The sequence below is a fragment of the Marinobacterium lacunae genome (assembly GCF_000705555.1).
Lineage (GTDB): Bacteria > Pseudomonadota > Gammaproteobacteria > Pseudomonadales > Balneatricaceae > Marinobacterium_D > Marinobacterium_D lacunae.
On record NZ_JMQN01000047.1, the window covers coordinates 113749 to 227986 of the forward strand.

Here is a 114238-nt window from a genome sequence, read left to right on the forward strand (position 1 = left end):
CGGATACTGGGCACTGCTCAGTGTGATTATCAGTTTCTATTTTGGCGGGCGTATGCAGCTGAAATCGCAAGATCTCAAGATTCGAAAAGATGCCGTCGATGCAGCCAAAGAGCTCATTAGCCTAAGGCGCGAATTTCGCCAGCTGACTGACGAAGATGAGAGTATCGAGTCGAAAATTTTTGATACTGCCCTGCTCAGGGGTGATACACAGGTCAGCAACCGTGTGGTTGAACAGTGGCTTGAAAGCCGGGAAAAGCGCTTGCTGGGCGATGATGCTTCGGTGGGCTAACAGTTTTTCATGAGGCTTACATCGCGTCTGTTTCGATCTTGAAACATCCCTTCTTTTTGTCCGGAAAAATATTCATGCGGGGTTATTTTCGGCTCTGTGACAAAAATGTGACTGATAGCTGAACGCTATACTTGGGAGGTGAGTCATTAGCAGGGAGAGCCTTACTCCCAAACGCTCTATAGAAGGGGTAGGTACGCTTCTGGCAGGGAAGTAACCACTGTAGTGAGGCGAGTATTATGCCTTCTCAAAATAGTCTGCTGGAAGTGATCAAGCTTCAGACCGACATCGCGAAGGTGGGGTTGGATCTTGGCGATGTAATGGAACTGGTCGTGGAAAGGGCGTTGCCGCTGACCGGTGCCGATGGTGCGTTGATCGAGTTAGTCGATGGCGACTGGATGGTCAATCGGGCGGCGTCGGGTCTTGCTAAGTCGAGACTTGGTTTGAAGCTCAAGCGCGAAAACAGTCTGTCTGGCCTGTGTGTCGAAACCGGTGCAATACTGCGCTGTGACGACACCGAGAAAGATCCCCGCGTCAATTATGATTCCTGCCAACAGCTGGGCACACGCTCGATGATCGTGGTGCCGCTGAAGTACAAGGAGGTCACGGTTGGGGTGCTCAAGGCGGTGTCTCAACAGCCGGGGAAGTTCACAACGGCGCATATGACACTGCTGGGCCTGTCATCTGAACTGGTTGGTACGACCATTTTCTTTGCCACCAAATACGGTCGGGACGATCTCTTCTTCAAGGCGACCCATGACAGCCTGACCGGGCTTGCCAACCGCTCACTGTTTATCGACCGACTGCGCAGCGCCATCGCGCTGGGTTCGCGTGATGCCCGTCCGGTGGGCGTGCTGATGATCGACATGGATGATCTTAAAAAGATCAACGACACCTATGGTCACCGGGTAGGAGATGCTGTGATAAAGGAGTTCGCCAACCGCAGCAGAGCCGGTGCCCGTGCATCGGATACGGTGGCGCGTCTCGGCGGGGACGAATTCGGTGTGCTGCTTAAGCCGATCGATGTACCTGAGGGGCTCGATGCGGCTATACAGCGTCAGTACGAGATGATCGATGCGCCGTTTCTGTTCGAGCACCGGATATATCACCTCCATGCCAGTATAGGTGCGGCGTGCTTCCCGGACGATGGTTACGATGTCGGCGGGCTGCTGGATGCGGCCGACCGGCGCATGTACGAGATCAAGCGCGAGCACAAGTGCGGCACCGCGTTAACGCACGCCAGTTGAGTATTGCGCGCTGGTTTCAGGCGATATCCGCGAATACGTAGCCGTTCTTGCCGCTCTTTTTAACATCGTACATCGAGCGGTCGGCCACCTTGATAAGCTCTTCCAGTGTCTGGCCGTGATCGGGGTAAAGGGCAACGCCGATGCTGGCACCGATACAGGCCAGTTGATCGCTAGCGCCTTCCAGTCGAAGCGATATCGGCTGGCGAACCGCCTCGACAATCTTCTCGCAAATCGGTTTTACGTTGTCTTCATCGACAATATTGTTCAGCAGTACGACGAACTCGTCGCCCCCCATGCGCGCGACAATGTCAGACTGGCGCACCCTGTGTGACAGCCGCTTGGCCACCTCGACCAATACCTGATCCCCGGCCCCGTGGCCCCACTTATCGTTGACCTCCTTGAAGCTGTCGAGGTCGATAAACAGCAGGGCAGCCTTGTGCTGGTTGCGCTGTAAGTTGGCCAGCAGGTTTTGGGCGCTGACTGACAGGTAATGCATGGAGGGGATGCCGGTGAGTGCGTCATGGTGAGCCATGTGCTCAAGCTCGCTTCGGGCCTGTTGGGCTTCATCCAGCGCGTTGTGCAGGTCGGTCACGTCATACTCCGCAACCAGTATCAGAAACTCGCCACTTAGTGGGTGTCGTGTGATGCGAATATCCAGCGTATGGCGGCGCACGCCCTGGCCTGTATTCATCAGGTGGGTCCAGCGACCGCCTTTTTGGGCGAGTGCTTCTGCAAGCCGTGACGTGCCTTCCGACGCGTGAAGAAAACGCGCGGTAAACGCTGAATGGCCCTCGGGCAGAGCCTGTGTATCGATATGTTTGTAGGCTTCGGTTGCGGCCGGATTCTCGATAACGGTCTTGCCTTCGAATGTAAAGCTTGTGACCAGCACGTTGGTGTAGCGCATCGCCTCAACCAGCAGCAGGTTCTCCGGCGTTTCGCCCAGATTCACCTCCTCGTTGATGTACGCGATGATGGCCCGGTGCTTGTGCGGGCCAACGGTAACCGCCCGATGCCGCATGAATAGCGTCTTGGGTTTGCCGTTGGGGTAGGTTGTCCAGGGATCGACGGTCAGCCCGTTCTTGGCTGCCAGTTCGAACGTCTGCAGGGTGCGGTCGCGCGCGCCTTGTGTATCGCCCGAGAGATCCTTGTTGATCAGCTGATCCAGCGTATCCAGCCCCCAAAATGAGAGCGCTGCGCTGTTGCCCCACCACCAGCCATGTTTGTCGAGATCGAAAATCCAGACCACATCGGGGATGAGTTCATAGAGTTTCAACTCGTCGTGGGACTGAATGTGTACGAGGTGGCTGTAATCAGTGTGCATATAAAGCGTGTCCGAAACCCTTTGCAGAGCTCTATATTACATTGTCTCCATGTTGATTCACTGACAAATGTCGCGTCAGTTCGTATCATTCACCTTCTGTTTACGCTCGAGAGACTCAGGCATGTCCGATACACCCGTTCGATTGACCGAATACAGCCACGGAGCCGGTTGTGGCTGCAAGATTTCCCCTAAAGTGCTGGACCAGATTCTGGTCTCGCAACTTAAAGTGCCGGAGTCTCCGAACCTGTTGGTCGGTAACAGCAGCAAGGATGACGCGGCCGCCTATGATCTCGGTAACGGGCAGGTTGTGTTGAGCACAACCGATTTCTTTATGCCGATCGTCGATGACCCGTTCGACTTCGGCCGTATCGCGGCGACGAATGCGATCAGCGATATCTACGCCATGGGCGGCAATCCGCTGATGGCGATCGCCATTCTGGGCTGGCCGATCAATCTGCTGCCGGCCGAGGTTGCCCAGCAGGTGGTTGAGGGGGGCCGTCAGGCTTGTGCCGATGCCGGTATTCCATTGGCAGGCGGGCACAGTATCGACGCCCCCGAGCCGATTTTCGGTTTGGCCGTTACGGGGCTTACCAGCCGCGAACAGCTCAAGCAGAATGATCGCGCCCAGCCCGGCGACAAGCTCTACCTCACCAAGCCGTTGGGAATTGGCATTCTCACCACCGCGCAGAAACAGAAAAAGCTCCTGCCCGAGCATACGTATCTGGCACGGGACATCATGTGCAGGCTCAACAGCGTCGGCGCCCGGGTGTCAGCACTGGAGGGCGTCAATGCCATTACCGATGTGACGGGGTTTGGCCTGATGGGGCATCTGCTGGAGGTGTGTGAAGGCAGTGGCGTGCAGGCGGTGGTGAACGCATCAGCCGTGCCGGTTATCCCCGAAGCGCTGGATTACCTCGCACAGGGCTGCGTACCCGGTGGCACCGGCCGCAATCTGGATAGTTACGGCCACAAACTGGCACCCATGACCGAGCATCAGCGCAACCTGTTGTGCGACCCCCAAACCAGCGGTGGCCTGCTGATCGCCATTCGTCCCGATCAGGCGGCTGCGCTGGAAACCCTGCTAACCGAGCACGGCGTGCACGCACAGCCAATTGGTGAGCTTGAAGCCTACGGCGGCGCGGAGTATGTCCGTGTCGAGGGCGAGGTTAGCCTGTGAGCCGTCCGGACAGCAGCGAGTTTCTGCAGATTTTCCTTAACGATATTCCGATGATCGACACCCGTTCGCCCATCGAATTCGAGAAGGGGGCATTTCCCAGCAGCGTGAGCCTGCCATTGATGACGACGCAGGAGCGCGCGCAGGTGGGCACCTGCTACAAGCAGAAAGGGCAGCAGGCTGCGATTGAGCTTGGCCACTCACTGGTCAGCGGTGCGATCAAGGAGGCCCGAGTTAACGCCTGGGTCGCGTTCGCCAACGAACACCCTGAAGGGTACTTATACTGCTGGCGCGGAGGCCTGCGCAGCCAGATCTGTCAACAGTGGATGCGCGATGCCGGCTGCGAGTATCCCCGGATTACCGGTGGCTACAAGGCGATGCGGCAGTTCCTGATTCGGGAGTTTGAGCGTATATGTGAACACCAGCCCATGGTGCTGCTCGGTGGCCAGACCGGCAGCCGCAAAACGGAGCTGATCGAACAGCTTGATAATGCCGTTGATCTGGAGGGGCTTGCGCATCATCGGGGGTCCAGCTTCGGGCGGCGGCCAGAGGGTCAGCCGAGCCAGTTGAATTTCGAGAATGCGCTGGCGGTTGACCTGCTCAAGGTTGAACACTCATCGGCAATACAATCAGGGCTACCGGTGGTGCTTGAAGACGAGGGCAGGTTGGTGGGGCGTTGCTCAGTTCCGCTGCCGCTGCAGCGGCGCATGCTCAGCAGCCCGATCGTGGTGCTTGAAGTGCCGCTGGATGAGCGTGTTGAACACAGCTATCACAACTACATTCTAGAAAAACTGCAGGAATGGCAGCGTAAACTGGGCGAGGAGGAGGGCTTCAATGCCTTTGCCGAAGATCTGACCCAGTCGCTCTATCGCATACGCAAGCGCTTGGGTGGTGTCCGCTATGCTGAGGTTGCCGCGATGCTGGACGAAGCACTCACCGCACATCGAAGCGGTAACCCCGATCTGCATTGGGACTGGATTCTGACGCTGCTGGTGGATTACTACGATCCGATGTACGACTATCAGCTCAGCCGAAGAGAAGGCCGAATTGTGTTCCGGGGCGACCGGGAGGCGGTTCATCAGTATCTTACATCGCGTCATCACGCGAACTAATCGACACACGTCCAGACAAGGAGAGACTATGTCATTTTTGAGCCGTGCAATGGCTGTGGTTATGTTGGCGCTGCCGACATTTGCCCTGGCCGATACCTTTGTTTTTACCGCCATCCCTGATGCCGACGAATCCCGTTTGCAGCAGCGTTTCGGCAAGGTGGCCGACTACCTGAGCGAACAGCTTAATGTCGATGTGCAGTACATTCCGGTGAAGTCCTACGCAGCGGCAATCACTGCGTTTCGCAACGATCAGGTTCAGCTGGCCTGGTTTGGTGGCCTCTCAGGTGTGCAGGCACGCCGTCTGGTGCCGGATTCAGAAGCGCTGGCGCAGGGTTATGAAGACCAGTTCTTCAAGTCGTACTTCATTGCCCATGAAAGTGCTGGTATGGAAGCGGGCGAGAGCCTCAGCGACGCGCTCAAGGGCAAGACGTTTACCTTCGGTTCTAAAGGCTCTACATCAGGCCGTTTGATGCCGGAGTTTTACCTGCGCGAGCAGTTTGGCGCAGCGCCTGAAGAGATTTTCTCACGGGTCGGCTTCTCCGGTGATCACAGCCGCACGATCGCGCAGGTTCAGTCCGGTGCCTATCAGATCGGGGCGGTCAACTTCGCGGTGTGGGAGAAAGAGCTCGAAGAGGGCAAGATCGACACCAACAAGGTGAAGGTAATCTGGACCACGCCGACATACCCCGACTACCAGTGGACCATTCGCGGTGATGTGGATGCGCGCTTTGGAGCAGGCTTCAAAGAAAAGGTGCGTCAGGTGCTGCTGAACATGAACGATCCGGACCTGCTGGCAAGTTTCCCGCGCAAGAGCTTTGTGCCCGCCAGTAACGACGATTACGGCCCCATCGAAAGCACTGCTAAGGCGATTGGCCTGCTGGACTGATAACACGGATGTCTGATCAACAGGTGTTGTTTCAATTATCCGCCCACTCGCTGGAGTTGGGCGGCCATACCGTGCTGGATGCCGTCAGCCTAAGCATCCGTGCCGGTGAGAAGGTTGCCCTGCTCGGGCCGTCCGGTGCGGGAAAAACGACCTTGCTTAATCAGCTGTATCAGCAGTGCCCGGAACAGATCGCACTGCAGCCGCAGGGCGGTGGGCTGGTGGATCTTCTCTCGGTCTATCAGAACGTGTTTATCGGCGCGCTGGACCGTGTGGGCACATGCGCGGCGCTGTGGAATCTGGTTCGGCCACTGCGCACGCACCGAGATGCTATCACCAAGTTAACCGAAACATTGGGGTTGGAGACCAAACTCTGGCACTCGTTAGACAGGCTCTCGGGTGGTCAGCGTCAGCGTGTGGCCATAGGGCGAGCGCTCTATCGCCAGCAGCCGGTGTTTCTGGGTGATGAGCCGGTATCGTCTGTGGACCCGTTGCAGGCCCAGATGCTGCTCGATTACCTGCTGCAGCAGCATGAAACGGCCGTTGTCAGTCTGCACAACCGCCGTCTTGCGCTGGAACATTTCGATCGGATCATCGTGATGCGTGATGGGCGAATCTGCTGTGATCGCGCAGCGACTGAACTTGATAGCGAAGCGCTCGATGCTTTCTATCAGGAGAGTTCATCGCCCGAGTCGGAACAGCCAGCTCCGAGTGAAACGGGCTGGGCGATAACCGCCTCATGATCACGACCCCCTATTTCCGGCTTCGCTCAAGCGTGCGCACGTTAAACCGTGTCTGTTTCGCGTTGGTGGTGGCCGCCGCTCTGTCCCTTCTATGGGCTGATCTTGCGGTGTATCCGGTGGACCCCTGGCACGAACTGGCCCGCATCGGGCGAGGTGTCATACTGCCTGCCTGGGATGAACCCCGGGTGTTGGCAGAGTCGTTGGGGCAAACGGTGGCGTTTGCGCTGCTGGCCGTGGTACTGGCAGTACCCCTTGGGCTGTTGCTGGCGATGCTGTTCCATTGGCGCGCGGTGCGCTATTTCTGCGCGGCCATACGGTCGGTGCACGAGCTGTTCTGGGGGCTGATCTTCATGCAGCTCTACGGATTGAGTGCCACGACTGGCTTGTTGGCCATTCTGGTCCCGTTTACCGGGGTCTTTGCCAAGGTGTTTGCGGAGATTTTCGAGCAGCAGGCACACGCGCCGGGGCAGACCTTGTCGCCGAGTCTGGGCACGCTCAAACGCTATGCCTATACCCTGATTCCGCAAAGCTGGTCGGCATTGCTCAGTTACATTCGTTACCGCTTCGAGTGCGCCCTGCGCTCCAGCGCCATTCTGGGGTTTATCGGCCTGCCGACGCTGGGCTTTCACCTTGAAACCGCATTCAAACAGGGGCAATACAGCGAGGCCGGTGCGCTGCTGTGGGCGTTTGTACTACTGATCGCCACGATCCGTTTCTGGATGAAGCCTGTGTTACTGCCGTTCTATATCGGATTGGCAATCTGGCTGCTTCCTGAAACGGTCGGCTTCAGTAACGGTGGCTATCTCTGGCAGTTTGTCAGCGTCGATATCTGGCCGGAGCCGCTGAGAGACGCGCAGTGGGGCGCGGCACTTCAGTGGTACACCACGATGTTCACCGATCAGGTCTGGCCCGGTCTGATTCAGACCCTGCTGCTTACGCAGATTGCGCTGGTGCTGACGGCGGTGGTGGTGTTGGCGACATACCCCTTTGCCACGCGTGTGCTGGGCGGCCCGCTTGTACGCTGGCCCGGACGTTTCCTGCTGCTGATACTGCGCTCAACGCCGGAGATGGTGCTGGCGTTTGTATTTCTGCTGCTGTTTGGCCCCTCCGGCTTGCCGGCTGTGCTGGCGCTGGCGCTGCACAACGGCGGGCTGATTGCATTCCTCGTTGCCAACGCCAGTGACGCCGAGGCTGGTGGCCGAGTGTCGCGTCCTGACGATCCTAAAGGGCTGCTGCGCTATGCCTATATCGAAACGCCGCGCCGTTTTCCGGCCATGCTGGCGTTTCTGTTCTATCGCTGGGAAGTGATCCTGCGCGAAAGCGCAATCATGGGTATTCTTGGCATAACAACGTTGGGTTTCTATATAGACTCCGCGTTTGAGGAGATCCGCTATGATCGCGCCTTCCTGCTGATAGCGGTAACCGCGATACTGAATATTCTGGTTGATGCCACCTCTCGTCGGCTGCGTCTAATGGCGCACGCAGACACGGCACGACGCTAAGAGACAACCTTGCTCACGAATGGGATACGAGAATGGATGAATCAGTAAAAATTGAGCTGGCGCAGGTGCAGGAGATCTACAATCTGATCGTTGAGTTCTTTGTGACCTACAGTTTTCAGATTGTCGGTGCCATCATCATTCTGCTGCTGGGGCTGTGGGTGGCCAGCAAGGTGTCCAACTGGTCATTGGCTCTGATGCAGCGACACAATCTGGACATCACGCTGAGCCGGTTTATCGCCAGTTGCGTCAAGATACTCATCATCGCGATGGTCGCCGTGGTGGCGCTTGGCAAGCTGGGGATCAGCGTCACCCCGTTACTGGCTATGATCGGTGCCGTCGGTTTGGGGGCAGGGTTGGCCGTTCAGGGTTTGCTGTCCAACTACAGCGCGGGCCTGACCATCGTCCTGACCCGGCCCTATGTGGTGGGCGATACCATCAGTGTGCAGGGCGTTACCGGCCAGGTTAAGGAGGTGCACCTGTCGCACACGCTGCTGACCAACGAGGATGGTGTTGAGATTTCGATTCCCAACAAACACGTGGTCGGCGAGATCATCCATAACTCCCACGCCAATACGCTGGCGGAAGTCTCCATCGATATCGCATACAGCGCCGATCCCGAGCGCGCGATCGCGTCGCTTAAATCAACCCTGTCAGGCTTTGGTGAAGAGATCTGCCAGGATCCTGCACCGCAGGTGGGTATAGAGGCGTTCGGTGAAAGCGGTATTACGCTGGGTATACGCATCTGGCTTCCGACCGAGCGCTATTACGACCTGTTGTACCGTGCCAATCTTGCCATGTTCAATGCGCTGAAAGCCGAAGGCATCGAGATACCCTTCCCGCAGCGTGAAGTGCGCCTGCTCAATACGCCCTCTGCTGCCTAAACCGCTATTTATTTGCAGGCCGTGCCACCAGGTGGCACGGCTGGCTAAAACTCATTTAACCCCTGTCCGAGTTACAGGCTGCTGCCGATAAAATCGCCAAGCGCTATGCGCTGTTGGATGCGAAACCCTGATTCGCGAAATGAGGATATGAACCTATTCTATCCGCAGGCGTATAAACGACCATCTGGTTTGAGTCTTATTAACCTGATATTTGCATTGGTCGGGTCAGGCTAAGCAGAAAATACGTTAAATTCTCATTATGATAAAAATAGTTATCGTGATATGAGCGGTGTCGCCAGTCTATATTTACACTGTGTTTGAATTCAATAGTTGTTAATACTGTTTATGCTTTTCATTTAAAAGCAGTCTTTTGGGCATGTGCTAGAATTATTAGGATTTTACATGATATGGTTATTAGGCCTGTGGAGGTATTGGTATATTTGGTTGTATAAATAAGGGACTTGATATAGATGCTTTTTGAAGCGGGAATAGTATGTTTATATTATCGCTTCCCTTTTAAAGGAGGAAGGTTATGAGTAGGAAAGAGGCATATCAAAAAAAACTCCAAGCGCAGCTGGACGAGTGGGACGCGGAAATTAAAAAGCTCAAAGCGAAGGCAGATGCTGCTGAGGCCGATACACGAATTGAGTATTACAAGCATATTGATGAGCTACAGTCTATGCAGGTATCGGTTAAAAATAAGCTTGTTGAGCTTAAAAACTCCAGTGACGATGCATGGGAAGATCTTAAAGTAGGCATCGATAGTGCTTGGGAGTCTCTTGGTAAAGCGTTGCACTCAGCGGCTTCGAGATTTAAGTAACACTATTGTTCGATGCATATACCCTGTTAAGGAGGTTTTAAATGAATTTACATATACCGACGCTGGTGCTGATTGGCGCACTGGGTATTGCTCAGCCCTGCTATGCACAGGCGGAAAAGGACAGCGCTTCAATAGAAGAGGTTAAGAGGGATACTCAGGAATTAATTAAGTCTATAGGCTCATTTACTGCTGATAAAAAGATCAGGCAGTTGAAGAAGCAAAAGACAGCTTGAATAAGTTGGATCAACGTATTGATGCGTTGCAGGCAAAAATCGATCAAAACTTTGACGACATGAGCGATGCTGCTCGTCAGGAAGCCCGTGAAGACATGAAAACCCTTCGTAAGCTGCGAAATAAAACGGCTGAATGGTACGGCAGTATGAAAACCAGCTCTGCAGATGCGTGGGATCAGATGAAAAAAGGGTTCTCCAATGCCTACAAGGACCTCGCAGAAGCCTGGGAAAAATCTGAAAAAGCGCTCGGCTCCAATCAGTAGCTTTGCTCAACAACCGTACTCAGCTATGCTGCGACAACTGTAGTCAGTGTGTGGAGCCCACTTCGGTCGTTAAGCACTTGGCAGCGATAGGATAGCAAAATGTCAAATTGTGGCTGTGGAGCAGAACAGGCCGATCGTTTAGAACGAAAAACGCTATTAGCGCTTCTGTCGATCAATGCGTTTATGTTCGTTGTGGAGTTAACCCTGGGCTGGTTTGCGCAATCGACCGGTCTTATTGCCGATTCACTCGATATGCTGGCGGATGCGTCTGTTTATGGTTTGTCGCTGTATGCCGTTGGCAAAGGGATCGTCCAGCAGGCAAAAGCTGCCAGAGTCAGCGGTTATCTCCAGATTATATTGGGGCTTGGCGTGTTGTTTGAGGCGCTGCGACGCTTGCTGTTTGGTAGTGAGCCACAGAGCACCCTCATCGTTGTTGTTGGTGCCGCGGCGCTGGTTGCCAATGTCCTGTGCCTTGTGCTGATTTCCAAGCACAGAGAGGGCGGGGTACACATGAGGGCGTCTTGGATATTTTCCACAAACGATGTCATCGCCAATCTGGGTGTCATGCTATCCGGCGTACTGGTTGCCGTTCTGGGGAGTCGATATCCTGATCTGGTCGTCGGTGCGATCATTTCGATTATTGTGATCCGAGGTGGGATCACGATTCTTCGAGAAGCCGGAGAGTCTCTGGATCCTCCCAAATGCGCCTGATGGGCGATGGTCGGTTATCAGGCCCGGCACATGAAACCTTGCCGGGCCGACATGCCTGCCAGCTCACAATTGGAAAGTGTTAAGCCTTCTTATACGGATTCGGCAGCTTGATATTAAAACGGATCGCCAGCGCTCTTAGCAGAAAGGCGACGCAGAATCCGCCGATCAGGTCGTAGCTGTGAGGCAGCTCAAGACTGTTGAGCGACAGGTAAACCACTGAGCCTGCGAGCGCGGTCGTGATATACAGCTCCTCATTCATCAGCGTCAGATTACTGCTGCACAGCACGTCGCGGGCGATACCGCCAAAGGAGGCGGTCATCACACCCATGCAGACCGCTATCAGCGGCGTAGTGTCGAAGTTAAGCGCGACCTCCGTACCGACCACGGCAAACAACGCCAATCCCACGGCGTCCATCCATAGCAGTGCTTTCGATAGTGATACCAGTTTAGGCGCTATGAAGTAGGTCGCAGCTGAAGCGATCAAACAGACGCTGATCCAGATCGGTTCACGGATCCAGAACACTGGCAGGTTTCCAAGCAGAAGATCGCGCAGGGTGCCGCCCCCGATACCGGTGACGGTACCGATCAGCATAAAGCCCAGTATGTCCATGCGGTGTCGGGCGGCGTCGAGTGCGCCGGAGATGGCAAATACGGCGACGGCAGATAAGCCCATAAGGTTAACGACGGCGGTGATATCGAATGGCATGTGAGCCCTTTTTTGACAGTTTTAACCTGAGAGGTCGTTATAGATGAATTAAACTCAATCGTCGGTCAAGAAAAGATTGTTTTTTCCAAAGTGGGAAACTTCCTAAAATGTGCAGCAACTAGACATTCATGGGCACAAGATAGCAATCATGTACGATCAAAACTTCAATTCATTTTGGGCATGTCGTCGTCAGGCTGATATGGAACGTGCCGCGTATTTCAAGAAAAGTGCTCGTGCCGTGAAATCTTGGGTTGTAAGCAAGATTGCGTACATCGCGGGCGATACTACGCTGATCGGTCGCCACCATACTCACTAAGCGCTACGCCCTTCAACACGTTTAGCAAACAAGCACCTTTCGCGGTGCTTTTTTGTTTTTTGGCTCACCTTGACGTCACATCCCGGCGTCCAGCAATCGACATTCTCTGAATAGCCGCTCTAGCACCGCTAAAGCGTCATTGGCCCGGGTGCTTTGTATTGATGGAGCTGATGCGGGGGTGGCTGCTCAATAAAGGTGTATTAATCCGCTGGACGCAGTACTTCTATCGGCTCACTGATGTTGTGCAGTTCAAAATGTCCGCAAGAGGTCCAATTCATATCCAGCGCATCGGCAAAGGCGCGGGAAACGAGCACCGGTTGATCCAGCGATTTGCACAGGCTCTCAACGCGCGCGGCTTCGTTTGCAGCCTGGCCTATTACCGTGAACTCCAGACGTGTGGGGGTGCCAATATTGCCGTATAGCACCATGCCGGGGTGCAGACCTATACCAAACTCTATTTCGGGCTCACCGTTCTCGATGCGCCGGCGGTTGAGGTCATCGCTGCGCGCGACGCTGGCAAGTGCGGCTGCTAGTGACGCCTTGCAGGCGGATTCCCGGTCGCCGAATTGGGCGATGGGAAAGATGGCAAGGGACGCATCGCCGATAAATCGCAGTATTTCGCCGCCAAATTCGGTAACGGTGCCTGCCGTTAGCTCGAAATAGTCATTCAGTACGGACAGAAACGCCTGCGCATCATACTGCTCAGCGAGTCGGCTGGAGTTGCGAAGGTCGCAGAAATAGATGACGGCATCGATCAGTTCACTGTCACCCCGTTGTATCTGGCCCGCGTGAACGCGCTGGCCCGAATAGGAGCCGAGGTAGGCTTGAAGGATGTCATCGACCAGCCGACGGTGAGTCAGATTTTTCAGTTGCGCACACAGGGGGAGGTGAAACTTGCGGAACAGCTCCAGTTCGTCATCGCTGAAGCCATCTGGCCGAGACGACATCCAGCTGATGACAAGGCCTTCCTGGCCATCGGGTGAAACGCTGCGATCGTTGAAGTTTGTGAGTTGCAGGAAGTAGTCGGTCGCACCGTTGTGTGCGGCCGACTTGAGCATTGGGTATTGGTCGGAGGACGTGCCGGCTTTAATCCGGATCCGGCCCTCGATTGCGCCGCTTTCGTAAAAGGGACGCACCGGGCTGCAGGTCCAGAACGCTTTCTCGGTTATGCCGCGCGGATAGTTGTCGTTGACGACACCTGTGCCCGCCTGCCAGCTGTACGCACTCACCGCATACAGCGGGTGGAGCATCGGCAGGCCAAAGTGGACCCGGTGGAGCCGGATGCCGAAGGACTCCATTAGCTCGACCATTTCCTGCAGCAGCGAGGGCACATCCCAGTCGCGCATTGCGCCCCGATGTAGCCACTCGAGCAGGTCGTCATAGTGATCCAAAGCGGTCATCTTAAGGTCCTTGCCATAGCAATGTTCCTATCATCACCCAAAGACCACGGGGTGCAAGCATTTCAGTGTCGTGCGCGAAACAGCATCTCGCCGACGCTCATGTCGTTGCGCACCGAGTTACGGATCGACTGTTCGATAGCAGGGTCATCGACGTCGTAGAGGCCGCACAGCGCCAGCGCCTTGCGGATTCTGATCTCCTGACCGAGATATTCGTACACCACGCGGGCACAGCAGGGCATGCGTTCGCTGTTATCGGATACACCAATCTTGAGCCCTGTCAGTCGCGAAATGCGGTTCCGAAAGCTGGGAAAGAGAATCGTCTGAGTGATTTCGTGGTGGTTGAGGGTTTCGTAGTCGGTTAGAAACAGACGGTCGCTGAGCAGACAGGCGATACCCTGATAGCGGTTGTGGCAGGCCGGTTCACCTGCGTGAGGGCGCATTCTCTCGGTGCGCTGAAAGACCACCTGGCCATCGTGTGACTCAAGGCAGACCAAATTGCGCAGCAGTTTGCCCGGCGTCGACATCGACAGGTAGTACTCGAAGTAGTAGCCAAGATAGCGCTCAAGCCCGTGACTGCCGATGCGGGAGAGCTGGTCGAGATGACTGCACGCTTGGGATGTTGTGGAGTCGGGCGTCGACGAACTCTGCGGACGTACCTGAACCAGTCGCTCGAACTGGCCGTGGGGCAGCAGTATCTCGTGAACCTCCACCCCGAAAAACTCGCAAATGCGCCGCAACGTATTGGCGGAGGGCTTGTATTGTCCACCGAGGTAACGGTTGAACTGTGGGCGGTTGATGTTGAGCCGACGACACACTTCCGCGATCGATTTGTAGTAGGTGCACAGCAGTCGCAGATTCTGTGCAAAGTCCTCATGCATGCCCGGCTGGTTCATGATGGCTCCATCCTCAGCTAAAAAGTGCGCCAAACTGCGCCTGTCTCATTTTGATGCGCAGGTAGCGCCAAACTGCGCCAATCTGTAGTCAGAGTGTCAAATTTTATCAGTGCCATACCGTTGTTTAAATGGGCGTCTTCCTAGAAAAACTTCCTACAACAAGAAAAGCGGAGATTCCCGATGTTGGACTTTCTCAACGATATACTCTGGGGGAAGGTGCTAATTGCACTGCTGATAACGGTCGGTATCGGCTTTACCCTGGCTTCCCGATTCGTTCAGTTCCGGTATTTCGGACGCATGTTCCGGATACTCAGCGCCAGTCAGGCGTTTAAGAAAGACAAACACGGTCATCTCAGCTCGTTTCAGGCGTTGCTGCTTTCCGTTGCCGGTCGTGTCGGTGGCGGTAACATCGCCGGTGTCGCGGTTGCTATCACCCTGGGCGGCCCCGGCGCTATATTCTGGATGTGGATCGTCGGCCTGATGGGTATGGCGACAAGCTTCCTTGAGTGCACCCTCGCTCAAACCTACAAGCAGGCTGAGCCCGATGGCACCTATCGAGGCGGTCCTGCGCACTATATCGCCCGCGGCATGGGCAGCAAGTGGAAGTGGCTGGCAGGTGTCTACTCCGTACTGCTGCTGGTGACGTTCGGCTTCGGTTTTACGGCGCTTCAGTCCTATGCTGTTGCCACCTCTTTTGGTGACGCGTTCGGCGTGCCGGTTTTCTACACAGGTATCGGTCTGGCAATGATCGTGGGCCTGATCATCTTCGGTGGTGTTAAGCGTATTGCACGTGTTGCCGAGGTGCTGGTGCCGGTTATGGCACTGGGTTATATCCTGGTCGCAGGCTTTGTTCTGGCACTGAACATCGAGCGAATCCCCGATGTAGTGATGCTGATTGTGAACAGCGCTTTCGGTCTTGAACCGGTTGTTGGCGGCGGTATCGGTGCGGCGATCCTGATGGGCGTGAAGCGCGGCCTGTTCTCCAACGAAGCAGGTCTTGGCAGTGCGCCTAACGTGGCGGCGGTTGCCTATGTACCGCATCCTGCCAACCAGGGCGTGGTGCAGTCGTTCTCTGTCTTCATCGATACGCTGATCATCTGCTCGGCCACCGCTTTCATCATTTTGCTCAGTGGCGTGTACGACCCTGCCAGTGCGAATGATATCGGCGGCGTAGCGCTGACTCAGGCCGCTCTTGCCGAGCACGTTGGCGAGTGGGGACGCAGCTTTGTCAGCATCGCGCTGCTGTTGTTCGGCTTCAGCACCGTGCTCTACAACTACTACCTCGGTGAGAACAGCATCAATTTCTTCAGCACCGAAAACCAGAACCTGTTTAACGGCTTCCGTGTCGCCATCATCGGTCTGGTGTGCTGGGGTGCAACCACCGATCTGGGTACTGTGTTCGCGTTTGCCGATGTCACCATGGGCTTCCTGGCACTGGTGAACCTGATTGCCCTGATCGTGCTGATCAAACCGGGTCTGCGCATTATGCGTGACTTTGACGAGCAGATCGCCGATGGCATCGAGCAGCCGGTATTCGACGCTTCACGCTTTGCCGATATGAACGTGGATGCGGCGGCTTGGGAGATCGAGCCGGAAGATCTTGAAAAGATCAATCAGCGTCGCAGCACGCCGGTTCCCGCCAGTGGCGAGACGATTCTCTAACGCTTTATAGATCCAACCCGGGCCCGGCATTCTGCCGGGCCTTACCGACAACCGTTTCTCTTGTTATCACGCAAGGTGACTTTCACTATGAACACCCGCATCGAGCACGATCTTCTTGGCGATCTTGCAGTTCCCGCTGACGCTTATTACGGCGTTCAGACACAGCGTGCGTTGGACAACTTTTCTATTACCGGTGTACCGATCAGCCATTTCCCGGCCTTTATTCGGGCATTAGCCATGGTCAAATCGGCTGCGGCCAGAGCGAACCGAGATCTGGGCGCGCTGGATGCCGTTAAAGCGAGTGCGATCATCGCAGCCTGCGATGACATCATCGACGGTAAACTGCATGAGCAGTTCGTGGTGGATCTGATTCAGGGCGGAGCGGGCACCTCGACCAACATGAACGCCAACGAGGTGATCGCCAACCTGGCGCTTGAAAAGCTGGGTTATGCCAAGGGCGAGTACCAGCACCTGCATCCGAATGACGATGTAAACCGCTCCCAGTCCACCAACGATGCGTATCCGACGGCGGTTTGTCTGGCGATTCAGTTTGCTGCCGAGCCGCTTGAGCAGATCATCATCCAACTCAAAGCGAGTCTTGAGGCCAAAGGTCGCGAATTTTCCGACATTGTGAAGATGGGCCGAACCCAGCTTCAGGATGCGGTTCCGATGACGCTGGGGCAGGAGTTCGAGGCGTTCGCCGTCAACCTCGGCGAGGATATCGACCGCCTGCACGAGGCCAGCAAGCTGCTGTGCGAGGTGAACCTCGGCGGTACGGCCATCGGCACCGGTATCAACACACATCCGCGTTATCAGGCGCTGGCTGTGAAATATCTGGCGGAGATCTCGGGCAAGCCCATCGTATCGGCGACTAACCTGGTGGAAGCGACCTCGGACATGGGAGCCTTTGTGCTCTTCTCGGGCATTCTCAAGCGTTTTGCCGTCAAACTGGGCAAAATGTGCAACGACCTGCGGCTGCTTTCAAGCGGCCCCCGCACGGGGCTCGGCGAGATTATGTTGCCACCGATGCAGCCCGGCTCCTCAATTATGCCCGGCAAGGTAAACCCGGTGATTCCCGAGGTGGTCAACCAGACCGCCTATCAGGTGATCGCCAGCGATCTGGCCGTTACGCTGGCGGCAGAAGCCGGTCAGTTGCAGCTCAATGCCATGGAGCCGCTGATCGTGTACAACCTGCTGAACTCCATGAAAATGCTGGGCTCTGCGTGCAAAACACTGGATGCCCGCTGCATTCAGGGCATTCGTGCCAATGCGGAGCAGTGTGCACGTCACGTGGACAACAGCATCGGCATCATCACTGCGCTGGTGCCCCACATCGGCTATTCGAACTCCACCCGAATCGCGGCGCAGGCGCTCAACAGCGGTTCAACCGTGCGTGAGCTGGTATTGGCTGAAGGCCTGCTCACCGAGGCTCAGCTTGATCGCCTGTTGAGTCCGCGCTCCATGCTCGCACCGTTTTCAGAAGTGTCATGATGATGAAGGTTCTGGTTATCTACACAGGAGGCACCATCGGAATGGTGCCCTCCGATCAGGGGTATGTGCCGGTTTCCGGTTTTCATGATCGTGTACTTGAGCAGCTCGGTAGCGCTGCCGATCAACTGCCAGAGTACGATCTGGTCGAGCTTGATCGGTTGATCGACAGCGCCAATGTGGTGCCGCAAGACTGGTGTGAGATAGCCAGAACGCTTGAGCGTCACTGGGCGCAGTACGATGGCTTCGTGGTGTTGCACGGTACCGATACCATGGCGTACACCGCCTCGGCGCTGTCGTTCATGCTGCGCGGTATCGACAAGCCGGTGATCCTGACCGGTTCTCAGATACCGCTGGCAGAGCTGCGCAACGATGCACTCGATAACCTGATTACCTCGTTGATGCTGGCTGCCAGCGGTGAGATTCACGAGGTGTGTGTCTACTTCAACGGTCGCCTGTTGCGCGGTAATCGGGCGCGCAAGGTGCGCAGTACCGGTTTCGATGCGTTCGACTCACCCAACTGCCCTTGGCTGGGACAGGTTGGTATCCATATCGACCTGCGTCATGACCTCCTGCTGCCGGCGGGGACGCCTGATTTCTGCATTCCTCAACTGGATCCGTCTGCGGTTGTGGCACTGAGCGTATTCCCGGGCATGCCCGCGCGCCTGATTGAATCAGCACTGGATGATCCCCGGGTCAGAGGGCTGGTACTGCAAACCTACGGCGTGGGCAATCCGCCTGATGCTGATCTGGCGCTCATTGGAGCGCTGGAGCAGGCATGTGCACGGGGGGTGGCGGTGCTCAATGTCACCCAGTGTCATCAGGGGGCGGTGAGTCAGGGAGCGTATGCCACTGGCGCTACGCTCAATCGCATCGGCGTCATTCCCGGTAGTGATCTGACACCGGAAGCGGCCTTTACCAAACTGCATCTTCTGTTGGCGCAGGACCTCTTTGGCGAGCAGTTAAGCGATGCGTTGAGTCATCCGCTGTGTGGTGAGTGCGCCTGAACTATCGCTTTTCAGGCGTATCTGCCAAGGGCTGATGTGCGCGGACGCGCTCCCGGAACTCGGAGGGCGTCAGTCCCGTATGTTTGCGGAAGAACCGCGAAAAATAAGCGGCATCGTCGTATCCCAGAGAGTAGGCCACCTGCTGAATGCTCATGGTTGAATAGACGATATCGCGCTGGGCAACATGGATAATGCGTGCGTTGATGATACTCAGCGGCGTTTGGCCCAATACCTCCTGACAAATACGGCGCAGCTGTCCCGCGGTAATACCGAGTTGGGCGGCGTAGGCGGCGACCGTTTTCAACGATCCCAAATTGTTGTTCACCAGTGTCCGAAAGCGATCCACCTGCTCGGCCTTGCGCGTGCCGTGCACCGGGTTGGGTGCATGACGAGACTGGTCGACGCGGCGGATCTGAAGCAGCAGTGATACCAGCAGCATGTTGGCGGCGCTCTGGTCCGACTCACTGGCGATCAATGTTTCCTGCTCCACAAGGCTGAACAGTGTCTGCAGCGTCGTATGCAGGCGGCGCGTATCGGGCAGTGCCAGTACCAGCGGCTTGTCGAACATATCGGCCAGCGAGGGCAGGGCGGTCGAGATGATCGACTCCAGCGGGCGTTGTGCAGCGGTGACCACCGAGCCATCGATACCGGCGCCCATGTCGAACCCGTGTACGGTTTGCGCGGGGATCAGTATGAAGCAGGGGGCGGTGAACTCGACGCTGCTGCCGTCGAGATGCACTACGCCGCGCTCTTTCTGCACATAGAGCAGTTGCACCAGCGCTTCATGCTGGTGGGGATCGATCTTCCATTCGTAATGCTTGGCACGTCTCGATATCGGCTCGTAATGGATCGATTCGAACCATCGTTGTTCGGGTGTCTCACCGTACAGGGCGTAGCTGGGGATGGTGCTCATGACTCAACTCAATACAGGTGGATGCACGAAATGTCCTAGCAGTCGCCTGTTTTGTCAATTCGGATACGAATCCATTTTGATTATCTTGATTACGACAGTCGGGGCGGTAAATAAAATCCGTTTTCGATGAGGATAAGCCTAATATAAATCTATAATAAGTAAAGGTTTTAAAATGTATAAAAAGAATCGTTTTATATCCCTGATGGCGGCTGCAGGTTTATCGTTTACCGCGACGGTAAATGCCGCTGAAGTTGATCTTCGTTTTGCCCACTTCTGGCCGGCTAACTCCGGTATAGCCAAAACGCTCGCCTCATGGGGTGAAGCCGTTGAAGCGGAGTCGAACGGCCGTATCAATGTGGAGATCTATCCATCACAGACCCTGGCGAAGGCGACACAAACCTACGATTCGGTGGTCAGAGGCATCGCGGATGTCGGCGCGATCATTCAGGGGTATACCGCTAACCGTTTCCCGCTGTCACAGATCGTTGAGCTCCCGGGGATCGTTCACACCGGTGAGCAGGGTTCCTGCGTTCTGCAGAAGCTCTACGACGAGGGCGACCTCGATAGCGAGTATCAGGATGCGCATGTCCTGTTCATGTTTACCCACGGACCCGGGCATATCCATACCAAAGGCAAGCCGGTCACCAAGCCGGAAGATCTGGCAGGTCTGATGATTCGCCGACCGACAGTGGTTGTCGGTGATCTTCTCGAAGGACTCGGTGGCGAGCCGGTCGGTCTGCCGGCACCGGATATGTATTCGGCCATGCAGCGCGGCACGATCAATGGCGTGACGCTGCCTTGGGAGGCGATGGCCTCGTTCCGTTTGAACGAACTGGCGGATCAGCATACCCAAGTGGGGCTCTATTCGCTGGCGTTCGTGGTAACAATGAACAAGGACACCTACGCAGGCATGCCTGAAGATCTCAAGAAGGTGATAGACGACAACACCGGTATGCGTTGGGCCGAGAAACTCGGCAAGGCTTATGACGAGCTGGATCTGGTCGGTGTGCAACAGGCCAAGGAGATGGGACACACCATCAACGTGGTTGAGAATGGCGCCGAGAATCCGGCCTGGAAACCGACATTGCAGCGAGTATCCGAACAGTACATCAGCGGTCTGGATCAGCAGGGGCTGCCAGCGGCCAAGGTGTATGAGCGTGCTCAGACGCTGTCGAGTGCCTGCGGAGCCTGACAGCGGGTCCCAGGCATGTGCCCGGCTTGACAGTAAAAGAGCCGGGCGCTTTGTCGAAACTGTTTAATCTTTAAACCCGTATTCCCGAATATTTTCAAATGCTATCCGGCCTTTTAAAAAGGCTTGGGGATTCTTTTGTCTTTAAAGCGTGTTGGGCGTCTATTTTGAGCCAGTTTTTATTTGAAAAGGTAAATGTATATGTCAGTTAATCACTTTGACCATGGCTGGCTCGGAATTTCCGGCCGCACGTTTGTGGTGACGGGGGCCGGTAGCGGCATCGGTAATGCAATAGCCGGGGCGTTGATATCAGCCGGTGCTTCGGTTGCGATGCTCGATCGTAACACTCAAGGGTGTGAGGCCCTGTTGAGTGGGGTCGATTCCGCCACGCGCGCACTGGTGCTCGAGTGTGATATCGGTAACGAGGACAGTGTCGTTCAGTGTGTGGCTGCCGTCGAGGAAGCTTTCGGCAGCATCGACGGACTGGTGAACTGTGCAGGAATGCTGAGAGCAGCCTCAATTAAGGATGTAAAGCTCGACGAATGGGAGGCCGTGCTGCGTACCAATCTGACCGGCTACATGCTCTGCAGCCGCTCATTTGCGCGCCTGATGGCGGCTCGCGGTGGTGCGATGGTGCATATCGCATCTGTTGCGGCCCATCATCCGCAAACCCACAGCGGCGCGTACAGTGCAAGCAAGGCAGGAATCTCGCTGCTGTCACGCCAGATAGCGGTTGAGTACGGTGAACAGGGCGTTCGCAGCAATGTGATCTGTCCGGGCATGATCCGTACCGCGCTCTCAGAGCCTTTCTATCAGCACCCCGGTATCAAGGAACGTCGCGAGGCGATGACCGCAAGCCGCCGTATCGGTGTGCCGGATGATATTGCCAATGCTGCGGTATTCCTGCTCAGCCCGCGTGCGTCCTACATCAATGGTGCGGAGTTCAGTGTCGATGGCGGCATGGAGGCGATGCTGATGGATCTGATTCCACGTCCAGGCTTCACGGCTGCCTGAACACCCGACTCACAAAGTGCCTGATTCAACTCGGGCAGGAGAGATACAAATGGCGATTGAAACGTTGAACTGCGATCTGCTGGTGGTCGGCTCCGGTGCTGGCGGATTGTCGACGGCCATCACGGCGAAAAAAAAAGGTCTGGATGTTGTTGTAATCGAGAAGGCCCCGGTATTTGGTGGCACCACGGCGTTTTCCGGTGGCGTGCTCTGGATTCCCGGCAATCATCACGGGCGTAAGCAAAATCCGGCAGATACGCGCGATGCGGCGGTTGAGTACATTCGCAACGAAACCGGCGATTTTTTCGACGCTGAGGCGGTCGGTGCATTCCTGAAAAAAGGCCCGGAGATGGTCGACTTTTTCGAGGCTGAAACCAGCGTCAAGTTTGTGCCGACGCTATACCCGGATTACCACCCCACACTCGGTGGTGGCGTCGATATAGGGCGCTCCATACTCGCGGCGCCCTTCGATATAAGGGCGTTGGGCAAGGATATGGGCAGAATGCGGCCTCCGCTGAAGACGATCACCTTCATCGGTATGATGTTTAACTCCTCTAATGCCGATCTGAAACACTTTTTCAACGCGACGAAATCACTGACTTCGTTCGCTTATGTCTGCAAACGCCTGGCGGTCCATATGAAGGAGCTTCTGCTCTACCGTCGAGCGGTTAATGTGACCAGCGGCAATGCACTGGCATCACGGCTGGCAAAAAGCGCACTGGATCTGAATATCCCCATTCATACCTCGGCGCCAGCAAAAGAGCTGATTCAGGAAAGTGGCCGGGTGGTAGGCGTGCGAACAGTAATCGAGGGGCGCGAGGTGCTGATTCATGCCCGCAAGGGCGTGGTGCTGGCCTGTGGCGGCTTTGCGCATGACGTGAACCGCATCACGCAGGCTTATCCCCATCTCAAGCGCGGCGGTGAGCACCACTCTCCGGTTCCGGACTCGAATACGGGCGATGGACTGGCGTTGGTCGAGCGTATCGGTGTGCCCGTCGAGTGTGAGTTCACGGATACCTCAGCGTGGATGCCCACATCGCTGGTGCCCAACAAAGATGGCAGCTTCGGTAAGTTCCCCCATTTGCTGGACCGTTACAAACCCGGCGTTATCGGTGTGAACCCCCAGGGGCAGCGCTTCTGCAATGAATCCGAGTCGTACCACGATGTGGGCGCGGCCATGATCAGAAGCAGCACCGGAAAAGAAACCTACATGTGGCTGATCTGTGATCAGACCTGCCTGAGCAAGTATGGTCTCGGGTTTGTAAAACCATCACCGATGCCGATCGGCAGTTTCCTGCGTAATGGCTATCTCAAGCGCGGCAAAACGCTTGATGAGCTCGCCCGGGTGATTGGGGTTGATAGCACTCAGCTTCGAGCAACGGTTGATGAATACAACGCAGGCGCCGTTGTGGGCGAGGATCGTCAGTTTGGCCGTGGTACCACGTCATTCAATCGCTATCTGGCCGATCCCGAAAACAAGCCTAACCCCTGTGTGGCGCCTGTCGCCAAAGGCCCTTACTACGCCGTTAAGGTGTATATGGGCGATCTGGGTACATTTGATGGCATCAAAACCGACGTCTATGGGCAGGTATTGGATCGCGAAGGGGGCCGGGTTGAGGGCCTGTATGCTGTGGGCAATGATCGACGCAGCATCATGGGTGGGAATTACCCCGGGGCCGGTATCACGCTCGGGCCGATCATGACATTTGGATATATCACGGCCCGGCGCATTGCGGGTATCGATGATGCGCTGGAGCAGACCGAGGAGGCAGACAATGTACGCCAAGCCGCTGGTTGATTGCCGCGTCTATACCATTACGCCGCGCAAGATGGCCGAGTTTATCGAGGTGTTCAACACCCTGGCGATGCCGATCCTGAAAGAGACGCTCGGCTCTCCACTGGGGTTCTATACCACCTGGGTTGGGAAGCAGAATCAGTTTGTGCATCTCTGGGGATACGACTCTCTGGACGATTACGAAAAGCGCAGTGCCGCGAGGGATGCGCATCCCGATTTTGCCCGCTATCTTGCGGCGTCAGCTCACTTGATCGTCGAGCAGGAAACGAGCCTTGTCCGGCACATTCCGGTACTGAATGACTGGGTGTGACGGTCGAGGTGTCTGTCGGATTTTGGGCTGAGGCCCTTTGCCTGAACAGTGATGTTCAGGCTTTTTTTTGACTGCGTACCGGGTTGAAAACGCTAGCGAGCAGTCGTCGCAGGCGTGTAGCTGCTGGTTTATGCCAGAAAGTAGTAAGGAGAACGTCTAAATAGATTATCGATCTACTGATAACTTACGATATGATAAGTAGCTGGTTGCAGACAGTTTTGATGGACGGCTGTCGGGCACGGATCAAGAAAAAGGGTGGGTTGTCTGATCCGGTGCTTTTGCTCAAAGTATTTGTAGCGACGTTACGTTAGCCGGTTCGATATGCACGACGATAAAGCAAAAAAGCCACTGGCCCCTCTTCGGGGGCGTTCCTTCAGCTGGCCCAGTGCTGCGCTTAAGATCTCCCTGATCTACTGCTTTTTTTCGCTGCTTTGGATTTTTCTCTCCGATTCCCTGTTGGAGATGATGGTCAGCGATATTCGTATTCTCACCTTTCTGCAAACGGTCAAGGGCTTCGGATTTGTTTTTCTTTCGACGCTGCTTATCTTCTCGTTGACCTACTTCTACACCAAGAAAATGCACTCGGCGCAGACGCACCTGCGCACGTTGATCGATACCATCCCTGATCTTGTTTGGCTCAAGGATGCTGATGGTCTCTACCTCGGTTGTAACCGTAAGTTCGAACGGTTGTACGGCGCCAGAGAAAGCGAAATCCTTGGGCGTAGCGATTATGACTTTGTTGATACTGAGCTGGCGGATTTTTTTCGTCGTCACGACCGGGCAGCGATGTATGCGGACAAGCCGAGCATCAACGAAGAGCAGGTTAAGTATGCCAATGATGGGCACACTGAAATATTGGAAACGATCAAGACACCGATGAAGGATGAGTCTGGTCGACTGATCGGCATCCTGGGTGTGGGCCGTGACATCACGTTACGAAAACAGCGTGAGACCGATATCAAAGTGTTGACTCAGGCACTGGAACAGAGCCCAGTGTCGGTCATATTAACCGATCCTGAAAGGCGCGTGAGCTTTGTGAACCGGGCGTTTGAGGATACATCTGGATACCCCGCTCATCAGGTGGTCGGTCGCACCATGGAGTTTATCGACCCCCAATCCAATGCCCCTGAAATTGTCGAGCAGATACGTGACCATCTGGCCGCGGGAAAGGCTTGGCAGGGCGAGATCAAGAGTCGGCGCCAGAATGGAGAGCTCTATTGGGAGTACGCGTATCTCTCGCCGGTGCAGACCGAGGAGGGAGAGGTCAGTCATCTTCTGGTACTGAAAGAGGACATCAGTCTTCGCAAACAGCAGGAGCAGCAGCTTAAGCATCAGGCGCACTTTGATGCGCTGACCGAACTGCCGAACCGTGTTTTGATCATGGACCGCTTGCAGCAGCTGATCCGGGACGCCGAGCGCAATCAGGAATATGTGGTGGTGATGTTTCTGGACCTTGACGACTTCAAGAAGGTCAATGACAGCATGGGCCACGATGTGGGGGACCTTGCATTGATCGAAGCGGCCCGACGCTTGAGTGGGGCCGTTCGTGGCGGCGACAGCGTTGGCCGGTTGGGCGGTGATGAATTCATCGTTTTGGCTGGACACTTTTCACAGAAAGAAGATGTGCAGGTGGTGGCCGACAACATTCTCGAGCGTTTCAGGCGTCCCTTCGATCTGGGCAACCGAGAGGTGTTGTTGACCACCAGTATCGGCATTGCCATCTATCCCAGCGATGGGGACACCCAAAGCGAGCTGCTGAAAAATGCCGATACCGCCATGTACCAGTCCAAGGAACAGGGGCGTAATCGTTACGCGTTCTACACCGATGCATTGAATCAGAGCATCAGCCGCCGTCTGCAGATCGAGGGGTATCTGCGTGGTGCGATCGAGCGGGGAGAGCTGATGCTGCACTACCAGCCGCAGTACGATGTCAGCAGTCAGCGTGTGACCGGTGTCGAAGCGCTGCTGCGCTGGAACAGCCCCGAGTTGGGTCAGGTCGGACCGGATGAATTTATTCCGATTGCCGAACAGAGCGGATTGATACTGCCAATTGGCCGATTCGTATTGCAGACCGCTTTAGCGGCCGCGAAGCGGTGGATTGAGCTTGATCCCGATTTTAAGCTCGCCGTGAATATTTCACCGGCGCAGTTCCGCGATGAGTCGCTGGTTTCATTCCTGCAGGAGGAGCTGGCTAAGCACCAATACCCGGCGTCAAGGCTGGAGCTGGAGATAACCGAAGGTATCCTGATGCGTGGTGGTACGCAGGTCGAGGAAACACTGGCCGCGCTTCATGAGATGGGCGTATGCCTGTCCATGGACGATTTTGGTACCGGTTACTCATCGCTCAGTTACCTGCGTAAATACCCTGTGGATGAGCTGAAGATTGATCGCAGTTTCGTGAATGAAATGACCGTGGATGAATCCGACCGAGAGTTGGTCAACGCGGCAATCTCCCTCTCGCGCGGGCTCGGGCTTAGAGTCGTCGCTGAGGGCGTTGAGACTGCCGAGCAGCTACAGGCGCTCAAGGAGCTTGAGTGTGGTGTGGTGCAGGGGTTTTGGCTGAGTGAGCCTGTTCCGCAAGAGCATATCGGCAAAATGCTGGAGCGGCAGGCCAGACTTCCGGTGTAAGTGTTCTAAAAGTACAAGCGATATACCCGATCTTCCATTCATTAACCCCTCTCTCTGTTAGACGATTACCTTTGTTGAGTAACAGTCTGTGACTAGAGAGAATTCCAATGAAAACTATAAAAACTCAAGTAGCCATTATCGGTGCCGGCCCCTCTGGCCTTCTGCTGGGGCAGTTGCTGCACAAGCAGGGTATCGACAACATTATTCTTGAGCGTGTAACGGGTGATTACGTCCTCGGTCGCATTCGCGCGGGGATCCTTGAGCAGGGCTTTGCCGATCTGGTGCGTGAAGCGGGTGTTGCCGAGCGTATGGACGCCGAAGGCCACGTCCATGAAGGCGTCGAGCTGTCTGTTAACGGCGTGCGTCATCGCATCGATTTGAAAGAACTGACCGGTGGCGACGTTGTGGTCTGCTATGGTCAGGTTGAAATTACCCGCGACCTGATGGATGCGCGTGAAGCTGCGAAGCTGGAAACCTACTACGAAGCCAGCGAAGTGCAGCCGCATGACGTCAAGTCCGACACGCCGTACGTGACATTCAAGCACGGTGGTGAAGAGTACCGCCTGGAGTGCGATTATGTTGCAGGCTGCGACGGTTTCCACGGTGTTTCCCGCCAGACTATTCCGCAAGAGCTGCGTACCGAGCACGAACGCGTTTACCCGTTCGGCTGGCTGGGCCTGATGGCTGATGTGCCGCCGTGCAACGAAGAACTGATCTACGCCATGAGTGAGCGTGGTTTCGCGCTGGCGAGCCAGCGTTCCTTGACCCGTTCCCGTTACTACCTGCAGGTGCCCCTCACCGATAAGGTTGAAGACTGGTCCGATGAGCGTTTCTGGGATGAGCTGAAAAAGCGTCTGCCTGCCGATGTGGCTGCCAACATGCAGACCGGTCCGAGCATCGAAAAGAGTATTGCACCGCTGCGCTCTTTCGTCTGCGAACCGATGCAGTACGGCAACCTGTTCCTGGTGGGTGATGCCGCGCATATCGTACCGCCTACTGGCGCCAAGGGGCTGAACCTGGCTGCATCTGATGTGGCCACGCTGTACAAGATCCTGACCCGTGTTTACAAGAACGGCGACAAGGACTGCATCTCTCAGTACTCCGAGATCGCTCTGCGTCGTGTTTGGAACGGTGAGCGTTTCTCTTGGTGGATGACCAACATGATGCATGACTTCGAAGGCGAAGTGTCCAGCACTGGCATGGACCCGCTGATGCAGAAACGCTTCATGGAATCCGAGCTGAACTACTACCTGAACAGCGAAAACGGCCGCAAAGTTATCGCCGAACAGTATGTCGGCCTGCCCTACGAAGAGCCCAAGTAAAGCACCTGCACCGCTTGTGGTTAGAAAAGCGCCCTCATTCCGAGGGCGCTTTTTTGTGCCTTGAGTAAGCCGTGGCACGGGCAGGCAGACTTTCCGCAAGAGTCGGGCTAAGCTGTGCAGCGAAACTCCTGACAGTGATCGCCCCATGCCTGAAATCATCAATTTTCTCGGCCAAAACTGGCTAAACCTCACCGCGCTTCTGTGGTTCTTTGTCTGCTTCAAGGGCTACATGTTCTATGCTGCGCACAAGGCGCGCACAACCTCTTGTTTGTCCAGCATCATGCATCTGTACCGCACGGAGTGGATGCGCAGGATGCTCGATCGTGACATGCGCATGGCCGACACAGCTGCGATTGCTAATCTTGAGCGCAGTGTGGCGTTCTTCGCGTCGACCACCATTCTTGTCATGGCGGGCTTGATGAGTCTGCTCAGCTATACAGGACGGGCGATCACACTGGTTGAACACCTGCCGTTTGTCCATCCGGCCACGCCGCTGGAGTGGGAGGTCAAGCTTTTGGTGCTGCTGACACTGTTCATCTATGCGTTCTTCAAATTCACCTGGAGCCTGCGGCAGTATGGTTTCGTCTCGGTGATGATCGGCTCATCGCCGGGCCCTAGTGATGGTCTGGATGACAAGCATCTGCAGGCACATGCCGAACGCATTGCATCCATGAGCTCCATGGCTGCCAACAACTTTAACGTTGGGCTGAGAACCTACTACTTCAGCCTTGCGGTACTGAGTTGGCTGATCAACCCCTGGCTGTTTATGGCGATGTCAGCCGGCATCGTCTATGTGCTGTATCAACGTGAGTTCACCTCGCCGACGTTGAAAACACTGTTGATGAGTACCGAGATATAAAACCGTACATTCAGCCTTGAAAAGCGATTCGCTGACCCCATCTCTGAGCAAGACCATAAACCTATGCGGAGTTGGGTAAACGAGTTATGAGCACCGAAACACAGAAAGAGACCCTTGGTTTTCAGACTGAAGTGAAACAGCTTCTCAAGCTGATGATTCACTCTCTCTACTCCAATAAGGAGATCTTCCTGCGCGAGCTGATCTCTAACGCGTCCGACGCGTCTGAAAAGCTGCGCTTCGAGGCACTGTCCAATGCGGACCTGTACGAAAATGACGGTGATCTGAAGATTCGCGTCGAGTTCGATGAAAAGGCAAAGACCGTCACCGTCAGCGATAACGGCATCGGCATGAGCCGCCAGGATGTGATCGATCATCTTGGCACCATCGCCAAGTCCGGTACGGCCAGCTTCCTGTCGAACCTCACAGGCGATCAGGCCAAGGATAGTCAGCTGATCGGCCAGTTCGGCGTCGGCTTCTACTCCGCTTTCATCGTTGCCAAGCAGGTGGATGTCTTTACCCGTCGCGCCGGTCTTGATGCCAGCGAAGGTGTGCACTGGTCATCGACCGGTGAAGGCGAATTCAGCATCGAAAGCGTCGACCTTGCGCAGCGTGGTACGCGTATCGTGCTGTCCCTGAAAGAGGATGAAGAAGAGTTCGCCAACAGCTTCCGTCTGCGCTCGTTGGTACGCAAATATTCGGATCACATCGCCATTCCTGTGTTGATGGAAAAAGAGGCGATGCCCTCCGATGATGAGGACGAAAAGGAAGAGGCGAACAAGGCGCCCGAGTTCGAGACTGTGAACTCGGCAACGGCGATCTGGTCGCGCAGCAAGAGCGAGATTACCGACGACGAGTACAAGGCGTTCTACAAGCACGTCTCCCACGACTTCGCCGAACCGCTGTCATGGGCGCATAACCAGGTAGAGGGTAATCTGGAGTACACCAGCTTGCTCTACCTGCCTGAAAAAGCGCCGTTCGATCTGTGGAACCGTGACGCTCCGAAAGGATTGAAACTGTACATCCAGCGCGTTTTCATCATGGATCAGGCAGATGAGTTCCTGCCGCTGTACCTGCGCTTTATCAAGGGTGTTGTCGATTCCAAGAACCTGTCGCTGAACGTATCCCGCGAGATTCTGCAGAAGGATCCGAACGTGGATAAACTGCGCACTGCGCTGACCAAGCGTGCGCTTGATATGCTGGCGAAACTCGCCAAGAACGACGCCGAGAAGTACAACGCGTTCTGGAAAGAGTTCGGTCAGGTCCTTAAAGAGGGCCCGGCAGAGGATTATGCAAACCGCGAGAAAGTGCTCAAACTGCTGCGCTTTGCCTCTACCCATAACGACAATGCCGAGCAGACCGTGGGTCTGGATGACTATGTCAGCCGCATGAAGGAAGGGCAGGAGAAGATCTACTACGTGGTCGCCGACTCTTACAACGCGGCCAAGAGCAGCCCGCATCTTGAGATCTTCCGCAAGAAGGGGATCGAGGTGCTGCTGATGTCCGATCGTATTGACGAGTGGATGATGAGCCAGCTGTTCGACTTTGATGGCAAGTCGTTCCAGGACGTGAGCAAAGGCGAGCTGAACCTCGGTGATGTGGAGTCCGAAGAGGAGAAGAAACAGCAGGAGGAGGTCGCCAAGCAGATGGAGGGGCTGACCGAGCGTCTGACGTCTGCTCTTGGTGAGCGTATCAAAGAGGTGCGCGTGACTCATCGTCTGACTGAGTCACCGGCCTGTCTGGTCGTGGGTGACTATGATATGGGCGCGCAGATGCGCAAGATCATGGAAGCTGCTGGACAGGCTGTGCCCGAGGTGAAACCGACCTTTGAGTACAATCCCGAGCATCCGCTGATCGCCAAGCTGGACAAAGAGCCGGACGAAGATCGCTTCAAGGATCTCGCACTGACCCTGTTCGATCAGGCTGAACTGGCTGCAGGCGGGCAACTGGACGATCCGGCTGCCTACATCAGCCGTCTCAACAAGCTGTTGCTTGAACTGAGCGCCTGATAATCCGCTCCGCAAAACGCCCCGGTATCGACCGGGGCGTTTTCGTTTCTATGTGCTCACTGGTAAACGCCCGGCCAGCCTCTATGCTGAAACAGAAAAGCAGGAGGGACAGGTGCAATCTGTATGGCGCAGTTTATTTGGGGCGCATGTCGGCCTGAGTGTGCGGATTCCCGAGCATTTTTTGCGGCCGCTCGAGGGTGCGCTGGCGCAGTTGCAGCGCGATACCAGTCTGGCGCAGGCCAAAGCTTGGCAGCCTGAGTTGGTTCGGGCGCTGGAGCAGCTTGAGCTTCCTGCCTGGCTGATTGCCGAGGTGATCAGCGACCATAACGACCTGCTTTACCGCACGGCGATTGAACGTGCCATCGCGGATATGATCGAGTCTGGATGGGGGCGGGCACCGGTTAAGTTTTGTGTGTTGGTTATGGGGTCGAGTGGCCGTCACGAAAGCCTGTTGCATCCGGATCAGGATAACGCGCTGATTCTCGACACCTACCCGGATGAACGGCATAACGAGATCGACGGTTGGTTTCAAACCTTGGGAGAGCGGTTTACATCGCTGCTTCATGAGGCGGGTATCCCGTTTTGCAAAGGCCATGTCATGGCATCCATGCCGTTGTGGCGAAAGCCGATCAATGCATGGCGAGAGCAGATGGCGCTCTGGATGACTACCCGTCGCATCAAGGTGGTTCAGCAGAGTAATATCCTATTCGATTTCATGCCCGTTTACGGTGACCAATCACTGGCTGACAGTTTGCGCGATGCCATTATGGATGCGGTGCCCGGGGCGGGTCTGTTTCTGCATGAGATGGCCGATCTGATCGATGAGATCCCCGTTGCTCTGGACCGCTTCGACCGATTGCAGGGGGACGGCCGCGACGCTCCCCACCCCGATGCGATCAATCTGAAGCGACAGGGACTTCTGCCGATGACAGGTGCGCTGCGTCTGCTAGCGTTGCGGTGTGGGTGTCGCGAGGTATCGACACGTGCACGCGCTGTCTGGCTGGAAAAGGAAGGAGTACTCGCGCGCGGGCAGGGCAGTTTGCTGTGTCAGGTGTCGGGGCGCCTGACAAGACGCCTTCTCGATGGCCAGATGGCCACTTGGAGACAGGGTGGGCAGCCAGATAACTGGATTGATCTACGGGCGTTGGGTGATCCTCAACTGCGCGAACTACAGCAGGATCTTAAGGCTATCCGCCAGTTGCAACGGCTAGCGCAGCAGGGCCGTTAGTTCGAAGATGAGTGTTCCCCGTCGGCTATTGGCAGCTCCAGCACGAAACAGGCACCGCCGAGTCTCTGGCCTTTCTCAACCCACAGTTTTCCGCCGAGGTGATTGACGATGCCGCGGCTGATCGGCAAGCCAAGCCCTGTGCCGCGGGGCCGGTTGGCGGGCGTGGAGTGGCTTCGCGGTTCCTGCGCACGTTCAAGCTGATGAAACTTCTCGAACACTTTCTCCTGTTCCTGCTCTGCGATGCCCGGCCCGTTGTCCTCGACGCTAAGCCGGTATCGCTGCCCGTCGGATGTGAGTGTCAGCAGAACTTCAGGGTTGCTATCGTCGGCAAATTTGTTGGCGTTGCCGAGCAAATTAATCAGCACCTGTTGCAAGCGGTCCGGGTCGGCTACCACAGGGCATGGGGGCGGTAGAAGCACCAGGCGGGGGGTGATGCCGCGCTCTTCGTTGAGACGGCTGACAGCATCTATCGAGCGGTGAATCAGTTCCGTCAACTCGCAAGGGACCGGGTGCAGGGTCATGCGTCCGGATTCAAGGCGTGCCATATCGAGAATCTCCTCGATCAGCCGCGATAGGCGCTCGCTCTCAAGCACGATAATGCCCAGGAAATGGGCACGTTTATCCTCTGGAATCTGGTTTGCGTCCCGTAGAATTTCGGCAAAGGCGCGGATCGAGGTCAGAGGGGTTCGCAGCTCGTGGCTGACCATTGCAACAAACTCGTCCTTAAGGCGGTCCAGTTCACGCAGCCGTTCGTTGGCGCCGCGTAGCTCCTCACCGATACGCGCCAGCTCCTTGGATTTCTGCTCCAGACGCCGGTTGTATTCCAGTGCCTGCGATGTGGTGTCGAGAATACTGAGTATAGAAGAGACTTCCAGCGCTTCGCCTCGGACGACCGAATTGATCAGTATGCGCGCGGTGGCGCTGCCCAGTGCGCCGGTTAGGCCATGCTCGGCAGCGGCAATCATTTCGGGTGTGGCGGGGCTGTCATCTTCAGGAGTTGGCCGCTTGTTGCCCATCAGTTGGACGCTGACTCGATCACCGAGGTAACGGCTGAGGAGCTTGAACAGTTCATACCGACTGGCATGACCCTGCCAGATGGCCGCCTGGGCCGCTTCCGGCCGCAGAGCGGTTGTGAAGAGCACCGCCTGGGTTTGTTCAAGACTGCTCTGACGGCTGAAAAGTGATAATGAAACCAGCAGCCCGACGTTGGCCAGCAGGCTCCAGAACAGGGAATGGGTATAGATATCCCAGCCTTCAAGCCCGAATAGCGCGTAGGGGCGTAGCCAACTAATCCCCATCGGCCCATGATTGACAAAGCCGGTGTCGAGCCAGCCGGATAGCGCAAAACCCGGTATGAGCAGCGTCCAGCTCCAGATCAGTGTGCCCGCGATCATGCCGGCGGCGGCGCCGTTGCGCGAAGCGCCTTTCCAATAAAGCCCAAGTAGAAGTGAAGGTGCGAATTGTGCGGCCGCCGCAAAAGAAACGAGTCCGATGGTGACCAGACTGTATGCGTCTCCGATCAGTGCGTGGTAAAGGTAACCGAGTATCAAAATCAGGATGATCGCAATGCGGCGGATACCCAGGAGCCAGCCGGAGAGGTCCTGCCGCTGGTCCAGATGAAGGCTGCGCAGGCGTATCAGCATGGGCATCACCAACTGGTTGCTGACCATGGTAGAGAGGGCGATGGTCTCGACGATCATCATGCTGGTTGCAGCGGAAAGCCCACCTATAAAGACGATCAGTGGTAGCCAGTCGAGACCGGCTGAAAGTGGCAGTGTCAGTACGAAATTGTCGGGCTCTCCCGTGGCGCCCCCCCCAAGAAGGCCCGCCAGCGCGATCGGGATAACGAATATGTTGATCAACAGTAGATAAAGCGGAAATAGCCAGCAGGCTCTGCGCAGATGTTGCTCATTGACGTTTTCGACCACCAGCACCTGAAATTGGCGGGGCAGGGTGATGAAGGCCAGCAGTGCCAGCACCAGAGTACCAAACCAGCCGAGCGCACCGCCGGGTACCTGATCCACTCCAAAGCGTTGTTGCAGGTGAGGCAGTTGGGCAGATGCCTGTTCAAGCAGGTCGTCGGGCCCGGCGTAGAGATAAAAGGTGGCAAAGATGCCGACGGCGAGAAATGCGAACAGCTTGACCAGGGATTCGAATGCTATGGCGGTGACCATACCTTCATGGCGCTCGCTGGCGTCCAGATGACGGGTGCCGAAGAGAATAATGAACACCGACAGCACCAGTGCCACCCAAAACGCTTTGTCCTGCAAAAAGCCACTAAGGGATAGCTGTGGCAGGTCCTGCGCCGGGTATTGGGTCAGAATGCCGTAGCTGACCGTTATCGCCTTAAGCTGAAGTGCGATATACGGCATGATCGCAATGATGGCGATCAGCGCTACCAGCGCGCCGATACCACCGCTCTTGCCATACCTCGCGCTAATGAAATCGGCGATAGAGGTGATGCGTTGGGCGCGCGCCACCCTGATCATTTTGCGTATCAGCATCCAGCCACAGAGCATCGCCAGCGTGGGTCCGAGATAGATCAGCAGGAAGCTGGGGCCTGTGGTCGCGGCCCGGCCCACGCTGCCGTAAAACGTCCACGCGGTGCAATAGACCGCGATCGACAACGAGTAGATCGTGGGTGAATTGACCAGTGAACGGCGTTGCTCGGCCCGGCGATCGCCCCAGGCTGCAATCACAAACAGCAGTGCGAGGTAGCTGAAGGCGATGAACAGGACGCTGGCGCTACTCCTCATTGCTGCGCTCCAGTATCAGTGCAGCGGCGAGTATTAACAGTGCCCAGATGACAAAAATGATCGCTGCCAGAAGCGAAAATCCGTGGCTGCCGGGACGGTCGAACAGCAGCAGCAGAGGTGGGGAGAACAATAAAAGCCCCAACAGGCTCAGGGCTAACAGGCGACTCTGCTCCGGCGTTTTCATCGCTTATGCTCCAGCTCGACCCAGAGCTGTAATGCCAGAGCGTCCTCAAGGGTGTGGATGCCTCGGGCATGCAATCGTGGCAAAAGGCTCAGTAACAGCTCGGCGGTTACCCGCGCATCCCCGAGCGCCGTATGTCGGGTGCCGGGTGGAAATACCAATTGAAACCGCTCGGCAAGCGCGTCCAGCCCATGCCCTTCCAGCGTAGGGTCGATTGCGCGTGAAAGCAGCAGCGTATCCAGAACAGGCATCTCGAAACTCAACCCGCAGGCTTCGCCGCCGAGGCGAACCGCCAGAAGGTCGAAGGCGGCATTGTGAGCGACCAGAACGCCGCTACCGACATAGCTGCGAAAGCGCGGCAGTACGATATCGATTGGCGGTGCGTCTGTGACATCGGCATCCACCAACCCGTGGATTGCGGTGCTGGCCTGAGGGATGTCGCGTTGAGGATTGACCAGTTGGTTAAAACTGTCCTGCGCGAGCAAGCGGCCGTTGACGATGCGGCATGCCGCGATACTGATGATGCGGTCGCCGCCTCGAAGATTGAGGCCGGTGGTTTCGGTATCGAAAACGATCATCTCAAGCTGCTCTAGCGGCGTTTGCGCCTGACCGGTGTCGGGTGGTGGTAGCTCTGCGATGCTGAAATCGTGAAACTCCGGGCGCTCGGCCAAGGGTGTTGTGTCTTCGGGAACAGCGCCACGGCTCGACGCGGGAATCGGGAGTCGCAAACAGGCCCGGTTGTCGCCGGGGCGCTTTAAAGACCATAGATCCGAGTCGTGCTGGCTGAGGACATCAAAGACGCGCGGCGACAGTTCGCTCTCAAACAGAGGCAGCTCGCGCCAGTGGGACAATAGCTGCTGGTTAAGTGGATCGCCTTGCCAAATCAGATCCAGATAGACGCGCTGATTCCCCAGCAGGGCTTCTATATCGAGGCTGCTGACGTTCAGCTCGCGCGAGAGGTTCTGAATCAGTAAATGAAGCATTGATAGAAGCGCTGGGCCGTCAACGCGTATCCAGACGGGTATCCCGATCGCCGTGAGTGTAATCGCCTGAGCGGTTAACCGCTCCTGCAACGTGCTGAAGAGGTCATTCGACCAGGTTTCCTCCAGAGAGGAGCGGCGCAGTTGCTGGGATTCCAGTACACGGGTGAGGTCATTTACCAATTCGGTCAACGCTTTGCTCTCGTCACCGATCGCCTGTTCAAATCGCTGCTGAAGCGATCTGTTGTTTTCAATGTGGGCCAGTGCTTCGGCGGCGCTGCCTAACGCGCCCGTGTGTCCTCTTAGTCGCGGCAGCAGTCTGGCAAGTGCTCGTCTCCACTCCTGCTCGGATTCGAGCTCAGTTGTCGAGTCATGAAGCACAATCATCGCACCGCCATGTCGGGCACCTAAGCGGCGCAGTTCGCACCTTAGCCAGCGGGACTCCGCCGGCAGCAGCAGTTGTCGCGGGCTGCCATCGGCGGGCAGTTGGCCGAGCGCTTCGCTCAAGCTGGTATGAGGGAGTAGTTGGCTGACCTGGCGACCCAGCCCCAACGCGGGTTGGTCATGAAAGAGCTTTTGTGCGGCTGGGTTGAACAACAGTAATCGTTGGTGTGCATCACAGATCAACAGCGGCAGATCGAGAACCTGTAACAGGCTCTCCAGCTCCTGCTGGATATACGCGGCTCGCGCTGCACCCTCTTCGTGGGCCTGACGCATCCGGCTGCGATCTGATCGCCATCCGGAACGGATCTGATCAAGGTCGGGCTGCAGGGGGCTGAGCCAGCCATCAAGGGGATAATCCGTTTGTGCATCAGGGGCGGCAACCAGCCGGGCCAGCAGCACTTGAAACTGTCGCAGCGGCCGAAACAGCCGCCTTTCCAGAATTGCACCGAGCACCAATACTAAAGCGCCCGGTGCCAATGCCAATATCCAGATAATTGGCCTTTGCGAGCCATCAAGCGCAAGGGTTGAATCGAGCCACAGCAGCAGGGCGAGTCCCGCGAATATTAGGGATCCCGTCAGGAGTAGCCAGATACCGAGTAGATGCTGGCGAGGCGGCATATGCGTATCCTTTTCAGCTGCTGTCGCCCAGCAGGGCCTTGATTCGGGCGACCAACTCCTGAGTGGAGAAAGGTTTGGTCACGTAGTCGCTGGCACCGAGAGCCATCCCTTTCTCTTTTTCGACCTCCCGGCCGTGGGCGGTTAGCATCACTACCGGCAGGGTGCGGGTGTAATCTTGCTCCCGCAGCCGTTCGAGTACGTCGAAGCCACTGATGCCCGGCAGGCTAATGTCGAGCAGGATGAGATCGGGAGGACTCAGTGCAATTGCCTCCAGCGCTGACTCGCCGGTCTGAGCCGTGTCCACGTCAAACCCAGCCTGCTGCATCAGAAACTCAAGCGACAGCAGGATGTTGGGCTCGTCATCCACAATCAGTACCCGGGCCATGGTTTCTCCTTACTGGGAGGTGTGTTCAGTCGTTGGATGAAATTTTTTCTTCTTGTATATGTTTTGAGTCTAGTGCGCCTAATTCAAAAAGGAAGCCGGGCCGAGAGTCTCTCTGCAAAGGGGAACGATCAGCGATAAAAAATGTCGTTGTGGCTTTTTATCGCAGGTGCAACAAGGGTAGAATGCGCAGAATTCGTTATTGGAATAAAAGGAATTGTAATGCTGGTCAAAACACTGCGTCAGGGAACCGTATGCACTGTGATGGCTTTGATGCTGGCAGCACCGGTCAATGCGGAAACAAACGCGGAAAAGGATCCCTGGGAGGGTTTTAACCGCGCGATGTTCGGTTTCAACGAGCAGGTAGACCGCTTTGCAATGAAGCCGCTGGCGCAGGGATATCACTATGTAATGCCAGACATAGCAGAGCGTGGGGTGAGCAATTTTTTCAGTAACCTCGGCGACATCCGTTCAGCTGTCAATAATCTTCTACAAGGTAAGATTGATGCTGCATTGACCAGTGTGACGCGAGTTGTGTTCAACTCGACGTTTGGTCTGGCAGGCTTTATCGACATTGCGACACCGATAGGTCTTGAAGAGAAGCGTGAAGATTTCGGTCAGACACTGGGTGTCTGGGGTGCCGGTTCTGGTCCGTATCTGGTGCTGCCGCTGTTTGGCCCAAGCTCCGTACGTGACGGTGTGGGTCTTGTGCCTGATATGACGCTTGATCCTGTGGGGCAGGTTGACCACGTGCCGACGCGTAATTCTCTTTACGGTCTGCGCCTGATTGATGCACGTGTTGAGCTGCTCAAGGCCGAGCAGATTATTTCAGGTGACAAGTACAGCTTTGTGCGTGATGCTTATTTGCAGCGTCGCGAGTACTTGGTCAACGACGGCGAAGTTCAAGTCAGATTCGACGACAACGACTTCTGATATCCGGTTGTAAGGCACTGGCTGAGCCGATACCGTGAAATCTAAACTGTCAGCTAAATCGAGCGACTGATTAATGGGTCATCGAGAGCAGGCGATACTGATGGTATCGGCTTCAACGGCCGTTATCGACTTAATATTCGATCTGTGCGAACAGTGTCAGGACGCCCATCTGCGCATCATTGTCGCCCGTGGCGCCGATGATGCCGAGCGGGTGCTGGAGCATCGTGAAATATCGATGGTGATTCTGGATCGCAGCTCCATTGATGATGTGTCATACCTCAGCCATATCGCGGCGCGGGTCAGTCCCATGCCGACTGTCGCTCTGCTCGCCGAAGGCACCGCTGAAGATATGGTGCTTGCGCTGCGAAATGGGGCTGATGATGTCTTCTCGCTGGGCGAACTGAATCAGCATCCTGCTCTTTTCATCGACTCGGTAGAGCGTCAGCTGCGCAGAGTGCGCATGATCGAAGAGGCGCGCTTTCTGCGCGAGAGTCTTGAGCGCAGCCTGGACGAGCTCAAAGCCGACCAGCATGCCGCCCAGCAGTTGCAGCAAAAGCTGCTGCCGCCGCCAAAGCGCGAACTGAATCATCATACTTTTGAATATATTCTCCAGCCGAGCTTGCTTCTGAGCGGCGATTTTGTCGACTCCATCGCAATCAACGAGTATCAGACCATATTCTATCTTGCCGATGTGTCGGGGCATGGGGCGTCGTCTGCACTCGTTACGGTGCTGCTCAAGAATATGACCTACCGGCTGGTGAGAAACTACAACCGGGGCTCAAGCTTCGATATTCAATCGCCAATGGCCACTTTGCATCGTGTGAACCGTGAGCTGTTACTGACGGGGCTGGGTAAGCATCTGACGATGTTTATCGGCTTGATTGATGCAAGAGATTCGACGCTGACCTATGCTGTTGGTGGGCATCACCCGATGCCTGTTCTGGTCCAAAACGGTGAGGCCGCGTTTCTTGAGGGTAGAGGGATGCCAATCGGGCTGTTTGAACAGCCTGTATTCGATGAAAGGCGTATTGTATTGGAACCCGAATATTCGCTTACCCTGTTCTCAGACGGCATTCTTGAAGTGGCGGAAGGCCGGACGCTGGAAGAGAAAGAACAGGCGCTTTTAAAGGCCTGTATGAGTAGAAATCTTTCGCCACAATCCATTTCAGACAGTATCATTCCGGCCGGACGCATGAACCCGGATGATGTAGCGATCATGACAGTATCTCGAGTTAAAGCATGAGCGAAGGCGCTATTTTTTACGCGTGTCGCGACGGGCATTATGTGCTGAAGTTTGTCGGGGAGGTGCGTCTTACGCTCTGCTCGACCATCGATCTGCACTTGGAAGCGGTGCTCGGGCGTAGCGAGATCAGCGATACGCTGATCGATCTGACGGAAACCTCGACTATCGACAGCACTTCCCTGGGATTGATTGCGAAACTGGCGATCAAGGCTGGCGAGAAGGGGCTGCCGCGCCCGACGCTGGTGTCGACCAATCCCGATATTACAAAGATTCTCTACTCCATGGGTTTTGATCAGGTGTTCCTGCTGCTCGACAGTATGCCGACCAGCGAGTCGGATCTTGAGCAGGTACCATTTGTGCTGGAATCTGAAGATCAGGTGCGGGCGAGGATTATCGGTGCGCACCGCGTATTGATAGACCTGAACGAGTCCAACCGGAACGCCTTCAAGGATCTGGTTGCTACGTTGGAAAGCTGTGGCTAGGTGGCGGTAGAAACAGGTATGAACAAAAAAGGGGCCCTGTTTACAGGGCCCCTTTTTATTGGTCCGTATTATCAGAAATCGAACTTCCGATCGGTGTAGATGCGGAATGCTGCTTCCCAAACGGGGCCTACTTCGCCATTTCCGACCGGGTTGCCATCGAGTTTCACGACCGGGGCAATCTCTTTGGATGAGCTGGTGATCCAGATTTCGTCCGCGTTGCGAACTTCATCCATGGTGACGGTGCGCTCTTCGACAGGAATAGAGCCGTCTGCCTTCAGGCTGTCAATAATGATCCGGCGTGTGATGCCCGGCAGGATTTGATTATCTTCAATTGGTGTAATGACAACGCCATCTTTGACGATGAAGGCGTTGCAGGAGCTGCCCTCGGTCAGTTCGTTTTTGTCGTTGTACAACAGAATTTCGTTGTTGCCGGAGGCATAGCCCTGCTGGAAGTGCATGACGTTGCCCAGCAGTGCGGTGGATTTGATGTTGCAACGCTTCCAGCGCAGGTCCTGAGTGCTTGAAACTGTGTAGGGGTGAACCGTTGCGCGATCGACCGGTTCCGGATCCTTGATGCCAAAAGCAAATGCAAAGACTGTTGGCTCGACATTTTCAGGGTAAGCGTGGAAGCGTTTGGTATCTGCGCCGCGAGACACGTGCACATATACGCCGAAGTTGTCGCCGTCATTCTTTGCAATGAGCGCATCCAGAAGCTCGCGCCATTCGTCGATGCTTTTGTTGCACTTGATCTCGAGGGCTGCCAGACCATTGATCATGCGCTGCATGTGGGGTGCAAAGCCCACAGGCTTGCGGTTGTAGTACGGAATGACTTCGTAAATGCCGTCACCAAAGAGAAAACCGCGATCCAGCGGTGAAATGCGGGCTTCTTCCAAAGGAAGGTAGGTGCCGTTCAGGTAAGCGATACTCATTGTAGTGACCTCTCAACATTCAAACGTATTCGGCAATAGGCCGCAGAGCTTAGGCTCCATAAGCTTAGTAAGTGTTAAGAGTTTTATTAAAATGCATATTTATTTCAATATGCTATAAAATAAAAAGATAATTTTATTAAAAGCCCTGTTTGGTAGAAAAAAACATCTATCAAATGCTTATATCTGAGTAAATAATGTTGTCTAATGCGTGGCAATCATTCGGCGTGCGGTATCTGTCAGGAGTCTGGGTAGAATACGATCGTCGTCCAGTCGCCAGGCGCAGCAGAAGTTGAGTGCCGGTGCTTTGGGTAGATTTTCGACCAAAATAAGCTTCTTCTGATAGACCTCCTGCATCACCAACGGCTCGGGCAGCAGGGCAATGCCGACACCCTGTTTTACCAGTGAAAGCAGGCTGGCGACGGAGCTGCAGGTATGAATCACCGGCGCTAATTCTCCAAGGGGTTCGAAGAGTTCCTTGAGGTATCGCCATGGACGGGTGTTGCGCGGAAATGAAAGGATGGCGTGTTCCGTGATGTCCCTCAGCCCCTTTATGTGTTCTACCTCTGTCATTGCCGGACTTGCTACCCAGCGTTGTGGGTAGCTGCACAGGGGCTCTGTAACGAATGACGGGAGGGGGTGCTCGTCCGCGACCATGAGCACGAGATCCAGATCAGCGGCTTTTAACTGGGTAATCAGCGACGCCGTAGTGTCGCTAATCAACTCGAATGCAATCAGTGGATGCTCTTCGTGCCAGCGTGTCAGCAGCTGAGACAGCCATAGATGGGTCAGGGTGTCGACGATTCCGATACGCAGCGTGCCGCGTTCCGGCGCATCGTCAAGCAGTTGCGCTTTCATTTCATGGCTGATGGCAATCAGCTTTTCGGCATAGGGCAAAAGCTGCACGCCTCGAGGTGTGAGCTGAGTGCCTCGCTTGTCACGGGCAAATAGCTGAACGTTCAATTCGTCCTCGAGCGCGCTTATGCGTGCTGAGATGGCAGGCTGGGACGCGTGCAGTTGGGCAGCTGCCGCGTGGAAGCTGCCCAGGCGGGCGACGGTCAGAAAGGTGTACAGGTTTCGCAGTCGCATAAAGGCCTGCTCTCCGGTCCCATCAGGGGGTTAGTCGATGAAACCGGTCAGCTTACGCAGTTCATGAATAACAGCCTTACCTTCGCTTGAGGGCAAGCCGTCCTCGGTCAGCTCGTTGAGGCGTGTAACGCCATCTACGCTGCCCCGCTCTGACAGGTAGTTAAGGATCGCCTCAGGATCGATGCGTGCCAACAGGTCCTCACCTTTCCAAAGGCCCAGCAGGGCGATGATGCCGTAAGCGCCCCAGTTTGAGACATCCGCTATCAGCAGCTCGTCGACGCGTGTGGCGCTGGGAACGATATTCAGCTTGCTGATCGCGTCTACGATATTACCCATGCCGATTTCGTTGCCGCCATCGCCGATGCCAATGGTAGGGCAGTTGGCAGCTTTGACAAAAGTGTCAAAGCAGGCGGTGCGTGCGCTTATGCTCTCTCCACGCATGTTGTAATACCCGCCGTCGGCGGCTTGTCCCGGTCTCTCGATAGAGAGCACAACGTCCGGACGGTAATGGGCAAGTGCCTCCAGTGCCTCAAGTTCCCGTAAATCATGCTCACCCACCTGTATTTCGTGCACTTTGTAGTCAGGTGCAAGCATTGCCGAGATCGGTTTGCCGCAGACGATGACCGGGTCTGCGCCAAGATGCTTGAGTGTCTGGTATAGCGCGATAGCGCCGACAGGTCCGTCAGTTTCGAATGTGTCAACGACGGGAAAACCCGTGCCGATAAGTACGGTACCTTTGCAGTTCTGCAGGTGCTTTGCCGCTCTGGCATAATAACCGCTGGTCAGGGCAGGTTGGACAGTCTTCATACCACGCAGGTTCTGTCTTACCAGCAGGTCTTCAATCTGTTTGCTCAACTGAATATCGTGTTGTGTCATTGTGTTTGTTCCCGTTATCAGGGCGCGACTGCAATGGGTTGAATCGCGTGGTAGTAACGCTGGCTGAGCAGCAGCTGATTGTGAGCCTCATCCTGGGAGTAGGCTGTGAAGCTTATCTCACGCCCTGGAAGCATCTGCGCCAGTCGTGCGACATCTTGCGAGAAAAGGCTGCCTATCTTGGGATAGCCGCCTATTGTTTGCCGGTCGTTCAGCAGTACGATGGGTTGGCCGTCGGCAGGTACCTGAATTGCTCCAAGGGCTATGCCCTCTGACAGAATCCCATTTATCGAGGGCGCAATGGCTGGGCCTTCAAGGCGGTAACCCATGCGGTCGGCTCGGTCACTGATGCGGTAAGTGCTGGAAAAGAACAGGCGTTTCTGTACTTCACTGAACGCATTCTGCTGATAGCCAAGAATGACGCGTAGCGGGCGAGAGTCATTATAGTCGGGCCGGTATTGCTCCGGCAGGCGGTAGCCCCCCGCATCGACTCCCGCTTCGCAGGGCAAGATGTCGCCACTTTGCAGGCGCTGGCCGTTGAGGCCGCCCAACTTCTCCCGTTGCACGGTTGCTGTGCTGTCGAACATCGGCCTGATCTGAAAACCCCCGCTGACGGCGAGATAGCCGCGAGCGCCGAGTTGGCTGAAACCGACCTCTATCTTGTCGCCCGCCTTGACGCGGTGTGCGTGCCAGCGTTCTGCTTCCCGGCCATTGATCTTGAGCGGCAGCTCTCCGCCGGTCAGTACCGCCCAGGTATCCACCTCGGCCTCAAGTGACAGGCCTCCGATGCTGATCTCCAGCCCGGTCGCGTTGGGGGCATTGCCAAGTAGCCGGTTGGCCCAATTGAAAGCCAGCGGGTCCAGCGGACCTCCGGTGGTCAGGCCGATGCGGTGGTGTCCGAATCGCCCCTGATCGGTAATGAGTGTCATCAGGCCGGGCTGGCGTACCTTGAAACCGCTCATAGCTCACCTCCCAGTTCCAGGTAACGCTCTTTCGTAATGGGTTCGAAGCTGACCCGGTCACCGACCTGAACCGGCATACAAGGCGTTGCATCGGGATCGAACATGCGGGTGGGGCAGCGTCCGATCAGATTCCAGCCGCCAGGCGAGGTGGAGGGGTATATGGCGGTTTGGCGGTCTGCAATAGCGACCGAACCACGGGGCACCGCCTGACGAGGTGTTGAGAGTCTGGGTGCGGCCAAGCGTTCGTCGACCTGCCCGAGGTAGGCAAAACCCGGCGCAAAACCGATTGCGTATACTCGGTATTCGGTCGACGCGTGGAGTGCGATCACCTCTTCAACACTCATGTGTGCCTTCTGTGCAAGTGCTTCCAGTTCAGGTCCGGACTCGGGCGAGTACCAGACTGGCAGTTTGATCAGAGCGCCCTCTGTTGCATCGTCAAGGTTGGAGAGGTCGGACAGCTGCAACAGGCGCCTGCGAGCTTCCAGATGATCGATTTTATACGGGTCGTAGATGACCAAAAGAGAAGCGTACGAGGGTACAAGGTCGATCAGCGCATCACCGAGCAGGCGTTCGGTTTCACTGACTGCGCTTTGTACCTGTGCGGATATTTGCGGATCAGTCGTGTCACCGAAATAGAGGATCAGTGAGTTTTCGCCGGCAACTTCGATTCTCATGATGCCAGCATCTCCCTGATCTCTTTGATCGCTGCAATGCCATCGGCGTTATCGCCGTGCACGCAGATGGTGTCTACCTCAAGCTTAAGGATGTGGCCGCTTACGGTGGTGACAGAACTCTCGTCAGCAAGTTGACGGACCTGTTCCAGCATCTTTTCGCGACTGTGCACCGCACCGGGCTTGGTTCTTGCCAGCAGCTTGCCGTCATCATCGTAGCAGCGGTCGGCGAAGGCTTCGAAGAGCAGTTCGATACCGTAGTGCTCGGCTTCAATGCGATGGTTTTCAGCATCGGGGGTGGCCTGGAGCATCAGCTTTACCGGTCTGTAGTAGTCGCTGATGGCTTTCATGATGGCCTGTCGCACTGATGGCTTGGCCATCATGTCGTTATAGAGTGCGCCGTGTGGTTTAACGTATTCCAGCGTCAAGTCGGCAGAGGCGGCCATGCCATCCAGGGCCGCGACCTGATAATGGACCAACGCATGGATTTCATTGGCACTGGCGTGAATCGAGCGGCGGCCAAAACCCATCAGATCCGGATAGGCCGGATGTGCGCCAACGGTTACGCCATTTTCGCGTGCCATGCGCAGCGTCTTCTGCATCACCAGCGGATCGCCGGCGTGAAATCCGCAGGCGATGTTGGCCTGATCGATATGAGGCATCACCATCTCGTCCATGCCCATTGACCAAGCGCCAAAACTTTCACCGAGGTCGCAGTTAAGTAATAAAGCCATGAGTCCTCCTTTCGAACGCCGGGTATTAGAGAATGGCAAGCCGGCTGTTGGGCAGGTCTGTAACCAGCATGTGGCCTGGGCTGTGTGTGATACAGATCGGGGGGCGGGCCGATTCGATCGCAACCTGAGGCGTGACGCCGCAGGCCCAGAAAACGGGGACTTCGCCCTCGTTGATTGTCACGGCATCACCAAAATCGGGGTGGTTGATGTCAGAAATCCCAATCGCGGCCGGATCGCCAAAGTGCAGAGGTGCACCGTGTACTGACGGGAAGCGCGAGCAGATCTGTATTGCGCGAATAGCATCGGCTGGCTTCATTGGGCGCATGCTGACGACCGTCGTGCCGCTAAAGCGGCCAGCGCTCTTGCAGGCGATGTTCGTGCGGTACATCGGTACGTTCACCTGCTCGGTGATATTGCGTATCTCCAACCCGTCTGCGATCAGAGCCTCTTCAAAAGAAAAGGAGCAGCCAAGCAGGAAGGCGACCATGTCGTCCTGCCAGTATTCGACGACATCGGTTACCTCGGAGGTCAGTTTGCCATCTTCATAGATCCGATAGCGGGGGATGTCGCGGCGAATATCGATATCCTGTCCTAGGTCGGGCAGCATGAACTCGCCAGGATTGGCTGACATTCCGATGATTGGGCAGGGCTTGGGGTTAAGCTGACAGAACATGAGGAATTCGTCAGCGAAGGCTTTGGGTAGAATTGCCAGATTGCCTTGCACATACCCTGCACAGTAACCGGAAGTATTGCCGGTAAAGCTGCCTTGGCGAATCTGCTGGCGTAGCGCGTAGGGGGAGAGTGAGACTGGCATCTATACAAAGCCCTCTTTATCAAGAATGGTTGTCTTGCAGTGATAAAGAGAGTGTATAACGCCTGAAAGGTTTGTCTAATCGATATTGATTGGAATCTTGATAAATAAAGTTTATCAAGGTTGGTAAAAAAACGGGCAACTATAGGTTGCCCGTATGGAATTCAGCTTGCGAGCAGTTTCTCAAGCGTAATCTGGTCTTTGGTGAAGTTACGGATACCTTCAGCCAGCTTTTCGGTGGCCATGGCATCACTGTTCAGTGACCAGCGGAAGTCGGTCTCGGCCAGTGATGATTTCGGGTCGGTTGCACCGGTTGCTTCAGGACTTAGACGTCGTTCCAGCGGCGTTTGGAGATTAGCCAGCTCCTGCAGCAGTGCAGGTGCGATGGTCAGGCGGTCGCATCCTGCCAGTGACTGAATCTCGCCGATATTGCGAAAGCTTGCGCCCATCACGATCGTGTTATAGCCGTGAGTCTTGTAGTAACGGTAAATACGACTGACAGACTGCACGCCCGGGTCATTATCGCCGCCGAAGTCCGCCTCGGGTTGGCGGGCCTTGTGCCAGTCCAGTATGCGTCCAACGAAGGGCGATATCAGGAAGACGCCCGCATCGGCACAGGCCTGCGCCTGACTGAAGCCAAAAAGCAGTGTCAGGTTGCACTGAATGCCGGTCTTCTCCAATTCGCGGGCGGCTTCGATACCTTCCCAGGTCGAGGCGATCTTGATCAGCACGCGAGAAGCATCTACGCCTTGCTGCTGATACAGGTCGATCAGGCGTTTTGCCTTTTCGATGGTTGCGCGGGTGTCGAATGAAAGGCGTGCGTCGACTTCGGTCGATATGCGTCCCGGAATGATGTCGAGGATCTCTCGTCCAATTAATACGGCCAGATAATCGCTCATGTTCGCCAGCTGATCACTGTCGCTGCCGCCCTGCTGAGCGGCGTATTGGCGCGCTTTCTCCAGCAGAGGGGCATACTTCGCGTCTTGGCTGGCTTTCAGCAGCAGCGAGGGGTTGGTGGTGGCATCCACCGGCTGAAAGGTCCGAATGGCGTCAATGTCGCCGGTGTCGGCGACGACAGTCGTGATCTTTTTGAGCTGTTCAAGCTGGTCCATTTGATCTTCAGTCCTCATCGGGGTTTGCTGTCTGTGAGACAAAGCGTAATGCGTCGCGGAAGGTGGCAATGCCCGCTTCGCGTTGATGTCCGTTTTCACTGAGGTGTCGCCGGAACTGGCGTCCGCCGCGCTGCCCGTGGAATAAGCCCAGGAGGTGCTTAACCACAGCATAGAGTGGAGCACCCTCTTTTATGCGTTTCTCCAGATAGGGGATAAAGCGTTCGGCTATCTCCAGACGATCGGTGACAGGATCGTCGTCACCAAAAATCTCTCCATCAGCGTGTGCGAGTATCGGATAGGGGTTTTGGTAAGCCTCGCGGCCGATCATGACGCCATCGACATGCTGGAGATGGGCTTTGGCTTCATCCAGTGATTTGATGCCGCCATTGATAATGATCTCAAGCTCGGGAAACAGTTGCTTGATGCGATAAACATGATCATATATCAGCGGTGGTATCTCGCGGTTCTCCTTCGGGCTCAGCCCGTCCAGAATTGCCTTGCGCGCATGAATCGTGAAGCTGGTGCAGCCACTCTCCTTGACGGTTTCAACGAAGCGGTGCAGGTGTTCAAAGCTGTCGAGATCATCGATGCCAAGTCGGTGCTTGATTGTTACAGGCAGTGATGTGGCGGCCTGCATCTCGTGAAGGCACTCGGCGACCCGTTTCGGGTGGGCCATCAGGCAGGCGCCGATCATATTGTTCTGTACCCGGTCAGAGGGGCAGCCGACATTGAGGTTTACCTCATCGTACCCCCAATCCTCAGCCATGCGTGCACATGCCGCCAGATCCTGTGGGTTGCTGCCGCCCAATTGAAGTGCCACAGGGTGTTCGCTGTTATCGTAACGAAGGAAGCGTTCGCGGTCGCCGTGGATTAACGCGCCGGTGGTTACCATCTCGGTATACAGCAGTGTGTTGCGCGACATCAGTCGGTGAAATACACGAGCGTCCGAAGTGGTCCAATCCATCATCGGTGCTACGGAAAGTCTTCTGTCGACTGAGCGTGCGGTGTTTCCGGTTTCGACGCCGGGTACTGTGTCGTGAGACAAGGGTGTGTGAATCGTCATCAATTACTTCAATTGCCGAGCGCTGGGTTGCTCTATCTGGAATGAGGCCAGCATTTTACCACAGCCTCGGTGACAACCCCACGCACTCAAGGGTTACGCGCGGCGATGCGTGTTGCCCGGCTTTCTCGGAGTGTTTCCTGCGCTACTATTTCGAAGCCGCACAGTTTAAGCAGGTTGGCGATATCCTCGGCCGAGTATCGATTATGCTCGAAGTAGTCTCTGAAGGAATCGTTCATGTCGGGGGCGTTAAGGGGGGCGGTGGCAAAGTCGACTTGGGGAAATTTGTGTCGCAGAAATGTATCTAAAGGCTGGCGCACCATATCCGTCAGTATCAGTATGCCGCCGGGTTTGAGCCAGTTTCGAAGTGCGCGAAACAGCATGACCGGTTGAAACAGTTCATGGATCAACATATTGGCCAGGCACGCATCCAGTGAGTGCTGTGCGAACACATTTTCGCCGGGCGAGTTGAGATCCGCGATCCGAATATCGAGATTGGAGGGGCACTCGTCGATGTGTGCGAGCATGTAGGGGGCTATTTCGATGCCCGTCAGCGAATAGTCCGGATGCTTGGACGCCAGCTGCTTCAGAAACAGCGCTGGGCCACAACCGAGATCGGCAATGTTGAGTGCTCCGGACGAGGGGGTGTGGGCATGCCAAAATGCCCAAAAGTCAGTATCATGATTGCGTTCGTGAGTGCTGACAGTTTTGGCGGCGGCCTTGGCGCCATCGCCACCATGATGCTGTTCCAGATAGCGTCGTGTTTCGTTCAGCTTATCGCTCACCGGGCATCTCCCTAAAATCAATATTGAATCCTGACGTAGCCGCACTTACCGTCGGGTTGGGTGTGTTTGCATAAAAGTATAATGCGTTAGATGGCTGAGACGTACATGTGCCGTAATCCCTTGTTGCTACTTGTTCTTGTGTGGTTTGCCCTGTTGGGCCTGGATCTCTTTCTGGTGAGAGATCTTGAGTGGACTGTTGCACATATCGACGGAAAGCGCTTTTGGGCCAACTTCCTGATCAGCGCGATCGTGCTCTGGGCCGTGCTTTACAATCTGCGAGGTTTAGGCAAGTACAGACCCAAGCTCTCGCTGGTTATTTCCATTCTTTTGAGTCTGACCTACTTTGTGCAAAGTGCCTATTTCGGTGTTTACAGGAAGTTTGTCAGTATCTTCGATTTTCGCTTTTTCTCTGTCGATCCGTGGTTGAGCATCGAGTTGTGGTGGGTGAACAGCAAAATCATGGAGCCGCTGCTTATCGCGGTGCTTGCTTTTCTGTTGATCCGTGTGGCGACTCGATTGCCCCGCGGTAGTCGATGGGTTGGCTGGAGCAAAGGCGTTTCCGGGCTGGCGCTTTTTCTGTTGGTGACGCTCAGTTGGTACGGCGCACCTCATTTTCAGGTGGGGCCGGTTGCATACGCCGGTAACTTTATAGGTGCCATCGAATTTACTCAGAACCGTGACGATTATCCGCCAAAGCCTGAGCTGCAATACCGTGAACAGGCTGTTCCCGGGGCGCCTGATATCGTTTTCGTGATCGGCGAGTCGCTTAACGTCAATCACATGGGAGTCTATGGATATGAGCGCGATACAACGCCTAACCTGTCGCGTATGGCTAAGACGGGTGAAGTGTTTGCGTTGCGCAACGCAGTGTCTATAGGGCCCAGAACGCTCTGCTCGGTGCCTTATATGATGACCGGTTTGCAGGGGATCGATCCTGAGGGTGTCATCTATTCGGTGCCGACGATCTTCAACTACGCGAAAAGTGCCGGGTATCAAACTGCGCTGATCACCGCTCAGGATTTTCAGTGGCGGGGAATAGACAAGATCTTTGTCGATGCGGATATGGATCATTTCGAGCAGGGCAGTAACTTCAGTGCCGATGTTTCCGTGTCCGTGGGCGCTAATGATATGGATGTGCTCAAGCGCGGCGTCGGACCGTTTCTTGAAAGTGCGGCCGGGCGAAAAGCACCCTATATGCTGGTCACTCAGATGAGTGGCAGTCATACGCCTTTCAGTGCTCAGGTTCCTCAAGAGATGAAGCAGTTTTTGCCAGAGCCCAAGCAAAACAGCGTCAATGCGTATGACAACACCGTCTGGTATACCGATCACTACCTGAATGAGCTGGTTAATCGTGTACGGCAGAAGTCTCCGGATTCATGGATCTTCTACTCCACCGACCATGGCGAGCATGTCAGTGAGAAGGGGGGGCTGTTCCATAGCGATTTTACCAATGAAGTGACCCATAATGCGTTGCTGGTCTTTCCGCCGCCAGGATATCAAGCGCAGATTGGCAGGCAGCTGGATGCGCCGGTATCGCAAGCGGATATTTTTGCGACCATCCTCGAACTGATGCAGGTAAAGCCGGTCGCACCTCTTGATGGGTTGAGTTTGCTTGGCGATATTCCCGCTGATCGATTGAGAGTTGTCACGGCGTTCATGAAAACACTTCACAACGACCCACGCGCAGCGCTTGTGTTCCCCGACAGGTCCATATACGAAGTGGATTTTGAGCGGAAAAACGTGCGGCTCAGTGATGGCGAAACTGTTATTCCTTACGCGGAACTTGATATGCGGTATCGAACTATTTTTGAGCGCCGCATGAAAATTGAGGTGAAAGAGTGATTGTAACCAAATCCACGGGGCTGGCTCGTTTCTATCACGCCACGCGATATTCGATTAAGGGTATTAAAGCGGCTTATGCCAGTGAGCCTGCATTTCGGTACGAGGTCTGGATGGCCGCGCCGATGTTTCCATTGGCGTTTTTTGTGTCCCAGTCCGGGCTTCAGTTGGGGCTTTTGATTTCGACGTTGCTGGTAGTCTTGATGATGGAGCTGCTGAATACGGCAATCGAGGCGATTGTTGATCGGGCGGGTACGGAATTTCATCAGTTGGCCGGCCTGGCCAAGGACCTGGGCTCGGCTGCTGTGCTGCTGTCTCTATTTATTACACTTGCAGTTTGGGGCGGTGTGATCTGGGATAACTTCCTGGCCTGAGAGCCGTTCCACAAGCCCCTGTTCTATGCGCCGCCATTTCGGCGGCTCCTGCACACAAGCAAAAAAAACGCCGCTATCCTTTCGGATGCGGCGCGTTCGCAGTGCCCCTCGTGTGCGAAAAACTGGTTGGGAGGCCTCTACTTAGCGTCTGGCTCGCCAACCTGTTTTCTATAAAGCACTAAGCGTGCCAACTTCTGATAACGCTGCCTTATGGCACTTCCACGGGTTTTCGTCCCGGTAGATGCTCGAATACAAGTGTTTTACTGCACCAATTAAGGGCTACTGTGCTCGTATGTAGTGCCTGCATGGCGGGCTGTCAGGGTTGGCGGGTTATGTTCTGGATGGCGAAGCCGGCCTTACAGGGGCTATAATCGCGTTTTTTTCACGATAGGATCAAAACAGAACATCATGACTGTTCGTACCCGTATTGCACCGTCCCCAACAGGCGATCCTCATGTAGGAACCGCCTACATCGCGCTATTCAACCTCGCTTTTGCTCGTCAGCATGGCGGTGAATTCATTCTGCGCATTGAGGATACCGATCAGACTCGCAGTACACCTGAGTCGGAACAGGCAATTCTTGATTCATTGCGTTGGCTGGGTCTCGAGTGGGACGAAGGGCCAGACGTAGGTGGAGAGTATGGTCCTTACCGTCAGAGCGAACGTAAGGAGATGTACAAAGAGTTCGCGATGCGTTTGGTCGAGGAGGGTAAGGCCTTCCTTTGCTTCCGTACGGCTGATGAACTGAATGAACTGCGTGAACAGAATAAAACCGCGGGTATTCAGCGTGCGCTCAAACAGCAGGATCTCGAACTGCCGGCTGACGAGGTCGAGCGTCGAATGGCTGAAGGTGCTCCTTACGTCATTCGAATGAAGGTGCCTACTGAAGGTGTCTGTGAGATCGACGATATGCTGCGTGGCACCATGGAGCTTGATTGGGCGCAGGTAGACGCCCAGATTCTGCTCAAGTCCGATGGTATGCCGACGTATCATCTGGCGAATATCGTTGATGATCATCTGATGAAGATCACGCACGTGATCCGGGGTGAGGAGTGGATTAACTCGGCGCCCAAGCACAAGCTCTTGTACGAGTACTTCGGTTGGGAGATGCCGCGTCTGTGTCATATGCCGCTGCTGCGCAACCCGGACAAGTCCAAGCTGTCCAAGCGTAAGAACCCGACCAGCATTCTGTACTATCAGCGCATGGGCTACATGGCCGAAGCGTTGCTGAACTATCTCGGGCGTATGGGGTGGTCTATGCCGGACGAGCGTGAGAAGTTTGGCCGCGAAGAGATGTTTGCAGCCTTCGATATTCAGCGTGTATCGCTGGGCGGGCCGGTGTTCGATCAGGAAAAACTCAGCTGGTTGAATGGGCTGTGGATTCGAGAAAATCTCTCGGCAGAGCAGTTTGCCGCGCGTCTTCAAGAGTGGGCGCTCAATTCCGAATATCTGTCTCAGATCATTCCGCTGATTCAGCCTCGCGTCGAGAAGTTCTCGGACGTGGCACCTCTGGCTGGATTCTTCCTCTCAGGCATGATGCCGGTAAGCGAATCGAGCTTCGAGCACAAGAAGCTTACCATTGAGGATGTGCGCAAAATTCTGCAGTTCGCATCCTGGTATCTGGATGAACAGCGCCATTGGGATCGCGATCAGCTGTTCGAGGGGCTCAAAGCACTGGGTGAGGCGCTTGAATTCAAGATTCGAGATTTCCTGTTCCCGCTGTTTGTAGCGGTGTCAGGTACTTCTCAGAGTGTATCGGTTGTTGATGCCATGGCGATTCTCGGACCTGATATCAGCCGTGCACGTGTGCGCCACGCGCTCGATACAATCGGTGGGCCGTCGAAGAAACAAACCAAGACCTGGGAAAAAGAGTACAGAGCGTTTAATCCGAACTGATTCTGAAGGTCTCAAAGCGGCCACCTCATCCTAAAGGGTGCAGGTGGCCGTTTTTGTTTAAAAACTAACCTGTTGATCATAAACGAAAAAATGCGAAGACGAGATTTTAAAAATGCTTGACACCCAAGAGGGCTCTAAGTAGTATACGCCCGGTCTTTACGGAGGGGCCTTAGCTCAGCTGGGAGAGCGCAACACTGGCAGTGTTGAGGTCAGCGGTTCGATCCCGCTAGGCTCCACCAAATCCGTAAACGTCACAGCGTCCCATTCGTCTAGTGGCCTAGGACACCGCCCTTTCACGGCGGTAACAGGGGTTCGAACCCCCTATGGGACGCCACTTCTTGACAGGTTATCCTGTTCGTGGGGCCTTAGCTCAGCTGGGAGAGCGCAACACTGGCAGTGTTGAGGTCAGCGGTTCGATCCCGCTAGGCTCCACCAATTTCTTCCTTTCGACACTTTCCTTAGTCAGCTTGGCTCGCGTGATATCTTCGAATACATCCAATCTTCGCAGGCGACTGCTGTGATGTCGGTCTCTCGGCTGAAGCAGGTGTGGTCGTGATCTGCTTCATGGGTGCGTAATGGCTGATCGAGAGTTTTTTCGCAACGGGCCGGATCATAGAGCAGGGCATGAGGTCGACTTCGGGATTATCAGAAAACGATTCGATTTCAGGACGATCCGTGTCGGGCGTTGGGTGTCGAGTGCCGAGCAGTTTTCGGCGGCCGCCCGGTTTTATGATGCGCTTTGTGATCTGATGCTCATTCTTCGTGTGCCTGAGGCGGTTATTTCCCTGCGCGGCACGCTGGGGTTGCACTACGGTACCGGAGGAAGGCCAGGGGTTGCTGCGCATTACGACGCGGCTCAGCACGTTTTTGCGCTCGCGAAAAACGCGGGTCCCGGCAGTATTGCTCATGAGTGGTTTCATGCATTTGACCACTACATCGCCGATCACGCGTTCGACCGCGTAGCACCGGGCGTTTTTGGTTCGCGGGCCTGGCTGCATGATCACGCGATGATCGAGCACCCGCTCAATACATTACTCGGCAGCTGTTACCGGGCGATTATGCTGAGTCAGGATGGCGCGCAGGCAAGTGAGTTGGTCAAACGCTCACTGGCAGCCGATAAAGCCAGAGGCGTGATCTACTACAGTCTGCCCGAAGAGGTCTGCGCACGTGCGTTTGAGGCTTGGGTGCAGGATGCTGGCGTAAAGAATCAGTTCCTGGTGAAGGGTACGCAGCAGTCTCCCGAAGCGCTTTCGGGGCTTTACCCTCAAGGCGAGGCTCGGGCGCGGATCGGCAGTGCCTTTGGTGAGTACTTTAGCGTGCTGGGGCGCGCACTTAATCGCTGATCGATAGCTACAATGGTTTTACAAGCATGAACAGAATCTTCTTTCAGTCTGCAGCCGAATCGGGCGTGCGGGCAATGATTTTCGGGAACAAGGGTTAGGGAGACTCGGATGTCGCAACTGATTTATCTCTGCAGCAGCGAGGAGATGCTTGAGTCTCTATCGGAGGGATTGCAGGGGGCGTACCCGGTTGAGGTCGTACACACGCCGGCGGAGTTTATGGAGCGTCTGAGCGTAGAGGTTGCAACTCGGCCGGACAATCGTGTCTTTCTGCTGGATGCGGTGGCTGTCGAGCGATTTGGGCGCGAGGCATGCAGGCAGGCGATAGATGAAGCAAGGTCTGCCTGTTTATCGACAATTATGCTGTGTAGTACGCAGGGGCATAAAGTCGCAGCGCTAGAACTGGGCTGTGAAGATTTCCTGTGTCAGCCTTTGACGGAGCCTGTTCTCAACAGCAAGTTTAAGACACATCTGCGCATGAATGCTCTGAGGCAGAAGGTTGAGGAGCAAAGCGATGCGATGGAACATGTTTTATCTGAGCTTGCGGTGGTGCAGGATGCCGCGATCTTGTGCCTGGCGGCGATCGCGCGGGTGCGGGATCATTCAACGGGTAACCATATTCTGCGCACCCAGCACTATGTCAAAGCGCTGGCAGAGCACCTGTGCCATCACCCCCGGTTTGCCGAAGTGCTGGATAGCGATACGATTGAGCTGCTGTACAAAACAGCGGCATTGCATGATATCGGCAAGGTGGCGATTCCTGATTCGATACTGCAGAAACCGGCTCAGCTGACTGTTGACGAATTTGAGGTTATGAAACGTCATACTGTATTTGGCTATCAGGCGATGCATACGGCCGAACAGTTGATGGAGCGTAATCTGGGTGTGCAGGCAGCCAAGTTTTTCCGTATTGGGCAACAGGTCACGTTAAGTCATCATGAGCGTTGGGATGGCTCAGGCTATCCGCAGGGGCTAAAGGGGGAGGAGATCCCGCTTGTCGCCCGGTTAATGGCTGTGGCGGATGTCTACGATGCAGTTTGCTCGCGCCGTCCCTATAAGTCGGCGTTAAGTCACGATGTGGCTGCGAAAACCATTATCGATGGGCGCGGCCTTCATTTCGATCCGGATGTGGTGGACGCCTTTGTCGACCTTAAGGAGACATTCGAGTATATCTCGGGGGTACTTGAGGATCGCTTTCCCTCGCTGAACGATCTGACGTTGCACTCTGCTGATGGAGCGCTGCCGGAAGGTCTTTAAGCGCAATGATGTGCCCAGTGTTATGCCTTAAGGTGTGATCGACAGATCGGGAGTGGTGGAAATGGAAGACACTGCCAGTAGTAAAAAGCGATCTATATTTCAGGTTATCAGTCAGGGCTATATAAAAAGCGCCTTGATACCGATCGTTTTAATAGAGCTCGCGCTTATCGTTGCGTATCTGCTGACCAATTACATTATCCATGGCGAGAACGTCAGGATGATGCGGGATGACGCGAATTCAAGCTTGCGAGAGACGGCGCTGCTTGAGGCCAGTGCAATCGATCATCAGCTGCAATCGGTTTCACAAATGACCGGTATCTATGCGGCGATGACGGCTAGAGCGCTTGGCTCGGACTACGATCCGGGTCCCGGCGAGCGGGAACGCTACAGCATGAGCCCTGACGGCGCCTGGTATACAGATGTCGATACGGGCGGTGCAGCGTTATTCTACTCATCGATAGCAAAAGTGGAGGACGCGCAAAAAAAGAAGGCGTGGCGGCTCGCCCAACTGGATCCGCTCATGCAGCAGATTGTGCATGAGAACAATCTGGTGACCCAGGTTTACTTCAACTCTTATGACTCGATGAATCGTATCTACCCCTATTTTGATGTGTTGGGGCAATACCCGGTCGATATCGATATTCCGACATACAATTTCTATTACGAGGCTGACGCTAAACACAATCCCGATCGGGAAGTGGTGTGGACCGACGTGTATGTCGATCCTGCGGGGCAGGGTTGGATGGTATCGGCTATAGCGCCGGTCTATGAGCAGGGCAGCGATTTTCTGCAAGGCGTAGTGGGGCTTGATGTAAGGGTGTCGGCGGTCATCGATCAGATACTGGCGCTCAATCTTCCCTGGCGGGGGTATGCGCTGTTGCTGGATGAGGCTGGAACCATCATGGCGATGCCTGAGCGAGCCGAGCCCGACTGGGGACTGGAAGAGCTCACCGAGCATACCTATGATCAGGCTATTCAGCAGGACACCTTCAAGCCGGACAGCTTCAATATATTCAAGCGCGAGGATACCCGGTTGTTGGCCCAGGCGCTTGCAAGCCCTGATGGTATCGTCAGCTTTATGCTCAATGGGCGGTCTAAGCTGGCAACCTGGGCGACAATTCCGAACACGGGATGGCGCTTCCTGATAATGGTCGATGAGGCTGATCTATATGCAAAATCAAGCGCGGTAAAGGCGCGTTTCGACCGAGTGGGTTATGCCATGCTGGCGGTTCTATCGCTTTTTTATCTGTTGTTCATGGCCTATCTATACCGTAAATCCCAGCGCATGAGCGGCGAGATTTCTCGTCCTCTCGCGGAGTTGGAAAATAGATTGTCGGCGATTGGTGAGGGGCGATACCGGCAGTCGCGCACGCAGTATGATATTCAAGAGGTGCAGAGAATATCGGATGGCCTTGTCGATATGGGCCTGGAGCTCGAAACCGCCCGGGACAATCTGGAGCATCTGAACCGGGAGTTGGAACAGCGCGTGGAAAGTCGTACTGCTGAGCTTGCCAGCACCAACCGTGCGTTGACCGAAGAGAAGCGTGCTCAAGCCGAACTTATCGAGCAGCTTCACTCGACCCAGTCTCAGCTGGTGCAGTCTGAAAAGATGGCGTCGTTGGGCCAGTTGTCAGCGGGCGTGGCCCATGAAATCAACAATCCTCTCTCGTTTGTCAGTTCGAATATCCAATGCCTTGAAGGCTATGTGGCCGCCATGCTTGAGGTTCAGCGCGCGTATGATGAGCTTTCAATTGATGTCGCACAAAAACAGCGGATTCAGGCGCTCAAGGAAAGGCATAGAATCGAGGTGGTCGAGGAAGAGATCTCGGAGGTTATGGCCGACACGCTGGAAGGGACGCGCCGGATCAAGTTGATCGTCGATAACCTGCTCAATTTCTCCCATGTATCCAATACCGAGTGGCAGGCAGCAGATCTGAACCGCTGTATCGAAGCAACGCTGGTGATCGCACGTAATGAGCTTAAGCATAAGGCGAGGGTTGTGACTGATTTTGGGACGCTCCCGGATGTAAAGTGTGTTCCATCGCAGGTCAATCAGGTGCTTCTGACGCTTTTGATAAACGCTGCCCACGCTATTCAGGGTAAGGGGGAAATACACATCCAGACGCGCACAAGGGCTGAAGGTGTCGTAATCAGGGTGAAAGATACGGGCTGTGGCATCGATGCGCAGGCGATCAAAAAGATTTTTGATCCTTTCTATACCACCAAGGAAGTTGGGCAGGGAACGGGGCTGGGGTTGTCTGTCGCATACGGGATCATTCGCGCTCATCATGGAAGGGTTGGTGTCGAGAGCAAGCCTGGGCTTGGTACGGTGTTTGAAGTGTGGTTGCCTCTGGACCCGAATCGCCAACTGTCGCCTGATGTCTGTGAAAGCGTATTGGAGCCTGCGCGTGACGATGGCGTTTGAGGCGCCATCGCTGTACCCTCTCGTGCTTTTTTGGGCTGTCTATGTCGCGTGATCTTAGAGAGATTTTCCGGGAGTACGATCAATACGGGGTCGTCAGTGTTCTGGAAGAGGGGAATAGGCGCATCCTGAGCTTCGGCGATGGAGACGAGCAGAGCAGCATGTTGAAGGGGGACGCAACCGCTCTTCAGCATGAGTACACCCGCGCCATGCTGCTGGTCTTGGCTTTCACGGAGCCGCGTAAGGTGTTGAGTTTGGGGCTAGGCGCAGGTGGGCTCAACTCCTGTCTGCATGAGCGGTTCCCGGACATAAAACAACAGGTTGTTGAGTTGCGGCCAGCCGTAATCACCGCGGCTCAGCGATTTTTTCAATTGCCCCGCAGTCGACGTCTCGAGGTGCACCAGATGGATGCGGCGGATTATCTCCGCGAAGCCGCCAGTATCCGCTTCGATACGATTTTCAGCGATATGTATGGGCCTGAAGGGATGGATGAGCAGCAGATTGATCCGCAGTTTATTGAGCGGTGTGCTGATCGATTAAAAGCAAACGGATGGTTGGTGCTCAACTGCTGGAGAGAGCATGAAGGGAGTGAGCTGATCAACCTGCTATCGGGCTTGTTTGCTGATATCAGAAGCTGTACTACCAGTGAGGGTAATTGGGTGATCTACGCGGGTAAGCAGCCGTGTGAGGCCAGTGCCAGTCAGTTGAGGCGTAACCTCAAGGCTCTGGAGCGGCAACTTGGGTTTTCTCTGAATCCCAGTTTTAAGCGTCTGCGCAACTATTTATAGCGCCGCTGTGCAGTGTGTTTCAAAGGAGTGCTGCTCTTTTGATTCCGGCACCTGTTGTGCCGCTTAGATGGATGGCCTGATCTATGCTAGAACAAAGTTGAAGTGTGTCGTCATTTTTTGTCGATAACCAGCGTCGGGCCGAATCATGGAAGGGGCAAGGGACCGGATATTCGAGATAGTGAGAGGGCGCAAAGCGAACTCCTGGCGCGGATCCAGCACTCGCTTGGCGCTTATCGCTGTTGTGTTTTTTCTGATATTTGATTTCGCTGCGCTAGCGCTGAATGTCTGGCTCTCGATGAGGATCGAAGAGCAGGCCCTCAATATTAATCTTGCCGGTCGCCAGCGGATGTTGACCCAGCGTATGGTCAAGTCGCTGCTTCAGCTAGACCAGTCGAGTGAAGAGGTTCGCCGGCAGTCTGCTTCATTGGACGAGCTAGCCGATACGTTCAACCTCTTTGACAAGACGCTCACCGGCTTTGTCTCGGGAGGCTCTACCCGTGATGGTCTGGGGCGTGAGATATATCTAAAACCGCTCAAGAGTGACCGGGTCGCTGCTTTGGCGCTTGGCGCGCAAAGACTCTGGCAGCCTTACAGGGCGCAGGTTGTGGCGGTGCTCAAGAGTGGAGCCCGCACCTCTGAAGTCAAGGTGGCAGTTGAGCTCGCCGAACGCAGCAACCTTAATCTCCTTGACTTGATGAATACGCTAACGGCCGAGCTTGAGGCTGAGACACGTAAAGAAGCGCGGTATATCCGAGCTTTTCAGGGAGCAGCTTTTCTTCTGGCAATTCTGAACTTTGCCGTCGCTATCGCAATATATCTCAATCGCATCCATGTTATTCATCAGGAGCGGGATCTGATCGACAGTATTATTGATCGTATCGCGTCTGGCGTGCTTGTTGTCGGTGCGCAAGGAAAAATTATACGTACGAACGAGTCGATGGAGATGTTGACCGGCTATGGCGAGAGCGAGTTGGCGGGATTGCCGGTGGATCATATCTTGCGACATCGTGATCAGGGCATGGTGGTGGAGCATCGGGATGGTCAGCTCTATCACTGCTCTGTGGATGTCAGTCTTGCACAGTTGGCGGGGAAGCTGGTCGAGGTCTATACGGTCAATGACGTGACCGAGCAGAAACGTACGGAAAACGAGTTGTCTATATTGGCCTATCACGATCAGCTGACCGGACTGCCTAATCGATTGCTGTTTGATGATCGCTTGAAACTCGAGTTGAATCATTGCCGTCGGCACCAGTTGGGGCTGGCTGTGGTGTTTATTGATCTGGATGGGTTTAAGCCGGTCAACGATAACTACGGACATGATGTGGGCGATCTACTGCTCAAGGAGGTTGCTGACCGACTTGATAGGTCGCTGCGCAGTGCAGATACCGTATCGAGGCGAGGAGGGGACGAATTTACCCTGATACTGACAGACTTGCCTGAGCGGCAGGTTCTGGATGCGTTGGTGTCGGATCTGGTCGGCGTGTTGACGCGCCCCTATTTGATCGAGCCTCACCAGGTTGAAATAGGCGCTAGCGTTGGCGTATCAATTTTTCCTGATGACGGTGACAATGCTCAGGAGTTGATACGGCATGCCGACGAGGCCATGTATTGGGCGAAGAGGGGGGCTGGGCGTGTCGCATTCTGGTCGGATATAGCACCTGCACTTGTCAAAACCCGTTAGCCTCGTCGTAAACGGCGTCAGTTGGAGGCGAACTGTATGAATAACCCTGTTTGGGTGCAGAGAACGATTGAGCTTAAGCCGAAAGCGCGGGGCTTTCATCTGGTTACGACCGATGTCGAGCGCGCACTGCCAGAGATTGCTCGGTTGGAGTGCGGGATTTTGCACCTGTTTCTTCAGCATACGTCAGCCTCGCTTACGCTGACGGAGAATGCAGATCCAACGGTACGACAGGACCTGGAAAGTCATTTCAGCCGTAATGCGCCGGAAAAAGAGGGGTTGTATCGGCATGACTATGAAGGCGCCGATGACATGCCGGCCCATATCAAAAGTGCAATGCTCGGTGTCGACCTGACTCTGCCGGTCAGAGGTGGCACGCTTGCGCTTGGCATATGGCAGGGCATTTGTCTGGGTGAGCACAGGGCAGATGCGGGTGGTCGATCGATTGTGGCAACGCTGCAAGGCGTCGAAAGACGGTAGTCGGCTGGTGTGAGTTATGACCTGAAATGGGGCATCAGGGGCGTTATTGGCCTGAGCTTTGCTTACTGGTCAGTCACATTATAAGAGGTGCTTATGTCTGATCAGCTGTTTCCGTGGTTTCAACCCATCGTTGATGTGGCCAGTGGTCGTATAGTCGGTTACGAGGCGCTGGCGCGAATGAGGGATGAGGATGATCGTGTAATCTCGGCCGCGCCGCTCCTTAACGCCGACAAGGCCGATCCGGCGCTTCGTCTTGAGCGTGATCGAGCCTTGAGGCGTGAAGCGCTGGGGCGTTTCGCCGAGCATGCTGAACCGGATCAGACCCTCTCGATCAATATGTCCCCTGAATGGATAGATTCGCTTGACTCATTTGATCTGTTGCCAACGCTGGAGATGATCAAGGAGGCAGGGATCTCGCCGGGGCGAGTCATTATTGAGATTACTGAAGTCAACGGCGATATCGATCGTATCTGCGCGCTTGCTCAGCGTTATCGAGATGCCGGCGCCCGGATTGCATTCGATGACTTTGGATCGGGATTCCAGCAGCTTGATCGGATCATCGCTTTTACACCTGACTTGATAAAGATCGATATGCGCATGTTTACGCCGGGCAGCATGTCGCACCAAAAAAGAGCACTGCTTCAGATGATGGGCGATCTTGGTGCGCGCTTGGGTAGTAAAGTGGTATTTGAAGGGGTGGAGACTGAAGACGAGCTGTTTCTGGCGCTTCACTGCAATGCCAGTTACATCCAGGGCTTTATCTTCTCAGCGGCGCAGCCCGAGTTTCTGCCGGCTGGCAGCTTTACTCATCAGGTTGCGGATCTCCTGGCGATGCATCTGGATCTGGCCATCGAGGAGACTGCGCGTCGTCAGTGGCATGCCGAAGGGATTCATACGGAGTTGTTGGCGCTGCGTGAACTGCTGCTTGCCAGCGGTTGGGAGGCAAAAGGGAGCCTGGACAGTTACAGGCCGGATCCCGATATTTTGAGATTCTTTATCTGCGATCGTCAGGGGGTTCAGATATCCGCGAACTGGAGCTTTGTGGATGAGCAGTGGCAGTCTGATGAAAGTGTCATTGGTTCCAACTGGAGCTGGAGGCCCTATTTCTATCAGTTAGTAGGCTCCAGTGATTACCAACGACGCCTGCTTCGCTCATCGATCTACATCGATATAGCAACCGGTCGGGAGTGCCATACCCTGACGCTGGCGCTCGATGAGCATAGAGTGTTGTTGGTGGATGTGCTTGAGCGCGCTCAGAGCCCTAGGCCGATGTCAGCACTGATCGCCTGCCAAAGCGATCTTATGCCGGTTTTGTCCTGATCACTGAGTCTGTCGACGCCGAACGCTTCGTCGAGTGCAGCGCTGAGGCGCTGTCCGAGTTGCTCGGCGTTTTCCTCGTTTTCGTCCGAGATCAGGCTTAGATGCCCGAGGAGATAGCTGGCGTAGAAGCGTTGATCGGCATTATCGATCGCGCGCTCTTCAAGGGCGATAAGGAATTGATAGGCCTTGTCGGCGGCGTCGGTGTAGTGACTCATCGATTCTCCAATTGATTGAGTAGGAGCTCGTACTCCTTGCCGTCACTCTCTGTCTGGTAAAGTTTGACGATCAGGTATTCAAGATCAGGGGCAAACCAGATATAGGTCGTCCGGCCTGAGCCCTCTTCTCGCACCCGTTCGACCTTGATGGCGTTGAAGGTGCCGGCACGTGTTTCGATGCTCTCTTCGCCGAGTACCTTGAATATGTATTCGGACAGCAGGCCGCCGTCTGCCACATCGTAGCGAAGGGCTGTGTTGCCCTCTGCCAGATCGCGGCGCAGCTGCAGCTGGTAGCTGAGTTTATCCTGAGTGCCTGGCGGTATCTGCATGTGCCATGGTTTGTCATCTACCGTTGTGGTCACGCGCTGCTTTTTCCAATTGAATGCAAGCTTTACGCGCCGTTCTCGGCCCAGAACTTCGCGCTGGTAGGAATAGCTAAGCGGATGAATCTGTTCGTCGAGGTAGGTAAATTGGCTCTTCTCATGCTGACGGGCCAGTACGGCGTCGGCCGTCGAGGTAAAAACCCAGCCACCATCTTCAAGCTGTTTTAGCTCGCGGGTGGCGTCGGCAGATATTGCCAGGCCGCCATCGAGCTTGGCGCTGTATGTTGCTCGGAATGGTTTCAATGAGTCAGCAAAGATAAAACCGGACTGAGACAGCGCCAGTGTAATCAGCAGTGTTCTCAGTCCTTTTCGCATAGGGTTTATTCGTCCGTATATCGGAAACCGCTGGGCGGGAGGTGTTCACCGTCAAGTACAACACCCGCATCTGTCAGTTTAAGGCGTCCGGCACAAAACCAGGAAACGGCCAGCGGATAGATCCTGTGTTCCAGTGTATGTACCCGTTGCTGCAGACTGTCGGCATCGTCGTCCGCTGTTACAGGTATGGGTGCCTGTACGACCAGCGGTCCGCCATCAAGTTCCTCGGTGACGAAGTGTACAGTGCAACCGTGTTCACGATCTCCGGCCTCCAGCGCTCTTTGGTGGGTATGTAGTCCCTTGTATAGAGGCAGAAGAGAGGGGTGGATGTTGAACAGTCGTCCTGCGTAGTGTCGAACAAACTCCGGTGTCAGGATGCGCATGAAGCCGGCCAGCACGACGAGATCGGGCTGATAGCTGTCAATGCTCTCCTGTAGGGCCTGATCGAATGCCGCGCGATCTGCGAACTGCTTGTGATTGAGAACCTGCGTCGCAATGCCTGCGTTTTGGGCGCGGGTGAGCCCATAGGCGTCGGCCTTGTTCGAGATCACGGCGGAGATGCGGCCGGCGATAGTGCCGGCCTCGATGCTGTCGATGATCGCCTGCAGATTGGAGCCGCTGCCGGAGATCAGTACGACGATCTTCTTGTCACTCATCTCAGGCGCCCAGGCCCCGCAGTTCGACTTGCTCTTCGCCGGCTTCGGCCTCTTCGATGCTGCCGATAATCCAGGCGGTCTCGCCCTCGTTGGCGAGCAGCGCCAGTGCCTCGTCGGCTTTCTCCGTCGGTACGCAGATCACCATGCCCACGCCGCAGTTAAGCGTGCGATACATTTCGCGCTGATCGACATTGCCCTGTTCCTGTAGCCATTTAAAGACCGGTGGAATCTCCCAGGACGTGGTGTCGATGACCGCTTTGGCCTGTTTCGGCAGCACGCGGGGGATGTTTTCCAGCAGGCCGCCACCGGTGATATGGGACAGCGCGTTAACCTGGCTTTCGCGGATGAGCTTCAGCAGTGGCTTGACGTAGATGCGTGTCGGCTCCATAAGAGCCTTTGCCAAAGTGGTGTCGCCCATCGGCATTTCGATCTCAGCGTTGCTGATTTCGAGGATTTTGCGAATCAGGGAATAGCCGTTCGAGTGGGGGCCAGAGGAGGCGAGCGCGATCAGTGCGTCGCCGGTTTTGACCTGGCTACCGTCAATAATTTCGTCCTTCTCTACGACGCCGACGCAGAAGCCCGCCAGGTCGTAGTCATCCCCTTCGTACATACCGGGCATTTCAGCTGTTTCGCCGCCGACAAGAGCGGCACCTGCGAGTTCGCAACCTGCGCCTATGCCAGTGACAACGTCGGCGGCCATGTCCACGTTCAGGTGGCCTGTAGCATAGTAATCAAGGAAAAACAGCGGTTCTGCACCGGCTACAACCAGATCGTTGACGCACATGGCGACCAGGTCGATACCGATGGTGTCGTGTTTACCCAGATCCATGGCCAGACGCAGCTTGGTGCCAACACCGTCGGTGCCTGATACAAGTACTGGTTGGCGGTAACCGGCCGGGATTTCGCAGAGTGCGCCAAAGCCGCCGAGGCCGCCCATCACTTCAGGGCGCGAGGTGCGTTTGGCGACGCCTTTAATGCGTTCGACCAGTGCGTTGCCGGCGTCGATATCAACACCTGCATCCTTGTAGCTCAGGGATGTTTTTTCAGAACCTGTAGACATGGGATGAATAAACCTTTCAACAGCGGGAAGAGTAGCGTTTAAGAAGGCGCCTAGTTTACAGCGCAGGGCAGGGTTAAGGCCAGTTTTAGACGGTTGCTTTATCGAAGTTGCGTGCAATCGACGCGTACGGATAAGGCATTATTGTGTGGTAAAGTTATCGCGCACTGATGCACGGCACTTTTGAAGGCATATGAAGACGTGATGCAATATTACCTATTACCCGCCAGTTGCCATGGTGAAGAGGCCTAGATGTATCCCGTAAAGCGAAATTTTCTAGTCGGGTTCGTAGCAACTCTCCTTCTGTTTCAGGCAGTCAACGCAAGAGCTGCCGAAGTTGATAACCTTTACAGCGCTAAGATCGAGCCTGGCACCCCAGTGGAGCGGCAGGTCGAAGCGGCTCTGGCGCAGGTGTTGGTCAAGGTCAGTGGAGATCGACACATTATGCAGCGGCCTTCGGTGCAGACACTGCTCGACAACGCCAGTCTTCTACAGCAGGCGCAAGCAGATGAGGGGCGAATCGGGTTTGATCCGGTTGGGCTTAAAAACCTCATGGCAAGCCTTGAGCTTCCAGTGCTGTCCGATGATCGTCCTCAACTGTTGGTCTGGCTGGTTCGCGCGGAAGGGGGGCAGGCTGAGCTGGCGGAGCCAGGCGGGGCAATTTTTCGGCAACTATTCGATGCCTTGCGGCAGCGAGGTGTGCCCCTTCAGCAGCCGCTTATGGATCTGACTGATCAGTTAGCCTTGTCCCCTCAGGATCTCGTCAATGGAGCTCAAGGGCCGATTCAGGAGGCTTCTGCGCGCTATCAGGGCGATGCCGTGCTGGTCGGTGTGCAAACCGGTGATGAGCTGAGCTGGACATTATGGTGGGACGGGCGCTCGATTGCGCAGCGCAGCGCAGCGGATCCGCTCTCGCTGCGTCAGTTTGCCGACCTAACCGCTGATCGAGTGTTGGGCATTGACGTGTCCGGAGGTGCAGGTGAGGAGTCGCCGGCACTGACGCTGGAGCCTGTTGGGTCCTACCAGCCGGAAGGTGTCGAAATCGAAATAGAGGGAATCGCCTCACCAGCTGCATACCTGGATGTGACGGGCTGGCTTCGTCAGCAGTCGGCTGTCAAAAGCGTTTTTACAGCAGGGCAGAGTGGACAGACGCTCAAACTGATTATCCAGATAGATGGCGGCGCTCAGTCGCTGGACGGTATTCTGGTCGAAAACCCACGGTTGATGCCCTCGGGAGAGCGGCGCTACCGATGGGCAGATCTTTAAGGTTCTGAGGAGTTACAAGGATGAACGAATCCCAGCGCTGGTTTTTGCTGATTACTCTGGTGATTGCAGGGGGGTTGATATACCTGCTGTCGCCGATACTGTCGCCGTTCTTGGTAGGAGCGCTATTGGCCTACCTGACCGACCCGGTAGCGGATCGTCTGGAGGCAAAAGGGTTTAATCGAACGCAGTCGGTTGTGACTGTGTTTGTGATCATGACGCTTGTGCTGGCGTTGGCGGTGTTGCTGCTCTTGCCGCAGCTGACAGAACAGATTCAGACGATGGTGCGTCAGATCCCGGTAGTGGCAGAGGTGCTGCACAGTCGTTTGTTACCTTGGATCGAGCAGAATACCGGGCTGTCTATCAGTCGGCCTGATCTCGATAGCATGCGCCAGTTATTCGCTCAGTATTGGCAGGAGACAGGTAACGTCGCGGCGAAGCTGATGGGCGGTATCACTCGTTCTGGGGTGGCATTGGCGGGATGGATAGCAAACCTTGTGCTTATTCCGGTCGTGACCTTTTACCTACTGCGAGACTGGGATGTGATGATGGCCAATATTCAGCATCTCTTGCCGCGCAATCTTGAGCCAAAAGTTACGCTCTGGGCACGTGAGTGTGACGAGGTATTGGGGGCATTCGTCAAGGGGCAGCTGTTGGTCATGCTGGCGCTGGGAATTGTGTATGCCGTCGGTTTATGGATTGTCGGGCTTGATCTCGCGCTGCTGATTGGTATGCTTGCCGGCCTTGCCAGTATCGTTCCCTATATGGGGTTTATAATCGGCATTGTGGTTGCGGCTGTCGCGGCCTATGTCCAATTTCAGGATCCAACCATTTTGGCCTGGGTTGGTTTGGTGTTTGCGATCGGTCAGATGCTTGAGGGGATGGTGCTGACTCCGCTCTTGGTGGGTGATCGCATCGGGCTGCACCCCGTTGCGGTGATCTTTGCGATCATGGCAGGTGGCCAGTTGTTCGGGTTCGTCGGTATTTTGCTTGCGCTGCCGGTGGCGGCCGTGATCATGGTGCTGTTGCGCCATCTGCATGATGGGTACAAGAAAAGTCGGTTGTACAGCACCGACGAGCCGGAACAAGCCGGTGAAGTAGAGTGAGATGACAACGAAAAAGGCTCCAGTTCAGCTACCCCTTGGAATAGGCCTGCGGGACGACGCTCGTTTTGAGAATTTTGTCAGCGGTCAGAATGGTCTTGCCTGTACCCAGCTTGAGCAGGCCGCTCGCGGTGAGGGGGAGCAATATATCTATATTTGGGGGCATCAGGGGGTGGGTTGCTCTCACCTGCTGCAGTCCTGCTGTCATGCAGCAGACCCGGTTCGTCGCTCGGCAGTCTATCTGCCTCTGGCGGAGCTTGGTCATGCTGGTCCCGAGCTGCTGGATGACCTCGATCAGCTTCAAATGGTCTGTATCGACAATGTGGAGCAAGTGGCGGGTCTGCCTCAGTGGGAAGAGGCGCTCTTTCACCTCTTCAATCGCATGCGGGCGATCAACCATGTGCTGATCCTGGCGTCTGATCGTTCGCCTCGGGCTCTGGGCCTCAAGCTTCCTGACCTGGAGTCGAGACTGAACTGGGGGCTGGTGTTCCAGGTGAAGCCGTTGGATGATGCAACCAAGGAGGTGGCGCTGAAGTCCAGAGCGAAAGCCCGGGGGTTGCAACTCTCAGATGAAGTGGTGCGCTATTTGATGCATCACGGAAGTCGCGATATGGCCAATCTTCTGGTTACGCTCGATCGCCTTGATCGCGAATCGCTTAGCGCCCAAAGGCGTATAACGGTGCCTTTTGTTAAACAGGTGATGGGCTGGTAGTCAGCCCTCTCTGTCATTCCATCTTCATCAAATACCCATAGCCTGAATGGATCGGCTCGATCTGGATCAGGAATGCTTCTTGGCTATGGATAAACCCTCTGTGGATATCAGTGTTGTTGAGGGAGGTGTCGGGCGCTACGCTCGCCATCTCAGTGATGTGCGGATGACGCTGGCGCATCGCGTATCTCTGCCGTATAGCCATGAGTCCGCACTTGTCCGTCACTGGTTCAAGGGGGATGTCGCGGTGCAGTTCGGTCGACTGCTTATCTCCAGTGCCGGTGTAGTGTTGATGGAGCTTGAAATTCCTTCGTCTGGGCCATCCGGTTTGTTGTGTGTTGAAGTGCCGACCCCGGCGTGTCTTGAGTTGGTGTTTGATGCCCAGTGGTGCACGCGGCAGCTCTGTGGTAAGTGGGAGTTACGACTGTATACCCCGGACGCCGAGCGCGTGGCCCGTTATCTTGGTTGGGATGCCCGGTCTGCTTGAATAGCGCTTGGCTTTGCTCGACAATCGCTGTTTTTTCGCAATGCCCTCATGCCCATGTATCAACTTATTGCTCAGACCGAGCATTTTATTGTGATTAATAAGTCGCCCGGCGTCAGCGTGCATCGGGATACCTCCGAGGCTGGTCTGGTGATGCAGGTTGAACGTGACTTGGACCGGAAGCTCTGGCTGGTACATCGTTTGGATCGTATGACATCCGGTCTGTTGCTGCTGGCGACGTCCGCTGGAGCCTGTGACCGGCTGTCTGGACTGTTTCGTCAGCGCAGCGTGGAAAAGTACTACATCGCCCTGAGTGATAGAAAGCCAAGCAAGAAGCAGGGGCGTGTGATTGGTGATATGGCCAAATCGAGGCGCAGTGGCTGGCGTCTGATGCGTGCGCGGCATAATCCGGCTGTCACGGAGTTTTTTAGTTGCTCGGCCGGGGCAGGGCTTCGTCTAATGATCTGTAAGCCTTCTACGGGGCAGACTCACCAGATTAGGGTTGCGTTGAAAAGTGTCGGTGCTCCGATAGTGGGTGACCCGATCTATCACGAGCGGGTGGAGCCTGCTCCGGATAGAGGGTATCTCCATGCGTGGCAGTTGAAGTTTGATCTGCTGGGTTGTTGCTATCACTTTGTCGCGGAGCCAAATGTGGGGGTTCTGTTTCAGTCAGATGTGGTCCGCGAAGCGCTGCGCGGGTGGGCAGACCCGTCGGCGTTGCGCTGGCATTCGGCTGGTCCCGTTGGTTTGGCGACGGTATGATGCCCTCCGGTTTACTTCAGGGTTAAGTGAAATGAGTGACACTCCAGTCCCCCGGGATTTCTTTGCGCGCACGCCTGAAGAGCGTGCCATATTTATGCACGAAACCTGGTGCGATAACTGTCAGCAGGTCAATCTGGGCATGATCGAGCCTTTTGAATATGAGTTGCATGGCATCGTGTTTATCGAGGGGCGTTGTTGCCGGTGCGGCGAGGCCGTGTTGACCGAACTGACTGAAGATGATTTCTGACTCGACGAGGTAGTCTGTGGAAGATCAGGACCAGCGCTTTGGCGGTACGATCCGCCTTTATGGGCGGGAGGCGTATGACCTCTACTGCCGCAGTCATATCGCCGTTGTGGGTGTTGGCGGTGTTGGTTCATGGGTAGCGGAAGCGCTGGCGCGCTCTGGTGTCGGTGAAGTGACGCTGATCGACTTGGATGATGTGTGTGTGACCAATACCAACCGTCAGATTCACGCACTTGCCTCAACGGTGGGGATGTCCAAGGTGGCAGTGATGGCTGAGCGGATGCGTGATATCAATCCGGAATGTCTTGTTCATGAAGAGGAGGCGTTTGTCAGTCGAGAGAATCTCGATGAGCTGATTCATGAGGGCTTTGACTACGTGATTGACGCCATCGACGCGGTTGGCGTCAAGGCCGCGATGATCGCGCATTGTAAGCGTCGAAAGATCCCGATCATTACCGTTGGTGGTGCCGGCGGTCAGGTTGATCCTACCCGGATCTCTATTACCGATCTAAGTCGTACAGAGCATGATCCCCTGGCGGCCAAGCTTCGTAATTTGCTGCGTCGCCACTATGGCTTCAGCAAAAGTGGCAGGCGGTTTGCGATCGATTGCGTCTATTCTACCGAACAGCTGCGTTACCCTCAGCCTGATGGCTCTGTCTGTCAGCAAAAGACGCTTCATGATGGGCAGACCCGGCTCGACTGTGCAGGTGGCTTCGGTGCTTCAACTTGCGTAACGGCTACGTTTGGTTTTGTTGCCGTATCCCGTGTACTGCAAAAGCTTTATGAGCGGCATCAAAGGGTGGCAGCGGGGGCGTGAATGAATGGCGTGGAGCGGGTGATGGGAATCGAACCCACGTTAAGAGCTTGGGAAGCTCCCGTTCTACCATTGAACTACACCCGCCTGTAGTCGGCATTTGAACCGATTAAATCACACTCTCTTTTGTTGCTGCAATGGGGGTGGAAATGTCGGAGATTGATAAAAAACTGCCCGCATAAAGCGGGCAGTTTTGTGTCTATCGATTACTTGCTCGGGTAGTCGCGGAACTTCGGTCCAGTGTAGAGCTGGCGTGGGCGCCCGATCTTGTTCGGGCTGGAGTGGAACTCGTTCCAGTGTGAGATCCAGCCGATGGTGCGCGACAGTGCGAAGATTACGGTGAACATGCTGGTCGGAATGCCGATTGCCTTCAGGATAATGCCTGAGTAGAAGTCGACGTTGGGGTAGAGCTTACGCTCTACGAAATATTCGTCTTCCAGGGCGATCTGCTCGAGGCGCTTGGCAATCTTCAGTAGCGGATCGTTTTCGATTCCAAGTTCAGCCAGAACTTCGTCGCAGGTCTGCTTCATGACCTTGGCGCGCGGGTCGAAGTTGCGATATACGCGGTGACCGAAGCCCATCAGGCGGAACGGATCGTTGGGGTCCTTCGCGCGCTCAATGAACTCGGGGATGTTCTCTTCGTCGCCGATCTCTTCGAGCATGACGAGTACAGCCTCGTTGGCGCCGCCGTGAGCAGGTCCCCAGAGGGCTGCGATACCGGCTGCGATACAGGCGAACGGGTTGGCGCCGGAAGAGCCGGCAAGACGTACGGTGGAGGTCGATGCGTTCTGTTCATGATCTGCGTGCAAAACGAAGATCTTGTCCATGGCGCGTGCCAGGGTGGGGCTTACCTTGTACTCACCGCAGGGCGTTGCGAACATCATGTGCAGGAAGTTTTCTGCATAGCTCAGCTCATTGCGCGGATACATAAATGGCTGGCCGATGGAGTACTTGTAACACATAGCTGCCAGGGTTGGCATCTTGGCGATGAGGCGATAGGCACAGACTTCGCGGTGGTGCGCGTTGTTGATATCCAGGGAGTCGTGGTAGAACGCCGAGAGTGCGCCTACACATGCCACCATGATGGCCATTGGATGCGCGTCGCGACGGAAGCCATTGAAGAAGTGGCTCATCTGCTCGTGCACCATGGTGTGGTTAGAGACGATGTTGACGAACTCTTCTTTCTCTTCAGGTGTCGGTAGCTCACCATTAAGCAGCAAGTAGCAGACTTCCAAATAGTCAGAGTGGTTGGCCAGTTGCTCGATGGGGTAGCCGCCGTGCAGCAGGATGCCTTTGCCGCCGTCTATATAAGTCAGCTTGGATTCACAAGCCGCTGTTGATACGAACCCGGGGTCATAGGTGAACAGACCTTGTCCGGTCAAAGGGCGGACATCGATAACATCCGGTCCTTCTGTTCCGCTATACACTGGAAGTTCAATCGCTCCTTCCAGACCATCGACTGTCAAACGTGCTTTCTTGTCAGCCATTCGAGGCTCCTATCATTCAGTTGTAATAGCTGCGACTTGTTGTCAGTCGCTTGTTTTCGGTGTACAGGATCAGCTGTATCCCCGAATTAAGTGAGCATCCACTATAGTGTTTGAAGCGTGATTGTCAATTTAGTCATTGGGTTAATATGCTGCAATGCATCATGAGTAAAATTGCAGTCCAATCAAAGCTGTTTCGCCGTTCGGTTGGTGTACGTTTTACTTAGTGTTTTGCGCTGTTGGGGTATTGGACATAAGGCTAATGCGGGCGTCCCTTCATTGTGTTCGCGGGGCGAAGTGTCTATACTCCGGCTCCTGAAATGACTTCTGAAAGCAAAATATATGAGCTCATTTCAGGCATCTCGAGGTACTACTCTCTGAGCACTTCCAAGCAACCGAGCCTTGCAACAAGGCCGCAAGAGTGTGAACTAGAGCCGTGAACAAAAAAAGACCTGTAAATCTAGATCTGCGTACTATTAAACAGCCACTACCGGCGATCACTTCAATTCTGCACCGTGTGTCAGGTGTCGCGCTGTTCTTTGGCGCCATCTTCATGGTGTATGTGTTGGGTTTGTCGCTGGAGTCTCCGCAGGGCTTTGCGCAAGCCCAGGAGATGCTCCAGGAGTCTTTCCTGGCAAAACTCATAGCATGGGGCCTTGTGTCAGCACTGCTTTATCACTTCTTTGCGGGCGTCAAGCATCTGATTATGGATGCTGGATACTGTGAGGAGCTTGAGAGCGGTCAACGTGCGGCCAAAGTCACTTTGATTGTTGCTGTGGCGGCAATCCTTCTGGCAGGGGTATGGATATGGTAACCAGTATTACTAGCTTTGGCCGTAGCGGCCTCTACGATTGGATGATGCAGCGTGTTACCGCCGTTATCCTGCTGGCCTACACCGTCTTCATGATCGGTTACCTGCTGTTCAATCCGGATCTGGATTACAACCAGTGGCGCGGCCTGTTCGACGGCACTTTTATGCGTGTCTTCTCCTTGCTGGCACTGCTGTCCATGGTAGCCCACGCCTGGATTGGCCTGTGGTCGGTATCTACCGACTATATTAAGCCGACCGGTGCTCGTTTCGTATTCCAGTCCGTTTGTGGCCTGCTGGCGTTTATTTACGTTGTGTGGGGCATCCAGATTCTTTGGGGTATCTAAGACATGTCTAAACTGCGTACGCTCTCTTTCGACGCGATTGTGGTCGGCGGTGGCGGTGCGGGCATGCGTGCTGCACTGCAGCTGGCACAGTCCGGCCTGAACACTGCTTGTGTGACCAAGGTTTTCCCGACGCGTTCCCATACCGTGTCTGCTCAGGGTGGTATCACCTGCGCGATCGCCAGTGCTGATCCGAACGATGACTGGCGCTGGCACATGTATGACACCGTAAAAGGTTCTGATTACATCGGTGACCAGGATGCGATCGAATACATGTGTTCTGTCGGTCCTCAGGCTGTATTCGAACTTGATCACATGGGTCTGCCGTTCTCCCGTACCGAGACCGGTCGTATCTATCAGCGTCCTTTCGGTGGTCAGTCCAAGAACTTCGGTGAGGGCGGTCAGGCTGCCCGTACCTGTGCTGCTGCAGACCGTACAGGTCATGCGCTGCTGCACACCCTGTATCAGGGCAACATGAAGGCGGGTACTACCTTCCTGAATGAATGGTATGCCGTCGATCTGGTTAAAAATGCCGATGGTGCGGTAGTGGGCTGTATCGCTATCTGCATCGAAACCGGTGAAACCGTTTACATCAAGGCCAAGGCAACCGTGCTTGCTACCGGTGGCGCTGGTCGTATCTATGCCTCTACTACCAATGCGCTGATCAATACCGGTGACGGTGTGGGTATGGCGCTGCGTGCAGGTGTTCCGGCGCAGGATATGGAGATGTGGCAGTTCCATCCGACCGGTATTGCCGGTGCGGGTGTCCTCGTGACCGAGGGTTGCCGCGGTGAGGGGGGCTACCTGATCAACAAAAACGGTGAGCGCTTCATGGAGCGTTATGCTCCGAACGCGAAAGATCTGGCTGGCCGTGACGTTGTTGCTCGCTCGATGATTCTGGAGATTCTGGCTGGTAATGGCGCCGGGGAGAATGGCGATTACGTATACCTGAAGCTGGATCATCTGGGTGAAGAGGTTCTGCACTCTCGTCTGCCGGGTATCTGTGAGCTGTCCAAGACCTTCGCTGCTGTGGATCCGGTCAAAGAGCCGATTCCTGTTGTGCCGACATGTCACTATATGATGGGTGGTCTGGCGACCAACATCGGCGGACAGGTTATCGCTCCGAATCTCGAGGGTGAAGATCAGATCGTCAAAGGTCTTTATGCCTGTGGTGAAGTGGCGTGTGTATCTGTTCACGGTGCTAACCGTCTGGGTGGTAACTCCCTGCTTGACCTGGTGGTATTCGGCCGTGCAGCAGGTCTGCAGATCGAGCAGCAGATGCGCGAAGGCTACGAAGTGGCTGACGCAACAGAGGCTGATCTCGAGGCGGCAATGGCTCGCCTGAACCGTCTGAACAACAGTACTGGCGGCGAAAGCATCGCCGATGTGCGCAAGGATCTCCAGAGCACTATGCAGCTGTATTTCGGTGTATTCCGTGACGGCGAAAGCATGGCGAAGGGTCTTGAGTTGCTGAAAGGGATCCGTGAGCGTGTTGCGAACGTACATCTGGAAGATAAGAGCCAGGCATTCAATACATCACGTATCGAAGCGCTTGAGCTTGAAAACCTGATGGAAGTTGCTGAAGCAACGGCAATCGCTGCGGTTGAACGTAAAGAGTCTCGCGGTGCGCATGCCCGTAACGACTTTACTGAGCGTGATGACGAGAACTGGCTCTGCCACTCCGTTTTCTTCCCGCAGGAAAAGCGCATCGGTAAGCGTGCGGTTAACTTCGCGCCGAAGACGATGGAACCGTTCCCGCCGAAAGTTCGAACTTATTAAGGGGCTGGTACGATGCTGGTAAGTGTATATCGCTATAACCCTGAAATTGATGATGCGCCGTACATGCAGGATATCCATATCGATATCCCGGGTGGAAAGGACATCATGGTGCTGGACCTGCTCCAGTTGCTGAAAGAGAAAGATTCGACGCTGGCTTATCGCCGCTCTTGCCGTGAGGGTGTGTGTGGATCTGACGGCATGAACATGAATGGCAAGAACGGTCTGGCATGCATCACCCCGCTTTCTGCGGTGGTTGAGGCTGACAAGCTGGTTCTGCGTCCGTTACCGGGGCTGCCGGTCATTCGTGATCTCGTGGTCGATATGACTCAGTTCTATCGTCAGTACGAGAAGATCAAGCCGTTCCTGATCAACAATACGCCGGCTCCTGCAATCGAACGTTTGCAGTCGCCGGAAGAGCGTGCCGAGCTGGATGGTTTGTACGAGTGTATTCTCTGTGCTTGCTGTTCAACTGCCTGCCCGTCTTTCTGGTGGAACCCGGACAAGTTCATTGGGCCGTCTGGTCTGTTGCAGGCATACCGCTTCCTGGCGGATAGTCGCGATACTGCAACGCGTGAGCGACTGGCGGACCTTGATGATCCGTTCAGTGTTTTCCGTTGCCACGGCATCATGAACTGCGTCAATGTCTGTCCGAAGGGGCTAAACCCGACCAAGGCGATTGGCAAGATTCGAAACATGCTGATTCAGCAAGCGACCTGATCAGGGTTCTCAAAAAAGCGGCACAATGTGCCGCTTTTTCTTTGTCAGGGTGATTGCAATCCTGCAAAAGGTCGGAAAGGGCGAAAAAACGGGGAACTTTAGTATTATCCATCGCTTCAAGCTGTGTTAAGGCTGGATGAAAAGTCGTAAAATATTTCCCGCAATTTTGCGCGACCCGTTAGATTGCAGCTGAATAACAAATCAGTAATTAGCAGGGGCGGTGGTATACGTGAGCAGGAAATGGTGCACCCTGAGCGCGCCTTCGACCCCTGAAGCCAGGGTGATATCATAATGCAAGACGGCATAATGGAGCTGATGTGGAAAAATGCCCATCTTTACGGTGGAAACCTTTCCTACGTCGAGCAACTGTACGAAACTTATCTGATGGATCCGAACGCCGTTCCACAAGAGTGGCGTGAAGAGTTTAACCGCCTTCCCAAAGTCGGCGACAACATCTCTCAGGATGTTCCACATTCTCCCATTCGGGAGCACTTCCTTTACCTGTCCAAGAATCAGAAACGGTCCCAGCCTGCGAGTGTCAGCAGCGTAAGCTCTGAGCATGAAAAGAAGCAGGTTCGTGTTCTGCGTATGATTAACGCTTATCGTGTTCGCGGACATCAGGCGGCCAGTATTGATCCGTTGGACCTGCTTGAACGTGAGCATGTGCCCGATCTTGAGCCTCGTTTCCATGAATTGTCCGAGGCCGATTACGATACGGTATTCCAGCTGGGCTCCCTGTTCTTTGGTAAAGAGGAAGCGCCGCTGAAAGAGATCCTGGCTGATCTCAAGAAAACGTATTGCACCACTGTCGGCGCCGAGTATATGCACATCGTCGACACTCAGGAGAAGCGCTGGATTCAGTCGCGCCTTGAGCCGGTTCGTGCCCATCCAGAGGTTGATCTCGAGAGCAAAATGATGGTGCTCGAGCGCCTCACCGCTGCTGAAGGTCTGGAAAAATACCTCGGCTCTCGCTACGCGGGCGCCAAGCGTTTCGGTCTTGAAGGTGGCGAGTCTCTTATCGTGTCTCTGAATACGCTGGTTCGCCGAGCTGGCAAGCAGGGGGCGAAAGAGATCGTGATCGGTATGGCTCACCGTGGCCGTCTCAATACGCTGGTCAACATTTTCGGTAAGAATCCGGCTGAACTCTTTGGTGAGTTCGAAGGTAAGAAGCTCGTCGAAAGCTCTGGCGACGTTAAGTACCATCAGGGGTTCTCATCCAACATTATGACCGATGGCGGTGAAGTTCATATCGCCATGGCGTTCAACCCTTCCCATCTGGAGATTGTTGCGCCAGTGGTAGAGGGCTCTGTACGCGCGCGTCAGGATCGCCGTAACGATGAGGTCGGTACGACAGTTGTGCCGGTTAATATCCACGGTGACGCCGCGTTCGCGGGTCAGGGTGTGGTTATGGAGACTCTGCAGATGTCTCAAACCCGCGCCTACAAAACCGGCGGTACTATCCATATTGTCATCAATAACCAGGTCGGCTTTACCACATCCAAGAAAGAGGATGCGCGTTCAACCGAGTACTGTACCGATGTTGCCAAGATGGTTCAGGCACCGATCTTCCACGTCAACGGTGACGATGCTGAAGCGGTGCGTTTCGTAACTCAACTGGCTGTTGATTACCGCAACGAGTTCAAAAAAGACGTCGTGATCGATCTGGTCTGCTATCGCCGCCGTGGTCACAACGAAGCGGATGAGCCGTCTGGCACTCAGCCGCTGATGTACTCCAAGATCAAGAACCACAAAACCACCCGTACTCTGTATGCAGAGCAGTTGATTGCTGAAAATGTGATCACTGAAGAGCAGAGTAAAGAGATGGAGAAAGAGTATCGCCAGCAGCTCGAAAATGGTGAGCATGTTGCGCGATCTCTGGTCAAACAGCCTAATACCGAGCTGTTTGTTGATTGGCGTCCGTACCTGGGGCATGAGTGGAGCTTTGACTGCGACACCCGCGTTGACATGAAGCTGCTCCAGGAGTTGGCCAATAAAACCTGCGAAGTGCCCGAAGGTTTTGCTATTCAGCGTCAAGTTCAGAAGATCTACGAAGATCGCAAGAAAATGGCGGCCGGTGCTATGGAAGCCAACTGGGGCTTTGCGGAAACGCTGGCGTACGCGACGATTCTTGCAGAAGGCCACCGGGTGCGCCTGACCGGGCAGGATGTGGGCCGTGGTACGTTCTCGCATCGCCATGCGGTTCTTCACAACCAGAAGGACGCTTCGACCTATGTTCCGCTGCAAAAGTTGGCGGAAGGTCAGCCTGTATTCGATATCTACGACTCTCTGCTCTCTGAAGAGGCTGTGCTCGGTTTCGAATACGGCTACGCAACCACTACGCCGAACGCGCTGGTTATTTGGGAGGCACAGTTCGGTGACTTCGCAAACGGGGCGCAGGTTGTAATCGACCAGTTCATCACCTCGGGTGAGCAGAAGTGGCAGCGTCTGTGTGGACTGACTATGCTTCTGCCTCATGGTTTCGAAGGTCAGGGTCCTGAGCACTCCTCCGCGCGACTCGAACGCTTCCTGCAGCTTTGTGCCGAGCACAATATCCAGGTTTGTGTGCCGACAACGCCTGCGCAGATCTTCCATCTGTTGCGTCGTCAGGTCGTGCGTCCGCTGCGTAAGCCGCTTGTCGTCATGTCTCCGAAGTCGCTGTTGCGTCACAAACAGGCGATCTCGACACTTGAAGAGCTTGCTGACGGTACCTTCCAGCCTGTCATCCCTGAAGTGGATGTGCAGGATCCGAAGAAAGTTAAACGTCTGGTTATGTGTAGCGGTAAGGTCTACTTCGACCTCTATAACCGCCGTGCTGAGCTGGCAAAAGATGATGTGGCAATCGTGCGAATCGAGCAGCTCTATCCGTTCCCGGAGGAGATTCTGCTGAACACAATCAGTCAGTACGAGAACTTGGAATCAGTGGTTTGGTGTCAAGAAGAGCCGATGAACCAAGGGGCCTGGTACTGCAGCCAGCATCACATGCGCAACGTGTTGCACAAGCATAATCCCAAACTCTATCTCGATGGGGTGGGGCGTCCGCATGCGGCGGCACCGGCTGTTGGTTATATCTCTGTCCATTTGGAACAGCAAGAACAGCTGGTTAACGAAGCAATCAACGGTTAATGACAGTTCGTTAGCGAATAAACGAGCACAGTATTTAAGGAAATAGCATGTCCATCGAAATCAAAGCGCCTACTTTTCCGGAGTCCGTTGCGGACGGTACCGTTGCAACTTGGCACAAACAGCCTGGTGAGGCTTGCGCCGCTGATGAACTGATCGTCGACATTGAGACCGATAAGGTCGTTCTTGAAGTGGTTGCGCCGGCTGACGGTGTGATCAAGGAGATCATCAAGGGCGAAGGCGATACTGTTCTAAGTGACGAGGTGATCGCGGTATTCGAAGCAGGTGCAGCAGGTACTGCCGCAGCCGCTGAATCAGCAGCGCCCGCAGCCGCAAGCGCCGCAGCACCGGAAGGTGAAACCGGCGAAGGCGACAAGATCGGTCCGGCTGCCCGCAAGCTGATCGACGAGAACAATCTGGATCCGAAGCAGATTCCAGCCTCTGGCAAGAATGGCGGCATCACTAAGGAAGATGTTGTCAACTTCCTGAAGAACAAGCCGGCCGCTCCTGCTGCCGCTGCTGCTCCGGCACCTGCACCGGCACCGGCTGCTGCAGCGTCGGTCAATGTGGTTGCAGGTGAGCGTACCGAGAAGCGCGTTCCGATGACTCGTTTGCGTGCAACTATCGCCAAGCGTCTGGTCGAAGCGCAGCAGAACGCTGCCATGCTGACAACCTACAACGAAGTCAACATGAAGCCGGTCATGGATCTGCGTAAGCAGTACAAGGATCTGTTCGAGAAGACCCACAACGGTACCCGTCTGGGTTTCATGTCTTTCTTCGTAAAAGCGGCAACCGAAGCGCTCAAGCGTTTCCCGGCTGTCAACGCTTCCATCGACGGTAACGACATGGTTTATCACGGTTACCAGGATATTGGTGTTGCCGTTTCTACCGATCGTGGTCTGATGGTTCCGGTTCTGCGTGATACCGACAGCATGAGCCTTGCTGATGTTGAATCTACTATCGCCGACTTCGGTAAGCGCGGTCGCGATGGCAAGCTCGGCATGGATGATATGCAGGGCGGTACCTTCACCATCACTAACGGTGGTGTATTCGGTTCTCTGATGTCGACTCCGATCCTGAACCCGCCGCAGACTGCGATTCTGGGTATGCACAAAATCCAGGAGCGTCCGATGGCGGTCAATGGTCAGGTTGTGATCCTGCCGATGATGTACCTCGCCCTGTCATACGACCACCGTATGATCGATGGCAAGGAGGCGGTACAATTCCTCGTCACCATCAAGGATCTGCTGGAAGATCCGGCACGTATGTTGCTGGATGTTTAAGCAGACCACAATCGAACGAGTGAACAGACAGACAGGACTAAGTGATGTCAGATAAATTTGATGTAATTGTTGTGGGTGCAGGGCCTGGTGGATATGTTGCGGCGATTCGCGCAGCTCAGCTGGGTCTGAATACCGCTTGTGTCGAGAAGTGGATTGATGACAAGGGCACCGCAGTCCTTGGTGGTACCTGCCTGAACGTGGGCTGTATTCCCTCCAAGGCGCTGTTGGAAACCACTCACAAGCTGCATGAGGCGCAGCATGGTTTCGCCTCACAGGGTATCATCGCTGACAACGTTCAGATCGATACCCAAAAAATGGTCGAGCGCAAGAATCAGATCGTTAAGAATCTGACCGGTGGTATCGCAGGTCTGTTCAAGGCCAACGGCGTTACTCTGCTGCAGGGAACTGGCAAACTGTTGGCCGGCAAGCAGGTCGAAGTGACCGACAAGGACGGTAACGTATCCGTTCATGCTGCTGAGAACGTCGTTCTGGCGTCTGGCTCAGTACCGGTCGAGATTCCGCCGGCTCCGCTGACTGAAGGCCTGATTCTGGATAACGCAGGTGCACTGGATATCACCGAAGCGCCGAAGCGTTTGGGTATCATCGGTGCAGGTGTTATTGGTCTCGAGATGGGCTCTATTTGGGCTCGCTGTGGTTCTGAAGTCACCGTGCTCGAAGCGATGGATGACTTCCTTGCGCTGGCTGACATCGATGTTGCCAAGGAAGCCAAGAAACTGCTGACCAAGCAGGGTCTGGACATCAAGCTGGGTGCTCGCTGCACCGGCACCGAAGTCATCGGTGGCAAAGAGGTGAAGGTTAAGTACACCGACGCCAATGGCGAGCAGGAGCTGGTGGTTGACAAGCTGATCGTGGCTGTCGGTCGTCGCCCGCAGACTCAGGGTCTCCTTTCTGAAGATTCCGGCGTCAAGCTGGATGAGCGCGGTTTCATCTTCGTTGATGAAAACTGCCGCACCGACGCACCGGGCGTCTACGCGATCGGTGACTCCGTTCGCGGCCCGATGCTGGCACACAAGGCCTCGGAAGAGGGCATTATGGTTGCAGATATCATTGCCGGTCATAAGGCTGCAATGAACTACGACTGCATACCAAACATCATTTATACCTTCCCAGAGCTGGCTTGGGTTGGTAAGACTGAGCAGGAGCTCAAGTCTGAAGGTGTTAAATATAAAGTCGGCAAATTCCCGTTTGCGGCGTCCGGCCGCGCGATGGCTGCAAATGCCACCGAAGGCTTCGTCAAGATCATCGCTGATGAGACGACTGACCGCATTCTGGGCGTGCACATCGTCGGCGGCGTTGCATCCGAGCTTATCGCTCAGGGTGTGATTGCCATGGAGTTCTCCTCCAGCGCCGAAGACCTTCAGCTTACTGTTTTCGCTCACCCGACGGTAAGTGAAGCGGTGCACGAAGCAGCATTGGCCGTGGATAACCACGCGATCCATATTGCTAATCGTAAAAAGCGTTAAGTTCTGAGGGTTGCTTTACGCGGGTCGGGCCAAAAGCTCGTCCCCTGTGTGATAGCACTGATGAAAGTGCATGGAGCTGCACACTCGTAGCTCCATGTTTGAACAACCGACACAACAACGGATTAGAGCATGAACCTTCACGAGTACCAGGGTAAACAGCTGTTTGCCGCCTATGGTCTGCCGGTTTCCAAAGGAATTGCGGTAGATACTCCGGAAGCAGCTGCAGACGCAGCAAAACAGATCGGTGGAGACAAGTGGGTCGTCAAGGCTCAGGTACATGCCGGCGGCCGCGGTAAAGCGGGCGGCGTGAAACTGGTCGATAGCCCGGAAGAAGCTAAAGCATTTGCAGAGAAATGGCTGGGTCAGCGTCTGGTAACGTACCAGACAGACGCAAATGGTCAGCCGGTTTCCAAGATTCTGGTTGAAACCTGCACTGATATCGCAAACGAACTCTACCTGGGTGCTGTCGTTGACCGCTCCAGCCGCCGTATCGTCTTCATGGCATCCACCGAAGGTGGTGTTGAGATCGAGAAAGTTGCTGAAGAGACTCCGGAAAAGATCCTGAAAGCGACTATCGATCCCTTGACTGGCGCTCAGCCTTACCAGGGTCGTGAGCTGGCATTCCAGCTGGGCCTGAAGGGCGATCAGATCAAGCAGTTCGTCAACATCTTCCTGGGTCTTGCCAAGATGTTCGAAGAGAAAGATCTGGCGCTGCTCGAGATCAACCCTCTGGTAATCACCGATCAGGGCAACCTGCACTGCCTGGATGCCAAGGTCGTTATCGATGGTAACTCTGTATACCGTCACAAAGATCTGCAGGGCATGCACGATCCGTCACAGGATGATGCACGTGAAGCGCGTGCAGCTGAATGGGATCTCAACTACGTGGCGCTGACTGGCAACATCGGTTGCATGGTCAACGGTGCGGGTCTTGCCATGGGTACCATGGATATCGTTTCTCTGCACGGTGGTTTCCCGGCCAACTTCCTGGACGTTGGTGGTGGTGCGACCAAAGAGCGTGTTACCGAAGCATTCAAGATCATCCTTGAAGACAGCAACGTTAAAGCCGTATTGGTTAATATCTTCGGCGGTATCGTGCGCTGCGACCTGATCGCAGAAGGCATCATCGGCGCGGTCAAGGAAGTGGGTGTGAGCGTGCCGGTCGTGGTGCGTCTGGAAGGTAACAACGCAGATCTGGGTTCCAAGCTCCTGTCAGAGTCTGGCCTGGATATCATCGCAGCGACCAGCCTGACCGATGCGGCTCAGCAAGCGGTTAAAGCAGCGGAGGGTAAATAATGTCCATTCTGATCAACAAAGACACCAAAGTTATCTGTCAGGGTTTCACTGGTGGTCAGGGTACCTTCCACTCTGAACAGGCGATTGCGTACGGCACCAAAATGGTCGGTGGCGTCACTCCGGGTAAGGGCGGTACCGAGCATCTGGGTCTGCCTGTCTTCAATACCGTAAAAGAAGCGGTTGAAGCTACTGGCGCGGAAGCATCCGTGATCTACGTTCCGGCTCCTTTCTGCAAGGACTCCATTCTGGAAGCCGCTAACGCTGGTATCAAGCTGATCGTGACCATCACTGAGCACATTCCGGTTATGGACATGCTGCAGTGTAAAGTGAAGTGTGACGAGCTGGGTGTGCGCCTGATCGGTCCGAACTGCCCGGGTGTTATCACGCCGGGAGAGTGCAAGATCGGTATCATGCCGGGCCACATCCACCTGCCGGGTAAGGTGGGTATCGTTTCCCGTTCAGGCACCCTGACCTACGAAGCGGTCAAGCAGACTACTGATGCCGGTTTCGGTCAGTCTACCTGCGTAGGTATCGGTGGCGACCCGATTCCAGGCTCTAACTTCATCGACATCCTGGCGATGTTCGAGCAGGATCCGCAGACTGAAGCGATCGTCATGATCGGTGAGATTGGCGGTTCTGCCGAAGAGGAAGCGGCTGCTTTCATCAAGGCAAACGTGACCAAGCCTGTCGTGTCCTACATCGCGGGTGTTACTGCGCCTCCGGGCAAACGCATGGGTCACGCCGGTGCGATCATCTCCGGCGGTAAAGGAACAGCCGATGAGAAGTTTGCTGCTCTGGAAGACGCAGGCGTCAAGACCGTGCGTTCGCTGGCCGATATCGGCAAGGCGCTGGCTGAAGTAACTGGCTGGACCATGAAGTAAGAGCAGTTGTGCTCTCGCAAAAAGGCAGCTTAGGCTGCCTTTTTTGTTGCGTGTCATGAAGCGGTTTTTTTTGAATCGACATCTGTTCCCACCTGGCAACATTTCTGCTTTTATAGGCTATATCCCCACAAACAGGAGTTGTAAGGCATGAATAAAGCGGTATTGGGTGGATTTCTGAGTCTTGTTGTTATGGTTTCAGCCCAGAGTGCCAATGCGCAGACGGCTGAGGAAACCGTCGCGAAGCATTGTCAGGCCTGTCATGACTCTGGGCTTGGTGGCGCGCCTAAATTGGGTGATCAGGCAGCTTGGGCTCCGCGTATTGAGAAGGGCGTTGATGGTATGCTTGCAACGGTTTTATCCGGTAAAGGCGCTATGCCGCCCAAGGGGACCTGTATGGGCTGTAGCGATGATGATCTTCGTGCGGCAATCAGTTTGATGTCGGGCGGGGCGCAATAATCTTCCCGCTTCGTTCATCAGCCTGTGGAGTCGAGTTGGGACATGGTGTCGTTAACCCACTCAAGACTCTCTAGCATGCAGCGTTGGTACAGGGGTTGGTCTGAGATTTTCAGCTCACCCCAGTGCCCGTCGTAGTGCGCGCACACGAGCTTGAGCAGATTGCCCAAGGGGCCTTTTCGGTCGTGAACGGCGCAGATGATCTGCTCACTGACCGCGATCTGATGAAGCAGTCTTTCCTGTTCTATATCCAGTATGGCGTCCAGTCGGTTAAGCAAGCCGCAGAGAAAGGCGCTGTTGGGCGTTACCTCAGGGTTGTTCTGAGCCACGGCAACAAGCTCACACATCTTGGCAAGTGTCAGCGTTTCTCTTACCAGCTCGGATGGCTTTTTATTTTGCCCTGATAGAGCGATTAGAGAGATCCATTTTCTGATCTCAGCCAGTCCCAGAATGACCAGGGCTTCCTGGATGCTTTCGATATGGCGTTGCCGAGAGAGCGCGGCCGAGTTTACGATTTTCAATAGGCGATAGGTCAGGCTGGGGTCTTGGCTGATCAATCTGACGAGCGTGTCTGTATCAGGCTCGGGGGCATTGAGCTCGGCCAATAGCTGAAGCAGTATGGATTCGTTGCTTTCGAGTCGCCGCCCCTCGACGATTTCGGGCCGGCGTAGAAAGTAGCCTTGAAAGAGTTTGAAACCCAGGTCGATACATTCCCGTAGTTGCTCGTAGGTTTCAATTTTCTCTGCCAGCAGTGCAAGCGGGAAGCGTTTCAATTGTCTGACCGTATAGCGCACTTCCGGCATGCCAAGTGCCAGGATATCAACTTTGACGATATCGGCGAGCTCAAGTAGTCGGTCATACTCCGGCGAGTACACGAAATCATCCAGCGCTATGCGGTATCCGGCTGACTTGTAGCGTTTTACAGAGTCGATGAGCGTGTCGTCGACTTTAACGTCTTCGAGCACTTCGATAACAAGCTGGCGGTGTGACATTGAGGGCAGCGAGTCCGCTTCAAACATCTCCCTAGGGAGGTTTAGAAACGCGGGTAGTTGGCGCCGCTCCTGATTGGCAATAATGCTGGTGTAGGCATTGACGAGAACATTGGAGGTGGCGTGATGGCCGTTAAATACGTTGGCCATCTGCTTCTCGTCATCGGAGCGATAGAGCAACTCATACGCGACGACACGCAATTCCTTGTCGAAAATTGGCTGTCTAGCCATTAGTACCTGAGATTGGTCTGGCACTATGAGACTCCAGGTTCACCGATCAATGTGTCGCCATAATATTGCAGATGGTCGAGTGGGCGAGCAAGCTGCTAAGCTGCAATTGGGCCAATAATAATAAATCGAGGTGCACATGGTTAGAGATTTCTCCGCCTTAAGCTTGTCTTCGATCGGCGATACGCGATTCTTACTCAATCCCGAAAGTATGCAGTCACCGCCGGATCTCTACAGTCCGGCTATGCTCGTGATGACGGACTTTCTTCAGAGTGTTCCGGTTACGATTGCAAGTGATACCCAAGTCGACCGCGCACTTGAGTTTATGAAGAATCAGCAAGTACGACTGCTGTTTGCACTGGATGCCGGAGGGGCGCTCAGCGGCATTATCACTGCGCAGGATCTGACGGGTAGCAAGGTGCTCAGCTATATCGAACAGGGGCGTCTGTCACGTGAGGATGTGTCCGTTAAACACTTGATGCTGCCGATCTCAGAAGTTCAGGCACTGACGCTGGATGAGGTCGAGCGCGCTCGAATTGGGGACGTTATTGAAACCTTGAATCAGTCGGGGGCTGCTCATTTGGTGGTTGTCGATCAGGGAGTGGCCGGAGTGAACAGAATCAGAGGGATAGTGTCGGCCAGTAATATCTCTCGGCTTTTGCATCACAACTACGAAGTTATATCTGAGGTGGGGTCGTTCGCATCGCGTCAGTGGGTGCTCAAGTCAATTCAGCATCGATGAGCGGGGCGCGGCGCTTTGATCGTGTAAGAATATCGGGTAGTTTTTGAATAAAGTAAAAGCCAAGCGTGGCAGCTGAATTGACAGTGTCACGCTCTTCAAAGGCATAGGAGGGATGATGACACAGGATATCGATAATCGGGCGGAGAGGTATCAGGCGATACTCGAGCTGACGCGCGATCTTTTGATCGTACTGGATGGCGAGAGTGTCATCATGTGCAGGGCTGGTGAATCTGAATGGGTGAATGAGGCCGTTATTACCGGTCTCACTTTAGATACCATGCTGTCGGACGAGCTCCTGACCAAGGTGAGAGGTACGATAGAGCGCGCTCAGGCGGCGCCTGGCACGGTGCAGTCGATAGAGTATGTGCTTCGGCCTGAGCAGCTAACCATGTTGCATGAAGCTGGGTTGCGTGAGCCAACCTGGTACGAGGCGCGCTTTGTGGCGACGCCTTCCGGAGAGGTACTGTGGAGCGCTCGTGATATCAACGAGCGCAAAAAGCTTCAGCGCAAAGTAACCAACCAGGCCCAGCGAGACCCTCTCACGGGGGCCTATAACCGGCGTGCATTGGTCACTGTGATGGAGCAGACCGTTGCCCAGGCTCAGCGCTATGACTGGACATGCAGCGTGCTGCTGATCGATGTCGATGATTTCAGCAAGATTAACGAGCAGCATGGTTGGGATGCCGGTGATCAGCTGCTTCAACAGATCGTGACCGGGTTGTACAAGTTAAAGCGTACCGCAGATTTTCTGGCACGTTACGGCGATGATCAGTTGGTGCTGTTCCTGCCAGAAACCAATCATGAGCAGGGGGTAGCGGCGGCTGAGCGTGTGCGTCGACTGATTCAGGAGTTGGAAATGCCCTATCCTACCGGCGAGCTGCAGTGCACCGTGAGTGTGGGTGTCGCTGGTTTACGGGGGCTGGAAGACTCGGCTCCTGACATGCTCAAGCGGGCGGAAGAGAGCCTGTTTATTGCCCGTAACAGTGGTGGAAACCGGGTGGAAGGTGAAGTCTGATACCAGGCAAAGGCGGTACGATCATTTCACTGTACCGCCTTAAGCCGGTCTTTACGAAGCGATGTTTGGGTGCGCCTTAAGCGCGGCGATCAGTCGTTCCATCTCTTCGTCTGTTCCCACTGTAATGCGCAGGTAGTTCGCGATTTCGGGCTTATTGAAGTGGCGGACCAGAATCTTGCGCTCACGCAGATAAGTCATCAACTCAGCGCCGGTCAGTGTACGGTGATGTGCAAACAGGAAGTTGGTGCTCGAGGGGCAGACAACAAAATTCAGCGCTTCGAGTGCTTCGGCGCTCCTTTCTCGAGTGGCAATAATCTGCTGACAGGTCTTGTTTAGATATGCGCGATCACTAAGGGACGCGCAGCCGGCTTCGATGGCGAACATGTCTAGCGGATAGGAGTTGAAACTGTTTTTGACGCGTTCCAGTGCCTCGATCAGCTCAGGGTGGCCAAAGGCATATCCGATGCGAAGCCCGGCCAGTGAGCGTGACTTGGAAAATGTTTGAACAACCAGCACGTTTGGATATTTGTTCACCAGCGATGTCGCGCTCTCGGCACCAAAATCGACGTAGGCTTCGTCTACCAGCACGAGTGACTCAGTGTTTCGCTTGAGCAGTGCTTCGATATCGGCAAGCTCGATAGCGATTCCGGTTGGGGCGTTGGGGTTTGCGAAGATGATCCCGCCATTCTCGTGACTGTAGTCGCTCAGTTGTACGCGAAAACTCTCGTCCAGTGGTATTTTCTTGTAATCGATTTCAAACAGATTCGCATAGACGTCATAGAAGCTGTAGCTAATCTCGGGCATCAGCAGCGGGCGTGTTTGGCGGAAAAAAGCCATGAACGCAAGCGCCAATACTTCGTCTGAGCCGTTGCCGACAAAAATCTGCTCACGGTTCAGTTTATATTCGCTGGCCAGAGCATCCTTGAGTCGCCCTGCATCGGGGTCCGGATACAGTCGCAGGCGCTCAACGGAGAAATGTTTGATCGCATGTTCAACGGCTGGAGAGGGGGGGTAAGGGTTTTCGTTGGTATTCAGCTTGGTCAGCCCATCTATACGTGGCTGTTCGCCCGGCGTATAGGGTACCAGTGACTGAATAGCGGGGCTCCAGAATTTGTTCATGGCTGATCGCGCTCTGTCTCATGCTGATGGAGAGGGAGTTAGGCTGGCAAGGATAGCAGAGCATCCAAGGGGCGAGAAGCGCTGGCTGTGGTGGCACGCCAGGTTGTGTGCTGCACGCTATAGTGTAGTCAGCAAACCTGTAACCTATGGCGTTGTATTGTTTGTAACTCGCGCTGATAGAATGGCGCTGACTTTTGGGTGTCTTGGTAAGTGGAGCGGATTTGCCTCATTTCAAACACAAATATCTTGATGTGCGCCGTCTGGGTAGCGAGCTTTTGTTGGCCGGATTGCTTTTTCTGGCCGTTTTCCTGATCGCTTCCGAGCTGGAACTCGCCGATCAGTTGTATGCTTGGACGCGCCATCTTGAAGCTTATAACCTGGATGAGTTTTTGATCAGTGCTTGTCTGGTGGCACCTTTTTACCTGATTCTCTTTGGATACCGTCGGCTGGTTGAGATTCGTGCGCTGGTTGAAGAGGCAAATACGGATGTGCTGACCGGAATACTCAACCGACGTAGGGCGATGGATGTGCTGGCGGGTGAGGTTAGGCGGGCGCATCGTTACCGTCGTGATCTGGCCATCATCCTGTTTGATATAGACCACTTCAAGGATATCAACGACGAGTATGGCCATCCGGTTGGCGATAAAGTGCTGCGCCAGTTTGCTGCGCTTGCCGGGAGGCGTATTCGTAATCTTGATCTGCTGGCGAGGACCGGGGGGGAAGAGTTTATGGTCATCGCGACAGAAACGTCGGGTGCCGGGGCGACCGAACTTGCGGAGCGCTTAAGGGTCGCAATAGAAACGACTGGTTTTGGTATAGAACGTACGGTGACAGCCAGTTTCGGAGTCTCCCAGTTGCGCCCCGGAGAGAGTTTTGCCGCGCTTATGCAGCGGGCGGATGAGCGTCTCTACTGGGCTAAACGAGAGGGGCGAAATCGTGTGGCGGGCTCCACCCTCTGAGGTGGAGATGCTCTTAAAGTGTATGTCGATCCAGGGCGCCAATGTCGAGCATGGGGGCGGCGTCTATCTGATCGGCATCCAGAAGGCCTGAAACATGCTCTAACGCGGCGATAATCATTGATTGCTCCCACTCCTTTAGGTGGGAAAATTTGTCAACAAACCTGTCCTGAAGCGTCGTCGGGGCGGACTTCATAAGTTCCAGCCCCTCCTGAGTTGGGCAGGCAAGCACCTTGCGTTTATCGCTTTGGCTGCGCTCTCGTCTAACCAATCCCTTGAGCTCCAGGCGGTCAAGAATGCTGGTGACCGTTGCCTGGGCGAGATTCATCTTTTTCGCAAGTACTCCAATGGTAATTGGCCCCTCGGCGTCAAGCGTCTGCATTGTCATCAGCTGCGGCATGGTCAGTCCAGTCATGCGGCTTAGCTGTTTGTCGTGCATGTCTGTTACACGAATGATCTGGCGCAGAAGCACCAATACTTCCTGACTTCTAGGCATGGGGATCCAAGGGGTTTCCAGCAAATCTGTAGCAGTGGCGGATTTTTATCCTGAATTCGGTTAATCCGCAACTAAAAGCTTCCTCAAAATTGAAAATACATTGTAACACTAAACAAAAGAAATTGTCACAAATGCTTGGGGCTTTCGGGCTATTACTCACGCTAAAACAGCGTTTTGTGTGTTCTTGTAGGTTTAGTGTTGCGATGAAGATGCTGGTTGATTATCGATCAGCAATATGTTTTAGAATAAAAAGCATCGCAAAGCTAAATAAAAAGGACGCTATGAATACCCATAAGAAAATTCGTTTCCGCAAGCCTCAGGCTCAAGACGGAGCCGAGGTATTCCGATTGATTGAACGCTGCCCCCCACTCGATACCAACTCTATGTACTGCAACCTGTTGCAGTGTGGAGACTTCGCCGATACGTCCCTTGCGGCGGTCGATGAGTCAGGCAAGTTGGTGGGCTTCATTTCCGGCTATCGGCCTCCTGAGCGTCAGGACACGCTGTTTGTCTGGCAGGTTGCGGTATCGCCTGAGGCGCGAGGGCAACGGTTGGGTAACCGTATGTTGATGGCACTTGCCGATCGTGTGTCGGATGAAGGCGTTCACTACATCGAAACGACCATCACGCCAGACAACAAGGCCTCTCAAGCAATGTTCGCGCGATTCTTCTCCGCGCTGAGCACGCCGGTCGAAAAGAAAGTGCTGTTCGCCAGGGAAGAGCATTTTGACGGCGCGCACGAAGATGAAGTGCTGTATCGCGCCGGGCCGTTCAAGTTGGCTGTTGCGCTGGCGTCTTGAAGCAAGTCACTCACTCAAACAGGAGTTTGTAATGAATATTTTTGAGCAGGTTGAGTCTGAAGTACGTTCCTATTGCCGTTCGTTTCCAGTCGTTTTCAACCGGGCCCAGGGGGCTGAGCTCATCACCGAGGACGGACGCACCTACATCGATTTTCTGGCCGGTGCGGGAACCCTCAATTACGGGCACAACCACCCGGAATTAAAGGAAGCGCTGATCGAGTACATCAGCTCTGAAGGGATCACTCATGGCTTGGATATGCACTCCAGTGCCAAAGCTCATTTTCTCGAAACATTTCACGAAAAAGTTCTCAAGCCTCGCGGCATGGAAAATTTCCGTGTGATGTTTACCGGCCCGACCGGCACCAATGCGGTGGAAGCCGCGATGAAGCTGGCGCGAAAGGTGAAAGGGCGCAGCACGATTGTAGCCTTTACCAATGGTTTCCACGGTTGTAGCGGTGGCGCACTGGCGGCTACGGGTAACGAGCATCATCGCGGTGCGATGGGCACGTCACTTAATGACGTCTTCCGAATACCGTTCGATGGCTATCTTGGAGAGGGTGTTGATACGACCGAGTATCTTGAAAAACTATTGAACGACCCGAGCAGTGGTCTTGATCACCCGGCGGCTGTCATCGTTGAAACCGTCCAGGGTGAGGGTGGCCTCAACGCTGCTGATGCTCAATGGCTGCGTAATCTTGAGGCCGTTTGCCGTCGAAATGACATGCTGCTAATCGTTGATGATATTCAGGCGGGGTGTGGCCGTACTGGCAGCTTCTTCAGCTTTGAAGAGGCCGGCATCAAGCCCGATATGGTTACCTTGTCCAAGTCATTGAGCGGTTATGGTTTGCCGTTTGCGGTCGTGACCTACCGCGACGAGCTCGATATTTGGGAGCCGGGTGAGCATAACGGTACGTTCCGCGGCAATAACCTGGCGTTTGTGACGGCCGCTAAAGCCTTGGAGCTGTTCTGGAGCGACGATTCTTTCGTTGATGAAATCAAGCAGAAGGCAACTCACCTGCGTAATGGCCTTGAGCGACTTGTGCGACGTTATGGACCGGAAAGCCTGAAGGTCAATGGTCGCGGACTGATGAGCGGAATCGAATGCCCTGATGGTGAGATGGCCGGCGAAGTTATTCGTGATGCGTTCAAGAACGGGCTTGTTATCGAGACCAGCGGTGCCCACGACCAAGTGGTGAAATGTCTCGTGCCGTTGACGATTACCATGGCGCAGATCGACTTCGGTCTGGATGTTCTGGATAAGGCCTTTGCTAAAGCGGCGGCCAAGCGCGAACGAAAAGTTTCTTAAGTCGCTATTTTTATACGTTTTCACGAATTAATCAGGGAATTTTTACGCATGATTGTACGTACGATAAAAGAGTGCGCGGAAAACGGGCGCAAGATCTTTTCGGAAACCAATACTTGGGATAGCACGCGTCTGTCACTGAAAGACGATGGTATGGGGTTCTCGTTTCATATCACCAATATCTATCCCAACACCGAGACCCACATCTGGTATCAGAACCATCTGGAAACCGTCTACTGCATCAGTGGTTCCGGAGAGGTCGAAACACTGGCTGATGGCAAGGTGTATAAGATCGAGCCAGGTACCGTCTATATCCTCGACAAGAATGATGACCACCTTCTTCGCGGTGGTCCTGAGGGGATGCAGGTGGCTTGTGCTTTCAACCCGCCGCTGAACGGCAAAGAGGTTCACGATGAAAATGGCGTGTATCCGCTTGAAGCGGAGGTTGTAAATGCCTGAACAGGAGCGGGCAAATACGGGTCTGCATAGCGTCGAAAAGATCGGTGGAACGTCTATGAGCCGTTTCACGGAGCTGATGGACACTATTTTGATCGGTGGACGAAAAGGCTCGGATCTGTATCAGCGTATCTTTGTCGTTTCGGCCTACGGCGGAATGACTAACCTGCTGCTTGAGCATAAGAAAACCGGTGAACCAGGTGTTTACGGGCGCTTTGCAAACGGCGAGCAGGAAGCGAGCTGGCATGAGTCGCTCGATACCGTCAAGCAGCGCATGCTAGAGATAAACGCTTCGCTGTTTGATGATGGCGAGACGCTCAGACAGGCGGATGCATTCATCTCCGAGCGCATCCAGGGCGCTCGCAGCTGCATGCAGAATTTGCAGGCGCTGTGCCGATATGGACACTTCCAGCTGACCGATCACCTGATGCGTGTGCGTGAAATGTTGGCGGCAATCGGTGAGGCTCACAGTGCACACAACACTGTTCTGGCGCTCACTGCCGCGGGTGTAAACGCGCGTCTGGTGGATTTGAGTGGCTGGCACGAGCCGGAGCCGCGTCCCTTCGAGGAGATGCTTGAGCATCACCTGGAGGGTATCGATCTTGCTGAGGAGCTGCCAATCGTAACGGGCTATACCCACTGCAAAGAAGGCTTGATGAAAACCTTTGATCGTGGCTATAGCGAGATGACGTTCAGCAAGATTGCAACGCTGACGCGCGCGCGCGAGGCCGTGATTCATAAGGAGTTCCACCTTAGTACCGCGGATCCCGGAATCGTTGGGCTGGACCGTATCGTCACCATTGGCCGCACCAACTACGATGTGGCGGACCAGTTGTCCAATCTGGGTATGGAAGCTATCCATCCCAAAGCGGCCAAGGGGCTTCGTGAGCAAGGGATTGAGCTGCGGATCAAGAACGCCTTTGAGCCCGAGCATGCAGGTACACTGATCAGTCAGGATTACTGCAGTGCCGAGCCCTGTGTCGAGATCATTGCGGGCCGCACCGGTGTCGTGGCGCTGGAGGTATTTGATCAGGATATGCTCGGTGACATCGGTTATGAGATTGAGCTGCTGCAGTTGTTGCAGCAGCTGAAGGTCTCTGTCATCAGCCGGGACTCGGATGCCAACAGTCAGACCTACTACCTGTCCGGCACACGCAAGATGATCAACCGTGCAGTGCGTTTGATCGGTGAGCGTTACAGCGGAGCGGAAGTGCAGCTCCATCGTGTCGCAATCGTGTCGGCGATAGGTTCTGATCTTAAGGTGTCAGGGATTTTGGCGCGCACTGTTTCAGCGCTGTCAGGTGCGAATATCAGCGTTCAGGCGCTGCATCAGTCGGTCCGACAGGTCGAGATGCAGGCGATCGTCAAGGAGGACGACTACGAGCGCGCCGTCAAGGCGATGCATCACGCCCTGATCGAGAGGGAAGAGCACGGCGACGTTATTTGCGCTGCCTGATCACTCCTTTCCAGGCGCTAAACAGATCGGCCCGCTAGCGTTGGACGCGAGCGGGCCGATTTCTTTTCAGACGAAAGCGGATCAGATTCGGTCGTCGTAACCGTCGCTGATTTGTCTCGCCAAGGCCCGTTCCTCCATCAGATTTTCGATCTGACGGCGACGCTTGCCATCGTAACGCTGGCGAGTCTGTGCTACTTCATCATCATCTGAAAGCTGTTCGCTCCAGTCATCCAGGTCGTCAAGAGACTGATCGACACGAATTTTGGTGCCCATACGGCAGTATTCTCACGCTTAAGGTTAGCTGTATTTCCTCATCCAAGAGGCTGAAACAGACCCGCATCCCAAGTTTTCTGCGGAGAATGTTTTCCTTACCTCTCTGGCGCGAATATAGATCAGCTCTGGCAAAAGCGGAAAATTAATTTTTGCTATCGGAAATCGACAAAAACCGCGCTTTAATCTATCGCGCGAAAGCGCTGAGAGCCCCGCCATACGGGCGCTAGAGCGTTTTATTTCTCAAACACATACTGGCCGGGCGCCGGACAGATCGGCGCGTAGCCTGCCTCGGGATTTCCCATCGCTGGAGGCTCGACGCGTGGTCCTGATCGTTCGGACAGCCAGTTGCTCCAGGGCTCCCACCACGAGCCGTCCTGTTTGTTGAATCGGTTCAGCCATTCATCAGGCGCAATGTATTTGTCCTCGGCGCGGTTCAATGCCATACGGTAGCTGCGGCGGGGGTGCCCGGGCTCGCTGACGATACCTGCATTGTGGCCGCCGCTGGTGAGCACGAACGTGAGGTCCGTCAATACGAGGCTGTGAAGCTTATAAACCGAGCGCCAGGGCGCCACGTGATCGGTTTCGGTCGCGACGCAGAAGATCGGCACCCTTATGTCACGCAGGGAGATCGGGCGGTCATCAACGATAAACCGCCCACTGGCTAGATCGTTATTCAGGAACATTTTGCGCAGATATTGCGTATGCATCTTGTAGGGCATTCGTGTGGAGTCGGAATTCCAGGCCATCAGGTCGCTCATGGCAGGGCACTCACCGAGCAGATACTCGCTGACGATGCGTGACCAGAGCAGATCGTAGGAGCGCAACAGTGTGAAGGCACCGGCCATCTGGCTGGTATCCAGATAACCTCGGTCCCACATCATATCTTCCATATAACTGAGCTGACTTTCGTCGATGAACAGCATCAGCTCGCCGGCTTCCGTGAAGTCGGTTTGCGCGGTGAACAACGACATAGAACCGAGCCGGTCATCTTCATCGCGGGCCATTGCCGCGGCGGTTGTTGCCAGCAATGTGCCACCTAAACAGTATCCGGCCGCATGGACCTTGCGGTTAGGAACAATGGCCGTGATCGCTTTCAACGCATCCCGTACGCCTCGATTAATGTAGTCCTTAATGGCCAGATCCCGATCCTCCGCATCGGGGTTGTGCCACGAAATCATAAATACTGTGTGGCCCTGTTCGACCAGGTAGCGGACCATGGAGTTGTGCTCCGATAGATCCAGAATGTAGTACTTCATGATCCAGGCAGGCACGATCAGGATGGGGTCTGCGTAAACGTCTTGAGTTTTCGGCGAATACTGGATCAGCTCTATCAGGTTGTTTTTGTAAACAACCTGACCTTCGGTGGCGGCCAGGTTGCGTCCGACACAGTATTCACTGCAATCAGGTGGGGCGCCGAGGGTGTATGCCTGCAGATCTTCCAGCAAGTTCTGCATTCCCTGATAGAGGCTATTGCCACCGGTTTCCAGTGCGCGATTGATAACCTTGGGGTTGGTGGACATGAAATTGGTAGGTGAGAGCATATCCAACCACTGGCGGGCGGCGAAATGGACGACATTTTCATGGTGTTTGCTCACGCCGGGAATGCCGGTAGTCGCATAGTGCCACCACTGCTCGTGAAGCAGAAAGCCTTGTGCAATGGCATTGAAAGGGAATTTTGCCCAAGCAGGGTCATTAAAGCGTCGGTCCTGCGCACGAGGCTCGATCAATGGCGCTGTCTGAGGGTCGACTGCCGCGCGAGCGCTCCATACCTGATACGCCTGATGCTTGCGCAGCATGTTTTCAGCGAGCTCGCTCATTTTGCCAGGGGAGTGTGCCAGGTGGATCAGCCAGTCCAGATACGCAAGTGTCAGGGATGCCGGTGAAATACCTTGGGTTAAGCGGCCCTCCAATGCGTGGATGACGCGGTCTACACTGTTCTTGAGTTCCGTGAAGCTGGTGTGTGTCATAACGACGAGACTCCTTATGCTCGATCGGATCCTGAAGTGGGCCGATCGCGTCCTGTTCGGGTCTGGTGTTGCTGCAGACTTCCTGATGGCTGTTTGTCTATGCTTAGTGCGGACATTGTGATGCCGATGAGCCCCTAGCATAGTCGCCCGGAAGTACAGTATCTAGATTGCGCATTGCACAATAAAGTTCGAGTCTTGGCGCAAAACGTGTTGGGGGGCGTACGATGAAGGTCAACCAGTCAATTGAAAAGAGGGTTCAGATCATGTATCTGCTCATTTTGCTGCATCTGCGAACTCCCCAGGCTGGATTCCTGTTCCAGAGTCAGACATAGTCCCAGTACCAGCCGGATGAATGCAGGATTGTTCGAGTGTCTACCCGATATCTGAAGCGTTTTTTCAAACCTCGATCCATCGCGGTATTCGGAGCCTCGGAGCGAGAGGACAGCATGGGCGGTATCGTGCTGCGCAACCTTCTCGAAAGCGGCTTTGAAGGTCCATTGATGGCGGTGAATTCAAAAGGCTACGAGCAGGTAAACGGTGTTGCCTGTTATGCCGGCGTGGCTGAACTGCCGGAGATGCCTGATTTGGCCATTATTTGTTCGCCGCCGGATGCGGTAGCCGGGATTGTTCGCAAGCTCGGCGCCAATATGGTCAAGGCCGCTTTGATACTCACCGGTGGTCTGTCGCTGCATCAAAGCAGCCATGCGCGGGCGCTTCGCGAAGAGGTGCGAGAGGCGGCAAGGCCCTATGGCATCCGCATTTTGGGGCCGGACTGCATGGGCATGCTTGTGCCGGGCTCAAAACTCAACGCCAGCTATTCACACGTCAATATTCTCAAGGGCAAGGTGGCCTACGTGGGCCAGTCCGGCTTGCTGGGAACCGCGATGATCGACTGGGCCAACGGCCAGGAGATCGGTTTTTCCCACTTCCTGACGCTAGGCGACGGCGTGGATGTGGACCTGCCCTCTATTATCGATTACCTGGCCCGAGATCCCTGGACGCATGCCATTCTTTTGCAGATGGACAGGGTGATCGGTGACGCCCGTAACTTTGTGTCTGCCATACGCTCGGCATCCCGTAACAAGCTTGTGCTGGTGCTAAAATCGAACATTATTCAGGATGCTGAGCACAAGCTGGAACTCGCTCCGGGTATTGCCGATCCGGACCTTGTCTATGATGCAGCGCTTCGCCGGGCGGGTGTTGTTCGAGTCGAAACAGCGGATGAGCTGTTTAACGCACTTGAAACGCTTTCGCGGATGAAACCGATGCGCGGCGAGCGTCTGGCGCTGGTCTGTAATGGCATGGGGCCGAACGCGCTGGCGACCGATCGGTTGCTTAAAAAGGGCGGTCAGCTCGCTCAGTTCACCGAAGAGACGGAACAGAAACTACTGGAGCTGTTGCCCCCCGAGGCACGTATCCAGAATCCTGTTGATCTTAATGCCGATGCGGACCCTGAGCGGTTTGCTGAAGCGACTCGGCTGTTAACCAAAGATCCCAATGTCGATGCGGTGCTTGTAATACATGCGCCTACGCGTCTGGCCGCCAGCGTAGAGACGGCTGAAGAGGTGATCAAGGTCGCGCGGAAGACGCCACGTAATGTACTGACCTGCTGGATGGGGCGCTTCTCGGCGATTGCGGCACGCAATGCCTGTAACGCGGCGGGTATCGCAACCTTTCTGACTCCCGAGGAAGCGGTCAATGCGTTCATGCACATGGTGGACTATCACCGTAACCAGCGTGTCATGCGGCAGACGCCAGCGCCGTTCCAACAACAGAATACGCCCAACCGCCAGCGTGCTGGTAAGCTCATTTCAGCGGCAAGGGAGTCCGGTCGGGATTACCTGCATCATTCCGAGGCGTGTGAACTGCTGAACCTCTACGAGATTCCAACTGCCAATACCCGTTATGCCGACGATATTGCAGGTGTCGTAGACTGTGCTCGGCAGATGGGTGGCTCGGTAGCCGTCAAGGCGCTGCACAGCGCCAATGTTTATCCGTTTAGTTACGATGACAGTGCGCACCAGCGTTGGCACGATCTCGCGCTGGATCTCTACTCGATCAACGAAGTGCGTCATGCGACGACCAAGTTGGCATACCGCGTTGGTGAGCTCTACGCATCGGATCAGATGTTCGGTTTCGCCGTGCAGCAGATGAAACGTGGATTCCAGTCGCTGCAAATCAATGTTGGTATTACCCGTGACCCAGTTTTCGGTCCACTTCTGGTATTCGGTGTCGGCGGCTATACCGTCGATGTGCTGGCAGATCGAAACATCATGCTGCCACCACTGAATCTGGCGCTTGCTCGCGAGATGGTCAAACGGTCGCGGGTCTATCGCATCATCGCCGAAAACAGCTATCAGGTTGAGCGGGATGTCGATCACCTTAGTGGGCTTTTACTGCGCATGTCCGAGATGCTGGTAGACCTGCCTGAACTCAATACGCTGGAGATTAACCCGCTGCTGCTTAACAAGCGCGGCTTACTGGCGGTGGACTGTGCAGCATCCGTCGCTGAGCCCGGTCGTCTGGCTATCAGCCCCTATCCCGAGCACCTGACAGAGCAGATCACACTAAAGCGCTCCGGGCGTCCTGCAACACTGCGTGCTATTCGCGGTGAAGATGAGCCCGCGCATCTCGAGTTCTACAACCGGTTGAGCCCCGAGTCGATTCGTTTACGTTATTTCTACAGCCGTGGCGTGCCGACGCATGATGAGTTGGCTAACTGGACGCAGATCGATTACGACCGCGAGATGGCCTTTATCGTTTCGGCACCGCGTCTCGACGCCAAGGGGTACGAAACGCTAGGGGTTGTGCGCGCTGTGACGGATGCCGATAACGTGCGAGCCGAGTTTTCGGTGGTCATAAGGGATGACCTTCAGGGCGAGGGGCTAGGTATCATCCTGATGAGAAAGATCATCGATTATTGCCGCTCACGCGGCACGCTGGAACTCTCGGGGTCCACCCTGACCACAAACAAAGGGATGCAGGCGCTGGCAAGGAGGCTCGGGTTCCGCATCAGCTATAACGCAGAGGAGGAGGTGGTCGAGATGAAGATGCTGCTCAATGAGCCGAGCGAAGACTGGCAGATCTACCGGCTACAGCAGTGAGCCCCACTCTAGGGAAGGGTTTCCGGGCAGTACATTTCGTGCAATGTGCGGATGAGGCGTTTAGCCGTATCACCCTCGAGAGAGTAGTAAATAGTCTGGGACTCGCGCCGCGTTCTTACCAGTCCATCTTTACGCAGTACGGCAAGATGCTGGGACAGGGCGCTTTGGCTTAAATCCAGACAGCGGTTTAGCTCGCTGACCGAAAGCTCCTTACCGTCCAGATGACATAGGATCAGCAAGCGGCTGTCATTTGCCAGTGCTTTCATCAGTTTCGCCGCACGTGAGGCGTTTGCTTTCATCAGCTCAAGTGTAGGGTTTTCGGGCTGGATAGCGCAGCTTGGCGACTGCTCGGGTGCTTTGTTCACGGACGATTTCCCCGCGGCGTTACACGGCAAGTAGTGATATGGAGTGTCGATACAGCAACAGCGGGTTTCAGGCTGTGGAGCGAGGTTACCACACAAAGTTGCAGGAATGACGCTTGCATCTTTCACTGAATATTATCCCATACTGCCTGTAGCGCTCAATTATTCATTCGGATTTGTAGTATTAGCAATATCTAATATAATGCAGATATTCTAATTCGCAAATTGGGTGTAAAACCAGATGAAGCTGCGTGACGCACTGCTGACTTTCTCCGTAGATCGCCCCAAGTGGGTTTTCTCACTGCTGCTGTTGCTCTGTATTCTGGCAGGCTTGCAGATCCCGTCCATAAAGGTCGACACCGACCCGGAAAACATGTTGCCGCACGACCAGCCCGATCGAGTCTTTCATGATCAGGTAAAGGAGCGCTTCGCACTTCACGACATGATTGTCGTCGGTATGGTCAATCGGGACAGCGACCAGGGCATCTATAACCCGCAATCGCTGTCGGCGCTTCAGCGGCTCTCCGAAGAGATAAGCCGGATGGATGGGGTCATTCCAAAAGATCAGATGGCGCTGGATCGGGTAGACAATATCACCCAGGAGGGACCCGGCACGATCCGTTTCGAGTGGATGATGAAAGAGGCCCCGTCCACACTGGAGCAGTCCGCCGAGATTCGACAGGCCGTAGAGCGTTTGCCGCTACTTGATAACACGCTGGTCTCAGGCGATGGGCGTGCCGCCGGCATCTATGTGCCGATCGAGAGCAAATCGGTTAGCTATAAGTTGTCCCAGCAAATCGAGTCGGCCATCGCGGCGCTTAACGTCAAGGATGAGTTTCACATTGCAGGCCTGCCCGTGTCCGAGGACACCTTTGGTGTTGAGATGTTCGTCCAGATGGCAATCTCTGCACCCTTGGCCGGACTGATGATCTTCATATTGATGTGGGTATTCTTCCGCAGTTTCCTGCTGATCACAGCGCCCATGCTGGTGGCGATGGCGTCGGTCATTATCACCATGGGCCTGTTGATTGGGCAGGGATACACCGTGCATATCATGAGTTCGATGATTCCGATCTTCCTGATGCCGATTGCGGTGGTTGACTCCGTGCATATTCTCTCGGAGTTTGCAGACCGGTATAAACCGGGCGAAGACGCGAAACCCGCTGTTCTGGAGGTGCTCGGCCATCTCTTCACGCCGATGCTCTACACCTCGTTAACCTCGGCAGTAGGCTTCGCCTCTTTGGCTTTCACGCCGATACCGCCGGTTCAGATCTTCGGTCTTCACGTTGCGTTCGGCATCATGCTGGCGTTTCTGCTGACCGTGACGCTGATACCGGCTTATATCATCAGCCTTTCCCCCAAGCGGATGGCGCAACTCAAGGATCATAATATCCAGGAAGACGACAGCAGCCGACTGGGACGCTTGATGTCGTTCATGGGCCGTCTGTCGATGATGAAAGCGCGCCTATTGGTTGTTGGATTCAGTGTTTTAACGGCCTTGAGTGTCTGGGGCGTCAGCCAGATTCAGATCAACGACAATCCGGTGCGTTGGTTCAAGTCAGATCACCGTCTGCGTGTGGCGGATCGGGTATTGAACGCGCATTTCTCAGGCACGTATGACGCCTATTTGGTGTTTGACCGCACTGAGGCACAGGATCCGATTGCGCACCTCAACTCGGAACTTGTCGCAGCACTGAACAAGGAGCCGCTCTCTGTTGATATAAAACCGGCGCTTCAGGCGATGATGGAGAGCGCCAGGGCTGAGGATTTCGATCAATACGCCAGCATGCTGGCCAGTCAGATCGATGAGGCGAGTTTTACCCGCCCAGCGCAGGAGGAGTCCGTATGGCTGGACCTGCTGGGAAGGGTGGAGGCCGCTCAGATCGATGCAAAGTATTTCTTGAAGCCTGACGTGCTCGAATATCTCGATAAGCTGGCCGCCGATCTTGAGACACAACCGGATGTCGGCAAGGTGAATAGCCTGCCGGTACTGGTCAAAACGGTCTACCGTGAACTCACCGGTGGAGGAGATGATCAATACCGTCTGCCGGATTCCGCACGTGGTGTGGCACAGACCATTTTGAGCTATCAATCCTCTCACCGGCCCGATGACTTATGGCACTTCGTGACGCCGGACTACCGTTCGACATTGCTCTGGCTGCAGCTCAAAAGTGGCGACAATCAGGATATGACTGCCGTGATGGAGCATGTCAAAGCGTACGTGGAGGCGCATCCTCTGCCGCAAGGACTGAGCGTTAACTGGGCAGGTCTGACCTATATAAATGTGGTATGGCAAGAGCAGATGGTTAACGGCATGCTCAAGAGCCTGATGAGCGCCTTTGTCATGGTATTGGTGATGATGGTGGTATTGTTCCGCTCACTCAGCATCGGCCTGCTGGCGATGCTGCCCTTGAGTGTGACGATTCTGTTTATTTACGGGCTGATCGGGTTTGTTGGCAAGGATTATGACATGCCGATCGCTGTGCTCTCGGCTTTGACGCTGGGCCTGTCGGTCGACTTCGCGATCCACTATCTGGAGAGGGCGCGGGCAATCTATCGCCAGACGGGTAACTGGGCCGGGGCGATCGCCGATATTTACAAGGGACCGTCACGGGCGATCAGTCGAAACGCGATTGTGATCGCGATTGGATTCACGCCCCTGCTGCTCGCACCGTTGGTGCCCTACATAACAGTTGGCTTTTTCCTGGCGTCGATTATGGCCGTGTCGGCGCTGGTTACTCTGCTGTTGTTGCCAGCCGTCATTACGCTGATAGGCAACAAGGACAAGCTTTTTCAAACCCAAGTCAGCGTGAAAGAGGAGGTCTGAATATGATCACGTCAAGCAAGCGCGTACTTAAGGCGGTTTCCATGTTGGCTGTGGGTGTCCTTTGGGGGGCTCAGGCTGGCGCTGCCGATCTGACCGATGTCCAGACAATAGTGGATCAGGCGAATCTCGCCGCGTATTACCAGGGCGATGACGGACGCAGCGAAGTGAGAATGCTCATTCGCGACGATCAGGGGCGCGAACAGTTACGTCAGTTCACCATTCTTCGTAAGGATGTGGCCGATGGTGGCGATCAGCATTTTTACGTGGCGTTCAGCCGGCCAGCCGATGTGCGTAATACCGTATTTATGGTTGCCAAACATGTCGATAGAGACGATGACCGTTGGTTGTATCTACCAGATCTTGATCTTGTCAAACGTATATCGGCTGGCGACAAGCGCACCAGCTTTGTCGGTTCGCACTTCTTCTACGAAGATGTCTCGGGACGTAACCCGGCCGAGGATGCGTTTGAGCTGCTGGAGACGACGGCGGAGCAATACCACCTCAAGGCTAGCCCTAAAGACCCGCAAAGTGTCGAGTTCAGCCGCTATGAGCTCTGGATCGACAAGGCCTCAATGTTGCCGGTGAGGATTGACTACTTCAGCAACGGGGATTCGCCCTACAGGCGTGTTGAAGCGTTGGAAGTAGAAGAGATCCAGGGCTTTCCAACCGTGGTCAAAAGTCGGGTATCCGATCTGAAGAATGGCGGCGAGACCACGATGGAGTTTGGGTTTATGAAGTATGACATCGGCATTCCTGACGATCTGTTTACTGAACGTTCGTTGCGCACATTGCCGCGTGAATGGTTACGGAGACCGCAATGAAGCGAGGACTAAGTACGCTGCTGGCGCTGAGTATAAGTCTGTCGGTGCAGGCGGCGACGGAGGATAGCAGTGCGGAGCCGGATCCCTGGGGAGATGACTCCTGGGGCGAACAGGAAACAGGGCCAGCCATTCACGGCTTCTTTGAGGCCGCCGCTGGCGCACGCTTGCAAAATGACCCGGCAATGTCTGAAGACAAAACCCTGACGGAGATACGCGGCCATCTGGAGTGGGAGAAGGCGCTTGGCTCTGCGAACTACAGCCTCAAGGGTGATCTGTATGCCGACGGTGTCGAGGATGGATTGCAGCTTGATCTGCGTGAAGCGACGGTACAGTTTACCCCGGTTGACTGGATCGATATTCAGGCCGGTCAGCAGGTATCGACCTGGGGAACAGGCGATATGCTGTTTCTGAACGACCTGTTTCCCAAGGACTGGAAATCGTTTTTCTCCGGCCGTGATGAAACCTACCTCAAGGCGCCGGCGGCCAGTATCAAAGGTAGCCTGTATGCGCAGAACGTCAGCCTGGATCTGATCTGGACGCCACTGTTCGAGTCTGATCGATATATCGATGGCGAGCGCTTTAGCTACTTTTCTCAGTTGAGCGGGCAGCAGATGGCGGCCCCTGGGGGCGTTTTGAACGCTGATGAGCCGAACGCATTTCCTGAGGATGGAGAGCTCGCTGCGCGCCTCTATGGGCGTCAGGGCAGTCTTGAGTGGGCGCTATACGGTTATCGAGGCTTTTGGAAGCAGCCTGTGGGGCTTGATAGTAATGGACACCTGATTTTTCCGCGTCTGGATGTGTATGGCGCCAGTGTAAGGGCGCCTCTGGCAGGGGGGATCGCCAATACTGAATTTGCCTGGTACGACGGTAAGGACAGCGATGGTAGCGACCCGCTGATTCCCAACGATCAGGTGCGCTGGCTCGCGGGATATGAGCACGAGCTTGTGCCCCGGCTTACAGGCGCTATGCAGTATTACATTGAGTGGATGCAGGATTATGACGCGTTCAAGCAAAGTTATCCTTCAAGTTACCGGCCCGACGAGGTTCGCCAGGTTGTAACCATGAGACTGACCTGGAAGCTGATGCGTGACAATCTCACGCTATCCTGGTTCAACTACTGGTCGCCGACCGATGAGGATTACTATCTGCGCCCGTCAGCGAGTTATCGTGTGGATGACAACTGGACGCTGAGCGCTGGTGCCAACCTGTTCGGCGGTGAGCAAAAGCACACCTTCTTTAGTCAGTTCGAAGAGGGCAGCAACCTCTGGTTCAGGGTTCGCTACGGGTTCTGACTTCAGGCGGCGGCGCCGGAACGTGTTCGGCGCTGTCGGCGTGGATCCGGGCCGTCGGTCATGACACGGTTACGCCCAGCGCCCTTGGCTTTATACAGGGCTTTGTCGGCGCGCTTGATGACCACGCTCGGTTGCTCATCTGTGTCACGCCAGGCGACGCCGATGCTGATCGTGACAGTGACCTGTTCCGACTCCTGAGCCTGCCCCTCGCGGGACTGTTTGCCCTGTCGGTTACTGCGTGGCCGCTGAGGAGAGCGTACGCGCATCGGGTAATGTTCAACACGTTGACGAACCTCGTCCAGCGCGGCAACAACCTCTTCCTCTTTGCGCCCGTTGAAAACGATCGTGAACTCTTCACCACCGTAACGGAACAGGCTGCCACCGGCCTGAACCTTGCGAAGCTGAGTGGCGACCATTCTCAAGACCTGATCGCCCACATCGTGACCGTACGTGTCGTTGAATTTTTTGAAGTGATCGATATCCAGCATGGCGATGCCATATTGGCGCCCGAGTCCTGCCAGTTTGTGCTCGAGCGCGCGCCGGGCGGGCACGCCAGTCAGGCTGTCGACAAAGGCCATGGCATAGATATGACTGATGACGGCAAATATCAGCAAAGCGGGCGCCGCGATCAGTAATGGCGTGCTGAGGTGAGGCTGCTTTAGGAGGCTAATGGCGAGCATTTGGGCCGCGAGTGCGCCAAAAAGGGCTATTTCGTCGGCGGTGCGGCGGGTCAGGGTCAATAGCAGGCTAAGGCCCAGAACAGGGGCGAACAGCCAGAGACTGCCAATACTCAGCAGAGAGTGTTCTCCCAGTGTTTCGAGTAGTGTTGGGCTCAGTTCCGGCATCCATTGCCCAAGCAGTCCGGGCCTACTCCACATGAATAGCAGGGCGCAGGACGGGGCGAGGGTTACAGCCAGTTTGGCGATGCCCTTTCGACACAGCGGAGACGTGTCGCGCTGGATCAGTATCCAGGCATGTATCGCGGGGATTGCCAGCGATGTTAGCGTGAAAAGGACGTAGGTGTCGGGACGATCCAGCCCGCTTGATACCGCCTTAACCAGGATATATGCCGACAGCCCCACATGGCAGGAAGCCAGTGCTATGCGGCCACGTTTAAAACCTGCTGCGAGCATGAACGCCGTTGCCGATATCAGCAAGGGCAGGCTGCTGACAAGCTTCAATAAAACCGGGTCTAACGAGCGTAGAGAGGGGGCTGCAACCCAGGGGAGCAGTAACAGAAGCAACGGTAGATAGAGACGAAGCAGTCTGAACAACGGCAGTACAATCCCAGAAAGTTCTGCCGGAATACTACCATGAACAGCGGCGGACGCGCATGCGGACCGCCGGCTATTTTCACGCTATTTAGCCTTTAACGTCCGGACGGTGGAAACCGAGCATTTTTGACATGAATATTGCCGGGCACCAGCCGGTAAAAGAGGATTGTACGAGGCTCAGGCCGATCAAAGCCGTAATTACCAGAATCTGTTGCGGTGCGCTTGCAATGAATACCGCACCGAGTGTGGCCAATACGAGTACGCCGGCGATTAGATGTACGCCCTGATGAACGCTCATGCCTTTGCTGCAGCGTTGCTCCTTGAGGCCTAATGCGCGGAACAGACTCATGGCAGGGCACCAGTTGGTGAAAGCTGACTGCAACAAATTAAGCCCGACAAATGCGGTGAGATAATACCCCCAGGGGTGTACTGCGTAGCCGATAGTCATGCTGATTAGAATGACAGAGCCCGCCAATAGGCGAAGTGCGGAATGAAGGTTCATGAAGTTGCCCTCTCTAGAATATTAGATAAATCTAATATAGCAAATAAGATTGCGCTGGGCCAAGATTTTCATTGGGTTTGGATCACCAATTCGCACTATGCTAAAAAGGTCCTTCACCGAGGAGTGCGCTTATGTTCCGCAAGTTGCTGGTCAATATCGATGACGATACCGAGCATCTACTGATGGTTGAGAAGGCGGCCAGACTCGCTGCGTTGGAGGGGCATCTGGAGCTTTACTGTGTCGCGTTTCAGCCGCTGATACGCTCAGCTGGAGTGTTCAGTGAAGAGGCTGAACGACGCTCGCGGCATGCCTATATGACCCAGTGTGAAGCGCGTCTTGATCATCTGGCCGGACGAATCCGCATGGATGAGTCGCGTGTGGGCACCGATGTTTCATGGGATGAAAATCGTGCCGCTGCGCTTTTGCGAAAGTGCGAGCGATTCAATGCCGATCTGCTGGTGTACCCCGTATCAACACAGCCGGCGTTACTGCATCATCTGCTGGCACCTGAAGACTGGAAGGTGCTGCGCGAAAGCCCGGTTCCGTTACTGCTGAGTCGGGACCGTCCATGGCCGGAGCATCCTCGCATTGCTGTTGCACTGGATCCTTTCCATCCTCGCAATGAGCCTGCTTCACTGGATGGCAGACTCTTCGGTATGGCGCATCGTCTGGTTCGGGAGCTGGAAGGGGAGTTGCATGTGCTGCATACCTACACCGCCTTGCCCCAGTCGGCGGTGTTCGATGAGCATCGAATAGCAGACTTTGAGCACATGCAGGAAGATGTGACCCGAGAGCATCGGGCCCGACTCGAATCCTTCCTTGAGCCCTGGCAGAAGGAGCTAGGAGCTGCCGAATTGCATCTGCTGGAAGGTGAGTTGCATCAGGAAGTTCCACGCTTATGCGAGGAGTTGCGAATCGATTTGCTGATAATTGGGAATGTGCAGCGGGGACTTCTTGAGCGCTTACTGGTGGGCAGCAGTGCTGAGAGGCTACTGGATCGGGTGCATTGTGACTTGATGGTGGTGAAGCCGGATCTTTGATCAGGCTTCACCACAGACGTCAGATATCGAATGTCGCCCAGATCGGCGCGTGGTCAGACGGCTTCTCCATTGCGCGTATCTCGTAGTCGATTCCCGCATCCGTGCAGCGATCAATCAGGGGTTGGGTTGCCATGATCGCGTCGATTCGCAGGCCTCTTTTGGGATCGTCCTCGAAACCACGGCTTCGATAGTCAAACCAGCTGAACAGGTTGTCACACGCCGGGTGGCAGTAACGGAACGTATCGATCAAGCCCCAATCGCACATTTTTTGCAGCCACTCCCGCTCTACCGGCTGGAAGCTGGTTTTACCGGTTTTCAGCCAGCGTTTGCGGTTTACCTCGCCGATACCGATATCGAGATCCGTCGGTGAGATATTCAGGTCGCCCATCACCACCAACGGTTCGGAAGCCGCGCATTGGTGTTGCAGATGATCAAGGAGATCCGCATAAAACTTCCGTTTGGCCGGGAATTTTATTTCGTGCGCGATGTTTTCGCCCTGTGGGAAGTAGCCGTTAATGACTTTAAATCGCTGGCCTGAATCGCTCTCGTATTCACCAATAATCAGCCTGCGCTGAGCATCATCAGCGTCGCCAAGAAATCCTTTCTGAACGGACAGCGGCTCTTTTTTCGAAAGCAGGCACACTCCATAGTGCGTCTTCTGACCGAAGAATTCGGCATGATAGCCAAGAGCCTGCATCGCCTCGAGCGGGAACTGATCGTCTGCTACCTTACTTTCCTGAATGCCGATGACGTCCGGTGAATGGCGCTCTACCAATGCTTCTAGTTGGTGTTGGCGGGCGCGAATTCCATTGGTGTTGAATGAGACGACTTTGATCACAAGCAAGATACTCCCGGTATTAGTCCAGCTGACTGGCGATACTAGCAAAAATGCGCCGGGGTATGTCTCTGAATATGATAGATTTTCTCAATTCGGCGCTTTTAGTCGATCAATTGGCTTTTACGACAGCGAAGAAGGTAAGGTTTGGGGCATCATAGAGGACAGCTGTCACTGTATTCAGGAGATTTCGCGTGACTGATTTTGATTACGATCTGTTTGTAGTAGGGGCCGGATCCGGTGGTGTGCGGGCCGGGCGAATGGCTGCTGCTAAAGGGGTAAAAGTTGCCATCGCAGAGGATCTTTACCTGGGCGGTACCTGTGTGAATGTCGGGTGTGTACCAAAAAAGCTGTATGTCTATGCATCGCATTATGCTGAGTCGATACATGAGGCAAAAGGGTTCGGGCTTGAAACCAGCGAGCCGGTGTTCAACTGGGCGACTTTGCGCGATAACAAAAAGGCCGAGATCGGACGGTTAAATGGCATATACGGTAATCTGCTGCGTAATTCCGGCTGCGACATCATCGATGGTAAAGCCACAGTTGTCGATTCAAATCGGGTTGAGGTAGCAGGAAAGGTTTACAGCGCGAGGCGAATCCTGATCGCGACCGGTGGCTGGCCGTTCGTCCCCGAGTTTCCCGGCAGCGAACATGTTATTACCTCAAATGAGGTTTTTGATCTTGAACAGTTCCCCCAGCGGGTCATCGTCGTGGGCGGTGGCTACATCGCCGTCGAGTTTGCCGGAATCTTCGCCGGGTTGGGTGCCAAGACCCATCTTATTTATCGCGGTGACATGATTTTGCGTGGCTTTGATAATGAGGTGCGTGAGTTCGTCGCTCAGGAGATATCCAAGAAAGGTGTCGACCTCTGCCTGCATACAAATATCGAAAGTGTATCGAAACAGGCGGATGGCTCACTGGTTGCGACGCTGACTGACGGTTCGACCCTGGAGGCCGATCAGATTCTTTATGCCACCGGTCGCAAGCCCAAGACTCAGGGGTTGGGCCTAGAAGAGGCCGGCGTCGAGCTTGCGGATTCCGGGGCGATCATGGTGAATGATCAGTTCCAGAGCAGTGTACCGTCGATCTACGCCATTGGTGATGTAATTGATCGGGTTCAGCTGACTCCTGTCGCGTTGGCCGAAGCGATGGCGCTTGTGCGTAATCTGTATGATGAAGGAAGCGCCGATGTGGATTATGAGCTGATTCCGACGGCGGTCTTCTGCCAGCCCAATATCGGTACAGTAGGCTTGAGCGAAGAGCAGGCGAGGGAGCGTTACACTGACATTGCAGTGTACCGATCCGAGTTTCGTGCGCTCAAGCATACGATCAGCGGGAGCGATGAGCGCACCCTGATGAAGATGATCGTCGATACTGCGACCGATCGGGTTGTCGGTGTCCATATGGTGGGTGCCGAGGCGGGCGAAATCATTCAGGGAATTGCGGTGGCGCTGAAAGCCGGTGCGACCAAGGTGGTCTTTGATAGCACCATCGGTATACATCCGACGGCAGCAGAAGAGTTTGTCACAATGCGAGAGCCGACGCGTCGGTAATTAACACCTGCGTGAACAATGTCGTCGTATGAGCGCGTAAGCTCCGGATTCCCTCAGGATCCTGAGCTTACGCGGTTACGCCCATCTTGCTTGGCTTGATAAAGCGCCTTGTCAGCGCGTTCGATCAGGCTCGCACTGCTGTCACCGGCAGTGAAGCTTGCGGTTCCAAAAGAGGCTGTAATCGAGCTTATGACGGACCCCGAGCTTTTCTGTCTGATCCTGATCGCTTCAACCCGTTTGCGGAGTCGTTCAGCAACGTCAACCGCCTGCTCGATGCTGAAACCGGGGCCGAGAATGGCAAATTCTTCGCCACCAAAACGCACCGGAATCAAAGGCTCAGTACACTCTTCCTTGAGAAGTCGACCGACATACTGCAGCACCTTGTCGCCCATCAGGTGACCATAGGTGTCGTTAAAACGTTTGAAATGGTCCACATCAAGCATGATCAAACAGAGGTTCTGCTGATCGCCGAGTTGAACCAGTTGCTCAAGCTCCGTATCGAATACCCGGCGGTTGAACAGGCCAGTCAGTACATCGAGACTCGCATCCTGACGAGTTTGCTGCAGCTCCTGCCTTAACGCTGCAATCTCGGACTGAGCAGAGTCGATCTGTTGTTGAAACAGCCGAGTCGCATCATTGATGGCTTCTGTTTTGAGCGAGAGTGTTCTAATGATCGACTCCAGTGGCAAAGGGTCGGCTTCGGTCTCATTTAACTCGGACAGTGCCTCAAGGCTCTCTCTCAGTGCTGCGGAATAACTATCAGTTTGCTCGCACGCAGCCGAGGTCTGTTCGTGCAAGGTGTTGACCAGATTCACCAGCCCGTTATGTATCTCTTGTGAGTCTTTCGACTCATCATCAACCAGATGCTGGCGAAACAGCTGCTCGCTTAAGAGATTGGGGCAGGTACCATAGGTTTTCAGGGTTGAGTCGAGAGCGGTATTCAGCTCCGGTACCTTGTTGGAAACATAGGCGTACCAAAGCGCGTAGTTCAAAGGGTTTGGAGGAATCCGGTTGCGTACCATAAGCGGTACGGCCTGGCGAAGAAAGTCGGCGGCTTGGTTGGGCGTCTCGTTATACTTCATCGGAGAACTTCCTGTCACATACTAACAACACGGATGCAATGGGCGCGCGTGGGCTAACCGGTGGGTAACCAGATCTTGAGTCGACGGAACCAATCCTGGCCGGTGAGTTGATCGGTCATGCGGCCTTCGAATTCGGACGCCGCCATGCCGCGTTGCCGCAGGATTTGCTGAAGCTCGTCTGAAGCCTTGATCTCAATGTCTGTATATTCCGGATGGTAGTACAGCGTCAACTCGTATTCAGGACATTCGCCCAGCTCACGACTAATGACGGCGTCCACATGGCGGGTAATCTCCGCGCGAGATGGCATGGCAGGAAGGCTTTCATCCGGATAGACCTGATCATCATAGGTATCCACATGAAAAATCACATGTCCTATGTCATCGAACCGTTCTTTAAGCCTGAAAACAGCCGCATCACCGATGTAGTGTCCTTCAGCGGCGCTAAGGTGTGGATCTACCTGGAGGTGCATCTCTAGCATGCTTTGGTTGCCCATCGCACGACTTTTAAAACTATGTACGCTTTGGATGCCCTCAACTGCAAGCACTGTCTTGCGGAGCTCCTTGACCCTTTCTTCCGGAAGCGCGGTATCTACAAGTTCGGTTATGCTGCGGGCGACCAGGTCCCATCCGATTTTACCGACCAGTAGTGCCACAATGACCGCGGCGAGAGCGTCGAGCCACCAAACACCCATCATTGCACCGGCAACCGCGATGAGTACCACTACAGAGGACAATGCATCGGAGCGGCTATGCCATGCATTCGCAATGATCAGGTCTGATTTCAGTTTCTTACCTACACGCAAGGTGTATTGGAATATCCACTCTTTCCCAAGTATGGAGGCGGCTGCTGCGACTAGAGCAGGCCAGGTAGGAAGTGGGGGGCGAGTGTCTGCAAATAGGCGTAAAATGCTTTCATAGGCCATGAGCCCACCTACTGCAATAAGAATCACGCCCAATGCGACCGTGCCGACAGTCTCAAAACGTCCATGCCCCCAGGGATGGTTTTTATCCGGGGCCTGGTGGGAGAGCCGCAGTACGACAATCACCATGAAGTCGGTCAGAAGATCTGAAAAGGAATGAAGGCCGTCAGCAACCAGTGCCGCAGAGTTTGCGAATATCCCGATGACGATCTTGAGGGTGCCCAAAACCGTGTCGACGACTGATCCGATCAAAGTCACTCGCTCGGCCGCCTTTCGGCGCTGATCTAACTGTTCCTGCATCAATAGTGTCCATTCAAACTGCTTGGCCTGGACGAAGTTTACAGTGCAAGGCTTGGGGTGGCCAGAACGCGTGAAGCGGGTTGGTTTGTTACAAAAATGAAACATTTGGATATTGACAACCCTTGATTTGTGTTTGCGCGTTTGGATGTCGGAAAGGTGACAAAACAATGTCATTCCTAAATGGCTCTGAAATCTACTTTTGAGGCCGTAAAAAACCACTTGACGATACCTAACCAATTGAAAATAAAGGCGTAAAAACAACTGGTTAAAAAATAGCCAATTCGTCTTAGGTGTCGGCATCGCGGGACATTCGGGGGTGTTTTGTGGCAGTTTGCACAGTTTTATCCACAAGAGATGTGGGTAGTGGCTGCAATCCCCCGTGGTTACTGAAGTGTATCTTTTGTGAACAAACTTTTGCGCTAAGCGAACCTCGAAAAGGCGGGCATTCCATACGCCTTTCTGCCCATTTTTTTTCGGGTTGCCGGATTCCGGGTAGAAGCTTTGGGATTCTGGATGTATTCTCGTTCGGATAACTAGAATGGACACGCTGACGAATGGAAGCTTCCTCACTGAGTCAGGTCATTTTGCCGGCCGCTCTTTTTCTCATGATGCTGGGCATCGGCATCACATTGCGCGTTGATGATTTCAGGCGAGTGTTTAGCGCACCGCGCGGACTGCTGCTGGGTGTAGCAGGTCAACTGCTTCTCCTGCCGTTTCTTGGAAGTCTGGTCTGCACGCTTTTTTCACTTCCTCCGCTGGTTGCAGCAGGTCTCATGATCGTGACCTTTGCACCGGGTGGCGTCACCTCCAACATGATCACACTGGTCGCCAAAGGTGATACAGCGCTGTCGGTCAGCCTGACAGCCCTAACGAGCCTCGTGACGCCCTTTACTCTGCCTGTTCTGACAACCTGGGCGCTGGTTTGGTTTGGCTTGTCTGAGCAGCTAAATGAGTTCCCCTTGCTGCCGTCGATTATCAAGCTTGCAACCGTTACGGTAATACCGGTGTTGTTTGGGTTGGCGCTGCGTGAGCGTTTTCCGCAAGGCTGTCAGCGTTTTCAGCCTTTGGTTAAGGCCTGTGCGGTGCTGGGGTTTGTGCTGATTGTTGCGGGTATTGTTCGGGCCAACTGGGATCGGTTGCCCACTTTGCTGTCGCTGTATGCGCCGGCTGTGCTGACGCTGGTCATTATAGCGATGGTCGCCGGCATCCTGCTGGGCCGTTGGGGAGGGCTCTCTATTGGCGGGCAAAAAACGCTGGCTATTGAGGTGGGTATCCAAAACGCGGGTACGGCGCTGATGATCAGCAGCGGGCTGCTGGGCAGTGTCGAAATGTCTGCGATTGTGCTGATCTACGGCGTACTGATGCAGATACCAGCCGCCTTGATCATGATTGGCGCGAACCTGTCATACCGAACCCGCTCTTGTCAGACGGGCTAGTCGATACCGATTATTTTGTGCGTTTGTAGGCTAAGTCTCCACTGAGGGTGAGCCATGCAGTATTCGATACAGCGGGCGGTATAGCTGCCTTGCATGGGGCCGTCCATCGGCTGCAGGAAAAAGTGATCGAAGGGCAGGGTGTTGAATCGTTCTGGTGGTGCCAACGGCTGGGGATATACCAGTTTCAGTTCATTACCCTGAGTGACAACGAGTTCTGTTCCAGCTTTTGGGCTGACACAAATCCAGTCGATTCCTTCAGGTAGCGGTTTGGTTCCATTCGTCTCGATGGCGATTTCGAATCCGTGTGCGTGGAGGGCGTCGACAAGCGGTGCGTCCAGTTGTAGCGCGGGTTCTCCACCGGTACATACGACGTAAGGCCGCCCACTTGCTCCGGCTGGCCAAAGTGAGGCGATGACTGCTGCGAGGCTATTAGCATCCTTGAATTTGCCGCCACGCTGCCCGTCGGTGCCGACGAACTGCGTGTCACAGAAGTCGCAGATCGCACCGCTACGGTCTTGTTCTCGACCCGACCAGAGGTTACAGCCGCTAAAGCGGCAGAAGACGGCGGCGCGCCCGGTTTGGGCGCCCTCGCCCTGGAGGGTGTAGAACATCTCGTAAACGGTGTACATGCCCTTTAACGCTCCTGTTCGCCATCGAAGGCGGCAAGTACCTGCGGGATTAAACGCGTGAACTCCAGCCCGAGTTGGGTGACATCCGCATCAAGGGCCGCTAGCTCCTCTTCCGGAGCTTGCTCTTCCAGCTGGTCGCGGTATTCATCGGTCAGTTTTATGCGATGCAGCGTCAGATCGTCATGCAGCACCAGGCGAATCTGTTGCTCCCAGCACAGCGCCAGTCGGCTGACTCTCATGCCGCTCTCGATATGGGCACGAATCTCGTCGCTGGTCAGGATCTGGCCTTTCACCCGGATGACGCCGCTTTCGTCAGCAAGCGTGTCCTTAAGTTCGCACTCTTGCTCCAGCTCGAAGCCTGCGGGCAACTCTGGATCGCCCATAACCCATCCAGACATTCTGTCGCTGGGTGCATGATTGACCTCGGGCAGGCGGACCTTCAGCGAGCCCAAAGCCTCGCGG

General features: G+C 55.0%; 105 protein-coding genes and 4 tRNA genes (2 of these 109 running past the window's edge). 71 read left to right on the forward strand and 38 right to left on the reverse strand.

The annotated features are described in order from the left end of the window. On the forward strand, positions 1–289 hold the end of the coding sequence (locus ADIMK_RS21450; RefSeq protein ID WP_051693016.1) for a 3TM-type holin. It extends 323 nt beyond the left edge of the window; the window shows 289 of its 612 coding nt (coding positions 324–612); the start codon falls outside the window, past its left edge; the stop codon is at positions 287–289. A 236-nt stretch (positions 290–525) separates the two neighbouring features. Next, positions 526–1533 carry a sensor domain-containing diguanylate cyclase gene (locus tag ADIMK_RS15780; protein WP_036190182.1) on the forward strand — a complete coding sequence of 336 codons (1008 nt, stop codon included), beginning with the start codon at positions 526–528 and terminating at the stop codon, positions 1531–1533. A 16-nt stretch (positions 1534–1549) separates the two neighbouring features. Here the strand turns inward: ADIMK_RS15780 and ADIMK_RS15785 are convergent, their stop codons facing one another. Next, positions 1550–2854: a GGDEF domain-containing protein gene (locus tag ADIMK_RS15785; protein ID WP_036190184.1), complete on the reverse strand. Its 1305-nt coding sequence runs from the start codon at positions 2852–2854 to the stop codon at positions 1550–1552. 121 nt (positions 2855–2975) lie between these two features. Between ADIMK_RS15785 and selD the strand changes: the two genes are divergently transcribed. From selD to ADIMK_RS15830, 10 genes are all read left to right on the forward strand, one after another. Next, positions 2976–4031 (forward strand): selenide, water dikinase SelD, encoded by a 1056-nt coding sequence (gene selD, locus ADIMK_RS15790; protein ID WP_036190186.1) that lies wholly within the window; start codon positions 2976–2978, stop codon positions 4029–4031. After that, positions 4028–5140, forward strand: a complete 1113-nt coding sequence (mnmH, locus tag ADIMK_RS15795; RefSeq protein WP_036190188.1) for a tRNA 2-selenouridine(34) synthase MnmH — start codon at positions 4028–4030, stop codon at positions 5138–5140. Before selD ends, mnmH begins: the two co-directional genes overlap by 4 nt. A gap of 28 nt (positions 5141–5168) precedes the next feature. Further along, positions 5169–6026, forward strand: coding sequence for a putative selenate ABC transporter substrate-binding protein (locus ADIMK_RS15800; protein ID WP_036190190.1), 858 nt, complete (start codon positions 5169–5171; stop codon positions 6024–6026). Between the two features lie 8 nt (positions 6027–6034). Beyond that, positions 6035–6766 (forward strand): ATP-binding cassette domain-containing protein, encoded by a 732-nt coding sequence (locus tag ADIMK_RS15805; RefSeq protein ID WP_081849817.1) that lies wholly within the window; start codon positions 6035–6037, stop codon positions 6764–6766. Beyond that, a complete protein-coding gene (locus tag ADIMK_RS15810; protein WP_036190191.1) occupies positions 6763–8268 on the forward strand; it encodes a PhnE/PtxC family ABC transporter permease in 1506 nt (501 codons plus the stop codon). Before ADIMK_RS15805 ends, ADIMK_RS15810 begins: the two co-directional genes overlap by 4 nt. A gap of 32 nt (positions 8269–8300) precedes the next feature. Then, the gene (locus tag ADIMK_RS15815; protein ID WP_036190192.1) at positions 8301–9149 is read left to right on the forward strand and encodes a mechanosensitive ion channel family protein; all 849 of its coding nucleotides are present in this window, start codon (positions 8301–8303) and stop codon (positions 9147–9149) included. A gap of 532 nt (positions 9150–9681) precedes the next feature. Continuing rightward, the gene (locus tag ADIMK_RS15820) at positions 9682–9969 is read left to right on the forward strand and encodes a sll1863 family stress response protein (RefSeq protein WP_036190194.1); all 288 of its coding nucleotides are present in this window, start codon (positions 9682–9684) and stop codon (positions 9967–9969) included. 41 nt (positions 9970–10010) lie between these two features. Next, complete coding sequence (locus tag ADIMK_RS21455) at positions 10011–10202, forward strand: hypothetical protein (protein WP_051693017.1); 192 nt, start codon at positions 10011–10013, stop codon at positions 10200–10202. Continuing rightward, a complete protein-coding gene (locus tag ADIMK_RS21460; protein WP_051693018.1) occupies positions 10199–10465 on the forward strand; it encodes a sll1863 family stress response protein in 267 nt (88 codons plus the stop codon). The genes ADIMK_RS21455 and ADIMK_RS21460 overlap by 4 nt, the downstream gene beginning before the upstream one ends. Before the next feature lie 99 nt (positions 10466–10564). Next, positions 10565–11176 carry a cation efflux transmembrane domain-containing protein gene (locus ADIMK_RS15830; protein WP_036190196.1) on the forward strand — a complete coding sequence of 204 codons (612 nt, stop codon included), beginning with the start codon at positions 10565–10567 and terminating at the stop codon, positions 11174–11176. Positions 11177–11255: 79 nt separating this feature from the next. On the opposite strand, the gene ADIMK_RS15835 is transcribed toward ADIMK_RS15830, so the two are convergent. From ADIMK_RS15835 to ADIMK_RS15845, 3 genes are all read right to left on the reverse strand, one after another. Beyond that, positions 11256–11882, reverse strand: a complete 627-nt coding sequence (locus ADIMK_RS15835; protein WP_036190198.1) for a trimeric intracellular cation channel family protein — start codon at positions 11880–11882, stop codon at positions 11256–11258. Between the two features lie 516 nt (positions 11883–12398). Beyond that, positions 12399–13598, reverse strand: coding sequence for an adenylate/guanylate cyclase domain-containing protein (locus ADIMK_RS15840; RefSeq protein WP_036190200.1), 1200 nt, complete (start codon positions 13596–13598; stop codon positions 12399–12401). A gap of 62 nt (positions 13599–13660) precedes the next feature. After that, positions 13661–14476, reverse strand: a complete 816-nt coding sequence (locus ADIMK_RS15845) for a helix-turn-helix transcriptional regulator (RefSeq protein WP_036190511.1) — start codon at positions 14474–14476, stop codon at positions 13661–13663. A gap of 195 nt (positions 14477–14671) precedes the next feature. On the opposite strand from ADIMK_RS15845, the gene ADIMK_RS15850 reads away from it, so the two are divergent. From ADIMK_RS15850 to ansA, 3 genes are all read left to right on the forward strand, one after another. Beyond that, positions 14672–16153, forward strand: a complete 1482-nt coding sequence (locus ADIMK_RS15850; RefSeq protein ID WP_036190201.1) for an alanine/glycine:cation symporter family protein — start codon at positions 14672–14674, stop codon at positions 16151–16153. A gap of 87 nt (positions 16154–16240) precedes the next feature. Beyond that, entirely contained in the window at positions 16241–17644 is a 1404-nt protein-coding gene (locus tag ADIMK_RS15855) for an aspartate ammonia-lyase (RefSeq protein ID WP_036190203.1), read from the forward strand. Further along, the gene (gene ansA / locus ADIMK_RS15860) at positions 17641–18648 is read left to right on the forward strand and encodes an asparaginase (protein WP_036190205.1); all 1008 of its coding nucleotides are present in this window, start codon (positions 17641–17643) and stop codon (positions 18646–18648) included. Before ADIMK_RS15855 ends, ansA begins: the two co-directional genes overlap by 4 nt. Before the next feature lies 1 nt (position 18649). Here the strand turns inward: ansA and ADIMK_RS15865 are convergent, their stop codons facing one another. Beyond that, positions 18650–19561 carry a helix-turn-helix domain-containing protein gene (locus tag ADIMK_RS15865; RefSeq protein ID WP_036190207.1) on the reverse strand — a complete coding sequence of 304 codons (912 nt, stop codon included), beginning with the start codon at positions 19559–19561 and terminating at the stop codon, positions 18650–18652. Between the two features lie 172 nt (positions 19562–19733). Here ADIMK_RS15865 and ADIMK_RS15870 point away from each other — a divergent pair, with 172 nt between their 5' ends. From ADIMK_RS15870 to ADIMK_RS15910, 9 genes are all read left to right on the forward strand, one after another. Then, positions 19734–20753, forward strand: a complete 1020-nt coding sequence (locus ADIMK_RS15870; protein ID WP_036190209.1) for a TRAP transporter substrate-binding protein — start codon at positions 19734–19736, stop codon at positions 20751–20753. A gap of 198 nt (positions 20754–20951) precedes the next feature. Continuing rightward, complete coding sequence (locus ADIMK_RS15875; protein WP_197027554.1) at positions 20952–21764, forward strand: SDR family NAD(P)-dependent oxidoreductase; 813 nt, start codon at positions 20952–20954, stop codon at positions 21762–21764. 49 nt (positions 21765–21813) lie between these two features. After that, on the forward strand, positions 21814–23559 hold the full coding sequence (locus ADIMK_RS15880; RefSeq protein WP_036190211.1) for an FAD-dependent oxidoreductase: 1746 nt from the start codon (positions 21814–21816) through the stop codon (positions 23557–23559). After that, on the forward strand, positions 23537–23866 hold the full coding sequence (locus ADIMK_RS15885) for an NIPSNAP family protein (protein ID WP_036190213.1): 330 nt from the start codon (positions 23537–23539) through the stop codon (positions 23864–23866). Before ADIMK_RS15880 ends, ADIMK_RS15885 begins: the two co-directional genes overlap by 23 nt. 321 nt (positions 23867–24187) lie before the next feature. Then, the gene (locus tag ADIMK_RS15890) at positions 24188–26494 is read left to right on the forward strand and encodes a putative bifunctional diguanylate cyclase/phosphodiesterase (RefSeq protein ID WP_051693020.1); all 2307 of its coding nucleotides are present in this window, start codon (positions 24188–24190) and stop codon (positions 26492–26494) included. 116 nt (positions 26495–26610) lie between these two features. Further along, complete coding sequence (gene pobA, locus ADIMK_RS15895) at positions 26611–27816, forward strand: 4-hydroxybenzoate 3-monooxygenase (protein ID WP_197027560.1); 1206 nt, start codon at positions 26611–26613, stop codon at positions 27814–27816. 145 nt (positions 27817–27961) lie between these two features. Continuing rightward, positions 27962–28675 (forward strand): DUF599 domain-containing protein, encoded by a 714-nt coding sequence (locus ADIMK_RS15900; protein WP_036190217.1) that lies wholly within the window; start codon positions 27962–27964, stop codon positions 28673–28675. Positions 28676–28761: 86 nt separating this feature from the next. Next, on the forward strand, positions 28762–30681 hold the full coding sequence (gene htpG / locus ADIMK_RS15905) for a molecular chaperone HtpG (protein WP_036190218.1): 1920 nt from the start codon (positions 28762–28764) through the stop codon (positions 30679–30681). Positions 30682–30793: 112 nt separating this feature from the next. Beyond that, positions 30794–31909, forward strand: a complete 1116-nt coding sequence (locus tag ADIMK_RS15910; protein WP_036190219.1) for a DUF294 nucleotidyltransferase-like domain-containing protein — start codon at positions 30794–30796, stop codon at positions 31907–31909. Here ADIMK_RS15910 and ADIMK_RS15915 read toward each other — a convergent pair. Genes ADIMK_RS15915 through ADIMK_RS15930 form a run of 4 tightly spaced genes read right to left on the reverse strand, consistent with a single transcriptional unit; the run spans position 31906 to position 37273 of the window. Beyond that, complete coding sequence (locus tag ADIMK_RS15915) at positions 31906–34665, reverse strand: ATP-binding protein (RefSeq protein WP_036190220.1); 2760 nt, start codon at positions 34663–34665, stop codon at positions 31906–31908. The genes ADIMK_RS15910 and ADIMK_RS15915 overlap by 4 nt on opposite strands. Further along, positions 34655–34849 carry a hypothetical protein gene (locus tag ADIMK_RS15920; RefSeq protein WP_036190222.1) on the reverse strand — a complete coding sequence of 65 codons (195 nt, stop codon included), beginning with the start codon at positions 34847–34849 and terminating at the stop codon, positions 34655–34657. Before ADIMK_RS15920 ends, ADIMK_RS15915 begins: the two co-directional genes overlap by 11 nt. Next, positions 34846–36888 carry a 3'-5' exonuclease gene (locus ADIMK_RS15925; RefSeq protein ID WP_036190223.1) on the reverse strand — a complete coding sequence of 681 codons (2043 nt, stop codon included), beginning with the start codon at positions 36886–36888 and terminating at the stop codon, positions 34846–34848. Before ADIMK_RS15925 ends, ADIMK_RS15920 begins: the two co-directional genes overlap by 4 nt. Positions 36889–36901: 13 nt before the next feature. Further along, on the reverse strand, positions 36902–37273 hold the full coding sequence (locus tag ADIMK_RS15930; RefSeq protein WP_036190224.1) for a response regulator transcription factor: 372 nt from the start codon (positions 37271–37273) through the stop codon (positions 36902–36904). Positions 37274–37492: 219 nt separating this feature from the next. On the opposite strand from ADIMK_RS15930, the gene ADIMK_RS15935 reads away from it, so the two are divergent. The 3 genes from ADIMK_RS15935 to ADIMK_RS15945 all read left to right on the forward strand — a co-directional run bounded on the left by ADIMK_RS15935 (position 37493) and on the right by ADIMK_RS15945 (position 39928). Continuing rightward, entirely contained in the window at positions 37493–38203 is a 711-nt protein-coding gene (locus ADIMK_RS15935) for an MlaA family lipoprotein (protein WP_036190225.1), read from the forward strand. A 73-nt stretch (positions 38204–38276) separates the two neighbouring features. Beyond that, on the forward strand, positions 38277–39446 hold the full coding sequence (locus ADIMK_RS15940) for a PP2C family protein-serine/threonine phosphatase (protein WP_051693021.1): 1170 nt from the start codon (positions 38277–38279) through the stop codon (positions 39444–39446). Further along, positions 39443–39928 carry an STAS domain-containing protein gene (locus ADIMK_RS15945; protein WP_036190226.1) on the forward strand — a complete coding sequence of 162 codons (486 nt, stop codon included), beginning with the start codon at positions 39443–39445 and terminating at the stop codon, positions 39926–39928. Before ADIMK_RS15940 ends, ADIMK_RS15945 begins: the two co-directional genes overlap by 4 nt. A 71-nt stretch (positions 39929–39999) precedes the next feature. Here the strand turns inward: ADIMK_RS15945 and ADIMK_RS15950 are convergent, their stop codons facing one another. The 10 genes from ADIMK_RS15950 to ADIMK_RS15995 form a co-directional block, all read right to left on the reverse strand. After that, complete coding sequence (locus ADIMK_RS15950) at positions 40000–40857, reverse strand: aminotransferase class IV (protein ID WP_036190227.1); 858 nt, start codon at positions 40855–40857, stop codon at positions 40000–40002. A gap of 201 nt (positions 40858–41058) precedes the next feature. After that, the gene (locus ADIMK_RS15955; protein WP_036190231.1) at positions 41059–41943 is read right to left on the reverse strand and encodes a LysR family transcriptional regulator; all 885 of its coding nucleotides are present in this window, start codon (positions 41941–41943) and stop codon (positions 41059–41061) included. A gap of 30 nt (positions 41944–41973) precedes the next feature. Further along, a complete protein-coding gene (locus ADIMK_RS15960) occupies positions 41974–42819 on the reverse strand; it encodes a DUF4392 domain-containing protein (RefSeq protein ID WP_036190234.1) in 846 nt (281 codons plus the stop codon). A gap of 17 nt (positions 42820–42836) precedes the next feature. After that, positions 42837–43778, reverse strand: a complete 942-nt coding sequence (locus tag ADIMK_RS15965) for a 5-oxoprolinase subunit C family protein (RefSeq protein WP_036190237.1) — start codon at positions 43776–43778, stop codon at positions 42837–42839. Further along, a complete protein-coding gene (pxpB, locus tag ADIMK_RS15970) occupies positions 43775–44452 on the reverse strand; it encodes a 5-oxoprolinase subunit PxpB (RefSeq protein ID WP_036190240.1) in 678 nt (225 codons plus the stop codon). The genes ADIMK_RS15965 and pxpB overlap by 4 nt, the downstream gene beginning before the upstream one ends. Further along, entirely contained in the window at positions 44449–45183 is a 735-nt protein-coding gene (locus ADIMK_RS15975) for a 5-oxoprolinase subunit PxpA (protein ID WP_036190243.1), read from the reverse strand. The genes pxpB and ADIMK_RS15975 overlap by 4 nt, the downstream gene beginning before the upstream one ends. Before the next feature lie 25 nt (positions 45184–45208). After that, a complete protein-coding gene (locus ADIMK_RS15980; RefSeq protein WP_036190245.1) occupies positions 45209–45997 on the reverse strand; it encodes a putative hydro-lyase in 789 nt (262 codons plus the stop codon). 161 nt (positions 45998–46158) lie between these two features. Continuing rightward, positions 46159–47106: a transaldolase gene (gene tal, locus ADIMK_RS15985; protein ID WP_036190246.1), complete on the reverse strand. Its 948-nt coding sequence runs from the start codon at positions 47104–47106 to the stop codon at positions 46159–46161. 7 nt (positions 47107–47113) lie between these two features. Continuing rightward, entirely contained in the window at positions 47114–48169 is a 1056-nt protein-coding gene (gene dusA, locus ADIMK_RS15990) for a tRNA dihydrouridine(20/20a) synthase DusA (protein ID WP_081849818.1), read from the reverse strand. An 86-nt stretch (positions 48170–48255) separates the two neighbouring features. After that, on the reverse strand, positions 48256–48951 hold the full coding sequence (locus tag ADIMK_RS15995; RefSeq protein ID WP_051693022.1) for a methyltransferase domain-containing protein: 696 nt from the start codon (positions 48949–48951) through the stop codon (positions 48256–48258). 90 nt (positions 48952–49041) lie between these two features. Between ADIMK_RS15995 and ADIMK_RS16000 the strand changes: the two genes are divergently transcribed. The 13 genes from ADIMK_RS16000 (at position 49042) to ADIMK_RS16060 (ending at position 62345) form a co-directional block, all read left to right on the forward strand. After that, positions 49042–50793: a phosphoethanolamine transferase gene (locus ADIMK_RS16000; protein ID WP_081849820.1), complete on the forward strand. Its 1752-nt coding sequence runs from the start codon at positions 49042–49044 to the stop codon at positions 50791–50793. Further along, positions 50790–51164 (forward strand): diacylglycerol kinase, encoded by a 375-nt coding sequence (locus ADIMK_RS16005; protein ID WP_081849821.1) that lies wholly within the window; start codon positions 50790–50792, stop codon positions 51162–51164. Before ADIMK_RS16000 ends, ADIMK_RS16005 begins: the two co-directional genes overlap by 4 nt. 408 nt (positions 51165–51572) lie before the next feature. Beyond that, positions 51573–53060: a glutamate--tRNA ligase gene (gene gltX / locus ADIMK_RS16010; protein ID WP_036190250.1), complete on the forward strand. Its 1488-nt coding sequence runs from the start codon at positions 51573–51575 to the stop codon at positions 53058–53060. Positions 53061–53223: 163 nt separating this feature from the next. Then, a tRNA-Ala gene (locus ADIMK_RS16015) sits at positions 53224–53299 on the forward strand. A 19-nt stretch (positions 53300–53318) separates the two neighbouring features. After that, positions 53319–53394: transfer RNA gene (locus ADIMK_RS16020), tRNA-Glu, on the forward strand. Positions 53395–53419: 25 nt separating this feature from the next. Further along, positions 53420–53495, forward strand: a tRNA-Ala gene (locus ADIMK_RS16025). A 140-nt stretch (positions 53496–53635) separates the two neighbouring features. Then, the gene (locus tag ADIMK_RS16030) at positions 53636–54403 is read left to right on the forward strand and encodes a CLCA_X family protein (protein ID WP_036190252.1); all 768 of its coding nucleotides are present in this window, start codon (positions 53636–53638) and stop codon (positions 54401–54403) included. 108 nt (positions 54404–54511) lie between these two features. After that, positions 54512–55657 carry an HD domain-containing phosphohydrolase gene (locus ADIMK_RS16035; protein WP_051693023.1) on the forward strand — a complete coding sequence of 382 codons (1146 nt, stop codon included), beginning with the start codon at positions 54512–54514 and terminating at the stop codon, positions 55655–55657. A 61-nt stretch (positions 55658–55718) separates the two neighbouring features. Beyond that, positions 55719–58082: an ATP-binding protein gene (locus tag ADIMK_RS16040; RefSeq protein ID WP_036190255.1), complete on the forward strand. Its 2364-nt coding sequence runs from the start codon at positions 55719–55721 to the stop codon at positions 58080–58082. Positions 58083–58123: 41 nt separating this feature from the next. Continuing rightward, positions 58124–58867: a spermidine synthase gene (locus tag ADIMK_RS16045; protein ID WP_036190257.1), complete on the forward strand. Its 744-nt coding sequence runs from the start codon at positions 58124–58126 to the stop codon at positions 58865–58867. A gap of 145 nt (positions 58868–59012) precedes the next feature. Further along, positions 59013–60548, forward strand: a complete 1536-nt coding sequence (locus tag ADIMK_RS16050) for a diguanylate cyclase domain-containing protein (protein WP_081849822.1) — start codon at positions 59013–59015, stop codon at positions 60546–60548. A gap of 36 nt (positions 60549–60584) precedes the next feature. Further along, positions 60585–61025 (forward strand): secondary thiamine-phosphate synthase enzyme YjbQ, encoded by a 441-nt coding sequence (locus ADIMK_RS16055; protein ID WP_036190260.1) that lies wholly within the window; start codon positions 60585–60587, stop codon positions 61023–61025. A 93-nt stretch (positions 61026–61118) separates the two neighbouring features. Next, a complete protein-coding gene (locus ADIMK_RS16060; RefSeq protein ID WP_036190265.1) occupies positions 61119–62345 on the forward strand; it encodes an EAL domain-containing protein in 1227 nt (408 codons plus the stop codon). On the opposite strand, the gene ADIMK_RS16065 is transcribed toward ADIMK_RS16060, so the two are convergent. The 4 genes from ADIMK_RS16065 to purM are packed head-to-tail and all read right to left on the reverse strand — an operon-like array spanning position 62279 to position 64974. Next, entirely contained in the window at positions 62279–62560 is a 282-nt protein-coding gene (locus ADIMK_RS16065) for a YfcL family protein (protein ID WP_036190267.1), read from the reverse strand. The two genes, ADIMK_RS16060 and ADIMK_RS16065, sit on opposite strands and share 67 nt — an antisense overlap. Further along, the gene (locus ADIMK_RS16070; RefSeq protein ID WP_051693025.1) at positions 62557–63258 is read right to left on the reverse strand and encodes a DUF3108 domain-containing protein; all 702 of its coding nucleotides are present in this window, start codon (positions 63256–63258) and stop codon (positions 62557–62559) included. The genes ADIMK_RS16065 and ADIMK_RS16070 overlap by 4 nt, the downstream gene beginning before the upstream one ends. A 5-nt stretch (positions 63259–63263) precedes the next feature. After that, positions 63264–63914 carry a phosphoribosylglycinamide formyltransferase gene (gene purN, locus ADIMK_RS16075; RefSeq protein WP_036190269.1) on the reverse strand — a complete coding sequence of 217 codons (651 nt, stop codon included), beginning with the start codon at positions 63912–63914 and terminating at the stop codon, positions 63264–63266. Between the two features lies 1 nt (position 63915). Then, on the reverse strand, positions 63916–64974 hold the full coding sequence (gene purM / locus ADIMK_RS16080) for a phosphoribosylformylglycinamidine cyclo-ligase (RefSeq protein ID WP_036190271.1): 1059 nt from the start codon (positions 64972–64974) through the stop codon (positions 63916–63918). Between the two features lie 249 nt (positions 64975–65223). Here purM and ADIMK_RS16085 point away from each other — a divergent pair, with 249 nt between their 5' ends. From ADIMK_RS16085 to tcdA, 7 genes are all read left to right on the forward strand, one after another. Further along, a complete protein-coding gene (locus ADIMK_RS16085) occupies positions 65224–66237 on the forward strand; it encodes a DUF2066 domain-containing protein (protein WP_036190272.1) in 1014 nt (337 codons plus the stop codon). A 20-nt stretch (positions 66238–66257) separates the two neighbouring features. Beyond that, complete coding sequence (locus tag ADIMK_RS16090) at positions 66258–67340, forward strand: AI-2E family transporter (RefSeq protein ID WP_036190274.1); 1083 nt, start codon at positions 66258–66260, stop codon at positions 67338–67340. 1 nt (position 67341) lies between these two features. Then, positions 67342–68049 (forward strand): DnaA regulatory inactivator Hda, encoded by a 708-nt coding sequence (hda, locus tag ADIMK_RS16095; RefSeq protein WP_036190276.1) that lies wholly within the window; start codon positions 67342–67344, stop codon positions 68047–68049. Positions 68050–68134: 85 nt separating this feature from the next. Beyond that, positions 68135–68533: a hypothetical protein gene (locus tag ADIMK_RS16100; protein ID WP_036190281.1), complete on the forward strand. Its 399-nt coding sequence runs from the start codon at positions 68135–68137 to the stop codon at positions 68531–68533. Positions 68534–68587: 54 nt separating this feature from the next. Next, complete coding sequence (locus tag ADIMK_RS16105; RefSeq protein ID WP_051693039.1) at positions 68588–69292, forward strand: TIGR01621 family pseudouridine synthase; 705 nt, start codon at positions 68588–68590, stop codon at positions 69290–69292. Positions 69293–69323: 31 nt separating this feature from the next. Further along, complete coding sequence (locus tag ADIMK_RS16110) at positions 69324–69539, forward strand: hypothetical protein (RefSeq protein ID WP_036190283.1); 216 nt, start codon at positions 69324–69326, stop codon at positions 69537–69539. 16 nt (positions 69540–69555) lie between these two features. Further along, positions 69556–70353: a tRNA cyclic N6-threonylcarbamoyladenosine(37) synthase TcdA gene (gene tcdA / locus ADIMK_RS16115; protein WP_036190286.1), complete on the forward strand. Its 798-nt coding sequence runs from the start codon at positions 69556–69558 to the stop codon at positions 70351–70353. Positions 70354–70363: 10 nt separating this feature from the next. Here the strand turns inward: tcdA and ADIMK_RS16120 are convergent. Beyond that, positions 70364–70437 (reverse strand) — tRNA-Gly (locus ADIMK_RS16120). 119 nt (positions 70438–70556) lie between these two features. Further along, the gene (gene gltA, locus ADIMK_RS16125; RefSeq protein ID WP_036190289.1) at positions 70557–71837 is read right to left on the reverse strand and encodes a citrate synthase; all 1281 of its coding nucleotides are present in this window, start codon (positions 71835–71837) and stop codon (positions 70557–70559) included. A gap of 433 nt (positions 71838–72270) precedes the next feature. Between gltA and sdhC the strand changes: the two genes are divergently transcribed. The 10 genes from sdhC to ADIMK_RS16175 all read left to right on the forward strand — a co-directional run bounded on the left by sdhC (position 72271) and on the right by ADIMK_RS16175 (position 84002). Then, positions 72271–72648 (forward strand): succinate dehydrogenase, cytochrome b556 subunit, encoded by a 378-nt coding sequence (sdhC, locus tag ADIMK_RS16130; RefSeq protein WP_036190292.1) that lies wholly within the window; start codon positions 72271–72273, stop codon positions 72646–72648. Next, positions 72642–72989 (forward strand): succinate dehydrogenase, hydrophobic membrane anchor protein, encoded by a 348-nt coding sequence (gene sdhD / locus ADIMK_RS16135; protein ID WP_036190294.1) that lies wholly within the window; start codon positions 72642–72644, stop codon positions 72987–72989. Before sdhC ends, sdhD begins: the two co-directional genes overlap by 7 nt. A 3-nt stretch (positions 72990–72992) precedes the next feature. Then, the gene (sdhA, locus tag ADIMK_RS16140; RefSeq protein WP_036190295.1) at positions 72993–74765 is read left to right on the forward strand and encodes a succinate dehydrogenase flavoprotein subunit; all 1773 of its coding nucleotides are present in this window, start codon (positions 72993–72995) and stop codon (positions 74763–74765) included. 12 nt (positions 74766–74777) lie between these two features. After that, positions 74778–75482, forward strand: a complete 705-nt coding sequence (locus tag ADIMK_RS16145; RefSeq protein WP_036190296.1) for a succinate dehydrogenase iron-sulfur subunit — start codon at positions 74778–74780, stop codon at positions 75480–75482. A 291-nt stretch (positions 75483–75773) separates the two neighbouring features. Continuing rightward, positions 75774–78605 (forward strand): 2-oxoglutarate dehydrogenase E1 component, encoded by a 2832-nt coding sequence (locus ADIMK_RS16150; RefSeq protein WP_036190298.1) that lies wholly within the window; start codon positions 75774–75776, stop codon positions 78603–78605. 47 nt (positions 78606–78652) lie between these two features. Then, on the forward strand, positions 78653–79885 hold the full coding sequence (odhB, locus tag ADIMK_RS16155; RefSeq protein ID WP_036190300.1) for a 2-oxoglutarate dehydrogenase complex dihydrolipoyllysine-residue succinyltransferase: 1233 nt from the start codon (positions 78653–78655) through the stop codon (positions 79883–79885). A gap of 44 nt (positions 79886–79929) precedes the next feature. Continuing rightward, the gene (gene lpdA, locus ADIMK_RS16160) at positions 79930–81369 is read left to right on the forward strand and encodes a dihydrolipoyl dehydrogenase (RefSeq protein WP_036190303.1); all 1440 of its coding nucleotides are present in this window, start codon (positions 79930–79932) and stop codon (positions 81367–81369) included. 129 nt (positions 81370–81498) lie between these two features. After that, on the forward strand, positions 81499–82665 hold the full coding sequence (gene sucC, locus ADIMK_RS16165) for an ADP-forming succinate--CoA ligase subunit beta (protein ID WP_036190306.1): 1167 nt from the start codon (positions 81499–81501) through the stop codon (positions 82663–82665). Next, positions 82665–83546: a succinate--CoA ligase subunit alpha gene (gene sucD / locus ADIMK_RS16170; RefSeq protein ID WP_036190308.1), complete on the forward strand. Its 882-nt coding sequence runs from the start codon at positions 82665–82667 to the stop codon at positions 83544–83546. Before sucC ends, sucD begins: the two co-directional genes overlap by 1 nt. A 147-nt stretch (positions 83547–83693) precedes the next feature. Further along, complete coding sequence (locus tag ADIMK_RS16175) at positions 83694–84002, forward strand: c-type cytochrome (protein WP_081849823.1); 309 nt, start codon at positions 83694–83696, stop codon at positions 84000–84002. 17 nt (positions 84003–84019) lie between these two features. On the opposite strand, the gene ADIMK_RS16180 is transcribed toward ADIMK_RS16175, so the two are convergent. Further along, positions 84020–85243 (reverse strand): EAL and HDOD domain-containing protein, encoded by a 1224-nt coding sequence (locus ADIMK_RS16180; protein WP_156042957.1) that lies wholly within the window; start codon positions 85241–85243, stop codon positions 84020–84022. Between the two features lie 112 nt (positions 85244–85355). Between ADIMK_RS16180 and ADIMK_RS16185 the strand changes: the two genes are divergently transcribed. Next, positions 85356–85958: a CBS domain-containing protein gene (locus tag ADIMK_RS16185; RefSeq protein WP_036190311.1), complete on the forward strand. Its 603-nt coding sequence runs from the start codon at positions 85356–85358 to the stop codon at positions 85956–85958. 115 nt (positions 85959–86073) lie between these two features. Continuing rightward, complete coding sequence (locus ADIMK_RS16190) at positions 86074–86973, forward strand: GGDEF domain-containing protein (protein WP_036190313.1); 900 nt, start codon at positions 86074–86076, stop codon at positions 86971–86973. A gap of 51 nt (positions 86974–87024) precedes the next feature. On the opposite strand, the gene hisC is transcribed toward ADIMK_RS16190, so the two are convergent. Further along, a complete protein-coding gene (hisC, locus tag ADIMK_RS16195; RefSeq protein ID WP_036190315.1) occupies positions 87025–88092 on the reverse strand; it encodes a histidinol-phosphate transaminase in 1068 nt (355 codons plus the stop codon). A gap of 221 nt (positions 88093–88313) precedes the next feature. On the opposite strand from hisC, the gene ADIMK_RS16200 reads away from it, so the two are divergent. Next, positions 88314–89051: a GGDEF domain-containing protein gene (locus ADIMK_RS16200; RefSeq protein WP_051693027.1), complete on the forward strand. Its 738-nt coding sequence runs from the start codon at positions 88314–88316 to the stop codon at positions 89049–89051. A 13-nt stretch (positions 89052–89064) separates the two neighbouring features. Here ADIMK_RS16200 and ADIMK_RS16205 read toward each other — a convergent pair whose 3' ends face one another. After that, positions 89065–89544: a MarR family winged helix-turn-helix transcriptional regulator gene (locus ADIMK_RS16205; protein WP_036190320.1), complete on the reverse strand. Its 480-nt coding sequence runs from the start codon at positions 89542–89544 to the stop codon at positions 89065–89067. A gap of 281 nt (positions 89545–89825) precedes the next feature. Between ADIMK_RS16205 and ectA the strand changes: the two genes are divergently transcribed. From ectA to ADIMK_RS16225, 4 genes are read left to right on the forward strand one after another with little or no spacing between them, the layout of a single operon-like run. After that, the gene (ectA, locus tag ADIMK_RS16210) at positions 89826–90344 is read left to right on the forward strand and encodes a diaminobutyrate acetyltransferase (protein WP_036190322.1); all 519 of its coding nucleotides are present in this window, start codon (positions 89826–89828) and stop codon (positions 90342–90344) included. Positions 90345–90375: 31 nt separating this feature from the next. Further along, entirely contained in the window at positions 90376–91650 is a 1275-nt protein-coding gene (ectB, locus tag ADIMK_RS16215) for a diaminobutyrate--2-oxoglutarate transaminase (protein WP_036190324.1), read from the forward strand. A gap of 48 nt (positions 91651–91698) precedes the next feature. Further along, a complete protein-coding gene (locus ADIMK_RS16220; RefSeq protein WP_036190329.1) occupies positions 91699–92106 on the forward strand; it encodes an ectoine synthase in 408 nt (135 codons plus the stop codon). After that, on the forward strand, positions 92099–93559 hold the full coding sequence (locus tag ADIMK_RS16225) for an aspartate kinase (RefSeq protein ID WP_231517066.1): 1461 nt from the start codon (positions 92099–92101) through the stop codon (positions 93557–93559). The genes ADIMK_RS16220 and ADIMK_RS16225 overlap by 8 nt, the downstream gene beginning before the upstream one ends. Before the next feature lie 81 nt (positions 93560–93640). Here the strand turns inward: ADIMK_RS16225 and ADIMK_RS16230 are convergent, their stop codons facing one another. After that, positions 93641–93832: a PA3496 family putative envelope integrity protein gene (locus ADIMK_RS16230; RefSeq protein WP_036190339.1), complete on the reverse strand. Its 192-nt coding sequence runs from the start codon at positions 93830–93832 to the stop codon at positions 93641–93643. Between the two features lie 233 nt (positions 93833–94065). Next, entirely contained in the window at positions 94066–95799 is a 1734-nt protein-coding gene (locus tag ADIMK_RS16235; RefSeq protein WP_036190340.1) for a PHA/PHB synthase family protein, read from the reverse strand. A gap of 368 nt (positions 95800–96167) precedes the next feature. Between ADIMK_RS16235 and ADIMK_RS16240 the strand changes: the two genes are divergently transcribed. Continuing rightward, positions 96168–98903: a bifunctional acetate--CoA ligase family protein/GNAT family N-acetyltransferase gene (locus ADIMK_RS16240; RefSeq protein ID WP_036190341.1), complete on the forward strand. Its 2736-nt coding sequence runs from the start codon at positions 96168–96170 to the stop codon at positions 98901–98903. Positions 98904–98911: 8 nt separating this feature from the next. Here the strand turns inward: ADIMK_RS16240 and ADIMK_RS16245 are convergent, their stop codons facing one another. Next, positions 98912–99202 carry an ArsR/SmtB family transcription factor gene (locus ADIMK_RS16245; RefSeq protein WP_036190542.1) on the reverse strand — a complete coding sequence of 97 codons (291 nt, stop codon included), beginning with the start codon at positions 99200–99202 and terminating at the stop codon, positions 98912–98914. A 304-nt stretch (positions 99203–99506) separates the two neighbouring features. Here ADIMK_RS16245 and ADIMK_RS16250 point away from each other — a divergent pair, with 304 nt between their 5' ends. The 3 genes from ADIMK_RS16250 to ADIMK_RS16260 are packed head-to-tail and all read left to right on the forward strand — an operon-like array spanning position 99507 to position 104205. Further along, on the forward strand, positions 99507–102092 hold the full coding sequence (locus ADIMK_RS16250) for an efflux RND transporter permease subunit (protein WP_036190342.1): 2586 nt from the start codon (positions 99507–99509) through the stop codon (positions 102090–102092). A gap of 2 nt (positions 102093–102094) precedes the next feature. Beyond that, positions 102095–102913: an outer membrane lipoprotein-sorting protein gene (locus tag ADIMK_RS16255; protein ID WP_081849826.1), complete on the forward strand. Its 819-nt coding sequence runs from the start codon at positions 102095–102097 to the stop codon at positions 102911–102913. Next, positions 102910–104205 carry a hypothetical protein gene (locus tag ADIMK_RS16260; RefSeq protein WP_036190345.1) on the forward strand — a complete coding sequence of 432 codons (1296 nt, stop codon included), beginning with the start codon at positions 102910–102912 and terminating at the stop codon, positions 104203–104205. The genes ADIMK_RS16255 and ADIMK_RS16260 overlap by 4 nt, the downstream gene beginning before the upstream one ends. A gap of 2 nt (positions 104206–104207) precedes the next feature. On the opposite strand, the gene ADIMK_RS21465 is transcribed toward ADIMK_RS16260, so the two are convergent. Continuing rightward, positions 104208–105479: a GGDEF domain-containing protein gene (locus ADIMK_RS21465; RefSeq protein ID WP_156042959.1), complete on the reverse strand. Its 1272-nt coding sequence runs from the start codon at positions 105477–105479 to the stop codon at positions 104208–104210. Between the two features lie 88 nt (positions 105480–105567). Continuing rightward, positions 105568–105981 carry a YgaP family membrane protein gene (locus tag ADIMK_RS16270; RefSeq protein WP_036190347.1) on the reverse strand — a complete coding sequence of 138 codons (414 nt, stop codon included), beginning with the start codon at positions 105979–105981 and terminating at the stop codon, positions 105568–105570. A 131-nt stretch (positions 105982–106112) separates the two neighbouring features. Between ADIMK_RS16270 and ADIMK_RS16275 the strand changes: the two genes are divergently transcribed. Beyond that, the gene (locus ADIMK_RS16275; RefSeq protein ID WP_036190349.1) at positions 106113–107021 is read left to right on the forward strand and encodes a universal stress protein; all 909 of its coding nucleotides are present in this window, start codon (positions 106113–106115) and stop codon (positions 107019–107021) included. A 19-nt stretch (positions 107022–107040) separates the two neighbouring features. Here ADIMK_RS16275 and xthA read toward each other — a convergent pair whose 3' ends face one another. Further along, positions 107041–107856, reverse strand: coding sequence for an exodeoxyribonuclease III (gene xthA / locus ADIMK_RS16280; protein ID WP_036190551.1), 816 nt, complete (start codon positions 107854–107856; stop codon positions 107041–107043). Positions 107857–108050: 194 nt separating this feature from the next. On the opposite strand from xthA, the gene gorA reads away from it, so the two are divergent. Further along, positions 108051–109409 carry a glutathione-disulfide reductase gene (gene gorA, locus ADIMK_RS16285; RefSeq protein WP_036190352.1) on the forward strand — a complete coding sequence of 453 codons (1359 nt, stop codon included), beginning with the start codon at positions 108051–108053 and terminating at the stop codon, positions 109407–109409. 53 nt (positions 109410–109462) lie between these two features. Here the strand turns inward: gorA and ADIMK_RS16290 are convergent, their stop codons facing one another. After that, complete coding sequence (locus ADIMK_RS16290; RefSeq protein ID WP_036190357.1) at positions 109463–110491, reverse strand: GGDEF domain-containing protein; 1029 nt, start codon at positions 110489–110491, stop codon at positions 109463–109465. Positions 110492–110544: 53 nt separating this feature from the next. Next, positions 110545–112011: a cation diffusion facilitator family transporter gene (locus ADIMK_RS16295; RefSeq protein ID WP_231517067.1), complete on the reverse strand. Its 1467-nt coding sequence runs from the start codon at positions 112009–112011 to the stop codon at positions 110545–110547. A 254-nt stretch (positions 112012–112265) separates the two neighbouring features. Between ADIMK_RS16295 and ADIMK_RS16300 the strand changes: the two genes are divergently transcribed. Further along, the gene (locus ADIMK_RS16300) at positions 112266–113147 is read left to right on the forward strand and encodes a bile acid:sodium symporter family protein (protein ID WP_051693029.1); all 882 of its coding nucleotides are present in this window, start codon (positions 112266–112268) and stop codon (positions 113145–113147) included. On the opposite strand, the gene queE is transcribed toward ADIMK_RS16300, so the two are convergent. Together queE and ADIMK_RS16310 are read right to left on the reverse strand one after the other, a co-directional pair. Continuing rightward, on the reverse strand, positions 113144–113776 hold the full coding sequence (gene queE, locus ADIMK_RS16305; protein ID WP_036190361.1) for a 7-carboxy-7-deazaguanine synthase: 633 nt from the start codon (positions 113774–113776) through the stop codon (positions 113144–113146). The genes ADIMK_RS16300 and queE overlap by 4 nt on opposite strands. A 5-nt stretch (positions 113777–113781) precedes the next feature. After that, positions 113782–114238: the 3' end of a recombination-associated protein RdgC gene (locus tag ADIMK_RS16310; protein ID WP_036190363.1), read on the reverse strand. The gene runs 461 nt beyond the window's last position; 457 of the gene's 918 nt are visible here — the last part of the coding sequence; its start codon lies beyond the right edge, outside the window; it ends in the stop codon at positions 113782–113784.

Excerpts from the sequence above, each read along its gene's own strand:
- dusA (WP_081849818.1), bottom strand. The coding sequence starts at position 48,169 with ATGACGATTCACACACCCTTGTCTCACGACACAGTACCCGGCGTCGAA.
- ADIMK_RS15780 (WP_036190182.1), top strand. The coding sequence starts at position 526 with ATGCCTTCTCAAAATAGTCTGCTGGAAGTGATCAAGCTTCAGACCGAC.
- ADIMK_RS15855 (WP_036190203.1), top strand. The coding sequence starts at position 16,241 with ATGAACACCCGCATCGAGCACGATCTTCTTGGCGATCTTGCAGTTCCC.
- tal (WP_036190246.1), bottom strand. The coding sequence starts at position 47,106 with ATGGACCAGCTTGAACAGCTCAAAAAGATCACGACTGTCGTCGCCGAC.
- ADIMK_RS16090 (WP_036190274.1), top strand. The coding sequence starts at position 66,258 with ATGAACGAATCCCAGCGCTGGTTTTTGCTGATTACTCTGGTGATTGCA.
- ADIMK_RS15875 (WP_197027554.1), top strand. The coding sequence starts at position 20,952 with ATGTCAGTTAATCACTTTGACCATGGCTGGCTCGGAATTTCCGGCCGC.
- ADIMK_RS15915 (WP_036190220.1), bottom strand. The coding sequence starts at position 34,665 with ATGAGGAGTAGCGCCAGCGTCCTGTTCATCGCCTTCAGCTACCTCGCA.
- purN (WP_036190269.1), bottom strand. The coding sequence starts at position 63,914 with ATGAGTGACAAGAAGATCGTCGTACTGATCTCCGGCAGCGGCTCCAAT.
- ADIMK_RS15900 (WP_036190217.1), top strand. The coding sequence starts at position 27,962 with ATGCCTGAAATCATCAATTTTCTCGGCCAAAACTGGCTAAACCTCACC.
- ectB (WP_036190324.1), top strand. The coding sequence starts at position 90,376 with ATGAATATTTTTGAGCAGGTTGAGTCTGAAGTACGTTCCTATTGCCGT.
- ADIMK_RS16000 (WP_081849820.1), top strand. The coding sequence starts at position 49,042 with ATGGCTGAGACGTACATGTGCCGTAATCCCTTGTTGCTACTTGTTCTT.
- ADIMK_RS15815 (WP_036190192.1), top strand. The coding sequence starts at position 8,301 with ATGGATGAATCAGTAAAAATTGAGCTGGCGCAGGTGCAGGAGATCTAC.
- ADIMK_RS15890 (WP_051693020.1), top strand. The coding sequence starts at position 24,188 with ATGCACGACGATAAAGCAAAAAAGCCACTGGCCCCTCTTCGGGGGCGT.
- ADIMK_RS15960 (WP_036190234.1), bottom strand. The coding sequence starts at position 42,819 with ATGACACAACACGATATTCAGTTGAGCAAACAGATTGAAGACCTGCTG.
- ADIMK_RS15820 (WP_036190194.1), top strand. The coding sequence starts at position 9,682 with ATGAGTAGGAAAGAGGCATATCAAAAAAAACTCCAAGCGCAGCTGGAC.
- ADIMK_RS15830 (WP_036190196.1), top strand. The coding sequence starts at position 10,565 with ATGTCAAATTGTGGCTGTGGAGCAGAACAGGCCGATCGTTTAGAACGA.
- ADIMK_RS16250 (WP_036190342.1), top strand. The coding sequence starts at position 99,507 with ATGAAGCTGCGTGACGCACTGCTGACTTTCTCCGTAGATCGCCCCAAG.
- ADIMK_RS16220 (WP_036190329.1), top strand. The coding sequence starts at position 91,699 with ATGATTGTACGTACGATAAAAGAGTGCGCGGAAAACGGGCGCAAGATC.
- lpdA (WP_036190303.1), top strand. The coding sequence starts at position 79,930 with ATGTCAGATAAATTTGATGTAATTGTTGTGGGTGCAGGGCCTGGTGGA.
- ADIMK_RS15920 (WP_036190222.1), bottom strand. The coding sequence starts at position 34,849 with ATGAAAACGCCGGAGCAGAGTCGCCTGTTAGCCCTGAGCCTGTTGGGG.
- gltX (WP_036190250.1), top strand. The coding sequence starts at position 51,573 with ATGACTGTTCGTACCCGTATTGCACCGTCCCCAACAGGCGATCCTCAT.
- ADIMK_RS16245 (WP_036190542.1), bottom strand. The coding sequence starts at position 99,202 with ATGAAAGCAAACGCCTCACGTGCGGCGAAACTGATGAAAGCACTGGCA.
- ADIMK_RS16300 (WP_051693029.1), top strand. The coding sequence starts at position 112,266 with ATGGAAGCTTCCTCACTGAGTCAGGTCATTTTGCCGGCCGCTCTTTTT.
- ADIMK_RS16030 (WP_036190252.1), top strand. The coding sequence starts at position 53,636 with ATGGCTGATCGAGAGTTTTTTCGCAACGGGCCGGATCATAGAGCAGGG.
- ADIMK_RS15940 (WP_051693021.1), top strand. The coding sequence starts at position 38,277 with ATGGGTCATCGAGAGCAGGCGATACTGATGGTATCGGCTTCAACGGCC.
- ADIMK_RS15805 (WP_081849817.1), top strand. The coding sequence starts at position 6,035 with ATGTCTGATCAACAGGTGTTGTTTCAATTATCCGCCCACTCGCTGGAG.
- ADIMK_RS15885 (WP_036190213.1), top strand. The coding sequence starts at position 23,537 with ATGTACGCCAAGCCGCTGGTTGATTGCCGCGTCTATACCATTACGCCG.
- gltA (WP_036190289.1), bottom strand. The coding sequence starts at position 71,837 with ATGGCTGACAAGAAAGCACGTTTGACAGTCGATGGTCTGGAAGGAGCG.
- ADIMK_RS16105 (WP_051693039.1), top strand. The coding sequence starts at position 68,588 with ATGTATCAACTTATTGCTCAGACCGAGCATTTTATTGTGATTAATAAG.
- ADIMK_RS16055 (WP_036190260.1), top strand. The coding sequence starts at position 60,585 with ATGAATAACCCTGTTTGGGTGCAGAGAACGATTGAGCTTAAGCCGAAA.
- ADIMK_RS15865 (WP_036190207.1), bottom strand. The coding sequence starts at position 19,561 with ATGAGCACCATCCCCAGCTACGCCCTGTACGGTGAGACACCCGAACAA.
- sucD (WP_036190308.1), top strand. The coding sequence starts at position 82,665 with ATGTCCATTCTGATCAACAAAGACACCAAAGTTATCTGTCAGGGTTTC.
- ADIMK_RS15850 (WP_036190201.1), top strand. The coding sequence starts at position 14,672 with ATGTTGGACTTTCTCAACGATATACTCTGGGGGAAGGTGCTAATTGCA.
- selD (WP_036190186.1), top strand. The coding sequence starts at position 2,976 with ATGTCCGATACACCCGTTCGATTGACCGAATACAGCCACGGAGCCGGT.
- ADIMK_RS16205 (WP_036190320.1), bottom strand. The coding sequence starts at position 89,544 with ATGCCTAGAAGTCAGGAAGTATTGGTGCTTCTGCGCCAGATCATTCGT.
- ADIMK_RS15930 (WP_036190224.1), bottom strand. The coding sequence starts at position 37,273 with ATGGCCCGGGTACTGATTGTGGATGACGAGCCCAACATCCTGCTGTCG.
- ADIMK_RS15845 (WP_036190511.1), bottom strand. The coding sequence starts at position 14,476 with ATGCATGAGGACTTTGCACAGAATCTGCGACTGCTGTGCACCTACTAC.
- ADIMK_RS16085 (WP_036190272.1), top strand. The coding sequence starts at position 65,224 with ATGTATCCCGTAAAGCGAAATTTTCTAGTCGGGTTCGTAGCAACTCTC.
- ADIMK_RS15950 (WP_036190227.1), bottom strand. The coding sequence starts at position 40,857 with ATGAGTATCGCTTACCTGAACGGCACCTACCTTCCTTTGGAAGAAGCC.
- ADIMK_RS16230 (WP_036190339.1), bottom strand. The coding sequence starts at position 93,832 with ATGGGCACCAAAATTCGTGTCGATCAGTCTCTTGACGACCTGGATGAC.
- ADIMK_RS15785 (WP_036190184.1), bottom strand. The coding sequence starts at position 2,854 with ATGCACACTGATTACAGCCACCTCGTACACATTCAGTCCCACGACGAG.
- ADIMK_RS15880 (WP_036190211.1), top strand. The coding sequence starts at position 21,814 with ATGGCGATTGAAACGTTGAACTGCGATCTGCTGGTGGTCGGCTCCGGT.
- ADIMK_RS16225 (WP_231517066.1), top strand. The coding sequence starts at position 92,099 with ATGCCTGAACAGGAGCGGGCAAATACGGGTCTGCATAGCGTCGAAAAG.
- ADIMK_RS15965 (WP_036190237.1), bottom strand. The coding sequence starts at position 43,778 with ATGAGCGGTTTCAAGGTACGCCAGCCCGGCCTGATGACACTCATTACC.
- ADIMK_RS16150 (WP_036190298.1), top strand. The coding sequence starts at position 75,774 with ATGCAAGACGGCATAATGGAGCTGATGTGGAAAAATGCCCATCTTTAC.
- ADIMK_RS16035 (WP_051693023.1), top strand. The coding sequence starts at position 54,512 with ATGTCGCAACTGATTTATCTCTGCAGCAGCGAGGAGATGCTTGAGTCT.
- ADIMK_RS15945 (WP_036190226.1), top strand. The coding sequence starts at position 39,443 with ATGAGCGAAGGCGCTATTTTTTACGCGTGTCGCGACGGGCATTATGTG.
- ADIMK_RS16060 (WP_036190265.1), top strand. The coding sequence starts at position 61,119 with ATGTCTGATCAGCTGTTTCCGTGGTTTCAACCCATCGTTGATGTGGCC.
- ADIMK_RS15925 (WP_036190223.1), bottom strand. The coding sequence starts at position 36,888 with ATGCCGCCTCGCCAGCATCTACTCGGTATCTGGCTACTCCTGACGGGA.
- ADIMK_RS15975 (WP_036190243.1), bottom strand. The coding sequence starts at position 45,183 with ATGGCTTTATTACTTAACTGCGACCTCGGTGAAAGTTTTGGCGCTTGG.
- ADIMK_RS15935 (WP_036190225.1), top strand. The coding sequence starts at position 37,493 with ATGCTGGTCAAAACACTGCGTCAGGGAACCGTATGCACTGTGATGGCT.
- ADIMK_RS16270 (WP_036190347.1), bottom strand. The coding sequence starts at position 105,981 with ATGAACCTTCATTCCGCACTTCGCCTATTGGCGGGCTCTGTCATTCTA.
- htpG (WP_036190218.1), top strand. The coding sequence starts at position 28,762 with ATGAGCACCGAAACACAGAAAGAGACCCTTGGTTTTCAGACTGAAGTG.
- sdhA (WP_036190295.1), top strand. The coding sequence starts at position 72,993 with ATGTCTAAACTGCGTACGCTCTCTTTCGACGCGATTGTGGTCGGCGGT.
- queE (WP_036190361.1), bottom strand. The coding sequence starts at position 113,776 with ATGTACACCGTTTACGAGATGTTCTACACCCTCCAGGGCGAGGGCGCC.
- purM (WP_036190271.1), bottom strand. The coding sequence starts at position 64,974 with ATGTCTACAGGTTCTGAAAAAACATCCCTGAGCTACAAGGATGCAGGT.
- sucC (WP_036190306.1), top strand. The coding sequence starts at position 81,499 with ATGAACCTTCACGAGTACCAGGGTAAACAGCTGTTTGCCGCCTATGGT.
- ADIMK_RS16275 (WP_036190349.1), top strand. The coding sequence starts at position 106,113 with ATGTTCCGCAAGTTGCTGGTCAATATCGATGACGATACCGAGCATCTA.
- ADIMK_RS15835 (WP_036190198.1), bottom strand. The coding sequence starts at position 11,882 with ATGCCATTCGATATCACCGCCGTCGTTAACCTTATGGGCTTATCTGCC.
- ADIMK_RS16290 (WP_036190357.1), bottom strand. The coding sequence starts at position 110,491 with ATGAAGTATAACGAGACGCCCAACCAAGCCGCCGACTTTCTTCGCCAG.
- ADIMK_RS16235 (WP_036190340.1), bottom strand. The coding sequence starts at position 95,799 with ATGACACACACCAGCTTCACGGAACTCAAGAACAGTGTAGACCGCGTC.
- pxpB (WP_036190240.1), bottom strand. The coding sequence starts at position 44,452 with ATGAGAATCGAAGTTGCCGGCGAAAACTCACTGATCCTCTATTTCGGT.
- hda (WP_036190276.1), top strand. The coding sequence starts at position 67,342 with ATGACAACGAAAAAGGCTCCAGTTCAGCTACCCCTTGGAATAGGCCTG.
- ADIMK_RS16100 (WP_036190281.1), top strand. The coding sequence starts at position 68,135 with ATGGATAAACCCTCTGTGGATATCAGTGTTGTTGAGGGAGGTGTCGGG.
- ADIMK_RS16070 (WP_051693025.1), bottom strand. The coding sequence starts at position 63,258 with ATGCGAAAAGGACTGAGAACACTGCTGATTACACTGGCGCTGTCTCAG.
- ADIMK_RS15980 (WP_036190245.1), bottom strand. The coding sequence starts at position 45,997 with ATGCCAGTCTCACTCTCCCCCTACGCGCTACGCCAGCAGATTCGCCAA.
- ectA (WP_036190322.1), top strand. The coding sequence starts at position 89,826 with ATGAATACCCATAAGAAAATTCGTTTCCGCAAGCCTCAGGCTCAAGAC.
- ADIMK_RS16050 (WP_081849822.1), top strand. The coding sequence starts at position 59,013 with ATGGAAGGGGCAAGGGACCGGATATTCGAGATAGTGAGAGGGCGCAAA.
- ADIMK_RS15870 (WP_036190209.1), top strand. The coding sequence starts at position 19,734 with ATGTATAAAAAGAATCGTTTTATATCCCTGATGGCGGCTGCAGGTTTA.
- ADIMK_RS16065 (WP_036190267.1), bottom strand. The coding sequence starts at position 62,560 with ATGAGTCACTACACCGACGCCGCCGACAAGGCCTATCAATTCCTTATC.
- ADIMK_RS16190 (WP_036190313.1), top strand. The coding sequence starts at position 86,074 with ATGACACAGGATATCGATAATCGGGCGGAGAGGTATCAGGCGATACTC.
- ADIMK_RS15810 (WP_036190191.1), top strand. The coding sequence starts at position 6,763 with ATGATCACGACCCCCTATTTCCGGCTTCGCTCAAGCGTGCGCACGTTA.
- ADIMK_RS21455 (WP_051693017.1), top strand. The coding sequence starts at position 10,011 with ATGAATTTACATATACCGACGCTGGTGCTGATTGGCGCACTGGGTATT.
- ADIMK_RS16185 (WP_036190311.1), top strand. The coding sequence starts at position 85,356 with ATGGTTAGAGATTTCTCCGCCTTAAGCTTGTCTTCGATCGGCGATACG.
- ansA (WP_036190205.1), top strand. The coding sequence starts at position 17,641 with ATGATGATGAAGGTTCTGGTTATCTACACAGGAGGCACCATCGGAATG.
- ADIMK_RS15840 (WP_036190200.1), bottom strand. The coding sequence starts at position 13,598 with ATGACCGCTTTGGATCACTATGACGACCTGCTCGAGTGGCTACATCGG.
- sdhD (WP_036190294.1), top strand. The coding sequence starts at position 72,642 with ATGGTAACCAGTATTACTAGCTTTGGCCGTAGCGGCCTCTACGATTGG.
- ADIMK_RS15800 (WP_036190190.1), top strand. The coding sequence starts at position 5,169 with ATGTCATTTTTGAGCCGTGCAATGGCTGTGGTTATGTTGGCGCTGCCG.
- ADIMK_RS16110 (WP_036190283.1), top strand. The coding sequence starts at position 69,324 with ATGAGTGACACTCCAGTCCCCCGGGATTTCTTTGCGCGCACGCCTGAA.
- ADIMK_RS16145 (WP_036190296.1), top strand. The coding sequence starts at position 74,778 with ATGCTGGTAAGTGTATATCGCTATAACCCTGAAATTGATGATGCGCCG.
- ADIMK_RS16255 (WP_081849826.1), top strand. The coding sequence starts at position 102,095 with ATGATCACGTCAAGCAAGCGCGTACTTAAGGCGGTTTCCATGTTGGCT.
- ADIMK_RS16040 (WP_036190255.1), top strand. The coding sequence starts at position 55,719 with ATGGAAGACACTGCCAGTAGTAAAAAGCGATCTATATTTCAGGTTATC.
- hisC (WP_036190315.1), bottom strand. The coding sequence starts at position 88,092 with ATGAACAAATTCTGGAGCCCCGCTATTCAGTCACTGGTACCCTATACG.
- ADIMK_RS15955 (WP_036190231.1), bottom strand. The coding sequence starts at position 41,943 with ATGCGACTGCGAAACCTGTACACCTTTCTGACCGTCGCCCGCCTGGGC.
- odhB (WP_036190300.1), top strand. The coding sequence starts at position 78,653 with ATGTCCATCGAAATCAAAGCGCCTACTTTTCCGGAGTCCGTTGCGGAC.
- ADIMK_RS16175 (WP_081849823.1), top strand. The coding sequence starts at position 83,694 with ATGAATAAAGCGGTATTGGGTGGATTTCTGAGTCTTGTTGTTATGGTT.
- ADIMK_RS16295 (WP_231517067.1), bottom strand. The coding sequence starts at position 112,011 with ATGCCGACACCTAAGACGAATTGGCTATTTTTTAACCAGTTGTTTTTA.
- ADIMK_RS16045 (WP_036190257.1), top strand. The coding sequence starts at position 58,124 with ATGTCGCGTGATCTTAGAGAGATTTTCCGGGAGTACGATCAATACGGG.
- ADIMK_RS16260 (WP_036190345.1), top strand. The coding sequence starts at position 102,910 with ATGAAGCGAGGACTAAGTACGCTGCTGGCGCTGAGTATAAGTCTGTCG.